Source organism: Rhizobium sp. YS-1r (assembly GCF_000757525.1).
GTDB classification, from domain to species: domain Bacteria; phylum Pseudomonadota; class Alphaproteobacteria; order Rhizobiales; family Rhizobiaceae; genus Neorhizobium; species Neorhizobium petrolearium.
Window position 1 is genome coordinate 810711 of sequence record NZ_JPYQ01000056.1, and the last position, 109761, is coordinate 920471.

121 protein-coding genes (1 of these 121 cut by a window edge) are annotated in these 109761 nt (G+C 61.2%); 74 read left to right on the forward strand and 47 right to left on the reverse strand.

The window, feature by feature from the left end:
* Positions 1 to 177: 177 nt before the first annotated feature.
* Genes rph through hemW form a run of 4 tightly spaced genes read left to right on the forward strand, consistent with a single transcriptional unit; the run spans position 178 to position 3179 of the window.
* Complete coding sequence (rph, locus tag JL39_RS29545) at positions 178 to 894, forward strand: ribonuclease PH (RefSeq protein WP_037160051.1); 717 nt, start codon at positions 178 to 180, stop codon at positions 892 to 894.
* Between the two features lie 16 nt (positions 895 to 910).
* A complete protein-coding gene (locus JL39_RS29550; RefSeq protein ID WP_037159257.1) occupies positions 911 to 1318 on the forward strand; it encodes a VOC family protein in 408 nt (135 codons plus the stop codon).
* 8 nt (positions 1319 to 1326) lie between these two features.
* A complete protein-coding gene (gene rdgB / locus JL39_RS29555) occupies positions 1327 to 1971 on the forward strand; it encodes an RdgB/HAM1 family non-canonical purine NTP pyrophosphatase (RefSeq protein WP_037159260.1) in 645 nt (214 codons plus the stop codon).
* Between the two features lie 2 nt (positions 1972 to 1973).
* Positions 1974 to 3179, forward strand: coding sequence for a radical SAM family heme chaperone HemW (gene hemW, locus JL39_RS29560; protein ID WP_244446980.1), 1206 nt, complete (start codon positions 1974 to 1976; stop codon positions 3177 to 3179).
* Here hemW and JL39_RS29565 read toward each other — a convergent pair whose 3' ends face one another.
* The 5 genes from JL39_RS29565 to mutM all read right to left on the reverse strand — a co-directional run bounded on the left by JL39_RS29565 (position 3180) and on the right by mutM (position 8417).
* Positions 3180 to 3779 (reverse strand): class I SAM-dependent methyltransferase, encoded by a 600-nt coding sequence (locus JL39_RS29565; protein ID WP_037159263.1) that lies wholly within the window; start codon positions 3777 to 3779, stop codon positions 3180 to 3182.
* Between the two features lie 88 nt (positions 3780 to 3867).
* The gene (gene dnaA / locus JL39_RS29570; protein WP_037159266.1) at positions 3868 to 5433 is read right to left on the reverse strand and encodes a chromosomal replication initiator protein DnaA; all 1566 of its coding nucleotides are present in this window, start codon (positions 5431 to 5433) and stop codon (positions 3868 to 3870) included.
* Positions 5434 to 6288: 855 nt separating this feature from the next.
* Positions 6289 to 6555, reverse strand: coding sequence for a 30S ribosomal protein S20 (rpsT, locus tag JL39_RS29575; RefSeq protein ID WP_037159269.1), 267 nt, complete (start codon positions 6553 to 6555; stop codon positions 6289 to 6291).
* A 194-nt stretch (positions 6556 to 6749) separates the two neighbouring features.
* Positions 6750 to 7523, reverse strand: coding sequence for an enoyl-CoA hydratase (locus JL39_RS29580; RefSeq protein WP_037159273.1), 774 nt, complete (start codon positions 7521 to 7523; stop codon positions 6750 to 6752).
* 15 nt (positions 7524 to 7538) lie between these two features.
* Positions 7539 to 8417 (reverse strand): bifunctional DNA-formamidopyrimidine glycosylase/DNA-(apurinic or apyrimidinic site) lyase, encoded by an 879-nt coding sequence (gene mutM, locus JL39_RS29585; RefSeq protein ID WP_037159276.1) that lies wholly within the window; start codon positions 8415 to 8417, stop codon positions 7539 to 7541.
* A 149-nt stretch (positions 8418 to 8566) separates the two neighbouring features.
* On the opposite strand from mutM, the gene ubiE reads away from it, so the two are divergent.
* The 5 genes from ubiE to JL39_RS29610 all read left to right on the forward strand — a co-directional run bounded on the left by ubiE (position 8567) and on the right by JL39_RS29610 (position 14800).
* Positions 8567 to 9343 carry a bifunctional demethylmenaquinone methyltransferase/2-methoxy-6-polyprenyl-1,4-benzoquinol methylase UbiE gene (gene ubiE, locus JL39_RS29590; protein WP_037159280.1) on the forward strand — a complete coding sequence of 259 codons (777 nt, stop codon included), beginning with the start codon at positions 8567 to 8569 and terminating at the stop codon, positions 9341 to 9343.
* A gap of 4 nt (positions 9344 to 9347) precedes the next feature.
* A complete protein-coding gene (gene ubiB / locus JL39_RS29595) occupies positions 9348 to 10907 on the forward strand; it encodes a 2-polyprenylphenol 6-hydroxylase (protein ID WP_037159283.1) in 1560 nt (519 codons plus the stop codon).
* Between the two features lie 99 nt (positions 10908 to 11006).
* Positions 11007 to 12599, forward strand: coding sequence for an aromatic amino acid ammonia-lyase (locus JL39_RS29600; RefSeq protein ID WP_037159286.1), 1593 nt, complete (start codon positions 11007 to 11009; stop codon positions 12597 to 12599).
* Between the two features lie 121 nt (positions 12600 to 12720).
* On the forward strand, positions 12721 to 14028 hold the full coding sequence (locus tag JL39_RS29605) for a hypothetical protein (protein WP_037159289.1): 1308 nt from the start codon (positions 12721 to 12723) through the stop codon (positions 14026 to 14028).
* The gene (locus tag JL39_RS29610) at positions 14015 to 14800 is read left to right on the forward strand and encodes an ATP-dependent Clp protease proteolytic subunit (protein ID WP_037159292.1); all 786 of its coding nucleotides are present in this window, start codon (positions 14015 to 14017) and stop codon (positions 14798 to 14800) included. Before JL39_RS29605 ends, JL39_RS29610 begins: the two co-directional genes overlap by 14 nt.
* Here JL39_RS29610 and JL39_RS29615 read toward each other — a convergent pair.
* Positions 14797 to 16068, reverse strand: coding sequence for an MFS transporter (locus JL39_RS29615; protein WP_037159296.1), 1272 nt, complete (start codon positions 16066 to 16068; stop codon positions 14797 to 14799). The genes JL39_RS29610 and JL39_RS29615 overlap by 4 nt on opposite strands.
* A 91-nt stretch (positions 16069 to 16159) precedes the next feature.
* Between JL39_RS29615 and JL39_RS29620 the strand changes: the two genes are divergently transcribed.
* Complete coding sequence (locus JL39_RS29620) at positions 16160 to 17032, forward strand: LysR family transcriptional regulator (RefSeq protein ID WP_037159299.1); 873 nt, start codon at positions 16160 to 16162, stop codon at positions 17030 to 17032.
* Here JL39_RS29620 and JL39_RS29625 read toward each other — a convergent pair whose 3' ends face one another.
* On the reverse strand, positions 17033 to 17593 hold the full coding sequence (locus JL39_RS29625) for a glyoxalase superfamily protein (protein WP_037159302.1): 561 nt from the start codon (positions 17591 to 17593) through the stop codon (positions 17033 to 17035).
* 271 nt (positions 17594 to 17864) lie between these two features.
* On the opposite strand from JL39_RS29625, the gene coaBC reads away from it, so the two are divergent.
* Together coaBC and JL39_RS29635 are read left to right on the forward strand one after the other, a co-directional pair.
* Positions 17865 to 19076, forward strand: a complete 1212-nt coding sequence (coaBC, locus tag JL39_RS29630) for a bifunctional phosphopantothenoylcysteine decarboxylase/phosphopantothenate--cysteine ligase CoaBC (protein WP_037159305.1) — start codon at positions 17865 to 17867, stop codon at positions 19074 to 19076.
* 1 nt (position 19077) lies between these two features.
* Positions 19078 to 19443, forward strand: a complete 366-nt coding sequence (locus tag JL39_RS29635) for an MmcQ/YjbR family DNA-binding protein (protein WP_037159308.1) — start codon at positions 19078 to 19080, stop codon at positions 19441 to 19443.
* On the opposite strand, the gene JL39_RS29640 is transcribed toward JL39_RS29635, so the two are convergent.
* Positions 19427 to 20239 (reverse strand): class II glutamine amidotransferase, encoded by an 813-nt coding sequence (locus JL39_RS29640; protein WP_037159311.1) that lies wholly within the window; start codon positions 20237 to 20239, stop codon positions 19427 to 19429. The two genes, JL39_RS29635 and JL39_RS29640, sit on opposite strands and share 17 nt — an antisense overlap.
* Before the next feature lie 192 nt (positions 20240 to 20431).
* Here JL39_RS29640 and otsB point away from each other — a divergent pair, with 192 nt between their 5' ends.
* A complete protein-coding gene (gene otsB / locus JL39_RS29645) occupies positions 20432 to 21247 on the forward strand; it encodes a trehalose-phosphatase (protein WP_037159314.1) in 816 nt (271 codons plus the stop codon).
* Positions 21248 to 21263: 16 nt separating this feature from the next.
* Positions 21264 to 22640 carry an alpha,alpha-trehalose-phosphate synthase (UDP-forming) gene (gene otsA / locus JL39_RS29650; RefSeq protein ID WP_037159317.1) on the forward strand — a complete coding sequence of 459 codons (1377 nt, stop codon included), beginning with the start codon at positions 21264 to 21266 and terminating at the stop codon, positions 22638 to 22640.
* Between the two features lie 42 nt (positions 22641 to 22682).
* Here the strand turns inward: otsA and tsaA are convergent, their stop codons facing one another.
* Positions 22683 to 23210 (reverse strand): tRNA (N6-threonylcarbamoyladenosine(37)-N6)-methyltransferase TrmO, encoded by a 528-nt coding sequence (tsaA, locus tag JL39_RS29655; protein WP_037159320.1) that lies wholly within the window; start codon positions 23208 to 23210, stop codon positions 22683 to 22685.
* Positions 23211 to 23331: 121 nt separating this feature from the next.
* Entirely contained in the window at positions 23332 to 24039 is a 708-nt protein-coding gene (locus tag JL39_RS29660; RefSeq protein WP_037159323.1) for a glutathione S-transferase family protein, read from the reverse strand.
* Between the two features lie 112 nt (positions 24040 to 24151).
* On the opposite strand from JL39_RS29660, the gene JL39_RS29665 reads away from it, so the two are divergent.
* The gene (locus JL39_RS29665; RefSeq protein ID WP_037159325.1) at positions 24152 to 25051 is read left to right on the forward strand and encodes a LysR substrate-binding domain-containing protein; all 900 of its coding nucleotides are present in this window, start codon (positions 24152 to 24154) and stop codon (positions 25049 to 25051) included.
* A 6-nt stretch (positions 25052 to 25057) separates the two neighbouring features.
* On the opposite strand, the gene JL39_RS29670 is transcribed toward JL39_RS29665, so the two are convergent.
* Entirely contained in the window at positions 25058 to 25360 is a 303-nt protein-coding gene (locus JL39_RS29670; protein WP_037159327.1) for a metalloregulator ArsR/SmtB family transcription factor, read from the reverse strand.
* A gap of 51 nt (positions 25361 to 25411) precedes the next feature.
* Here JL39_RS29670 and JL39_RS29675 point away from each other — a divergent pair, with 51 nt between their 5' ends.
* Positions 25412 to 26353: a threonine/serine dehydratase gene (locus JL39_RS29675; RefSeq protein ID WP_052183179.1), complete on the forward strand. Its 942-nt coding sequence runs from the start codon at positions 25412 to 25414 to the stop codon at positions 26351 to 26353.
* Positions 26354 to 26365: 12 nt separating this feature from the next.
* Here the strand turns inward: JL39_RS29675 and JL39_RS29680 are convergent, their stop codons facing one another.
* On the reverse strand, positions 26366 to 27949 hold the full coding sequence (locus JL39_RS29680) for a peptide chain release factor 3 (protein WP_037159329.1): 1584 nt from the start codon (positions 27947 to 27949) through the stop codon (positions 26366 to 26368).
* Positions 27950 to 28039: 90 nt separating this feature from the next.
* On the opposite strand from JL39_RS29680, the gene dut reads away from it, so the two are divergent.
* Positions 28040 to 28510 carry a dUTP diphosphatase gene (gene dut / locus JL39_RS29685; RefSeq protein WP_037159332.1) on the forward strand — a complete coding sequence of 157 codons (471 nt, stop codon included), beginning with the start codon at positions 28040 to 28042 and terminating at the stop codon, positions 28508 to 28510.
* 45 nt (positions 28511 to 28555) lie between these two features.
* Here the strand turns inward: dut and JL39_RS29690 are convergent, their stop codons facing one another.
* Positions 28556 to 29074 carry a DNA starvation/stationary phase protection protein gene (locus tag JL39_RS29690; RefSeq protein WP_037159334.1) on the reverse strand — a complete coding sequence of 173 codons (519 nt, stop codon included), beginning with the start codon at positions 29072 to 29074 and terminating at the stop codon, positions 28556 to 28558.
* Positions 29075 to 29347: 273 nt separating this feature from the next.
* Here JL39_RS29690 and cysK point away from each other — a divergent pair, with 273 nt between their 5' ends.
* A complete protein-coding gene (cysK, locus tag JL39_RS29695; RefSeq protein WP_037159335.1) occupies positions 29348 to 30313 on the forward strand; it encodes a cysteine synthase A in 966 nt (321 codons plus the stop codon).
* A 97-nt stretch (positions 30314 to 30410) separates the two neighbouring features.
* Here the strand turns inward: cysK and JL39_RS29700 are convergent, their stop codons facing one another.
* From JL39_RS29700 to rsmI, 9 genes are all read right to left on the reverse strand, one after another.
* Positions 30411 to 31946 carry a YifB family Mg chelatase-like AAA ATPase gene (locus JL39_RS29700; protein WP_037159337.1) on the reverse strand — a complete coding sequence of 512 codons (1536 nt, stop codon included), beginning with the start codon at positions 31944 to 31946 and terminating at the stop codon, positions 30411 to 30413.
* A 274-nt stretch (positions 31947 to 32220) separates the two neighbouring features.
* Positions 32221 to 33171 carry a glutathione synthase gene (gene gshB / locus JL39_RS29705; RefSeq protein ID WP_037159339.1) on the reverse strand — a complete coding sequence of 317 codons (951 nt, stop codon included), beginning with the start codon at positions 33169 to 33171 and terminating at the stop codon, positions 32221 to 32223.
* A 74-nt stretch (positions 33172 to 33245) separates the two neighbouring features.
* Positions 33246 to 33749, reverse strand: a complete 504-nt coding sequence (locus tag JL39_RS29710; protein ID WP_037159341.1) for a cupin domain-containing protein — start codon at positions 33747 to 33749, stop codon at positions 33246 to 33248.
* Between the two features lie 105 nt (positions 33750 to 33854).
* Positions 33855 to 34955: a sn-glycerol-3-phosphate import ATP-binding protein UgpC gene (locus JL39_RS29715; protein ID WP_037159343.1), complete on the reverse strand. Its 1101-nt coding sequence runs from the start codon at positions 34953 to 34955 to the stop codon at positions 33855 to 33857.
* Positions 34956 to 34957: 2 nt separating this feature from the next.
* Positions 34958 to 35806: a sn-glycerol-3-phosphate ABC transporter permease UgpE gene (gene ugpE / locus JL39_RS29720; protein WP_037159345.1), complete on the reverse strand. Its 849-nt coding sequence runs from the start codon at positions 35804 to 35806 to the stop codon at positions 34958 to 34960.
* A 9-nt stretch (positions 35807 to 35815) separates the two neighbouring features.
* Positions 35816 to 36700: a sn-glycerol-3-phosphate ABC transporter permease UgpA gene (ugpA, locus tag JL39_RS29725; protein WP_037159347.1), complete on the reverse strand. Its 885-nt coding sequence runs from the start codon at positions 36698 to 36700 to the stop codon at positions 35816 to 35818.
* 98 nt (positions 36701 to 36798) lie between these two features.
* A complete protein-coding gene (ugpB, locus tag JL39_RS29730) occupies positions 36799 to 38121 on the reverse strand; it encodes a sn-glycerol-3-phosphate ABC transporter substrate-binding protein UgpB (protein ID WP_037159349.1) in 1323 nt (440 codons plus the stop codon).
* 111 nt (positions 38122 to 38232) lie between these two features.
* Positions 38233 to 38631 carry a YraN family protein gene (locus tag JL39_RS29735; RefSeq protein WP_244446981.1) on the reverse strand — a complete coding sequence of 133 codons (399 nt, stop codon included), beginning with the start codon at positions 38629 to 38631 and terminating at the stop codon, positions 38233 to 38235.
* A complete protein-coding gene (rsmI, locus tag JL39_RS29740) occupies positions 38624 to 39532 on the reverse strand; it encodes a 16S rRNA (cytidine(1402)-2'-O)-methyltransferase (protein ID WP_037159351.1) in 909 nt (302 codons plus the stop codon). The genes JL39_RS29735 and rsmI overlap by 8 nt, the downstream gene beginning before the upstream one ends.
* Before the next feature lie 262 nt (positions 39533 to 39794).
* Between rsmI and dnaN the strand changes: the two genes are divergently transcribed.
* The 4 genes from dnaN to pyrF all read left to right on the forward strand — a co-directional run bounded on the left by dnaN (position 39795) and on the right by pyrF (position 42907).
* Positions 39795 to 40913 (forward strand): DNA polymerase III subunit beta, encoded by a 1119-nt coding sequence (dnaN, locus tag JL39_RS29745; protein WP_037159353.1) that lies wholly within the window; start codon positions 39795 to 39797, stop codon positions 40911 to 40913.
* Between the two features lie 121 nt (positions 40914 to 41034).
* The gene (gene pmtA / locus JL39_RS29750) at positions 41035 to 41628 is read left to right on the forward strand and encodes a phospholipid N-methyltransferase PmtA (protein WP_037159355.1); all 594 of its coding nucleotides are present in this window, start codon (positions 41035 to 41037) and stop codon (positions 41626 to 41628) included.
* Complete coding sequence (locus JL39_RS29755; RefSeq protein WP_037159358.1) at positions 41625 to 42218, forward strand: histidine phosphatase family protein; 594 nt, start codon at positions 41625 to 41627, stop codon at positions 42216 to 42218. Before pmtA ends, JL39_RS29755 begins: the two co-directional genes overlap by 4 nt.
* On the forward strand, positions 42215 to 42907 hold the full coding sequence (gene pyrF, locus JL39_RS29760) for an orotidine-5'-phosphate decarboxylase (RefSeq protein WP_037159362.1): 693 nt from the start codon (positions 42215 to 42217) through the stop codon (positions 42905 to 42907). Before JL39_RS29755 ends, pyrF begins: the two co-directional genes overlap by 4 nt.
* On the opposite strand, the gene JL39_RS29765 is transcribed toward pyrF, so the two are convergent.
* Entirely contained in the window at positions 42904 to 43959 is a 1056-nt protein-coding gene (locus JL39_RS29765; RefSeq protein ID WP_037159365.1) for a right-handed parallel beta-helix repeat-containing protein, read from the reverse strand. The genes pyrF and JL39_RS29765 overlap by 4 nt on opposite strands.
* A gap of 62 nt (positions 43960 to 44021) precedes the next feature.
* On the opposite strand from JL39_RS29765, the gene JL39_RS29770 reads away from it, so the two are divergent.
* Together JL39_RS29770 and JL39_RS29775 are read left to right on the forward strand one after the other, a co-directional pair.
* On the forward strand, positions 44022 to 44309 hold the full coding sequence (locus JL39_RS29770) for a DUF1330 domain-containing protein (protein ID WP_037159367.1): 288 nt from the start codon (positions 44022 to 44024) through the stop codon (positions 44307 to 44309).
* A 102-nt stretch (positions 44310 to 44411) separates the two neighbouring features.
* Complete coding sequence (locus JL39_RS29775; protein WP_037159370.1) at positions 44412 to 45392, forward strand: complex I NDUFA9 subunit family protein; 981 nt, start codon at positions 44412 to 44414, stop codon at positions 45390 to 45392.
* Between the two features lie 83 nt (positions 45393 to 45475).
* On the opposite strand, the gene JL39_RS32255 is transcribed toward JL39_RS29775, so the two are convergent.
* Positions 45476 to 45712, reverse strand: coding sequence for a hypothetical protein (locus tag JL39_RS32255; protein ID WP_210165755.1), 237 nt, complete (start codon positions 45710 to 45712; stop codon positions 45476 to 45478).
* A 247-nt stretch (positions 45713 to 45959) separates the two neighbouring features.
* On the opposite strand from JL39_RS32255, the gene JL39_RS29785 reads away from it, so the two are divergent.
* The 4 genes from JL39_RS29785 (at position 45960) to JL39_RS32260 (ending at position 49396) form a co-directional block, all read left to right on the forward strand.
* On the forward strand, positions 45960 to 47093 hold the full coding sequence (locus JL39_RS29785) for a TRAP transporter substrate-binding protein (protein WP_037159376.1): 1134 nt from the start codon (positions 45960 to 45962) through the stop codon (positions 47091 to 47093).
* A 75-nt stretch (positions 47094 to 47168) separates the two neighbouring features.
* Entirely contained in the window at positions 47169 to 47753 is a 585-nt protein-coding gene (locus JL39_RS29790) for a TRAP transporter small permease subunit (RefSeq protein ID WP_037159379.1), read from the forward strand.
* Positions 47750 to 49168, forward strand: coding sequence for a TRAP transporter large permease subunit (locus tag JL39_RS29795; RefSeq protein ID WP_037159382.1), 1419 nt, complete (start codon positions 47750 to 47752; stop codon positions 49166 to 49168). The genes JL39_RS29790 and JL39_RS29795 overlap by 4 nt, the downstream gene beginning before the upstream one ends.
* A gap of 66 nt (positions 49169 to 49234) precedes the next feature.
* On the forward strand, positions 49235 to 49396 hold the full coding sequence (locus JL39_RS32260; RefSeq protein ID WP_200884025.1) for a hypothetical protein: 162 nt from the start codon (positions 49235 to 49237) through the stop codon (positions 49394 to 49396).
* Positions 49397 to 49399: 3 nt separating this feature from the next.
* Here the strand turns inward: JL39_RS32260 and JL39_RS29800 are convergent, their stop codons facing one another.
* Positions 49400 to 50206 carry an undecaprenyl-diphosphate phosphatase gene (locus JL39_RS29800; protein ID WP_037159385.1) on the reverse strand — a complete coding sequence of 269 codons (807 nt, stop codon included), beginning with the start codon at positions 50204 to 50206 and terminating at the stop codon, positions 49400 to 49402.
* A 156-nt stretch (positions 50207 to 50362) separates the two neighbouring features.
* Here JL39_RS29800 and JL39_RS29805 point away from each other — a divergent pair, with 156 nt between their 5' ends.
* From JL39_RS29805 to guaA, 13 genes are all read left to right on the forward strand, one after another.
* On the forward strand, positions 50363 to 51055 hold the full coding sequence (locus tag JL39_RS29805) for a glutathione S-transferase family protein (RefSeq protein WP_037160063.1): 693 nt from the start codon (positions 50363 to 50365) through the stop codon (positions 51053 to 51055).
* Positions 51045 to 52208: a tRNA epoxyqueuosine(34) reductase QueG gene (gene queG / locus JL39_RS29810; protein ID WP_200884031.1), complete on the forward strand. Its 1164-nt coding sequence runs from the start codon at positions 51045 to 51047 to the stop codon at positions 52206 to 52208. The genes JL39_RS29805 and queG overlap by 11 nt, the downstream gene beginning before the upstream one ends.
* Positions 52208 to 53080 carry an SDR family oxidoreductase gene (locus tag JL39_RS29815; RefSeq protein WP_037159391.1) on the forward strand — a complete coding sequence of 291 codons (873 nt, stop codon included), beginning with the start codon at positions 52208 to 52210 and terminating at the stop codon, positions 53078 to 53080. Before queG ends, JL39_RS29815 begins: the two co-directional genes overlap by 1 nt.
* A 379-nt stretch (positions 53081 to 53459) precedes the next feature.
* The gene (locus JL39_RS29820; protein ID WP_052183180.1) at positions 53460 to 53870 is read left to right on the forward strand and encodes a septal ring lytic transglycosylase RlpA family protein; all 411 of its coding nucleotides are present in this window, start codon (positions 53460 to 53462) and stop codon (positions 53868 to 53870) included.
* An 81-nt stretch (positions 53871 to 53951) separates the two neighbouring features.
* Positions 53952 to 55241 (forward strand): RsmB/NOP family class I SAM-dependent RNA methyltransferase, encoded by a 1290-nt coding sequence (locus JL39_RS29825; RefSeq protein ID WP_037159394.1) that lies wholly within the window; start codon positions 53952 to 53954, stop codon positions 55239 to 55241.
* Between the two features lie 131 nt (positions 55242 to 55372).
* Complete coding sequence (locus JL39_RS29830) at positions 55373 to 56647, forward strand: imelysin family protein (RefSeq protein WP_037159396.1); 1275 nt, start codon at positions 55373 to 55375, stop codon at positions 56645 to 56647.
* A gap of 50 nt (positions 56648 to 56697) precedes the next feature.
* Positions 56698 to 58236, forward strand: a complete 1539-nt coding sequence (locus JL39_RS29835) for a di-heme oxidoredictase family protein (RefSeq protein ID WP_081953031.1) — start codon at positions 56698 to 56700, stop codon at positions 58234 to 58236.
* Positions 58236 to 59339 (forward strand): imelysin family protein, encoded by a 1104-nt coding sequence (locus JL39_RS29840; RefSeq protein ID WP_037159399.1) that lies wholly within the window; start codon positions 58236 to 58238, stop codon positions 59337 to 59339. The genes JL39_RS29835 and JL39_RS29840 overlap by 1 nt, the downstream gene beginning before the upstream one ends.
* A gap of 4 nt (positions 59340 to 59343) precedes the next feature.
* Positions 59344 to 60429: a DUF1513 domain-containing protein gene (locus JL39_RS29845; RefSeq protein ID WP_037159403.1), complete on the forward strand. Its 1086-nt coding sequence runs from the start codon at positions 59344 to 59346 to the stop codon at positions 60427 to 60429.
* A gap of 37 nt (positions 60430 to 60466) precedes the next feature.
* Positions 60467 to 60925, forward strand: coding sequence for a TspO/MBR family protein (locus JL39_RS29850; RefSeq protein WP_037159406.1), 459 nt, complete (start codon positions 60467 to 60469; stop codon positions 60923 to 60925).
* A 73-nt stretch (positions 60926 to 60998) separates the two neighbouring features.
* Positions 60999 to 61448 carry a PaaI family thioesterase gene (locus JL39_RS29855; protein ID WP_037159409.1) on the forward strand — a complete coding sequence of 150 codons (450 nt, stop codon included), beginning with the start codon at positions 60999 to 61001 and terminating at the stop codon, positions 61446 to 61448.
* Entirely contained in the window at positions 61445 to 62098 is a 654-nt protein-coding gene (locus JL39_RS29860) for a 5'-methylthioadenosine/S-adenosylhomocysteine nucleosidase (protein WP_052183181.1), read from the forward strand. Before JL39_RS29855 ends, JL39_RS29860 begins: the two co-directional genes overlap by 4 nt.
* Before the next feature lie 40 nt (positions 62099 to 62138).
* Entirely contained in the window at positions 62139 to 63728 is a 1590-nt protein-coding gene (guaA, locus tag JL39_RS29865) for a glutamine-hydrolyzing GMP synthase (RefSeq protein ID WP_037159412.1), read from the forward strand.
* Positions 63729 to 63851: 123 nt separating this feature from the next.
* Here the strand turns inward: guaA and JL39_RS29870 are convergent, their stop codons facing one another.
* Complete coding sequence (locus JL39_RS29870) at positions 63852 to 64316, reverse strand: TspO/MBR family protein (RefSeq protein ID WP_037159415.1); 465 nt, start codon at positions 64314 to 64316, stop codon at positions 63852 to 63854.
* Positions 64317 to 64483: 167 nt separating this feature from the next.
* Positions 64484 to 64987 carry a fasciclin domain-containing protein gene (locus JL39_RS29875; protein WP_081953032.1) on the reverse strand — a complete coding sequence of 168 codons (504 nt, stop codon included), beginning with the start codon at positions 64985 to 64987 and terminating at the stop codon, positions 64484 to 64486.
* A gap of 228 nt (positions 64988 to 65215) precedes the next feature.
* On the opposite strand from JL39_RS29875, the gene JL39_RS29880 reads away from it, so the two are divergent.
* Positions 65216 to 65815: a cupin domain-containing protein gene (locus JL39_RS29880; RefSeq protein ID WP_037159421.1), complete on the forward strand. Its 600-nt coding sequence runs from the start codon at positions 65216 to 65218 to the stop codon at positions 65813 to 65815.
* Positions 65816 to 66015: 200 nt separating this feature from the next.
* On the opposite strand, the gene JL39_RS29885 is transcribed toward JL39_RS29880, so the two are convergent.
* Positions 66016 to 67029 carry an NADP-dependent oxidoreductase gene (locus JL39_RS29885; RefSeq protein ID WP_037159425.1) on the reverse strand — a complete coding sequence of 338 codons (1014 nt, stop codon included), beginning with the start codon at positions 67027 to 67029 and terminating at the stop codon, positions 66016 to 66018.
* Between the two features lie 89 nt (positions 67030 to 67118).
* Here JL39_RS29885 and JL39_RS29890 point away from each other — a divergent pair, with 89 nt between their 5' ends.
* Positions 67119 to 67682: a TetR/AcrR family transcriptional regulator gene (locus tag JL39_RS29890; protein ID WP_037159428.1), complete on the forward strand. Its 564-nt coding sequence runs from the start codon at positions 67119 to 67121 to the stop codon at positions 67680 to 67682.
* Between the two features lie 95 nt (positions 67683 to 67777).
* Here the strand turns inward: JL39_RS29890 and JL39_RS29895 are convergent, their stop codons facing one another.
* Positions 67778 to 68731 (reverse strand): dienelactone hydrolase, encoded by a 954-nt coding sequence (locus tag JL39_RS29895; RefSeq protein ID WP_037159431.1) that lies wholly within the window; start codon positions 68729 to 68731, stop codon positions 67778 to 67780.
* Between the two features lie 93 nt (positions 68732 to 68824).
* Between JL39_RS29895 and JL39_RS29900 the strand changes: the two genes are divergently transcribed.
* On the forward strand, positions 68825 to 69718 hold the full coding sequence (locus tag JL39_RS29900; RefSeq protein ID WP_037159434.1) for an AraC family transcriptional regulator: 894 nt from the start codon (positions 68825 to 68827) through the stop codon (positions 69716 to 69718).
* A gap of 24 nt (positions 69719 to 69742) precedes the next feature.
* Here the strand turns inward: JL39_RS29900 and JL39_RS29905 are convergent, their stop codons facing one another.
* Positions 69743 to 70300 (reverse strand): methylated-DNA--[protein]-cysteine S-methyltransferase, encoded by a 558-nt coding sequence (locus JL39_RS29905; RefSeq protein WP_037159437.1) that lies wholly within the window; start codon positions 70298 to 70300, stop codon positions 69743 to 69745.
* 135 nt (positions 70301 to 70435) lie between these two features.
* On the opposite strand from JL39_RS29905, the gene JL39_RS29910 reads away from it, so the two are divergent.
* The 5 genes from JL39_RS29910 to JL39_RS29930 all read left to right on the forward strand — a co-directional run bounded on the left by JL39_RS29910 (position 70436) and on the right by JL39_RS29930 (position 74614).
* Positions 70436 to 71221: an AraC family transcriptional regulator gene (locus JL39_RS29910; protein ID WP_244446982.1), complete on the forward strand. Its 786-nt coding sequence runs from the start codon at positions 70436 to 70438 to the stop codon at positions 71219 to 71221.
* Between the two features lie 95 nt (positions 71222 to 71316).
* A complete protein-coding gene (locus JL39_RS32730; RefSeq protein ID WP_081953033.1) occupies positions 71317 to 72738 on the forward strand; it encodes an alpha/beta fold hydrolase in 1422 nt (473 codons plus the stop codon).
* 16 nt (positions 72739 to 72754) lie between these two features.
* Positions 72755 to 73249 (forward strand): nuclear transport factor 2 family protein, encoded by a 495-nt coding sequence (locus JL39_RS29920; RefSeq protein ID WP_037160087.1) that lies wholly within the window; start codon positions 72755 to 72757, stop codon positions 73247 to 73249.
* A gap of 123 nt (positions 73250 to 73372) precedes the next feature.
* Positions 73373 to 74014 carry a 2'-5' RNA ligase family protein gene (locus JL39_RS29925; RefSeq protein WP_052183182.1) on the forward strand — a complete coding sequence of 214 codons (642 nt, stop codon included), beginning with the start codon at positions 73373 to 73375 and terminating at the stop codon, positions 74012 to 74014.
* A gap of 75 nt (positions 74015 to 74089) precedes the next feature.
* On the forward strand, positions 74090 to 74614 hold the full coding sequence (locus tag JL39_RS29930; protein WP_052183183.1) for a VOC family protein: 525 nt from the start codon (positions 74090 to 74092) through the stop codon (positions 74612 to 74614).
* Between the two features lie 66 nt (positions 74615 to 74680).
* Here JL39_RS29930 and JL39_RS29935 read toward each other — a convergent pair whose 3' ends face one another.
* Together JL39_RS29935 and JL39_RS32270 are read right to left on the reverse strand one after the other, a co-directional pair.
* Complete coding sequence (locus JL39_RS29935; protein WP_244446991.1) at positions 74681 to 76114, reverse strand: methyl-accepting chemotaxis protein; 1434 nt, start codon at positions 76112 to 76114, stop codon at positions 74681 to 74683.
* 141 nt (positions 76115 to 76255) lie between these two features.
* The gene (locus JL39_RS32270; RefSeq protein ID WP_200884034.1) at positions 76256 to 76420 is read right to left on the reverse strand and encodes a hypothetical protein; all 165 of its coding nucleotides are present in this window, start codon (positions 76418 to 76420) and stop codon (positions 76256 to 76258) included.
* A gap of 174 nt (positions 76421 to 76594) precedes the next feature.
* Between JL39_RS32270 and JL39_RS29940 the strand changes: the two genes are divergently transcribed.
* The 6 genes from JL39_RS29940 (at position 76595) to JL39_RS29965 (ending at position 80338) form a co-directional block, all read left to right on the forward strand.
* A complete protein-coding gene (locus tag JL39_RS29940) occupies positions 76595 to 76942 on the forward strand; it encodes an ArsC family reductase (RefSeq protein ID WP_037159440.1) in 348 nt (115 codons plus the stop codon).
* Between the two features lie 40 nt (positions 76943 to 76982).
* Positions 76983 to 77411 (forward strand): putative toxin-antitoxin system toxin component, PIN family, encoded by a 429-nt coding sequence (locus JL39_RS29945; protein WP_037159443.1) that lies wholly within the window; start codon positions 76983 to 76985, stop codon positions 77409 to 77411.
* The gene (locus tag JL39_RS29950) at positions 77408 to 77638 is read left to right on the forward strand and encodes a ribbon-helix-helix protein, CopG family (protein WP_037159446.1); all 231 of its coding nucleotides are present in this window, start codon (positions 77408 to 77410) and stop codon (positions 77636 to 77638) included. Before JL39_RS29945 ends, JL39_RS29950 begins: the two co-directional genes overlap by 4 nt.
* A gap of 8 nt (positions 77639 to 77646) precedes the next feature.
* Positions 77647 to 78120, forward strand: a complete 474-nt coding sequence (gene ybaK / locus JL39_RS29955; RefSeq protein WP_037159448.1) for a Cys-tRNA(Pro) deacylase — start codon at positions 77647 to 77649, stop codon at positions 78118 to 78120.
* Between the two features lie 7 nt (positions 78121 to 78127).
* Positions 78128 to 79015 carry an MBL fold metallo-hydrolase gene (locus JL39_RS29960; protein WP_037159450.1) on the forward strand — a complete coding sequence of 296 codons (888 nt, stop codon included), beginning with the start codon at positions 78128 to 78130 and terminating at the stop codon, positions 79013 to 79015.
* A gap of 69 nt (positions 79016 to 79084) precedes the next feature.
* Positions 79085 to 80338: an aminopeptidase gene (locus JL39_RS29965; protein ID WP_037159452.1), complete on the forward strand. Its 1254-nt coding sequence runs from the start codon at positions 79085 to 79087 to the stop codon at positions 80336 to 80338.
* Between the two features lie 20 nt (positions 80339 to 80358).
* On the opposite strand, the gene JL39_RS29970 is transcribed toward JL39_RS29965, so the two are convergent.
* Positions 80359 to 80952, reverse strand: coding sequence for an NAD(P)H-dependent oxidoreductase (locus JL39_RS29970; protein WP_037159454.1), 594 nt, complete (start codon positions 80950 to 80952; stop codon positions 80359 to 80361).
* A complete protein-coding gene (gene xseA, locus JL39_RS29975; RefSeq protein ID WP_037159456.1) occupies positions 80952 to 82559 on the reverse strand; it encodes an exodeoxyribonuclease VII large subunit in 1608 nt (535 codons plus the stop codon). Before xseA ends, JL39_RS29970 begins: the two co-directional genes overlap by 1 nt.
* Positions 82560 to 82861: 302 nt before the next feature.
* On the opposite strand from xseA, the gene JL39_RS29980 reads away from it, so the two are divergent.
* The 3 genes from JL39_RS29980 to JL39_RS29990 all read left to right on the forward strand — a co-directional run bounded on the left by JL39_RS29980 (position 82862) and on the right by JL39_RS29990 (position 83817).
* Positions 82862 to 83125, forward strand: a complete 264-nt coding sequence (locus JL39_RS29980) for a hypothetical protein (RefSeq protein ID WP_037159459.1) — start codon at positions 82862 to 82864, stop codon at positions 83123 to 83125.
* Positions 83126 to 83221: 96 nt separating this feature from the next.
* On the forward strand, positions 83222 to 83452 hold the full coding sequence (locus tag JL39_RS29985) for a hypothetical protein (protein ID WP_037159462.1): 231 nt from the start codon (positions 83222 to 83224) through the stop codon (positions 83450 to 83452).
* Positions 83449 to 83817: a GtrA family protein gene (locus tag JL39_RS29990; RefSeq protein WP_037159465.1), complete on the forward strand. Its 369-nt coding sequence runs from the start codon at positions 83449 to 83451 to the stop codon at positions 83815 to 83817. The genes JL39_RS29985 and JL39_RS29990 overlap by 4 nt, the downstream gene beginning before the upstream one ends.
* Positions 83818 to 83823: 6 nt before the next feature.
* On the opposite strand, the gene JL39_RS29995 is transcribed toward JL39_RS29990, so the two are convergent.
* Positions 83824 to 84810 (reverse strand): Gfo/Idh/MocA family oxidoreductase, encoded by a 987-nt coding sequence (locus JL39_RS29995; protein ID WP_037159468.1) that lies wholly within the window; start codon positions 84808 to 84810, stop codon positions 83824 to 83826.
* Between the two features lie 188 nt (positions 84811 to 84998).
* Between JL39_RS29995 and JL39_RS30000 the strand changes: the two genes are divergently transcribed.
* Both JL39_RS30000 and JL39_RS30005 read left to right on the forward strand, forming a co-directional pair.
* Positions 84999 to 85949 (forward strand): aldo/keto reductase, encoded by a 951-nt coding sequence (locus tag JL39_RS30000; RefSeq protein ID WP_037159472.1) that lies wholly within the window; start codon positions 84999 to 85001, stop codon positions 85947 to 85949.
* A 59-nt stretch (positions 85950 to 86008) separates the two neighbouring features.
* Positions 86009 to 87004 carry an aldo/keto reductase gene (locus JL39_RS30005; protein ID WP_037159474.1) on the forward strand — a complete coding sequence of 332 codons (996 nt, stop codon included), beginning with the start codon at positions 86009 to 86011 and terminating at the stop codon, positions 87002 to 87004.
* 252 nt (positions 87005 to 87256) lie between these two features.
* Here JL39_RS30005 and JL39_RS30010 read toward each other — a convergent pair whose 3' ends face one another.
* From JL39_RS30010 to infC, 6 genes are all read right to left on the reverse strand, one after another.
* Entirely contained in the window at positions 87257 to 87874 is a 618-nt protein-coding gene (locus tag JL39_RS30010) for a hypothetical protein (RefSeq protein ID WP_037159477.1), read from the reverse strand.
* A gap of 74 nt (positions 87875 to 87948) precedes the next feature.
* Positions 87949 to 90369 carry a phenylalanine--tRNA ligase subunit beta gene (pheT, locus tag JL39_RS30015; RefSeq protein ID WP_037159480.1) on the reverse strand — a complete coding sequence of 807 codons (2421 nt, stop codon included), beginning with the start codon at positions 90367 to 90369 and terminating at the stop codon, positions 87949 to 87951.
* Between the two features lie 15 nt (positions 90370 to 90384).
* Positions 90385 to 91467, reverse strand: coding sequence for a phenylalanine--tRNA ligase subunit alpha (pheS, locus tag JL39_RS30020; RefSeq protein ID WP_037159483.1), 1083 nt, complete (start codon positions 91465 to 91467; stop codon positions 90385 to 90387).
* A 192-nt stretch (positions 91468 to 91659) separates the two neighbouring features.
* Positions 91660 to 92064 (reverse strand): 50S ribosomal protein L20, encoded by a 405-nt coding sequence (rplT, locus tag JL39_RS30025; protein ID WP_037159486.1) that lies wholly within the window; start codon positions 92062 to 92064, stop codon positions 91660 to 91662.
* Between the two features lie 37 nt (positions 92065 to 92101).
* Positions 92102 to 92305, reverse strand: a complete 204-nt coding sequence (rpmI, locus tag JL39_RS30030; RefSeq protein ID WP_037159489.1) for a 50S ribosomal protein L35 — start codon at positions 92303 to 92305, stop codon at positions 92102 to 92104.
* 195 nt (positions 92306 to 92500) lie between these two features.
* Positions 92501 to 93037 (reverse strand): translation initiation factor IF-3, encoded by a 537-nt coding sequence (infC, locus tag JL39_RS30035; protein ID WP_081953048.1) that lies wholly within the window; start codon positions 93035 to 93037, stop codon positions 92501 to 92503.
* A gap of 183 nt (positions 93038 to 93220) precedes the next feature.
* On the opposite strand from infC, the gene JL39_RS30040 reads away from it, so the two are divergent.
* Entirely contained in the window at positions 93221 to 94024 is an 804-nt protein-coding gene (locus JL39_RS30040; protein WP_037160100.1) for an alpha/beta hydrolase, read from the forward strand.
* Positions 94025 to 94155: 131 nt separating this feature from the next.
* Entirely contained in the window at positions 94156 to 94767 is a 612-nt protein-coding gene (locus tag JL39_RS30045; protein ID WP_037159493.1) for a transglutaminase-like cysteine peptidase, read from the forward strand.
* A gap of 282 nt (positions 94768 to 95049) precedes the next feature.
* On the opposite strand, the gene mbfA is transcribed toward JL39_RS30045, so the two are convergent.
* The gene (gene mbfA, locus JL39_RS30050) at positions 95050 to 96033 is read right to left on the reverse strand and encodes an iron exporter MbfA (protein ID WP_037159496.1); all 984 of its coding nucleotides are present in this window, start codon (positions 96031 to 96033) and stop codon (positions 95050 to 95052) included.
* 240 nt (positions 96034 to 96273) lie between these two features.
* Here mbfA and JL39_RS30055 point away from each other — a divergent pair, with 240 nt between their 5' ends.
* The 6 genes from JL39_RS30055 (at position 96274) to JL39_RS30080 (ending at position 100196) form a co-directional block, all read left to right on the forward strand.
* Positions 96274 to 97392: a TRAP transporter substrate-binding protein gene (locus JL39_RS30055; protein ID WP_037159498.1), complete on the forward strand. Its 1119-nt coding sequence runs from the start codon at positions 96274 to 96276 to the stop codon at positions 97390 to 97392.
* 135 nt (positions 97393 to 97527) lie between these two features.
* The gene (locus JL39_RS30060; RefSeq protein ID WP_037159501.1) at positions 97528 to 98646 is read left to right on the forward strand and encodes a TRAP transporter substrate-binding protein; all 1119 of its coding nucleotides are present in this window, start codon (positions 97528 to 97530) and stop codon (positions 98644 to 98646) included.
* 355 nt (positions 98647 to 99001) lie between these two features.
* Entirely contained in the window at positions 99002 to 99211 is a 210-nt protein-coding gene (locus tag JL39_RS30065) for a cold-shock protein (RefSeq protein ID WP_037159504.1), read from the forward strand.
* Between the two features lie 128 nt (positions 99212 to 99339).
* Complete coding sequence (locus JL39_RS30070; RefSeq protein WP_037160103.1) at positions 99340 to 99627, forward strand: hypothetical protein; 288 nt, start codon at positions 99340 to 99342, stop codon at positions 99625 to 99627.
* A gap of 52 nt (positions 99628 to 99679) precedes the next feature.
* Positions 99680 to 99916: a 30S ribosomal protein S21 gene (gene rpsU, locus JL39_RS30075; protein ID WP_037159507.1), complete on the forward strand. Its 237-nt coding sequence runs from the start codon at positions 99680 to 99682 to the stop codon at positions 99914 to 99916.
* A 64-nt stretch (positions 99917 to 99980) separates the two neighbouring features.
* Positions 99981 to 100196: a hypothetical protein gene (locus JL39_RS30080; RefSeq protein ID WP_037159510.1), complete on the forward strand. Its 216-nt coding sequence runs from the start codon at positions 99981 to 99983 to the stop codon at positions 100194 to 100196.
* 61 nt (positions 100197 to 100257) lie between these two features.
* On the opposite strand, the gene JL39_RS30085 is transcribed toward JL39_RS30080, so the two are convergent.
* The gene (locus JL39_RS30085; RefSeq protein ID WP_037159513.1) at positions 100258 to 101475 is read right to left on the reverse strand and encodes an MFS transporter; all 1218 of its coding nucleotides are present in this window, start codon (positions 101473 to 101475) and stop codon (positions 100258 to 100260) included.
* Positions 101476 to 101671: 196 nt separating this feature from the next.
* Positions 101672 to 101839, reverse strand: a complete 168-nt coding sequence (locus JL39_RS32275; protein WP_200884026.1) for a hypothetical protein — start codon at positions 101837 to 101839, stop codon at positions 101672 to 101674.
* A 148-nt stretch (positions 101840 to 101987) separates the two neighbouring features.
* Between JL39_RS32275 and JL39_RS30090 the strand changes: the two genes are divergently transcribed.
* The 3 genes from JL39_RS30090 (at position 101988) to JL39_RS30100 (ending at position 105061) form a co-directional block, all read left to right on the forward strand.
* Positions 101988 to 102605, forward strand: a complete 618-nt coding sequence (locus JL39_RS30090) for a TetR/AcrR family transcriptional regulator (protein WP_052183201.1) — start codon at positions 101988 to 101990, stop codon at positions 102603 to 102605.
* A 57-nt stretch (positions 102606 to 102662) separates the two neighbouring features.
* Positions 102663 to 103868: an MFS transporter gene (locus JL39_RS30095; protein ID WP_037160109.1), complete on the forward strand. Its 1206-nt coding sequence runs from the start codon at positions 102663 to 102665 to the stop codon at positions 103866 to 103868.
* A gap of 125 nt (positions 103869 to 103993) precedes the next feature.
* Positions 103994 to 105061, forward strand: a complete 1068-nt coding sequence (locus JL39_RS30100) for an alpha/beta fold hydrolase (protein ID WP_037160113.1) — start codon at positions 103994 to 103996, stop codon at positions 105059 to 105061.
* Between the two features lie 36 nt (positions 105062 to 105097).
* On the opposite strand, the gene JL39_RS30105 is transcribed toward JL39_RS30100, so the two are convergent.
* The gene (locus JL39_RS30105) at positions 105098 to 105601 is read right to left on the reverse strand and encodes a hypothetical protein (RefSeq protein WP_052183185.1); all 504 of its coding nucleotides are present in this window, start codon (positions 105599 to 105601) and stop codon (positions 105098 to 105100) included.
* 87 nt (positions 105602 to 105688) lie between these two features.
* Between JL39_RS30105 and JL39_RS30110 the strand changes: the two genes are divergently transcribed.
* Positions 105689 to 106303, forward strand: a complete 615-nt coding sequence (locus JL39_RS30110) for an HAD-IA family hydrolase (protein ID WP_037159516.1) — start codon at positions 105689 to 105691, stop codon at positions 106301 to 106303.
* Here the strand turns inward: JL39_RS30110 and JL39_RS30115 are convergent.
* Complete coding sequence (locus tag JL39_RS30115) at positions 106285 to 106806, reverse strand: GNAT family N-acetyltransferase (RefSeq protein ID WP_037159518.1); 522 nt, start codon at positions 106804 to 106806, stop codon at positions 106285 to 106287. The two genes, JL39_RS30110 and JL39_RS30115, sit on opposite strands and share 19 nt — an antisense overlap.
* A gap of 22 nt (positions 106807 to 106828) precedes the next feature.
* Positions 106829 to 107404 (reverse strand): XRE family transcriptional regulator, encoded by a 576-nt coding sequence (locus JL39_RS30120; RefSeq protein WP_037160120.1) that lies wholly within the window; start codon positions 107402 to 107404, stop codon positions 106829 to 106831.
* Between the two features lie 179 nt (positions 107405 to 107583).
* Here JL39_RS30120 and JL39_RS30125 point away from each other — a divergent pair, with 179 nt between their 5' ends.
* Entirely contained in the window at positions 107584 to 108834 is a 1251-nt protein-coding gene (locus tag JL39_RS30125) for an MFS transporter (protein ID WP_037159521.1), read from the forward strand.
* A gap of 83 nt (positions 108835 to 108917) precedes the next feature.
* On the forward strand, positions 108918 to 109761 hold the start of the coding sequence (lepA, locus tag JL39_RS30130) for a translation elongation factor 4 (RefSeq protein WP_037159524.1). The gene runs 983 nt beyond the window's last position; only the first 844 of its 1827 coding nucleotides appear in the window; the start codon lies at positions 108918 to 108920; its stop codon lies off the right edge, out of view.

Here is a 109761-nt window from a genome sequence, read left to right on the forward strand (position 1 = left end):
TTTCCTGCAGGATCGCCGCCCGAATATCAAGATTCGCAATTCCGGACGGAAAACCGCTTCGCACTTTTCTTGGAATTGGCTGGAATTTTCAGATTTCGCAATTCCGGACGGAAAACCGCTTCGCACTTTTCCTGGAATTGCTTTAGAAGGCTGAAACCGAAATCCAGGGAGTGGCGAATGCGGCCTTCAGGCAGACAGATAAACCAGATGCGCAAGGTTTCGTTCGAGCGCAATTTCTCCAAGCATGCGGAAGGCTCCTGCCTCGTCAAATTTGGCGACACACATGTGCTCTGCACCGCGAGCCTTGAAGAAAAGACACCGCCATGGCTGCGCAATTCCGGCAAGGGCTGGGTGACCGCCGAATACGGCATGCTGCCGCGCGCCACGGGCGAGCGCATGAAGCGCGAGGCCGCCGCCGGCAAACAGGGCGGGCGCACCCAGGAAATCCAGCGTCTCATCGGCCGGTCGCTCCGCGCCGTCATCAACCTCGAGGCGCTCGGCGAGAAGCAGATCACGATCGACTGTGATGTCATCCAGGCGGACGGCGGCACGCGCACCGCCTCGATCACCGGCGGCTGGGTGGCGCTTTACGACTGCCTCAAATGGATGGAAACCCGTTCGATGATCAAGGTCGACAAGGTGCTGAAGGACCATGTCGCAGCGATCTCCTGCGGCATTTTTGCCAGCCAGCCCGTGATCGATCTCGATTATCTCGAAGATTCCGCAGCCGAAACCGACGCCAATTTCGTCATGACCGGCGCGGGCGGCATCGTCGAAGTCCAGGGGACGGCTGAAGGCGCTCCTTTCAGCCAGGAAGAATTCCTGCAGCTTCTGGCCCTCGCTCAGGCGGGCACGCAGGAACTGGTGGCGCTGCAGAAGCAGGCGATCGCTTGACCGGAAGGAGAGCGCGGTGATCGAAGGAATTCTCGAAACTGCGCTCTATGCCGACGATCTCGATGCCGCGGAAGCCTTCTATGGCGGCGTGCTCGGCCTTGAGAAGATCTTGCGCGCAGGAAACCGGCATGTCTTCTTCCGCTGCGGACCGGGCATTCTGCTGATCTTCAATCCGAAGGAAACGGTGAAGCCACCAACAGCGGACGCCTTGCCTGTTCCACCGCATGGCACCATCGGCCCCGGGCATGCCTGCTTCCGGGTAAGCGGCGAGGCGATAGACAGGATCAAGGAAACGCTGAACCGGGCAGGCATTGCCATCGAAAGCGATTTCCGCTGGCCGAACGGCGCCCGCTCGATCTATTTTCGCGACCCGGCCGGCAACAGCCTGGAATGCGCGGAGCCAAGGCTCTGGGATATCAAATAGGAATTTGCATGCGCAAGCTCGATACAAAAACCATTATCGTCGCCAGCCACAATGCCGGAAAAATCCGCGAGATCGCCGAACTGATCGGCCCGCTCGGCTTTTCGGCGAAATCCGCCGCCGAACTCAAATTCGAGGAGCCGGAGGAAACCGGCACGACCTTCGAGGAGAATGCCGCGATCAAGGCGCTCGCTTCGGCCCGGGCCTCCGGCCTGCCGGCGCTTTCGGACGATTCCGGACTGGTGATCGACGCACTGGATGGTGCGCCTGGCGTCTATACCGCCGACTGGGCGGAACGCGAGGATGGCAGCCGTGATTTCCAGATGGCGATGGAAAAGGTCGAGAAGGCGCTTGCCGACAGGGGCGCGATCAAACCGGAAGAACGCAGCTGTCGCTTCGTCAGCGTGCTCTGCCTCGCCTGGCCGGACGGCCACACGGAAATGTTCAGGGGCGAGGTGGAGGGCACCGTGGTGTGGCCGCCGCGCGGCACCCAGGGTTTTGGTTACGACCCCGTCTTCCAACCGCAGGGCTATGATATTACCTTCGGTGAAATGAGCAGTGATCAGAAACATGGCTGGAGGCCGGGCGATGCGGAAGCCCTCTCCCACCGTGCCCGCGCCTTCAAGCGCTTCGTCGAAACCTGCCTGGAGGCATGAGGGTGGAGAACTTTCCTCCCCTCGCGTCCGGTTTTCTGCCCGATGCACTTCAGCCCGATACAGGCGAGCCGGGATTCGGGGTCTATGTGCATTGGCCGTTCTGCGCGGCCAAATGTCCCTATTGTGACTTCAACAGCCATGTCCGCCACCAGCCGGTGGACCAGCCCCGCTTCACCGCCGCCTTCCTGAAGGAGATGGAGGCGATGCGACGCATGAGCGGCCCGAAGACCGTCACCAGCATCTTTCTCGGCGGCGGCACGCCCTCCCTCATGGACCCGACAACCGTTGCGGCGATCCTTGATGGTATCGCCCGGCACTGGCATGTGCCCGATGGCATCGAGATCACCATGGAGGCCAATCCCTCAAGCGTCGAGGCAACCCGTTTTCGTGGCTACAGGCAAGCCGGCGTCAACCGCGTCTCGCTCGGTGTCCAGGCCCTCAATGATGCCGATCTGCGCTTCCTCGGGCGGCTGCATGACGTCGCCGATGCGCTGAAGGCGATCCGCCTGGCGCGCGAGATCTTTCCGCGCATGAGCTTCGACCTGATCTACGCCCGGCCTAACCAGACGGTCGAAGCCTGGGAGACGGAGTTGAACGAGGCCATCTCCTATGCGGTCGACCACCTGTCGCTCTACCAGCTCACCATCGAGGAGGGCACGCCCTTCTATGGACTGCACAAGGCCGGCAAGCTGGTGGTGCCGGACGGAGAACAGTCGGCAATCCTTTATGAGGCGACGCAGGAAATTACCGCCCGGCATGGCCTGCCGGCCTACGAGGTTTCCAATCATGCCCGGCCGGGGGCCGAAAGCCGCCACAACCTCACCTATTGGCGCTACGGAGACTATGCCGGCATTGGCCCCGGCGCGCATGGCCGGCTGACGCGCGGACGCAACAAGATCGCGACGTCGACCGAACGGCGGCCGGAAACCTGGCTCGAACAGGTGGAACGGACGGGCCACGCCATGGTGGAAGAGGAGGTCCTCGGCTTCGAGGAACAGGCCGACGAACTGCTGCTGATGGGGCTTCGACTGCGGGAAGGTGTGGATCTCGCCCGCTGGCAGCAACTTTCCGGCCGCGATCCGGATCCCGTCCGCGAAGAGCGGCTGCTGGAGCACGGCTTCATCGAGCGTCTCGGCAACTCGCGCCTGCGCTGCACGTCATCGGGCATGCTGATCCTGGATGCCGTGGTGGCCGATCTTGCGTGCTGATCAGCCCTTTACTGCAGTGACATGCAGCCAGTCGGTCGGCCTATCGTCGTAGGCGCCGCCATGCGTCTCATCGATATCGATCGACGCCCAGTGCCGGGTTTCATAGACCGCGTTCAGCCACTCCCGCGAGGGATAATTGTAGTAGCGGCCGAGATCGTCGAAACCTTCCGCCGCGCCGGCCTTGAAGCTTGCATAGAAAATGCCGCCTGATCTGAGAGCCGAGTGAATGCCGGCCAGAATAGCGCCAAGGTCAGATCGCGGGACGTGCAGAAGGCAGGCATTGGCCCATACGCCATCAAAGGCATCGACGGCGTCGATATCCTCAAACCGCAGCACGCGCACCGGAACGCCCAGACGCTTTTCGGCTTCACCCGCCATTTCCGGCGTGCCGTCGGTCGGCGTCACGCGAAAACCACGCTCGATCATCAAGGCGCTGTCGCGGCCATTGCCGCAACCGAGCTCGAGGATTTCCGCGCCAAGTTTCAGTTTCAAGAGGAAGCGATCGAGCCGGAACCGGCTCGATGCGGAAGTCCTTGCCGCATAGATCGCTGCATTTTCGGCATAGAAGCGGAATGTCGGATCATCTTCCATGCCTTCCATCTCCTACCGCGACGAAAACGAAAGCTTAGGCCCAAGCGTGATGCACGCCACGGCCCAGATCGCTGCAACGGAGAGAGGGAACATCGCCTTAAGCGTTGTTCTCGTTGATCAGCCGCTTCAAAAGCTCGACTTCATGGCTGAGCTTGGTGTCACCGGAAATCAGTTCCTCGATCTTGCGGACCGCGTGGAGCACGGTCGTATGATCGCGCCCGCCGAACCGGCGCCCGATTTCCGGAAAGGAGCGCGGCGTCATGGTCTTTGAGAGGTACATGGCAACCTGCCGCGGCTTGACGATGACGCGCGTACGGCGGTTCGAGACCAGTTCCTGACGTGAAACATTATAGTGACGCGCCACAATGCGCTGGATGTCCTCGATACGGACACGCCTGGCCTCGCCGGCACCGACCAGATGGGCGAGCAGTTCGTCGACGCGCTCGATCGATAGCGACGGTTCGAAGGAGCGGCGGAACAGGAGCTGGTTGAACGCGCCCTCCAGCTCGCGGCCGCTGGCCGTCACGTTCCGCGCCACGTGGCTGAGGATTTCCGCGGGAATATCGAGCGAAGGATCGTCCTGCCGGGCGGTCGCGAGACGGCCCTTCAGCATTTCGAGGCGCATCTCGTAATCCGGCGCTTCGACCTCGATCGCCACACCGCCCTGCAGGCGCGAACGGACGCGCGGATCGAGCGATTCCAGCTCCCAGGGCGCACGGTCTGCCGCAACCACCACCTGCTTTGCGCTGTCGAGCAGCATGTTCAGCAGATGGCAAAACTCGTTCTGGATCATCTTGCCCTGCAGAAACTGCATATCGTCGATGATCAGGAGGTCGATATTGCGCAGCGAATCCTTGAGCGTCAGCGCATCGTTATCACGGATCGCGGTCGCAAAGCGCCACATGAAATATTCCGCCGTCAGATAGACGACCCGCGGCATGCGCTCACTGCCGACGGCGGCATTCGCAATCGCCTGCAAGAGATGCGTCTTGCCGAGGCCCACGCCGGAATGAATGAAGAGCGGATTGAAGCGCACGGCGCCTGCACCGGCTTCGGCGATCGTCTTGGCAGCGGCAAGCGCTACCCGGTTCGACGGGCCTTCCACAAAGGTTTCGAACGTGAAGCGGCTGTCGAGCGGCGAACCGAACAACGGGCCGGGCGTCTGAGTCGCACGGGCGGCTGCAGCAGTCGGCGCGGGAAAAGAGGCAATCTTGCCGATTTCGCGCGGCATCTGCGGGCGCTGGTGTGATTGAGCCGGCACCGGTTCAGGGGAAAGAGCACGCTCTTCGCATGCAGCCGGGAGGCGAGGATGGCGGCTTGCGCTGCGCACCAGGATTTCCACCTTCAGAATCTCCGAGTCTTCCGCCTGGAAGATCGACGTAATGAGATCAAGGTAGCGGTTATTGATCCAGGATTTGAGGAAAGTCGTCGGCACCGTGAGGCGAACCAAACTCTTTGAGACCGAATGCAGCTTCAAACGCCCGAACCAGCTTGCATAAACATCCTGACCGACTTGCGCTTTCAAACGTGTGCTGAATCGCTCAAAAAGAGCATCATGCTTCATTTCCGATGTTTCTCCTGCCGCCTGGGAGCAACCTGAATCAAGTGCCTGCCGTGCGCGGTCTCCATTACCTGCACGGGCCGATACGATGTTCATCTGCATTATTCGCCGCCTTCCAAATCTTGCCGCCCGGCGATTCTCGTTTACCCGCCAGGACAAATCTCGTTTCAAGGCGTCGCAGACCATCCCCACTCATTGAGAATCGCCGCCGCCCGTCCCCTTTTCCAGCTCCTTCTTCCGCCTTGCGGCTGAATGAAGGCCTCGCCTAGCCCACCTCGTACACGGGCTTGAACTCGTGGAAGCCACCCCACGTAACCGAACACCTCATCTTCCGCATGAGTTGTCCGAAACCTCTCGCACCTCCGTTATCCGGCTCCCGCCGGATCCGCGTTGACAAAAATCGACCGTTTCCGGAAAACGCCAATTTTCCGGCGCACAATCGATGGTTACCTGAAGAACGGGAAGAGCTCTCCCGTAGCAAGGGGCAGAAAGCCTGTCCGCCGCCTTTAACAGACGGTCCCGGCAGCCCTCTTAACTAATCCCCGCGGCCCTTGCTGGAGGCCATTTAGGCAGGATCAAATGCCAAGATCAATGATGAATTTTACGCAAAATTAAGAGGCGGGCGTTGACTCGGCGGGCGTGATTTGAATGTCACAGACGCAGTCATGGAGAATCGCAGTTGAATCAATGGGATTCAAAAATGACATACATTCCGATTGATTGTTCACAGAAAAAATAAAAATCTTCTTGACTCGGTCACCGGGCATTTTGGCGCGTGGAAAGTCTCCCATCGACTCGTGCACCTCCGATAAGTATTTGATTCAAAACGATATTTTATGTCACGCCCTTGACACGAAATTGTTAATGAGCCGGATAATTATAAGGATGGCTGAGAGAATCACAAAAAGCCCGGTCAACCGACCAGGCTTCATTGCAATACAATTTTAACAGATGTCGTTAAGCGGAAAGCGCCTTCACACGGGCCGCAAGACGGGACACCTTGCGGGATGCCGTGTTGCTGTGAAGCACGCCCTTGGATGCGGCGCGCTGGATTTCCGGCTGGGCAACCTTGAGTGCTTCGGCAGCAACGGCGATATCACCCGATGCGATGGCTTCCTCGACCTTGCGGATGAAGCCGCGGACGCGCGAACGGCGAGCCTTGTTGACTGCGGTACGGCGAGCGATCTTGCGGGTCGCCTTTTTCGCCGAAGTTGTATTGGCCATTTCATGCCTCTCTACGAATTCGAACCAAACTCCACCGTTGCCGCCGGTCCTGCGACCCTTTATCCAGCAATTCGGGAGCAATAGAGGAAGCCGTGATCAGGCTTTCTCAACTGTGGGCGGGCATATAACCGGAATACCCGCCCCCGTCAACGCAGATTCTGGCGACGCGCATATTGATCGATGGCGATCCCGTTTCATCGGTTCGAAAATTGCGGTTTACGCTTTTCCATGAAAGCCGCCATGCCTTCCTTCTGGTCGGCAGTGGCAAACAGCGAATGGAAGAGCCGCCGCTCGAAACGCAGGCCTTCGCCGAGCGTCGTTTCAAAAGAGCGGTTGACCGCCTCCTTGGCCATCAGCACCGCTGCGCGGGGGAACGACGCGATCTTTGCAGCCGTCTCGACAGCCTCGTCGATCAGCCGCTCGGGCGGTACGATGCGGGCCACCAGCCCTGCCCTTTCGGCCTCCGCCACATCCATCATGCGGCCGGTCAATACGAGGTCCATCGCCTTGGCCTTTCCTACAGCCCTCGTGAGGCGCTGCGAGCCGCCCATGCCCGGGATGACGCCGAGCGTGATCTCCGGCTGGCCGAACTTCGCCGTCTCCGACGCGATGATGAAATCGCACATCATGGCAAGCTCGCAGCCGCCGCCAAGCGCGAAGCCCGAGACTGCGGCGATCATCGGCTTGCGGGTCGCGGCCACGGCCTCCCAGCCGGAGATGAAGTCACCGATATAGGCGTCGACGAAATCGATCCCCTGCATCTCCATGATGTCGGCGCCGGCAGCAAAGGCCTTTTCGGAACCGGTCAGCACGATCGCGCCGATGCCTTCTTCCTTTCCGAAGGCGGCCAGCGCGTCAGCAAGCTCGGACATCACAGTCGAGTTCAGGGCGTTCAGCGCCTTCGGCCGGTTGAGCGTGACGAGCGCCACCGGTCCGCGGGTTTCGGTCAGCAGGGTCTCATAGCTCATCCGGCGTCTCCTCTCCTATTTCTGGCAGACGGGACAATAAAAGGTGGAGCGGCCCGCCTGAGTGATGCGGGCGACCGTACCGCCGCAACCCGGCGTGCAGCAAGCCCAGCCTTCACGGTCGTAGACGGAGAAGGAATGCTGGAAATAGCCGAGCGAGCCGTCGGTCTGGATATGATCCTTCAGCGACGAGCCGCCAGCGGCGATCGCATCGGCAATGACATTGCGGATCGCCCCGGTCAGCAGCCCAAGCTCCTTCTTCGGCCTGCCGGTCTTCGTGACGATGCTGCCGGCCGCCCGCTTCGGCGACAGATGCGCGCGCCACAGCGCCTCGCATACATAGATATTGCCGAGACCGGCGATCACCGTCTGATCGAGAAGAGCACCCTTGAGCGGCTGGCTTTTCCCCGAGAAACGTGCCGCCAGGTAATCGGCGTCGAGCGCGTTGCCGGTGGGCTCCGGCCCGAGTTCGGCGAAAGCGGGATAGAGATCGAGTTCGCTGCGCCTCCAGAGCTGCATGAAACCGAACCGGCGCGGGTCGTTATATATGACCTTCAGAGGCCCCTTCCCGTTCCGAAGGTGGAAAACGACATGATCGTGCTTCTGGTCCTTGGAGCGCGGATGATGGAATTCCCCGAGCGTCTCGTCCTCGATCCGGAAGGAACCGGACATGCCGAGATGGCTGATGACAGTGAGATCATCCTCAAGGTCGATCAGCAGGTATTTGGCGCGGCGGCCGAGTGAGACAATACGCCGCTCCCGGACCGTTTCGGCGAAATTTTCGGGCAGCGGAAAACGCAGGTCGGGACGATTCAGCTCGAGCCTTGCGATAACGGCACCTTCCATTGCCGGGGCGAGGCCGCGCCGGACGGTTTCAACCTCTGGCAATTCGGGCATCTGTACCTAACTTCCTGTTCCAACCATAAAGATCCTGCTCTATAGAGCGGACCGGATGCCGCATCATCTATAATGGGTGAGCCACAGATAGCGAGGTCAAACCGATTTCGCTATGGTCGCCCTCCAATAGAGCCGTAAGGAGTTCGCCGATGACCGAAGCCCGTACCAGCGCCGATGGCGGCATGGAGACGTCCTATGGCTTCCGACAGGTGACGGATGGCGAAAAGCAAGGCCTCGTCAACGACGTCTTCCATAAGGTCGCCAAGCGCTACGATATCATGAACGACGTCATGTCGGCCGGCATGCATCGCGTCTGGAAGGATGCGATGGTGGCGGCACTTAATCCGCGCAAGGACGCCGGCTACAAAACCCTGGATGTAGCGGGCGGCACCGGCGACATCGCCTTCCGGATCGTCGAAGCCTCCGATCGCAAGGCGCATGTGACCGTGCTCGACATCAACGGCTCGATGCTGGCGGTCGGCGCCGAGCGTGCGGCGAAAAGGAAGCTCTCCGAAAACCTGGATTTTGTTGAGGCGAACGCCGAATCCCTGCCCTTCGAGGCGAATTCCTTCGACGCCTATACGATCGCCTTCGGCATCCGCAACGTGCCGCATATCGACGTAGCACTCAAGGAAGCCTATCGCGTGCTGAAGCGCGGCGGGCGGCTGCTGGTGCTGGAATTTTCCGAGGTGGAAATGCCGCTGCTCGAACGCTTCTACGACGAATGGTCTTTCAAGGCGATCCCGCGGTTCGGCAAGATGATCACCGGCGAAGCCGAACCTTATCAGTACCTGGTGGAATCGATCCGAAAATTCCCCAACCAGGAGAATTTCGCGGCGATGATCCGCAATGCCGGTTTTTCGCGCGTGACCTATACCAATTATACCGGCGGCATCGCGGCGCTGCATTCCGGCTGGAAACTCTAGCGGAATGAGTACGCTTGGAGCCTATTTCCGGCTTGCCCGGGTGGGATGGGTGCTGGTGCGCGAAGGGGTGGTCTCCGCCCTGCCCAGCCAGGGCCTGCCGCCGTCCGTCGGCCTCGTGAAATCGCTGATCGAGCCGCTTGCACGCAAGCGCTCTCTCAAGCAGGCCCGGAGCGAACGGCTCACGCGCGCCGTCGACCGGCTGGGTCCCTCCTACGTCAAGATCGGGCAGTTCCTTGCCACCCGTCCGGATGTCGTGGGCGTCGACTGGGCAGTCGACCTGGCACTCCTCCAGGACAGGATGGCCTATTTTCCAACCGAAGCCGCCAAGGCCGCCGTCGAAGGTTCGCTCGGCCGGACGATCGACGATCTCTATTCCTCGTTCGGCGAACCGATCGCCGCCGCCTCGATCGCCCAGGTACATCCCTGTGTGGTCGGTGACAGGAAGGTCGCGGTGAAGGTGGTGCGGCCAGGCGTGCGCCATCGCTTCGCCCACGACATCGAGAGCATGTATCTCCTGTCGCGCATGCAGGAGCGCCTGGTGCCCTCCAGCCGGCGTCTCAAGCCCGTCGAAGTGACGCGGACGCTCGAGCAGACCACCAAGGTCGAGATGGACCTCAGGCTCGAGGCCGCAGCCCTGTCCGAGATCGCCGAGAACACCAAGGGCGATACCGGCTTCCGCGTGCCGCAGGTGGACTGGGAACGAACGGGCCGCGACGTCCTTACCATGGAATGGATCGACGGCATCAAGATGTCCGACGTGGCAGCCTTACGTGCCGCCGGGCACGATCTGGAAAAGCTCGCCGAGGTGCTGATCCAGTCCTTTCTGCGCCATACCTTGCGTGACGGCTTCTTCCATGCCGACATGCACCCCGGCAACCTTTTCGTCGACCCCACAGGCACGATCGTCGCGGTCGACATGGGCATCGTCGGGCGACTCGGGAAGAAAGAGCGCCGGTTCCTCGCGGAAATCCTCTTCGGATTCATCACCCGCGACTACAGGCGCGTCGCCGAAGTGCATTTCGAGGCCGGTTACGTGCCCGCCCATCACGACGTGTCGAGCTTCGCGCAGGCGATCCGGGCGATCGGGGAGCCGATCCACGGCCAGCCGGCCGAGACGATCTCGATGGCACGGCTGCTCGCCCTGCTCTTCGAGGTGACCGACCTCTTCGACATGCAGACGCGACCGGAGCTCATCCTTCTGCAGAAGACCATGGTCGTCGTCGAGGGCGTGTCGCGCATGCTGAACCCGCGCTTCAACATGTGGAAAGCTTCCGAACCCGTGGTCGGCGCCTGGATCCGCGACAATCTCGGACCGAAACGTGTTGTGTCCGATCTGAAAGACGGCTTGAAGTCGGTGGTGAAGCTTGCCGAAGCCGTGCCGGAAATCGCCGCCAGAACGGAAAAATTCCACGAGGAACTCCTTCATATGAGCGAGCATGGCCTGCGCTTCGATCCGGAAACGACGGAAGCGATCGGCAGGGCGGAGGCGCGGCACAATCGCTCCGGCCGCGTGGCGCTCTGGATCATCGCACTTACGCTCATCTATTTCGCCTTCACGCTTTGACGGGCCGATAGCGGCCCACCGGTTGCGACATCGGATGTCTGCATTTTGGGATATTCCCTAACCTGTTTCTTCCGCTAGGTTGAGAAGAAAGAGGATTTCATGCCTGACCCCAAACCGCTTATCGAACTGACAGGTCAGCCGATCGGATTTACCGAACTGCTGTTGATCGGCGAGAACAAAGTCCGGTTGACGGCCGCACCGGAGGGACTGGCCCGGGTACAGGCGGCAAGAGCCGTGGTCGAACAGGCGATGGCGGAGGGCAAACCCGTTTATGGCGCCACGACCGGTGTCGGCGCCATGAAAGACGTCGCCTGGTCGAGCGAGGAACTGGACGCCTTCAACCTCGGGCTCGTACGCGCACACCATTTCGGTACCGGCGAGCCCTTTCCCATCTCCGTCGTGCGCAATGCCATGGCGCTGCGCGTCAATACCGCGCTGACCGGTTATGTCGGATGCTCGACCGATCTCGTGAATAACTATCTGGAACTGCTTTCCGCCGACGTGATCCCGGTCGTGCGCCGTACCGGCTCGATCGGCTGCGCCGACATCGGGCTGATGGGCCAGATCGGCGCGGTCCTGACCGGCGTCGGCGAAGCCGTTTATGAAGGCAAGCGCCTGCCGGCGGCGGAAGCCTTCAAACGCGCAGGGCTGAGACCTAGACGCATGGCGCCGCGCGACGGCCTCGCCTCGCTCAGCGTCAATGCGGTCAGCTTCGCTGCGGCCGCCGAAACAACGCGCGCCGCCGCAGGCGCATTGCGCACGCTGCTCGCCGTGGGTCTCGCCGCTTCGGGTGCGATGGGCGCTTCCCGGGACCCATGGATCGCGGTCACCCATGTGGGCACGCCGCGCGAGGCGATGATCGGCAAATGGCTGTGCAATGCTTCCGAGGGCTGGGATTGGCCGAGCGGCACGCATGTGCAGGATCCCTTGAGCCTGCGCATGATCGCGCAGGTTTTCGGTGCCGTGTTCGAAAGCGTGCTGACGGCCGGCCACAAGATCCTCGCCGCCACCGGCCGCACCGACGACAACCCGGTGATTGCAGAGGGCCGGGTGCTCACCTCCGGCGGATCGCTGCCGCTCGATGTGACGCTTCTCCTGGAATCGGCGATCCTGTGCATGGCGCATGCGGCACGCAACTCCTTCAACCGTTGCGTCCTGCTCGGCAACGGGCAGCGGCGCGACCTGCCGGTGAACCTCGTGCCGGAAGGAGCAATCGCCACCGGGTTCGGACCGATCATCAAACTCGCCGGCGAGATCTTTTCCCGCGTTCTTTCCATGACCAATCCGGTTTCCGCGCAGTCGCTCGTCGTGGCGGGCGGCATGGAGGACGAGGCGGCTTTCCTGCCGCTCGTCATCGAGCGTTTCGACCGGCAGATGCAGGCACTGAAACGGCTTGCTGCGCTGGAAGCCCTGCTCGCCGCCCAAGCCATGGACATCCATGGCGACAAGCCGAGCGGCGCGGTGAAGCTCGTCTACGATGTCGTGCGCCGGCATGCGGCATTCTATACGGTCGACCGGCCGCTTTCGACGGAAGTGGAGGCGATCGAGGACGAACTGGCCTCGGAGGAATTCCTGACCGGCCTCATTGCGATTTCCCCAATCCATGCGATCGACGGTTTCTTCGCGCTTGGCGGTTTTGGCATGGATTCGTTTCAGCCTCGTCCGACCGCTATCGATTTGAAGTATCCCTGATCCGGCGCCCTAGAGCAGGTTCTGCCACGTCGCGGCGCCCGAGCGGCCTTTATTCCGCCCGTTTCTTCATTCTCTGTTAAGGAATACATTCCTTTTCGACAATCGTCTTCCGGAGACAGCCATGGCGCTCGGTGCATCCCAACGCTTGCATGACGGGGTTCTTGCCGTCGAAACCATGACGCGCTTCGCGCTTGCCGTACTGGCGCTTGCATCCGGAGTCTATACCTATCTCGGGGTGCGCAGCCTCCTCGACGGCTCGCCGACCGCTGTATTCTTCGCGGCGATCATCTACTCGGCTTCAGTCTCGGTCGCCATCTATGCCTTCTGGTCCTATATGGCGCGCTTCTATCCGCACGTGACCACCTATACGGGCCGCACCGCCATGCTCGGTGTCATGGCGCTCGGCGCTGCCATGATCATCGCCATGTCGAGCTGGCTGAACGCCGCGGCACTTGCCGGTTCGGCTGCGCTTGAACAGCATCTTGCCGAAACGGTGGAGGATTATACCGCCGACCTCGACCAGGCGCATCAGAACGCACTTGCCGCGCAAAGCCTGCTGCCGGACATCCAGCGCGCCTCGGAACGGTTCGCCCAGCTCGCCGCCTCCGAACGCCAGTCCGGAGCGCTGACCGGCACGACGGGATCGGGCAGTGTCGTGCAACTGCTCTCACAGATGTCGGGGCAGATGAAGGAGCTGGAGAGCGGCATCAATGCCTCGCGCGAACAGGTGACCAACCTCTTCAACGAAGGCCAGAAGCGGCTGGAGACCATGCGCACGCTGGTCTCCGCTCCAGGTGCCGTCGCACCGCGCGCCGACCAGTTCTCGTCTGAAGTCGTGGCGCTGACCGGCGTCATCGCCTCACTCGGCCAGACTTCGATCGCGCCCTCCATCCGCCGCGCAGCGGACGACCTGTCGCTTGGCTTCATTGCGCCCGTGGCCGATGGCGGTAACGCCGACCTCGTCAACCGGCAGGATCAGGTGATGGAGACGGTGCGGGCATCGGTCGCGGCGCAATCCAAGGTCCTGTCGCAAGCGGCCGACGAAATCCTCACCCGGCCCCCCGTGCCGGAACGGCGCTTCGTGCCGCTCTCTTCGGCCGAAGCGGTGCTGCGCTATGCCTCCGATTTCATACCTGCATGGGCCGGCGCGATCTCGATCGATCTCCTGCCGGGCGTGCTGGTCTTCATCCTCGCGGTCGTGCATGGCGCGATCCGGAAGCAGGAGGAGAAGCTGCCGTTTGCCGAGCGGATCACCGCCGCCGAACTTCTCCAGGCCCTGGAGGTGCAGAGGGCAGTCACGGCAAGCGGCGTGAACCTGGAAAATGCGGTCGCCGGGGCCGAAACCGAAAGCGAAGCGCTGGAACCGAACAACATCACCAGCATCGACCTGAAATCACGGACACGGGACCGGTCGCATGAGGATCGATGAGCCTATCAAGGCCCTGCTGAAGCTCGACGACGGTGTGCTGATGCGCGGCGCCTTCTATATACTGCTATCGGCGGCGGCCGTGTTTCTCCTCATCGACGTGCGCGATATCACGGCGATGAATGCGGCCCTCCCCGGTTATGACCCGATGCACGGGGACCAGCCGGTACTGCCGCCGGCGTTGACGGATGGTGTGCCGAACGCCCCGCCGGTACAGCCTGCAAGTCCAAAAGAAACGCTGCGCCAACCGATCAGGTTCGAGCTTACCTCCGGTGGCGTGCTTCTCGCTGAAGGCTCGATCGACCCGGGCGCCGCCGACCGTTTTGCCAAGGAGATCGAGGCACGCGGCGAATATGTGAAGACCGTTTCGCTCAATTCCCCCGGCGGCTCGGTGGACGATGCGCTCGCCATGTCGGAGTTGATCCGCGAGAAGAAGCTCGACACGAAAGTGGCGTCCAAGGCGCTCTGTGCCTCCTCATGCCCGATCGTCTTTGCCGGCGGCGTCGGACGCATGGCGGAGAAGGAGGCAGTAATCGGCGTGCATCAGGTCTTCAATGGCGGCAAGGACCGGCCGACGGCGGAACAGGCCATGGCCAGCGCCCAGGCCACGACCGCACGGGTTGCTCGGCATCTCGACACCATGGGCATCGGTGCGGGACTGTGGATCAACGCGCTGGAGACGCCGCCGGACCGGCTTTACTACCTCACGCCCAAGGAAATGGCGGATTTCAAGCTGACGACGGAGCCGGTCGCGACCGCGAAGAAGAAGGGTTAGCCCCGCATCGTAATCCTTCTCGCTTGCAGAGAAGCGAGGAGCGAGAGAAGCAGCATGACGCCGGTGAAGGCCGCAACCGCCCACCAGCCATCGGCGCTCCAGAAATGCCCGCCAAGCGAGCCAGCCACGCTCGAGCCGAGATAATAACCGAGCAGATAGAGCGAAGAGGCGTGCCCCTTCGTCCCCCGCGCCAGCTTGCCGACCAGCGCGCTTGCGACCGAGTGGGCCATGAAGAAACCGGAGGTCAGGAGCACGATGCCGAAGATGATCAGAGACAGCGGCGAAAAGAGCGTGATGGCGATACCGACAAGCGCAACCAAAGCGCCGACCGGCATGACCAGGAAATGGCCGAAACGGTCGCCCAGCAGCCCGGCCGCCCAGGAAGCGGCAATCCCGAACAGATAGACCGTGAAGATCAGGCCAAGTTCGGTCTGGTTGAGGTTATAAGGGGCTGCGACCAGCCGGAAACCGGCATAATTATAGATCGTCACGAAGGCGCCCATCATCAGGAAGCCGATGGCGAACAGCAATGCCAGAGCCGGATTCTTCAAGTGCCCGAACCAGGCATCGACGTGATAGCGGACGGTCGATTTGCGGGGGATGAAATTGCGCGACGGCGGCAAAAGGACGAGGAAGCCGATTGCGGCGACGATGCCCATCAGCCCGATCCCTGCCAGCGCCAGCCGCCATGAGAAATATTCGGCCAGCATGCCGGTGAAAACGCGGCCCGCCATGCCGCCGAAGGCATTGCCGGCAATGTAGAGCCCCATGGAGGCGCCAAGGCCCCTCGGGTCGATCTCTTCCGACAGATAGGCCATGGCGACCGCCGGGACGCCGCCGAGCAGAAAACCTTCGAGCGCACGGATGACGAGCAGCGCATTCCAATCCGGCACGACAGCGCAGGCGATCGTGCAGAGCGAAGCGCCGAGCAGCGAGACGAACATCAGGCTGCGGCGGCCGAAGCGCTCCGAAACCGCAGCCGCAAGAAAGATCGCGACAGCCAGGAGGCCGGTGGAGAGCGAAAGCGACAGGGAGCTCGCCGCCGGGCTGACCCCGAAATCCGCAGAAAAGATCGGCATCAGCGGCTGCACGCAGTAAAGCAGCGCGAAGGTCGAGAAACCGGACATGAAGAAGGCCAGGCTGGCGCGGCGATAGGGCGGCGTGCCGCGTACCAGAAACTGCTTCTCGCCGTCGTTCGCCGCAGGTTGTGCCGGATGCAGGTCGGCTTCAGGAGATGCTTTCACCTGGCGTTGGGCAGCGCTGGACATGATCAGAAAAACCTTTCGACGGGGAAAAAGGTAGCGAGCGGCACATTATTTGTCCAATATATGAAGCAGGCGATCTTGATAGGTTTTAGATATGGAGCTCCGGCATATCCGATATTTCCTTGCGGTGGCTGAAGAGGGCAATTTCACCCGCGCCGCAGCGAAACTCGGCATCGGCCAGCCGCCACTCAGCCAGCAGATCCGTATTCTGGAAATGGAGATCGGCGCTCCCCTGTTCCATCGCGTCCCGCACGGCGCGGAACTGACAGCGGCAGGCGCCGCCTTCCTGACAGAAGCCAGGGCTTCGCTGGCTGCAGCAGACAATGCCGTCCTTGCAGCCCAGCGCGCCGCCCGTGGCGAGACCGGCAGGCTGGCGCTCGGCTTTACCGCGTCGGCCGCCTTCAACCCGGTGGTTACCGGCGCGATCCGGCGTTTTCGCAGCCAGTGGCCGGATGTGGCGCTGGCGCTCAGCGAGATGAACAGCAACTGGCTTATGGAGAAACTCACGCGCGGCGAGATCGACGCTGCCTTCATCCGTCCGGGCCTCGAGGATCCGAAGGAGGTGTGGCTGAAACGGCTGCCGGACGAACCGATGCTGGTCGCGCTTCCCGCGCATCACCCGCTTGCCGGGCACAGGCAGGTTCCGCTTGCAGCACTTGCCGGCGAACCCTTCATCCTCTTCCCGCGCACGGTAGGCCTCAGCCTCTACGACGATATCGTGCGCGGCTGCCGCGAGGCCGGTTTCGAATTGCAGGTGACGCAGGAAGCACCGCAGATCCCTTCCGTCGTCAATCTCGTGGCGGCCGATCTCGGCGTCTCGATCGTGCCCGCCTCGATCGCGAAATTCGCAATCGAAGGCGTCGTCTACAAGCCTATCGAGGGACCGCCGCTGATCGCGCGGCTGGGGCTTGCGGTGCTCAAGGCACAGCGCTCCCCGATCGCGCTTAACCTCATGGGCCTCGTCTGATCAGGTTTCCGGCTTGATCTCCCGCTCGCAGAAGCTGATGCGGTTGCTGAACGGATCGGTGACCGTCACCTCCAGCCCCCAGGGCTGCTGCTCCACACCCGGCTTCATGTAACGGTAATCCTTTGCGATCAGCTCTGCATGGAAGGCGCGGATGCCCTGCATCGGCACGAAAACACGGGCGCCGGGCGAAGCATCGCCCGCATGTTCGGAAAGGTGCATCAGCATGCCGCTGCGGGAAACCTGGCAATAAAGCGGGAAATTCTCGCCGAAGCGATGTTCCCAATCGAGTTCGAAACCCAGAAAGCCGCAATAGAATTCCATCGCCTTGTCGACGGAGAATATCCGGAAGATCGGGATCGCCGGCTGAATCGAGATACCACCAGACTTCCTTTGCTGCCGCTCTGCCGCCTCGATCTTTGCAGCGAGGATATTCCAGTCGTCATAGCCGAACTGGCCTGCCACCAGTTCCAGCGCCTGACTATGCGTAAGCTCTAAGTTACGCTCTGCCAGCGCCTCGCGCAGGCTTTTCGCCATCAGTTTCACATCGCGGAAATCGCGCATCTCATCATCCTTTCAATGGACGAACGGCAAGATCAGGGCCCGCATTGCTGATCCGTTCGTCATCATTGGCCTGGATGGCAAAGGATGAGAGTCGGTTAGGATGCATTCACCGTTGGTTTCAAAACCTGCGGGCGGCTGGCCGCATCCGGCCGCAAACAGGAGTAACGCAGTCGGGAATACAGCGCAAGCGGGACAGCGTATCAGCGATGACGATTGCAAGTCGGCGGCCGAGGGCTTAGCTTCCCCGCCACATCTGACATCGGATACGGGCATGGAACTTCAGGGCAAGCGCATCCTTCTGATCATCTCCGGCGGCATCGCGGCCTACAAAAGCCTCGACCTCATCCGCCGGCTCCGCGAACGCGGCGCAACCGTGCGGCCGGTCATGACAAAGGCAGCACAGGAGTTCGTCACGCCGCTCGCAGTCGGCGCGCTTTCCGCGGGCCATGTCTATGTCGACCTGTTCTCCCGCGAGGACGAGCAGGATGTCGGCCACATTCGCCTTGCCCGCGACACCGATCTGGTGGTGGTGGCGCCGGCCAGCGCCGACCTGATGGCAAAGATGGCCCACGGGCTGGCGGACGATCTGGCAAGTACCGTGCTGCTCGCCACCGACCGGCCGGTGCTGGTGGCGCCGGCGATGAACCCGAAGATGTGGGCCGCACCCGCGACCAGGCGCAATCTCGAAACGCTGAAGAGCGACGGCATCCATTTCATCGGGCCGATGGCCGGTGAGATGGCGGAAAGCAGCGAGGCGGGCGTCGGCCGCATGGCCGAGCCGCTGGAGATCGTCGCCGCAATCGTCGAACTGCTCGACGGCGGACCGAGGCCGCTCGCCGGCAGGACCGCGATCGTCACATCCGGTCCGACGCATGAGCCGATCGATCCTGTGCGTTACATCGCCAACCGCTCCTCGGGCCGGCAGGGACATGCGATCGCCGCGGCGCTCGCCAAACTCGGCGCGGATGTGACGCTCGTTTCCGGCCCCGTGACGATCCCCGATCCGGGCGGGGTCAAGACCGTACATGTGGAACGAGCCGACGAGATGCTGGAAGCGGTCGTCTCCCGCCTGCCCGCCGACATCGCGGTCATGGTGGCGGCGGTTGCCGACTGGCGCGTGGCGACCTCCGCCGGCCAGAAGATCAAGAAGAAATCGGGGGAGCCCCCCCCGCCGCTCGTGCTTGCCGAAAACCCGGACATCCTGAAGACGGTCGGGCATCACGACAAACGGCCGAAACTGGTGGTCGGTTTTGCCGCCGAAACCCAGGACGTGGAGAAGAACGGCCGGGACAAGCTTCTACGCAAGGGCGCGGACCTGATCGTCGCCAACGACGTTTCGCCGGAGACCGGCATCATGGGCGGCACCCGCAACCGGGTGAAAATCATCAGCGCCAAGGGCGTCGAGGAATGGCCGGACCTCGGCAAGGACGAAGTGGCGGCAAGGCTTGCGGAACTCGTTGCCGGGCGGCTGGCAGGAGCATGAGATGAGCCTTTACGAACGCAGGGGTTTCGACGCGTTTGTCGCGGGCCTGCCCGGCACGTCCTTCGTCGATCAATGGGACGGGCATGTCGCGAAGGTGGGCGGCAAGGTCTTCACTGTGCTTTGGGGCGAAGGCGAACGGGCGAGACTGGTCGCGAAATGCCCGGAAGAGAGTTTTGAGATCCTGACTGCGCTTGAGGGGATCAGGCAGGCCCCCTATTTCGCCAAACGGAAATGGGTGGAGATCGGCCGCAATTCGCCGCTTTCGGACGAGGAACTCGTCCACTATCTTACACGATCCTATGAACTGGTGGCCGCCGGCCTGACGAAGAAACTCCGGCAGGAACTGGGAATCAGGCTGTCTTCCTGACGTCTTCGGACAACCCCTCTTCCTGGGGAGCGAAGACCGACACCTTGATACCCTCGGCACAGACCTTCACGGCGCTGCCATCCGGGATTTCCACCCACGCGTCGACTTCGTCGTTGAGCGGCTCCGACACGAGGCAGTAGCCGGTCTTGCCGCCCGTCGGCGCGGCGTAAAGGGTCGGCGGGCTGTGGTCCGTCGCATAACGCACCGCATAAAGCTCCTTGCCATCGGAGAAAGCGGCGGTGAAGCGCACCAGCGCCTCGCCGGATTTTTCCATCGACAGGTCCTCGACGGCGGCAATCGCCCTTTCCATGGCGCCGAGCGGATCGGCATCAAGGCCCAGTTGTAGCGCCAGCAGGAAGAGCAGTTCCGAATCCGTCGTGCCTGAGCGTGCATGGAACAATTCGTCGGAGAGCATGCCTTCCATCTGCCTCCGGACGCGGTCGAAGCCGGAAATCTGGCCGTTGTGCATGAAGGACCAGTGGCCGTGCACGAAAGGGTGGCAGTTGTCGCGGCGCGTCGCGCCGGTCGTCGCGGCCCGCACGTGGGCGAGGAACAACGGTGAACGGATCTGCCTCGCGAGGCTTCTGAGATTGCAATCGGACCAGGCCGGCAGGATATCGCGGTAGCGGCCTGGATCCGGCCTGTCACCATACCAGGCGATGCCGAAACCATCGCCGTTCGTAGCGGTCTTGGCGCGGGTGGCGCAGTGGGATTGTTCGATCAGGGAATGGGCGGGCGAGGATACGAGTTCTTCGAGATAAAGAGGTTCGCCGCGATAGGCTGCCCAACGGCACATGGGTCTTGATGCTCCGACGAGGCCGCCCGCGTGCGGCCGAAAAATGTTGAAATCAGCGTCTCGACAAATGCTTAACGAATTATGAATGGAAACCCTTGACGACCGGTTTTTGACAGAGGGCCAATCACTTTTTACGACCCTTTGTTGTCTTTTGAGGTTGCCTGAGCGGATTTGCGGCCTAAATTTGGCAGTATGTCATATCAGGAAAATCCCAGGCAGGACGATCAGGCCTCTGTTTCATCCGGCGAGGAAGCCCTTTTTAAACTGGCATTCCAACCCGACCAATGGGCACTGTTTCTCGATATCGATGGAACACTGATCGACCTTGCAGATACGCCGGATGGGATCGTCGTTCCCCCGGATTTGCCGGAAAACCTCCATCACCTTTCCACGAAGCTCAATGGTGCGCTGGCGCTGGTAACCGGACGCGCGCTTGCCTATGCCGACCGGCTTTTCGTGCCGTACACATTTCCGATCGCCGGACTGCATGGGTCCGAGCGGCGCGGTCCATCGGGCGAGATCAGCCGCTTCACGCCAAATGCCGCATTCGAAGAACTGAAAGCCGCCCTGGCGCGGGAGGCGAAACAATGGCCGGGCGTCCTGGTGGAGGACAAGGGGGCGGCCGTCGCTGCACATTACCGGCAAGCCCCGGATCAGCGAGAGACCGTGGAAGCAGCCATGCCCCGTTATCTCGACATGGCCGGCCCGGACTTCACGCTGCAGCGTGGCAAGATGGTCGCCGAAATCCGCCCGGCGCAGGCCAGCAAGGGGCATGCGCTCAAGGCCTTCCTCGACGAGACGCCCTTCAACGGGCGTAAACCGATCGCGATCGGCGACGACGTGACCGACGAAGCGATGTTCCGGACGGCAAACCGGCTTGGCGGGCATTCGATCCGCATCGCCGAAACGCCGGCTGAAACGGAAGCGATATCCACTCTCCCTTCGACCGATGCCCTGCGGGCGATCCTCGCCACGCTGGCCGGCGCCGGCACATCCAATATCGCTTGAATCGAAAGGGAAGAGCTTGAGCCGTCTTGTGGTCGTTTCCAACCGCGTCACCCTCCCGCAAAAAAGCGGCGACGCTCCCGCCGGGGGGCTAGCCGTCGCCCTGCAGGCAGCCCTGGAAGAGCGCGGCGGCATCTGGATGGGCTGGTCGGGCAAGTCCAGCGGCGCGAAGGAGCCCGCGCCGCTTGCCATGCAGACGCATGGCAATATCACCTATGCGCTCACCGACCTCACGAAGACGGATGTCGAAGAATATTACCACGGCTTCGCCAACCGGGTGCTCTGGCCGATCTGCCACTACCGGCTGGATCTCGCCGAATACGGCCGCAAGGAGATGGCCGGCTATTTCCGCGTCAACCGCTTCTTTGCCCACCGGCTAGCGCCACTGCTGCGGGAAGACGACATCATCTGGGTGCATGATTACCACCTGATCCCGCTCGCCGCCGAACTGCGCCAGATGGGCCTCAAGAACCGTATCGGTTTCTTCCTGCACATTCCGTGGCCACCGGCGGACGTGCTCTTCACGATGCCCGTCCACGAGGAGATCATGAAGGGCCTTTCGCACTATGACCTGGTCGGCTTCCAGACCGACCACGACCTCGCCAATTTTGCCGGCGGACTCGTGCGCGAAGGCATCGGCGAGGCGCTGGAAGGCGGCAAGCTGACCTCCTACGGGCGGACATTCAAGGGCGGGTTCTACCCGATCGGCATCGAGACCGCCGCATTCGCGGACTATGCGAAAAAGGCTGCCACCAACCTGATCGTACGCAAGGCCAAGCAGAGTGTCGAAGGCCGCGATCTCATCATCGGGGTCGACCGGCTCGATTATTCGAAGGGGATCACCCAACGGCTCGATGCTTTCGAACATTTCGTCAAATCCAATCCGGGTCACCATAACCGGGTGACCTATCTGCAGATCACACCGAAATCCCGCTCGGAAGTGCCGGAATACGAGCAGATGCAGCGGACGGTTGCCGAGCAGGCCGGCCGCGTGAACGGCGCGATCGGCACGGTGGACTGGGTGCCGATCCGCTACATCAACCGTTCGATCGGTCGCCCGGTACTCGCGGGCCTCTACCGGCTGGCGCGGATCGGGCTCGTGACGCCGCTGCGTGACGGGATGAACCTTGTCGCCAAGGAATATGTCGCCGCCCAGGACCCGGAGAACCCCGGCGTGCTGGTGCTGTCACGCTTCGCGGGCGCCGCCCGGGAATTACGGGGGGCGCTGCTGGTAAACCCCTACGACATAGAGGGTACCGCCAACGCGATCGCCCGCGGCATCAACATGCCGCTCGAAGAGCGCCAGGAACGCTGGGGCCGCATGATGGAGCACCTTCTGGAACACGACGTAACCCGTTGGTGCAATGATTTCCTCAGAGATCTCACCGCGGCGTGATTGTCACGCCTGCGACCATCAACGGGCGGCGGACCGGATTCCTCACGCCTTCTGGCAATAGTGCACTTTCGGCGTGTCGTCGCCGGTCTGGAAATCTCCGGGCTGCGGCGGCGCAATCGGCTTGAAGAGGGTGCGGTCCGGTTTCAGGTCTAGAAGCGGCGTGCCGTCGAGGCAATCGAGCCCTCGAACGAGAAGTACATTGCCTTCCACCGCTTCCAGCACGACGATCGAGGTGCCGATCGGATTCGGGCGCACCGGCGTGCGCAGCGAAAACGTACCATGGACCTTGCCGTTGCTTGCCGGGCTCTGCAACACCAGATCACGTCGCGAACGGTCCAGCCAATAGAGGACTTCCAGGCGCTCGAAAGCCTCGATGCCCTTGAGCGCCGCAACCCAGGGCTCGAAGATCTCGATGCGGCAGACAGGCCCGTCATGCCTGCCCTGGCGCGGCGTCTCCATGCGCGAAGTCCAGGGGGTCGAGATGCGGCCGATGAAGGTCAGTCCTGCATCGGTTGGCGCAGGTGGCGTGACCGCCACTTCGTTTTCGCGGATTTCGTTTTCGCGTACCATCATGGACCTCCTGCCGGACTTGGGGCGGGACTGCCGTTGCGACAGTGCCACAGCAGGCCCTCGCCGAAGCCAGAGCCCACTATGGCATACCGAAATATTTATGGAAACATCTCGATACGGATCAAGCCGCCTGCCTGATCTCGCCCAGCGCCTCTTCGAGGCTTACGTGACCAAGGAACCGGCCGGCCGTTCTGGCCTCCTCCTGATGCTCGATAGCCCAGGCAAAACTTACCGCGGGGTCCTCCTGCAGGCGCTCGTAAAGTGCATTGAGCGCCGGAAATTTCTTCCGGTCTACGACCTGATGGAAATCGTTCCAGCGGGCGATGCCGGCGAAATAGGCATCCGCAAAGCTCTTCTCATCGCCAAGCAGCCATTTGCGGCCGTTGATCAGCTTTTCCAGATGGGCATGCGCCTTTTCCACCTTGGCGATGCCATAGGCCCTAAGCGCCTCCTTCGCCTGCGGCTCCAGTTCGTGCTCGACCGCGTGCCAGAGCGGGCTGAAGGCATTGAAGAAGCCGGTGTTGAGGAAAGCCAGCATCTGGTTCAGCCGGTCGAATTTTTCGGATTTCGGATCGAAACCAAAACCCTTGTCCATCGTGCGGGCGGCAATGTGGTTGAGGATGGCCATGCTTTCGCTCATCACGCGACCGTCCGGCAACATCAGCGAGGGCGTTTCACCGACCGGATTGACCGGCCTGTAGGCCTCGCTCGAGACCACTCCGGGCATTTCCACCCGGCAGAGGCGATAGGGCGCGCCCGTCCATTCAAGCGCCACGATCGAGCCGAACGAGCATCCCTCCGGCACGCCATAAAACAGGATCGGTGTCATATCTTCACTCCTTGGGAATTGAACCTTTCGAATGAAGACAATATGATTTTGTGGACGCTGGTGCGGTAGACGGCTTTATTGCGCTTTAAAGTCTACATATATGGAAGATGACATGACTGCGTCGCTCAATCTCAACGATCTCCATTTCTTCGTTCAGGCGGTGGAACACGGTGGATTTTCCGCCGCCGGGCGTCGGCTTGGGGTGCCGAAATCCACGATCAGCAAGCGGGTCGCGGAGCTGGAGGATCGGCTGGGCGTCAGGCTGATCCATCGCACTTCGCGCAGCTTTTCATTGACCGACCTCGGCCGGGATTTCTTCCAGCATGCACAAGCCTCGATCATCGAAGCGGAAATGGCCGAAACGATCGTGCGCACCCACCTTGGCGAACCGAGCGGGATTGTGCGGATGACCGCCGCTGTGCCGACCGCGCAATTCCTGCTCGCCGAACACCTGCCGGAGCTTTCCGCCCGTTACCCGAAACTCAAGCTTTCGCTGCATGTCAGCGATCGGTTCGTCGATATCGTCCAGGAAGGGTTCGACATCGCGCTGCGGAGCCACCAGGCGCCCCTGCCCGATTCGACACTGCTGCAGAGGAAGCTTGCCACGCACCCTTTCTTCGTCGTCGCCTCGCCGGATTATCTGCATGCACATGGCGAGCCCAGGAGCCCGGAGGAGCTTGCCGGGCATAAAGCGGTGGCGGCCTATTTCGACGACGATCCCTGGCGGCTGACCTCATGCGAAAATAAAGAGGTTCTGGTGAGGCCCCTGCCGGTGATTGCCGCCGACGAGCCGATGGTGATGATGAAGGCGGCACTGGCCGGGCTTGGCCTCGCCTGCCTGCCGACCTCCGTCTGCCGCGACGCGCTCGCCGAAGGTCGGCTCGTGCGCCTGCTTCCGGACTGGACGGCAGGCAGCATCACCACGACCATCCTGATGCCGCATCGGCGCGGTCAATTGCCGGCCGTGCGTGCCGTCGTCGATTTCCTCAGCGAAAAGCTGGCCCAGGCCTGAACGGGTCTACAAGCTTGCGAACAGGCCCTGCTTCAGTCCCGCTACCCGTTCCTCGTTGCGACGGTAGAAAATCCATTGCTTGATGCGCTTGCCGTGGACCAGTTCCGCCTGCACGAGAATGCGCATATGCTCGCTGAGCGTGGCAGGGGTTATGCCGAGCTTCTCCGCGATCAGCACCGCGCAGACGCCGTCTTCCACCAGGTCGCCATCCACCTGCGGCGGAAAATGCTCGCGCGGCTGCTTCAGCCATTCGAGAATCATCAGACGCCGATCGTTGGCGAAGGCTTTCAGGATATCGACGTCTTGCATTTTGGTATTTTGCCAAGTAACGAACTAAAGTCAATCCTGTATGAGGCCCACATGTCCGTCGATCCTGTCAAGCCAGAACGCATAGCCGAAACAGAGAAGCTCATCCGTCCGCATATCCGCCACACACCGGTGATGCGGGTCGACATGCGGGATTTCGGAGCCGGGGCACTGCCAGTCGATCTGAAACTCGAACTTTTGCAGCATTCCGGCTCGTTCAAGGCGCGCGGCGCCTTCTCCAGCCTGCTGACCCGTGACGTTCCGCCGGCCGGCGTCGTCGCGGCATCCGGCGGCAATCATGGTGCTGCGGTGGCCTATGCGGCGATGCGGCTCGGCGTGCCCGCCACGATCTTCGTGCCGAGCGTCACCTCGCCCGCCAAGGCGGAGCGCATCCGCTCCTATGGCGCGGAACTCGTGATCGGCGGCGACCGATATGCGGATGCGCTGGCGGCCAGCGAGACCTATGTCGCCGAGAGCGGGGCTCTGGCGGTGCACGCCTATGACCAGGTGGAAACCTTGCTGGGCCAGGGAACGCTCGGAAAGGAGATCGAGGACGACCTGCCGGAAATGACGACGCTGCTCGTCGCCGTCGGCGGCGGCGGGCTGATCGGCGGCGTCGCCTCGTGGTTCCGCGGCCGGGTGAAGATCGTTGCGGTGGAATCCGACGGTGCGCCGACGCTTCACGAGGCCTTCAAGGCCGGCAGGCCGGTGGATGCCCCGGCCGGCGGCATCGCAGCCGACTCGCTCGCCCCGAGGCAGGTCGGCCAATTGATGTTTCCGATCGCACAGAAATATGTCGAACCGCCGGTTCTGGTTTCGGACGACGCGATTCTGGCCGCCCAGAAGGCGCTGTGGGCCGGCGCGCGCGTCGTGGCCGAGCCCGGCGGAGCGGCCGCCTTCGCCGCCCTTCTTTCCGGTAAATACGTTCCGGGCCTGGACGAACGCGTCTGCGTCCTCGTCTGCGGGTCGAACACGACTGCCGTCAGGTTCGATTGAGGTCCGAAAATATCACGCCGCCTTGGCGACGTGATATTCCTTGATCGCGGCCATCCTGATCGCCGGATAACGCTCGCTCTCATAGCGCAGCGAAAAGCCGTCCTGCGCCAGATAGACCGGATCGCCATCAAGATCGCGGGCGATATCGCCGCGATGGGTCGAGAGGAATTTTTCCAGCTCGGCCGGCTGGTCCGCCGCGATCCAGCGGCAGACAGAGAAACGCGACATTTCGAAGGAGACCGGCAGGCCGTATTCAGCCACAAGCCGCTCCTTCAGCACATCGAGCTGCAGCGCGCCGACGACGCCGACGATCGCCGGCGAGCCGTCTTCCGGCGAAAAGAGCTGCACGACGCCTTCTTCCGCCATCTGCTGCAGGGCTTCCTTCAGCTTCTTCGCCTTCATGGCATCCTCCAGCCGCACGCGGCGGAGAATTTCCGGCGAGAAATTCGGCACGCCCTGGAAGACCAGCGGCTCGCCTTCCGTCAGCGTATCGCCGATCCTGAGTGTCCCGTGGTTCGGAATGCCGACCACATCGCCGGCATAGGCAGTATCCGCCAGCTGCCGCTGCGAGGCGAAGAAGAATTGCGGCGCCGTCAACCCGAGCTGCTTGCCGGTGCGCGACAGGCGCGCCTTCATGCCGCGCTCCAGCTTGCCGGAGCAGACGCGGGCGAAGGCGATGCGGTCGCGATGGTTCGGGTCCATGTTCGCCTGGATCTTGAAGACGAAGGCCGTCATCCGGTCCTCCGCCGCGTGCACCTTGCGGATATCGGCCACCTGGTCGCGGGGTGGCGGCGCAAATTCGCCGAGTGCCTCGATCAGATCGCGGACGCCGTAGTTGCGGAGCGCCGAGCCAAAGAAAACCGGCGTCATATGACCTTCGAGGAAAGCCTGGCGATCGAAGGGCCTGCAAGCCTCGATCGCCAGTTCCGTCTCTTCGATGAACGCCGCACGCTCGTTTTCCGGCAGACGGTCGGCCACACTCTGCGGGCCGTTGACCGGCGTCACAGTTACCTCGGTGTCGGAACCGCGCACCGTATTATCGGCGAGATGGTAAGAGCCGCAGAAGGTCTTGGACCGGCCGATCGGCCAGGTGATCGGCGCGGTATCGAGTGCCAGCTTCTCCTCCACCTCGTCCAGTATCTCGAAGGGGTCGCGGCTTTCGCGGTCCATCTTGTTGACGAAGGTGATGATCGGGATGTCGCGCATGCGGCAGACTTCGAAAAGTTTCAGCGTGCGCGGTTCGATGCCTTTTGCGGCGTCGATGACCATGACCGCAGCATCCACCGCCGTTAGCGTGCGATAGGTGTCGTCGGCAAAATCCTCGTGGCCGGGCGTATCGAGGATGTTGAAGACATTGCCGCCATATTCGAAGGTCATGACCGAGGTGACGACCGAGATGCCGCGCTCGCGCTCGATCTTCATCCAGTCGGACCGCGTCTGGATGCGGTCCTTCTTGGCCTTCACCTCGCCGGCAAGCTGGATCGCGCCGCCGAAGAGCAGCAGTTTTTCGGTGAGAGTCGTCTTGCCCGCGTCCGGATGGGCAATAATCGCGAATGTGCGACGGCGGGCGACCGCCTCGGCAATGGTTTCGGGCATCGTGCAAATCCTGTGAATTGCCGGCGTATCTAGCGACTAAAGCCCGCCATTGCAATTGACCTCCCGGCTGACGGAGCAAAGTAATGCGTCATGAACATGCACGCCCCCTCCTCACCGAAACTCAATCTGATCCGTCTGCCGCATGGCGACGGCCTCGATCTGCCGTCCTATGAGACCGCCGGCGCGGCCGGCATGGACCTTCGCGCCGCCGTCGGGGAAGGTTCGCCGCTGGCGATCGCGCCGAGCAGGCGCGCGCTGGTGCCGACCGGCTTCATCTTCGAAATACCGGGTGGTTTCGAGGCGCAGGTGCGGCCGCGCTCCGGCCTTGCCTTCAAACACGGCATAACCTGCCTCAATACGCCCGGCACCATCGATAGCGACTATCGCGGTGAGGTGAAGGTGCTCTTGATCAATCTCGGCGACGAGGATTTCGTCATCACCCGCGGCATGCGGATCGCCCAGATGGTGATCGCACCGGTGATCCAGGTCCGCATCGAGGAGATCGCCGAAGCGACCGAAACAGCCCGCGGCGCCAGCGGCTTCGGATCGACCGGCGTCTGAGGCCGGAGCCAATCCGCAAGCGCCTGCAAGGATTATCCCGGCAATTCACTTTTCGCGGCGGGTCGTCTCGAAGAGGAACCAGGTGCGGCGCTCCGCTTCATCGATCCAGTTCTCGATCAGGCTGGCGGTCGCCACGTCGTTATGCTCATCGCAGAGGTCGTGCGTTTGCCGCATGAGGGCGATCAGCTGCTTGTTGTCTTCCCTGAGCTCCGCCAGCATATCCTCCGGCGTCACGAAATCCGCATCATTGTCGGGGATGCGCTGCAGCCGGGAAATATGGCCGATCGAACGCAGGGTCGTGCCGCCGATCTTGCGGGCGCGCTCGGCAACGTCATCCGTCATTGCGAAAATCTGCTCTGCCTGCTCATCGAGAAGCAGATGGTAATCCCGGAAGTGCGGACCGGACATGTGCCAGTGGAAATTCTTGGTCTTGAGGTAAAGTGAAAAGACATCGGCAAGCAGCGTCGTGAGCGCCGCGGCGATATCCTTCACGGCGTTCGTTCCGAGATCTGAGGGCGTGGCGAGCGGAGCAAGCTTGCGGTTCCGGGCAGCATTATCAGACATGGATTATCCCCTTCAAGATCGAGCATAGGCCGCCTTTCGGTGCCAGCGATCTGGAATTAAAGTGCCCTATGCCGGGGCTTTTTCAATAGCTGCCCATCCCTATTTCGGCAGGGATTTTCCAAAACGTCCCGCTGTTGCAAAAACTCTCCGCATCGAGCTCTCTTCCTGCATCTTTTTTCTCCCCGACCGGCGCAGGGAAGATCAATGCGGCTGGCCTCCGGTGCTCTTTGGACCTATCTTCCAGCATCAGAACGACTTGTCAGGGAGAACACCATGTCGGAACAGAAACCGGGCCGCGGCCGGATCTATTCATCGATCACCGAAACGATCGGCGATACACCCATCGTGCGGCTGGATAAGCTCGCGAAGGAAAAAGGCGTCAAAGCCAATTTGCTTGCCAAGCTGGAGTTCTTCAATCCGATCGCTTCCGTCAAGGACCGCATCGGTGTGGCGATGATCGAGAGCCTCGAAGCCCAGGGCAAGATCACACCCGGCAAGACCACGCTGATCGAGCCGACCTCCGGCAATACGGGCATCGCCCTTGCCTTCGCCGCCGCCGCGAAAGGCTACAAGCTGATCCTCACCATGCCGGAGACGATGTCGATCGAACGCCGCAAGATGCTGGCACTGCTCGGCGCCGAACTGGTGCTGACCGAAGGGCCGAAGGGCATGAAGGGCGCGATCGCCAAGGCGGAAGAGCTCGCCGCCTCGCTGCCCGACGCGGTCATTCCGCAGCAGTTCGAGAACCCTGCCAATCCGGAAATCCATCGCAAGACGACGGCCGAGGAAATCTGGAACGATACCGACGGCAAGGTCGATATCTTCGTCTCCGGCATCGGCACGGGCGGTACGATCACCGGCGCCGGACAGGTGCTGAAAAGCCGTAATCCGGACCTCAAGGTCATTGCCGTCGAGCCCGAGGAATCGCCCGTGCTTTCCGGCGGCCAGCCCGGGCCGCACAAAATCCAGGGGATCGGCGCCGGCTTCGCCCCAAAGATTCTCGACACCTCGATCTACGACGAGGTCGTCACCGTCAACAGCGCGGAAGCCATGGAAATGGCCCGCCTCGTCGCCAGGCTCGAAGGCGTTCCCGTCGGCATCTCCTCAGGTGCAGCGCTCACCGCTGCCATCGAAGTGGGCAGCCGGCCTGAAAATGCCGGCAAGAACATCGTCGTGATCATCCCCTCCTTCGCCGAACGTTATCTCTCGACGGCACTGTTCGAAGGGCTGGGTGGGTGAAAAGAGTGAGTAGTGAGTAGTGTCGCAGGCAGATCGCAGCACATAAACTCGATGAGAGCACTATTCACCACCGACTAATCACTGCTCACTACAGCAATCACGCCGCCGCATTCGTGAGCCGTTCGCCAGCCATGCGATAGGAGATCGCTTCGGCGAGATGGATGCGGCCCACCGTATCCTTGTTGTCGAGATCGGCCAGAGTGCGCGCCACCTTGAGCACGCGGTGGTAGCCGCGGGCGGAAAATTTGAGCTTTTCGGCAGCATCCCGGAGCAACTGCAATCCGTTCGGGTCCGGCTCGGCGAACTTCTCGATCAGCGATGTCGAGCAGCGGGCATTGGTGAGGACGCCTGGACAACCGGCGCCCGCGAAACGTTCCCGCTGTCTTTCGCGAGCCGCGGCGACTCGCTTTGCCACATCAGCACTCCTTTCCGCCGACATCGGGCGGATCAGGTCGGCGGCTGATACCGCCGGCACGTCGATCCGGATATCGATACGGTCCATCAAGGGGCCGGAAATTCGCGCCTGGTAATCGGCGGCGCAACGCGGGCCGCGCGCACAGGTATGGCCGGGCTCACCCGCCATGCCGCAGCGGCACGGGTTCATGGCGGCAACGAGCTGTATGCTCGCCGGATAGGAAACCCGGTGGTTGGCACGCGCGATGATGCATTCCCCGGTTTCGAGCGGCTGACGCAGTGCATCGAGCGCCTGGGGCGAAAACTCCGGGAACTCGTCGAGGAAAAGTATGCCGTGATGGGCAAGAGACGCCTCCCCCGGTCTGGCGCGCAGGCCGCCTCCGACCAGCGCCGCCATGGTGGCCGAATGATGCGGCGTGCGATAGGGACGGCGATCCGACAGCTTGCCGCCGGAGAGCTGGCCGGCGATCGAATGGATCATCGAGACTTCCAGAAGCTCGGCAGCGGACAGCGGCGGAAGGATGGAGGGAAGCCGCGCCGCGAGCATGGATTTCCCGGAGCCGGGCGGGCCTGCCATCAGGAGATTGTGTCCGCCGGCCGCCGCCACTTCCAGCGCCCGCTTGGCGCTTTCCTGCCCCTTGATATCGGCGAGATCGGGGAGATTGGCCGGCATCGCCCGGATCGCCGGCTGCGGTCGGGAGATCACCTGGGTGCCGCGGAAATGATTGGCAAGCGCAATCAGGCTGCGCGGCGCGACGATATCGATATCCGCGCCCGCCCAGGCCGCTTCCGCACCGCTATCGGCCGGGCAGATCAGGCCTTTTCCCATCGCGTTGGCACCGATCGCCGCCGGCAGGGCGCCGGTCACCGGCGCCAGAGTTCCGTCGAGGTTGAGCTCGCCGATCACCACGTAATCGGCCAGCGCATCCGCAGGTATCGCGCCCAGCGCCGCCATCAGCCCCAATGCAATAGGCAGATCGAAATGCGATCCTTCCTTCGGAAGGTCGGCCGGCGCAAGGTTGACCGTCACCTTCTTGGGCGGCATGGCAAGCCCGGATGCATGCAGCGCCGCCTGCACCCGTTCCCGGCTTTCAGCCACCGCCTTGTCCGGCAGACCGACGATATGCATGTTCATCTTGCCCGGACCGACCATCACCTGGACGTCGACCGGAACGCCCTCGATCCCCTGGAATGCAACCGTACTGACGCGTGCAACCATTTCAACTTGCCCCCAAGCCCTGACTGAAGCACCAGCGATTACACGCCTTCCGCGCCAGCGATTGCAATCTGGCATGGAACAAGGAATAAAACAAGAACATTAGACGAACAATTTCGCGCCGCCGCTGCAACGAGGTTGCAGCCAGTTGTATTGACGGAACAAAGACGATCCGGATCCGAAACGGCGGCGGCTCAACCTTCACGAAATCATGAGGCCGCCTTCTTTTTGTGCAATTTCGAATGAGCGAAGCCTCCCCTTTTCCGGAATTGCTTTATCAGCCGCGTTTTTCTTCGATTGCATCCCAAAGAAGGCTTGCGACATCGGCGCCGCCGAACTTCTTCACCTCGCGGATGCCGGTCGGGGACGTGACGTTGATCTCGGTCATGTAATCGCCGATCACATCGATGCCGACAAAAAGGAAGCCTCGCTCGCGCAGCGCCGGACCGATGCGGGCACAGATTTCCTCTTCCCGCGCGGTGATCTCGACGGGTTCCGCGCGGCCGCCGACATGCATGTTGGAACGGCTGTCGTGCTCGGCCGGCACGCGATTGATCGCCCCGACCGGCTTGCCGTCAATCAACAGGATGCGCTTGTCGCCCTTGCGCACTGCGGGCAGATAAGCCTGGGCGATGAAGGGCTCGCCGCGATACATCTGGTTGAACATTTCCAAAAGCGAGGAGAAATTGCGATCGTCTCGGGCGGAATGGAAGACGCCGGCGCCGCCATTGCCGTAGAGCGGCTTCAGGATGATGTCGCCCATTTCTTCGCGGAAGCGCGCAATCTCGGCAACATCGCGGGAAATCAGCGTCGCCGGCATCAGATCCGCAAATTCCGTGACGAAGATCTTTTCCGGCGAATTGCGCACCCAGGCGGGGTCGTTCACGACGAGTGTCTTCGGGTGAATGCGCTCGAGCAGATGCGTCGAGGTGATATAACCCATGTCGAAGGGCGGGTCCTGGCGCAGATGGATGACGTCCATGGCGGAGAGATCGATACGCTGCCTGTCGCCAAGCGTGAAGTGGTCGCCCTTGATGTCACGCACCGAAAGCGGCTCTACGGCGGCGAAGACCTTGCCATCACGCATGCTCAGCCGGTCGGGCGTATAATGAAAAAGCTCATAGCCGCGGGCCTGCGCCTCGAGCGCCATGGCAAAGGTGGAATCACCGGCGATATTGATGCCGGAGATATGGTCCATCTGAAATGCGACTTTGCGGATTCTCGCCATGACTTCAGCCCCTCAAAAAGTGCCCGCCTGATGTAGGACGGCGGACACTCAAAGGCAACCGGTCAAAGCGACCATCAGCCGGCGAGGCCGACCTGGCCCCTGGGACGCAGCATGTTGCGCAGGCGGTAGAGAAATGCGAGCGGCGCGGGAAACGGCTTGCGCAGGAAGGCGATCTTCCTGACATAGTTGTCAATGTGCCAGGTCGCCCAGGTGCCGCCCTTGAAATAGGCGACGTCGCCGGCACGGAGAACGCGCTGTGTGCCATCCTCCGCGGTCACATGCACCTCGCCTTCGAGGATGACCACCGTCTCGTCCCAGCCGAAGAACCAGCGGAAGGTGCCCGCCGTGCAATCCCACACGCCGGTCGCAGCGCATTCGTCCTCAGCCTTCGAGTGGGAAGCGGCCCGCGCCTGCGGATTGCCGGCAATCACCCAGCTCGGCTCGATCGGAAGCGGCGCCATTTCCAGGGAATCCGGGCAGGCGCCGATAAAGGGTTTTGCCGTCGACGGTTCCGGCGCATAGGATTTGTATCGGACGGCGATGGCCGTCGCGGCCGCCGCCAGGATTTGCCAGCTCATGTTGCCCCCTTGGCTGTCAGGTCCAGGGGACAGTAGCCGCAAAGCGTAAGCTGGTCGTTCAGACCGACGCTACAATTTTAGCGATAGGCCCGATTTCAAGACCGATCAGGCCACCGGCTCGGCCGGCGCGAATTTCGCCTCGGCCGGAACTTTGCCCGGAAGGCGCCTGCCGGTATCCGCGGCAAAGAAGTGCAGACGCCTCGCATCGACTGCAATGCGCATCTCGGGCGCGAGCTCGGTCTCGGGCGAGACGGCGACGGTAACCTGCTGGTCGCCCACGGCGCCGTGAATGAGACGCTGCGAGCCCAACTCTTCCGTATATTCCAGGCGGAACGGCAACGCTTCCTCATCCTCGCGTGCAACCCGCATATCCTCGGCACGGACGCCGACCGTAACGGGACCGGAGGCGGGCGCGAAACCATTGAGGCCGATCACCGACGGGCCGATCGCCAGCCTGTCACCATGCAGCTCGCCCTTGACGAGGTTCATGGCCGGGGAGCCGATGAAGCTCGCCACGAAGGTGGACGCCGGCGCATGATAGACTTCCAGCGGCGCACCGATCTGCTCGATCCTGCCTCCATTCAGCACAACGAGGCGATCAGCCAGCGTCATCGCTTCCAGCTGATCATGGGTCACATAGATCGAGGTGGTGCCGAGGCGGCGCTGGAGGCGCTTGATTTCGCCGCGCATGGAAACGCGCAGCTTGGCATCGAGGTTGGAGAGCGGTTCGTCGAAGAGGAAGGCGGCCGGCTTGCGCACGATGGCACGGCCCATGGCGACGCGCTGGCGCTGGCCGCCGGAGAGCGCACGCGGCTTGCGGTCGAGATACTGGGTGATCTCCAGCATGCGGGCAGCCTCGGCGACACGAGTATCGATTTCGGCCTTCGGCGTGCCGCGGTTCTTCAGGCCATAGGCGAGGTTGTTGTAGACCGTCATATGCGGGTAGAGCGCATAGTTCTGGAACACCATCGCGATGTCGCGGTCGGCCGGTTCGACATTGTTGACGACCTTGGAGCCGATCTTCACCTCGCCTTCGGAAATCGTCTCGAGCCCGGCAACCATGCGCAGAAGCGTGGACTTGCCGCAACCCGACGGGCCGACCAGCACGATGAATTCGCCATCGGCGATGTTCAGCTTGATGTCGGTCACGGCGCGCACGCCTCCGGAATAGACCTTGCCGACATTTTCAACATCGATGGAAGCCATTGTTATTTCTCCGTTTCGACAAGGCCTTTTACGAACAGGCGCTGCATAAGGATGACGACGAGGACAGGCGGCAGCATGGCGAGTATCATCGCCGCCATCACGAGATTCCACTGAGGATCGCTATCGGCAACGGCTGCCAAGCGCTTGATCGCCATGACGATCGTATAGTAGCGGCTGTCATTCGTGATCAGCAGCGGCCACAGATACTGAATCCAGCCGTAGATGAAGAGTACCACGAAAAGCGCTGCGATATTCGTGCGGCTGAGCGGAAGCAGGATGTCCCGAAAGAATTTCATCGGGCCTGAACCATCCACGCGGGCGGCCTCCATCAATTCGTCCGGGATGGTCAGGAAAAATTGCCGGAAAAGGAACGTCGCAGTGGCCGACGCAATGAGAGGAATGGTGAGGCCGGCATAGGAATTCAACATTCCAAGATCCGCCACGACCTTGAACGTCGGCACGATGCGGACCTCAACCGGCAGCATGAGAGTGATGAAGATCAGCCAGAATGCCAATAGCCGAAAAGGAAACCGGAAATAAACGATCGCATAGGCCGAGATGATCGAGATGCTGATCTTTCCTACCGCGATGATGATCGCCATCAACAACGAATTGCCGAGCAGGATCCACAGCGGCGGCGCCCCGGCGCGAGACATGCCTCCCGTCAACATCTGACCGTAGTTTTCCATCAGGTGCGAGCCGGGAAGAAGCGGCACGACGCCGGACAGGAAGTCCGAAGGCCCCTGGGTCGAAGCGATGAAGGCAAGATAAACCGGAAAGACGACGACAATGACACCCAGGATCAGAACGAAATGGGTGAGGAACGTCAGGAACGGGCGGTTTTCAACCATTTGCGCCTCCTAATACTGGACACGCCGCTCGACCCAGCGGAACTGGACGGCGGTCAAAGCTATGACAATCAGCATCAGGATGACGGACTGGGCCGCAGACGAACCGATGTTGAGCCCGAGGAAGCCGTCCGCATAGACCTTGTAGACCAGCGTATTGGTCGCACCCGCCGGACCTCCGCCTGTGGAACCGTCGATCGTGCCGAACGTCTCGAACATGGCGTAATTGATATTGATGATCATCAAGAAGAAAGTCGTAGGCGAAAGGAGTGGAAAGACGATCGTCCAGAACCTCTTGAATGGCCCGGCCCCATCAATTGCCGCCGCCTCGACCAGTGACTGCGGCACCGATTGGAGACCGGCAACGAAAAAAAGAAAATTGTACGATATCTGCTTCCAGCTCGCTGCCAGAATAATGAGGATCATTGCATCTGCGCCATCGACACGATGGTTCCAGCTGATGCCCAGCCTCGCAAGCAGATAAGGCAGGATGCCTATGGTCGGATTGAACATGAACCACCACAGGACGCCCGCAACGACTGGAGCCACCGCATAGGGCCAGAGGAGCAGGGTGGTGTAGACCCGCCCGGAACGCAGCAACCGGTTGACGGCGACGGCGAAGAGCAAGGCGAGGCTCATGGACAGCAAGGTGACAGACACTGCGAAGATCGCCGTCCGACCGAGTGAATTCAGGTATTCGGGGTCCTCAAAAAGCTGAAGGTAATTGTCGAACCAGATAAATGTGGTGCGGAAACCAAAGGGATCCTCGCGTTCGAATGACGATTTCACTGCCTGCCCGGCCGGCCAGAGGAAGAAAACCGTGGTCACAGCCAACTGCGGCAAAAGCAGCAGATAAGGCAGCAGTTTATTCTGGAAGATCGTACGCTTGGTCTGCATGAGGAAAATATCCGGATCCCGCTCGTTGCGTCAGCGCCTGAAAATCTCCAATCAGGAAAGGGCCGGACGTAGCCGGCCCTTTCCCATTGAATGAGAGATCAGTTATTTGCAGCTTCGAAGTCGCGCAGGATCTTGTTACCGCGAACAACGGCATTATCGAGAGCTTCCTTGGCCGTCTTCTTGCCAGCCAGAAGCGCTTCGAATTCGCTATCGATAACATCACGCACCTGGGTCAGATTACCGAACCGGATGCCCTTCGAATTTGCTGTCGGCGTGCCGCGGGTGATCTGCTTGATCGCCACGTCGGAACCCGGATTCTTTGCATAGTACCCCTGCTGCTGGCCGAGCTCGTAGGCAGCATTGGTAATCGGAAGATAGCCGGAGAACTGGTGCCAGTCCGCCTGGACTTCCGCTTTGGAAAGGTAGGTGAAGAACTTGGCAACGCCCTTGTAGACATTCGGGTCCTTCTGGCCATTGAGCACCCAGAGCGTGGCGCCACCGATGATCGAGTTCTTCGGTTCGGCAATCGCGTCGTCATAATAGGGAAGCGGCGCAAAACCGACCTCGAAACCCTTGGCATTCAGCATGACGCCGGCGCGAGAAGCGGAAGAATTCATGTAGATCGCGCATTCCTGGGCATAGAATTTCGGCGGAGCATCGTTGCCGCCGACCGGGCCACCGTATTGGAAGAGACCTTCATCCGCCCATTTCTTCAGGTTCTCCCAGTGACGGGCCTGCAGGTCGCCGTTGAAGGTGAACTCGGTCTTCAGGCCGCCGAAGCCGTTTTCCAGCGTGCCATAAGGCTTATCGTGAATTGCCGAAAGATTTTCGAGCTGGACCCAGGAAATCCAACCGGAGGTGAAACCACATTTCGCCGCACCGGACGAAACGATCTTCTTGGAGAATTCTTCGACTTCCTTCCAGGTCTTCGGGGCGACTTCTGGATCAAGGCCCGCCTTTTTGAAGACATCCTTGTTGTAGTACATGATCGGAGTCGACGAGTTGAACGGCATCGACAGGATGTTGCCTTCCGTGTCGGAATAATAACCCGTCACGGGCGTGAGGAAGCCTTTCGGATCCCAGGGCTCCTTGTTGTCGGTCATCAGCTTATAGACGGGGTAGACGGCGCCCTTGGCTGCCATCATCGTGCCGGTGCCGACTTCGAAGACCTGCACGATTGCTGGCTGCTGACCGGCGCGGAAGGCGGCGATGGCTGCTGTCAAGGTTTCAGGATAGGTACCTTTGAAGACGGGAGTCACATGATACTCGGTCTGGCTCTCGTTGAACTTCTTGGCGATCCCCTCAAGCTTATGTCCCAGTTCCGCGCCCATGGCGTGCCACCAGGTGATCTCCGTCGCCGCAAGCGACGACGACGCGGACAGTGCAACCGCAACAGCGGCCATCGAAAGTTTCTTCAACATGAAAAAAGTCCTCCACCTTGATTGGTGCCGGCCCCGAATAGGGTCCTCCCATGACACCAACTTTACAGTTTTATGTCAGTTTTTTAACAGAACAAGGATCAAGGCCATTTATTAGAACGCATCCGGATAATGCCGTGGCAAACGACCCCGCCGAATGGCGACAATGTCGTAACGCTGAGACAGGCGCGCCGCGTCCTTCCGCTTCGCCAGCCATAGATCGCTGGCCGCCCGGATCCGCTTCTGGGCGACATAGCCGACCGCATCGATGGCCTCCTGCTCGCCGGCCCGTGCCTTCACCTCGACAAAGGCGACCAGATCCCCCTTGCGGACAATGAGATCGATCTCGCCGAGCCTCGTGCGATGGCGGATCGAAAGGACCCGATAGCCCTTGGCCATGAGGTAGAATGCGGCGAGATATTCCGAGACATGCCCCCATCGCTGGGCTTTCTGCCGTTCAGCTTTCAGGCGCACTGTCCTGCGTCGTTTCAGGCCGGCACCATCCTCAGCCACCGTTCTCGCCCTTCAGTGCCAGAAGCCGCTGGTAGAGGTCCTTGCGGGGAAGGCCTACAAGGCGGGCCGCCTCGGTCGCCGCCTTTGCGGTCGGCATCGTGGCGGCAAGCTCGCGCAGCAGCATGTCGACCTCCACCTCCCCCGGCGCTTCTTCGGCTTCCGGCGGCGCCAGGAGCAGCACGATCTCGCCCTTTACCACGCGATCGTCATGATAGTAGGCGGCGAGTTCCTCCAGCGTGCCGCGGCGGAACTCCTCGAAGGTCTTCGTGAGTTCCCGGCACACGCAGGCACGCCGGTCTCCACCCAGCACGTCGGCGGCCGCAGCAAGCGTCGCGCCGATGCGGTGCGGCGATTCAAAGAAGATCAGCGTCGCCGGCACTTTCGAAAGCTCCGCCAGCCGGTCTCGCCGGCCCTTGTCCTTGACCGGCAGGAAGCCGGCGAACAGGAAAGCATCGGACGGCATGCCGGAGCCGACGAGTGCGGCGAGCGGCGCGGACGCGCCGGGGATCGGCACCACCTTGCGGCCCGCCTCGATCGCCATCTGTGCCAGCCGGTAGCCGGGATCGGAGACGAGCGGCGTGCCGGCATCGGAGACGAGCGCCACGGATTTTCCCTCCTCCAGGGCGGCAAGCAGTTTCGGCCCCGCCTCATCGGCATTGTGCTCATGATAGGCGAAAGGCCTGTTGACGATGCCATAGCGATCGAGCAATACGCGGGTGACACGGGTATCCTCGCAGGCGAGCACATCGGCGCCGGCCAATGTTTCCAGAGCCCGCAGCGTCATATCGCCGAGATTGCCGATCGGGGTCGCGACCAGATAGAGTGCAGGCTCCAGAGGCCGGGCGGGCACGAACGTATTGGCGACGCGATAGCCGCGCTGGTTTTTCAGGTCATCGGTCACAGGGCATCAAGCAAGGTTCGTGGACATGGAGGTTCTTTATGATGAAGCCGACCCGCTTCGGCAAGTAAAGGCGAGCCAAGTTTTCTGTGTGCAGGGCAGACGGCGAAGTGGAAATGCCGCAATGACAGCTCGTTAACCTCTTGCTTTTCGCCGCCGATCTCTGCCATTTTGCCCGTCCACATCATCAGGCTGGCACTCAGCCGGCAGAATATCAGGAGGTCCGGCCCAAGCCGGATCGCCACGGTCGAAAGCGATAGCGTCCATGCGTATTACTCTTGAGCGGTCCAATCTCTTAAAGTCGCTGAACCACGTGCATCGTGTGGTCGAGCGGCGGAACACGATCCCGATCCTTTCCAACGTGCTGATGCGCGCTTCCGGCAATAGCCTGGATCTTAAGGCGACCGATCTCGATCTGGAAATCACCGAAGCCGTGCCGGCCATGGTCGAGAATGCCGGTGCGACGACGGTTCCCGCGCATCTGCTTTACGAAATCGTCCGCAAGCTGCCCGACGGCTCCGAAGTGCTGCTTGCCACCACACCAGACGGCGGCTCGATGACCGTGCAGTCCGGCCGGTCGAAATTCTCGCTGCAGTGCCTGCCGGAATCAGATTTCCCGGATCTGACCGCCGGCAGTTTCACGCATACCTTCAAACTGAAGGCGAGCGACCTGAAGATGCTGATCGATCGCACGCAGTTCGCGATCTCCACCGAGGAGACCCGCTATTATCTGAACGGCATATTCTTCCACACGATCGAAGCCGGCGGTGACCTGAAGCTTCGCGCCGTCGCCACCGACGGGCACCGCCTCGCCCGCGCCGATGTCCAGGCGCCATCCGGCTCCGAAGGCATGCCGGGCATCATCATTCCGCGCAAGACAGTCGGCGAACTGCAGAAGCTGGTCGAGGACCCGGAAACAATCGTCACCGTTGAACTGTCGGATGCCAAGATCCGCCTGACGATCGGTACCATCGTGATGACTTCGAAACTGATCGACGGCACTTTCCCGGATTATCAGCGCGTCATTCCGACCGGCAACGACAAGGAGATGCGCGTCGATTGCGAGAGCTTCACCAAGGCCGTAGACCGCGTCTCGACCATTTCCTCGGAACGAGGCCGGGCGGTCAAACTGTCGCTCACGGACGGCCAGCTCCTCTTGACCGTCAACAACCCGGATTCCGGCAGTGCTACGGAAGAAGTCGCCGTCGGCTACGACAGCGACCCGATGGAGATCGGCTTCAACGCCAAATACCTGCTCGACATCACGGCGCAGCTTTCCGGCGAAGATGCAATCTTCATGCTGGCGGATGCGGGGTCGCCAACGCTGGTGCGAGACACGGCGGGGGATGACGCACTCTATGTGCTGATGCCGATGCGCGTCTGATCATTCGGGGCGGCTGGAAAACTCCACCCGCCTTTTTCTTGGTTTTTGCCCGCTGCGACATTTTCTCTTGCTTTTGCGGCATGCGGGTCCACATAGGGGCCGAAAGGGAGAGGACATATCCATGGAATTGCGCCTGAAGGAACGGCTTGGCCGCAAGTTCGACGAGGAAATCCGGTTCTTCAAGGGCTGGATAGATGGCCCGAAAAGGGTCGGCGCGATCTGCCCCACCTCTTCCGTCACCGCCGGGCGTATGGCAAGCATCATCGATACGGCATCCGGCTTGCCGGTCCTCGAACTTGGGCCCGGCACCGGCATCATCACCAAGGCGATCCTGAAGCGTGGCATTGCGCCGGAGAACCTTGTCTCGATCGAATATTCGACCGATTTCTACCAGCATCTGGTCCGCACGTTTCCGGGCGTGAACTTCATCAACGGCGACGCCTTCGATCTCGAACGCACGCTCGGCGCCTGGAAGGACAAAACCTTCGACAGCGTTGTCTCTGCGATCCCGCTCCTGAGCTTCCCCATGGAGCGCCGTATCGCGCTTCTGGAAGATCTTCTCGGCCGCATTCCCGCCGGCCGGCCGGTCATGCAGATCACCTACGGTCCCGTCTCACCGATCATCGCGAACCCGGATCGCTACCGGATCAGACATTACGATTTCGTGGTCCGCAACATTCCGCCGGCCCAGCTCTGGACCTATAGCCGTCCATGACATTCGGTCTCTACATCACCCACCCGCAGGTCAGGATCGATCCGGATGTGCCTGTGCCGCAATGGGGATTGTCGGAGGTGGGCCGGGCGCGTGCCGAACAGGCCTCACGTTCCGGATGGGCAAGGAAACTCGGGCGGATCGTCTCCAGCGATGAAACGAAGGCGATCGAAACGGCCGAAATTCTCGCTACGGCTTCCGGTATCGCAGTCGAGACCGCGCATGACACGCATGAGAACGACCGTTCGGCGACCGGTTTCCTGCCGCCACCAGAATTCGAGAAGGCGGCCGACTGGTTTTTCGCCCACCCGGATCAGAGCTTCAAGGGCTGGGAACGCGCCGTCGACGCGCAGGCCCGCATCGTCTCCGCCGTCAACCGCATCCTTGCCGACCACGATCCCAAAATGCCCATCGCCTTCGTGGGCCACGGGGGCGTGGGGACGCTGCTGAAATGCCATCTGGCCGGCAGGCCGATCGGTCGCGATCGCGACCAGCCGCCCGGCGGCGGAAATCTCTTCTGCTTCGGGCTTGCGGATCGAGCTGTCTCATGCGAGTGGACACCCATCGAGACATGGGAAGGAATCAGGGCATGAATGCGCGTGACCGTCTGATCGTCGGCCTCGACATCCCCACAACTGCCGAGGCGGAGAAAATGGTCGCCACGCTCGGCGACGCGGTCTCCTTCTACAAGATCGGCTACCAGCTCGCCTTTGCCGGCGGCCTCGAATTCGCCCGCGACCTCGTCAAGGACGGCAACCAGGTCTTCCTCGACATGAAGCTGCTCGACATCGACAACACGGTGGCGAAGGGTGTCGAGAACATCGTCAAGATGGGCGTCACGATGCTGACCCTGCACGCCTATCCGAAGGCGATGCGCGCCGCCGTCGCGGCAGCGAAAGGCTCCGATCTCTGCCTGCTTGCCGTCACCGTGCTGACCTCCATGGACGAGGCGGACCTGACAGATGCCGGCTACGAATATGACCCGCATACGCTGGTGCTGCGCCGGGCCGAACAGGCGCTTGCCGCGGGCATGGGCGGTATCGTCTGCTCGGCGGAAGAAGCCTCTGCCGTGCGCAAGATCGTCGGTACCACCATGGCGGTCGTGACACCCGGCATCCGGCCTGCCGGTTCGGACGTCGGTGACCAGAAGCGGGTGATGACGCCGGCCGATGCGCTTCGCGCCGGATCGAGCCATCTCGTCGTCGCCCGGCCGATCGTCAAGGCACCGGACCCGAAGGCCGCGGCCGAAGCCATTCTCACCGAGATGCAGAGCGTCCTCTAACGATTGTCCGAAACCGTATTGTGTTCGTCGTGATCGACGATCAGCTGCGGGCTACCGCCCGGCAGGCGGTTGCCGGTAACAGTATTGTATTGCGCATGGTCGAGGGCGCTGAGACTGCTGCCGAACGGACGGTCCGACCGCGAGAAACAATATGAGCGTGAGCCCTGCCGGCTGCCGAGCCAGACCGCCGGCCGTGCCGCCCAGAAATTCACGTAGCGGAACGTGTTTCTGGCAATCACGTTGTGTTCCGGCGCCTGGTGGCGGATCGTGCCGCCCTCGCCGCAATTGCGGTAAAGGAAGATGCCGCCCTTGATCGGGTTCTCGAACGTGTTCTGCTCGATCCGGTTTTCCGCCGAACCGTCGACCGCGATCATCTCTCGCCGGGTGGTGCGGATATCGAACGTGTTGCCGACGATGCGGTTGCGAGCCGATTCCGCATCGAGATAGATCGCCGTCGCGGACGCGCTGCCTGTGAAGCGGGAATTCTCGACCGCCATCCCCGTGACACCCGGCGCCGCATAGAGCGGGATGGTGCCATTTCCCACGAAGGTGACGTTGTCGAACGTTATTCCACTTGGCGCCGCAGCCTGTGCTCTTTCGGTATGTCCGGTCTGCAGGGACGACAGACGCACACCCTCCGCCTCTCCGTTTCGCCCAAGACCCTGGATGCGCACGTCACCCTTGATGATGCAGTTGCGGATACGGATATTCCGCGGCACGTCCCAGCCGCCACCCTGCTTGCGCAAGGACCGGATGAGCAGGGTTCGCGCTTTCGCCGCTGTCCCGTCAAGCGTCGCGCCGTCGCAATCGAGCGTCACGTCCGAGGCGGCGCCGCCTGAAAAGGCGATCGGCATGGTGATGACGTCGGTCCCGGCGAGTTTCAGATTGCAGATGATCTCGACCGGCTTCGAAGCCGTCGAAGCCGGTGCATCCAAGGCCGCATGGATTTCCGCCCCGCAGGCAGCCGCTGCCGCATGTGCAGGGGCCGAGCCCGCAAGCAGCCAGAGGGCGGCGGAGGCGGCCGGAGCCAGATATCGTGCGGTGCTCTTCATATTGACTTGCCCGAGGATTTGCCTGAAGTCAGCATATCGAAATGCGCATTGGAGGAGATTTCATGGCCAAGGGATACTGGATCGCCCGCGTCGATATCCGAGACCCGGAACGGTACAAGGATTATGTGGCAGCCGCCAAGGTCGCCTTCGACAAATACGGCGCTAACTTCCTTGCCCGCGGCGGCGCCTTCACCGAGCTGGAAGGCAAGGCGCGCGCCCGCAACGTGGTGATCGAGTTTCCCTCGATGCAGGCCGCCGTCGACTGCTACAACTCGCCCGAATATCAGATCGCCGCGAAAATCCGCCAGGAAGTTGCAGATGCGGAAATGGTCGTCGTGGAAGGCATTTAAAGAGAGGACAACAATCGCAGGTGCGGCAGTGAGACACTTCCACCCGCGTCACGATTCGGCTAAACAGCTCTCAACCTTCCCTATCGGCTCCCGGAGCATGTCATGACCATCAACAACCTTCCGCCACTCGTTACCGTTTTCGGAGGATCGGGGTTTGTCGGGCGGCATGTGGTGCGGACGCTTGCCAAACGGGGTTATCGCGTGCGGGTTGCCGTGCGCCGTCCGGATCTCGCAGGCTTCCTGCTGCCGGCCGGCTATGTCGGGCAGATCTCGCTCGTCCAGGCCAACCTGCGATACCGCCAGTCGGTTTTCCGGGCGGTCGAAGGTGCTTCCCATGTTGTGAACTGCGTCGGCATCATGTTCGAGACCGGCCGCAACACGTTCGACGCCGTGCAGGACTTCGGTGCCCGTGCCATTGCCGAAGCGACCCGCGCCGCAGGTGCCAAGCTCACCCATATTTCCGCAATCGGCGCCGACCCGAACTCGCAGTCGTCCTATGCCCGCACCAAAGGCCGCGCAGAAGCGATGATCTTCTCGCTGCTGCCGGATGCGGTGATCCTGCGCCCGTCGATCATGTTCGGTCCGGAAGACAGCTTCTTCAACAAATTCGCCGCCATGGCGCGGATTTTCCCTGCCCTCCCGCTTGTCGGCGGCGGCAACACGAAATTCCAGCCGGTCTATGTCGAGGATGTCGCCGAAACCGTCGCCCGTTCCGTCGACGGTGCGATCGCCCCAGGCAAGATCTACGAGCTTGGCGGTCCGGAAGTCATGACGTTCCGTCAATGTCTCGAGACGATGCTGCGCATCACGAATCGGCAGAACAGGCTGGTTTCACTGCCCTCCGGCATCGCGTCGCTGATCGGCAGCATCGCCTCGCTCATCCCCTTCGTGCAGCCGCCGATCACGCCCGACCAGGTGAAGCTTCTGAAGGTGGACAACGTGGTTTCCGATGCCGCCGTGAAGGAAGGGCGCACGCTCGAAGCCATCGGCATCCGCCCGACTCTCGCCACATCGATCCTGCCTTCCTATCTGGTGCAGTACAGGCCGCAGGGCCAGTACACACGCTCCGGCCGGGCCGCCTGATATTTTTACTAAATTAGCCAACACTTTGCCTCGCCGGAACAGCTCCCTGTTCGCTCAAAAAGCGGGCATGCCCTTGTTTCCGCTTATCTTTCAGGCATGATCTGTGGCACAAACGCCGCAGTCACCGAAGCAGTCGCGTTAACGGCGGGTTCAGCAAAATCCTTTATTGAATTTATCGAATGCGAGCAATAAAGCTCCTGCCGAGATAGATACTCAACCGTGACGATCAAATCCTCTTCCGAAAGGCGTTTCTCCATGGGCAAGCCCATCGCGCTCTTTTTTGCGTGCGCAGCACTGATCATTCTCGCGGGTTCGTTCATGGCCCCGAGGACTGGCGCAGCCGGCAAAATCGAATGCACGCCGGCCTATGGCGTCGATCCGTGCAGCACGGCATCGGTCCAGCCCGCCCTCCAATAATCTTTCCGATTGCACAGCACTCATCTTTACACGCAATCAACGATCGTTTGATGGCAAAATGTTGCACGCCTGTATTGAGTTGTCTGTGTTTTTCCTGAATACTTCTTCTGGGAGAAGGGCAATGGCCTGCCCAACCGGGAGGAGAAATCAATGGACACGCACGAAAAGAAGGCGCCGACGCGCCGGTCTTTCCTGAAAATAGGCGCAACCGCAAGTGGGGTTGCGGCGGGTAGTTTGGCAGCACCCGCGGTTCTTGCACAATCCCCGATCGTGATGAAGATGCAGACCTCCTGGCCGGCATCGGATATCTGGATGGACTTCGCGCGCCAGTATGTGGAGCGCGTCGAAGCCATGTCCGCAGGCAGATTGAAGATCGATCTTCTGCCGGCAGGCTCCGTGGTTGGCGCCTTCCAGGTGCTCGATGCCTGCCACGACGGGGTCATCGATGCGGCCCATTCCGTCTGCGCCTATTGGTACGGCAAACACAAGGGCGCTTCCCTGTTCGGTACCGGGCCGGTTTTCGGCGGCTCGGCCACGACAATGCTGTCGTGGTTCTATGCCGGCGGCGGCGCAGAATTCTATCGCGAGCTCCAGCAGGACATCCTGAAACTCGATGTCGTGGGCTTCCTCGGCTTCCCGATGTTCGCCCAGCCTTTCGGCTGGTTCAAGAAGGAAGTCAATACGGTCGCCGACGTCAACGGCTTCAAATACCGTACAGTCGGTCTGGCCGCGGACCTGATGCAGGCAATGGGCATGTCCGTGGCGCAATTGCCGGGCGGCGAAATCGTGCCTGCCATGGAGCGTGGTGTCATCGATGCTTTCGAGTTCAACAACCCCTCGTCGGACATCCGCTTCGGTGCGCAGGACGTAGCCAAGCACTACTATCTGTCGTCCTATCATCAGGCATCGGAGAGCTTCGAATTCCTGTTCAACAAAGATTTCTACGAGGACCTGCCGCCGGATCTGCAGGCAATTGCCCGCTATGCCGTCGAGGCCGCGTCAACGGCCAACACGGCTTCGGCCATGGATAATTATTCGGCCGACCTGCTGAAGCTTCGGGACGAGCATCAGGTGAACCTGCACCGGACGTCCAAGGAAATCCTCGATGCCGAGATCAAGGCCTGGGACGACCTGATCGTTGAACTCGAAAAGGACGAGTTCATGAAGCGGGTGCTTGACAGCCAGCGGGCATGGGTCGACCGCGTCACCTTTTTCGAGCTCATGGCATCCCCCGATTATGCCCTAGCGTACAATCACTATTTCCCGGGCAAGATAAACCTCTGACGGTAGCCGGCGCAGTGCCAAACGGCAGGAGCTTTCCGCTCCTGCCGCCCTCACGCAAATGGGAAAACGTCATTCATGCGGGCATTCATCCGGTTCGCCGATGCAACGTCGGCTTGGTTCGGCAAGGCATTTGCCTGGCTCATCGTGCTCATGACGTTCGGCACGAGTTACGAGGTTTTTGTCCGCTACATTGTCGGACGTCCGACTCCCTGGGCACTGGATGTATCCTTCATCATGTATGGAACGCTCTTCATGATGGGCGGCGCCTATACGCTTTCCCGCGGCGGGCATGTTCGCGGTGACTTCCTCTATCGCCTGTGGAAGCCGAGAACACAGGCGATCGTCGATCTCATCCTGTACTTTCTCTTCTTCTTCCCGGGCATAACGGCCCTGATCTTCTCGGGTTGGAAATATGCGTCGAGATCGTGGAGCTACGGCGAGGTCAGCGTCAACAGCCCGGCCGGCATTCCGATCTACCAGTTCAAGACCGTCATGGTGGCGGCCGGACTTCTGCTCTTCATTCAAGGGATCGCACAAGTCCTTCGCTGCATCCATTGCATTCGCACCGGGGACTGGATGCCGGCTGCCGACGATGTCGAGGAGACAGAAATTCTACTCATCAAGGAAAAGCAGGCCGAGCTTTCAGGAGATCAGGCATGACCGATCCACAAGTCGCGCTGCTCATGCTTGGCCTGTTCATCTTTATCGTTTTTCTCGGCTTTCCGATCGCCTTCAACCTGATGGCCCTGGGCATCGGCTTCGGCTATTACGCGTATTACGATCCGAACCGCATGTGGCGGGCCTATAACCGGCTCGATGAAAGTGCCGGCTGGGGGGAAAGCATCAGGCTTTGGGTCGAAGGCTTCTTCAACAATCGCATCTTCGACCTCTTCGTCAACCAGACCTATACGGTGATGGCGAACGACGTCCTGACCGCCATCCCGCTCTTTCTGTTCATGGGCTATATCGTCGAACGCGCGAATATCGTCGACAGGCTTTTCAACACTCTCAATATCGCTTCGAAGAATGTGCCGGGATCGATGGGGGTCGCGGCGCTTATTACCTGCGCGCTTTTTGCGACGGCGACAGGCATCGTCGGCGCCGTCGTCACACTGATGGGCTTGCTTGCATTGCCGGCCATGCTGAAGGCGCGTTACGACAAGTCCTTCGCCTCCGGGATCATTTGCGCCGGCGGAACGCTTGGTATCCTGATCCCCCCTTCGATCATGCTGATCGTCTATGCCGCAGCATCAGGGGTCTCGATCGTGCGGCTCTATTCCGCGGCGCTGCTGCCGGGCTTCACGCTTGTGGGGCTTTATCTCATTTACGTGGTCGGGCGCTCGATTCTTCAGCCGAGCGTGGCACCACGACCGACCGCAGAGGAGGTGCCCGACGTACCCCTTGGACGGGTCATGGTGATGATCGCGACCTCCTTTTTCCCACTCGCTTTCCTCATCCTCGCCGTGTTGGGTTCGATCCTTTTCGGGCTGGCAACCCCGACCGAGGCTGCTTCCATCGGCGCGCTGGGCGGTATCGTGCTCGCCATCGGGTATCGGGCATTCACGTGGGAAAGAATGCGCCAGAGCGTCTACCTTACGGTCCGGACGACCGCGATGGTGTGCTGGCTGTTCGTCGGATCCTATACCTTCTCTTCCGTATTCTCCTATCTCGGAGGGGAGCAGGTCATATCGGAATTCGTGCGGGGACTCGACCTGACCCCGTTCCAATTCCTGCTCCTGGCGCAGCTCATCATCTTTCTCTTGGGATGGCCGCTGGAATGGTCGGAGATCATCATCATCTTCGTTCCCATCTTCCTGCCGCTGCTCAGTCTGTTCAACATCGACCCGCTTTTCTTCGGCATTCTGGTGGCGCTCAATCTGCAGACCTCGTTCCTGACACCGCCCATGGCGATGTCAGCCTATTATCTCAAGGGGATCGCGCCGCCGGAGGTGCGGCTGACACAGATATTCAACGGCGTACTGCCATTCGTGCTGATGGTCTTCATCTGCATGACGCTCATGTACCTCTTTCCGCAGATCGTGTTCTATCTCCCGGAGGCTGTCTATGGACGATGAACGGAATTTCCTCGGTCGGCATGGACGCCCAAAGACGGCAGCACCGTAGAAACGGAGGATATTTGAATGAGGGATCGCCTCTTGCAACTCATTGCGTTTTTGATCCTCGCCGGCTTTGTCGGCGTTCTTTTCTGGCGCGTGCCTCGCGTCGATCTGGGCTTTCTTTTCTTCATCACCCTTGCGGCGGCCGGCTACGATTTCTTCCTTTATAACCGGCGCCGCCGTTAGGCCTTAACCAAGCATGACGAGAGCCAGAAGTCCGATAGCGCCGATGATGATCCGCCAGTAGGCGAAGAACGCATAACCGCGGCTTGAGACGAAATCGAGCAGCGAGCGCACGACGAAAATCGCAGTGACGAACGCCGCGACGAAGCCGATCGCAATGACGGCGCCGTCATCGAAGCTCAGGATGTCGCGATTCTTGTATAGGTCGAGCACGAAGGCCCCGAGCATCGTCGGCATGGCGAGAAAGAAGGAGAATTCCGCAGCCGAGCGTTTATCGGCCCCCATCAGCAATGCGCCGACGATCGTCGCTCCCGAGCGAGACGTGCCGGGAACCATCGCGAGGCATTGAAAGAAGCCAATCTTGAGTGCGAGTGGCCAAGGGTAGTCCATTATGTCGTGATATTTCGGCTGGAACTTCATCCTGTCGACGGCAAGAAGCACAAAGCCGCCGAGAATCAGCACAATACAGATCAGCATCGGCGTCTCGAACAGCACGGTCTTGATGAAGTCATGTGCGAGCGCCCCGATGACCGCCGCGGGCAGAAAAGCGATCAACACCGTCACGACGAAATGCCTGGCCTTGCGGCTCGTCGGAATATCCATCGCGATTTCCAGCAGCTTGCCGGCGTAGACGAGCAGAATCGCCAGGATGGCGCCGAGCTGAATCAGCACTGCGAAGGTGTTCCCAGGCGATTGAAATCCAAGAAAGTGGCCGGCGAGCAGAACATGAGCGGTTGATGAAACGGGAAGAAACTCCGTAAGCCCCTCGATCAAGCCAAGAACGAGGGCGCTGATAATGGACTGATCCGCCATTCTTAATCCTTTATTGAGCAGATGAGGGCAGTTTGAGGTACTCTATGAGCCGTTGCTTGTGTTGGCCCTACCAAATCCATATAGCTGCCATATGTCAGGCGGGCGCGCGAAGCGACCATAACCTCCCTATACACTATTCGTGAAGTTCAAGTATCCATGCCCACCCTCTATCATCACCCTATGTCTACGGCCTCCCGCTTCGTTCGGCTGATCCTTGCCGAATACGGTTTCCAGGCGGATCTGGTCGAAGAGCAGCCCTGGGAAAAGCGCCGTGAATTCCTGACACTCAATCCGGCGGGCACGCTTCCCGTCTATGTGGACGACAGCATGCGGGTACTTTGTGGCCCTTCCGTGCTCATGGAATTTCTCGATGAGACGCATGGCGTCCTGAAGCGCGACCGGCGACTGCTTGCCGAAGATCCGTGGCAGCGCGCCGAAATCCGCCGCCTTACCGAATGGTTCCTGCAGAAGATGGAACAGGACGTGACGAGGCCGCTGAGCCGCGAACGCATCTACAAGCTGCAGATGAGCGCGGCCCACGGCGGCGGCGCTCCGGATTCGAAGGTGTTGCGTACATCCCGCGCCAATATCCGCCAGCACATGAAATATCTCTCCTGGCTTGCCGGTTCGCGCCCCTGGCTTGCGGGGGACCGCCTGAGCTATGCGGATCTCGCGGCCGCTGCCTGCATTTCCGTGCTAGACTATCTTGGTGAAATTGACTGGTCGGATACGCCCGTCGCCAAGGAATGGTATCAGCGGCTGAAATCGCGCCCTTCTTTCCGGCCGCTGCTCGCCGAGCGCATCCGCGGACTGACCCCGGTATCCCATTATGCGGACCTTGATTTCTGACGATAACCGAGAGGCTGAAAAAGCGCTGCGACGGCGGGAGAAGCTGACCGCCTTCCTTCACGCGGAGGCGAAAAGTCAGGGCTTCGATCTCTGCCAGGTCACGGGACCCGACAGCATTCCGCGGGCGCCGGAGCGGCTTGAGGTTTTCCTTGCTGAAGGCCACCATGGCACGATGGACTGGATGGCCGAGACCAGGCTGCGCCGCGCCGATCCGAAAGTGCTGTGGTCGGAGGTCCGGTCCATCGTCATGTTCGGGCTGAATTACGGCCCGGATGAAGATCCGCGCGGAATTCTCGACAGACCGGACAAGGCGGCGATCTCGGTCTATGCCCGCAACCGCGACTATCACGACCTCATCAAGGGCCGGCTGAAGGAGATTGCCACCCGTTTCGCCGCCCGCGCCGGGGAAGACGTGAAGGTGTTCGTCGACACGGCGCCCGTCATGGAAAAACCGCTGGCGGAGGCGGCCGGTCTCGGCTGGCAGGGCAAGCATACCAATCTCGTCAGCCGAACCCATGGTTCCTGGCTTTTCCTCGGCAGCCTTTTCACCACTGCCGAACTCATCGTGAACGAGCCGGAGACGGATCATTGCGGCTCCTGCCGAGCCTGTCTCGATGCCTGCCCGACGGCGGCCTTCCCGGCGCCCTACCGGCTCGATGCACGCCGCTGCATCTCCTATCTCACGATCGAGCACAAGGGACCGATCGCCCCGGAATTCCGGCCGCTGATCGGCAATCGTGTCTATGGCTGCGACGACTGTCTTGCCGCCTGCCCATGGAACAAGTTCGCGGCAAGCGCCTCCGAGATGAAGCTGAAGGCCCGCGAGGACTTGAAGGAGCCCTCCATCGCCTTCCTGCTGACGCTGGACGACGCCACGTTCCGCACCTTTTTCAGCGGTTCGCCGGTGAAACGCATCGGTCGCGACCGCTTCATCCGCAACGTGCTGATCGCCGCCGGCAATTCCGGCGACGCCAGCCTCATCGCCCGATGTCGCGAACTTTCGGGCGACCCCTCGCCCGTGGTGCGCGGCATGGCTATATGGGCCCTGAGACGGCTGATGCCGGATGGGGATTTTGCACGGTTTGCGCAAACGCGCCGAATCGAGGAAGACCCGGAAGTGTTGGAAGAGTGGCGATTGGCGGGAGCAGGCTGATGCAGGTGATGATCTTCGGATGCGGTTATTCCGGCCAGGCGATCGCCGAGGAATTCAAAAGAGATGGCGCCAAGGTCTCCGGCACCGCCAGGACCGCCGAGAAAGTGGCAGAGCTCTCCTCCAAGGATATCCGGGCCTTCATCTTCGACGGCGGCCCGTTCGGCGATGAACTGCTGGCCGAACTGAAGCAAGTCACGCATCTCGTGCAATCCGTCCCGCCGGGCTCGGAGGGCGACCCGCTGCTGAAGCTCATGAAGGGCAGGCTCGCCGAACTCTGCCCCAGGCTCGCATGGATCGGCTATCTCTCCACTGTCGGCGTCTACGGCGATCACGGCGGCGACTGGGTGACGGAAGAAACTCCCGGCAGCCCGATCCTGGGTCGTTCGATCGAACGGGTCGATACCGAGGAGGCATGGACTGCCGAGGGAGAGGCCGCCGGCGTGCCGGTCGCTATCCTGCGCCTTTCCGGCATCTATGGCCCCGGTCGTAACGCCTTCGCCAACCTCGAACGCGGTACGGCGCGGCGCATCGTCAAAAAGGATCAGGTCTTCAATCGCATCCGCGTTGAGGATATCGGCGGCGCCGCGCTCTTTCTCGCAAAGCGCAAGATGGACGGCATATACAATGTCACCGATGACGAGCCCGGCCCGGCCCAGGATGTCATCGTCGAAGCTGCCCGGCTGATGGGTGTAGAACCGCCCGCGGAACAGGATTTCGAAACCGCCGAAATGACGCCCATGGCACGCTCGTTCTACGGCGCCAACAAGCGCGTCTCGAATGCCAAGATCCGTGCCGCGGGCTTTGAATTCCGCTTTCCCAACTACCGCGTGTCGCTGGCCGAGTTGTGGTCCACCGGACGTTGGAGAGGATAATTTTCCCATCTTAAAACGGTTGAAATTTCCATCCTTACCGGAAAATCTGGTTGTTCTTTTTTAAGATATGTGGCGCAAGGCCATAAAATTTGCCTGAATGAGGCAGGGAATCGCGTGTTACGATAAATTTTTTCTGCGATTTTCGTGATCAAGTCAGCAGCATGATTCTTCCGGGAATGCCATTCCGTTTTCCCCCTGTTTTTAAATGTTTTCTTCCATAAAAGCTTAGCTGGCTTCTTAAAAAGATCGACTGCAATATAATCACGAATGTTACATCCTGTAATATTCCGTGATCCAAAAGCCCACTTTTCCGCCATTTTTCGCCCCGCTTAGCCATTTTGCACGCAACGTGCAGGGACAAACGACGGGGACGACGAACTTGAAGAAAATTCGACGCTCGATTTGCGCCGCGGCTGCCACTGCTGCTTTTGCACTCCTTGGCTCCGCAGAGGCTAACGCTGCGCCCGGATGTGGTCACGCATCCTGGTACGCTCTGACTTCCAAGACGGCATCCGGTGAACGGATGAATCCTTCGAAATTGACCGCAGCCCACCGCTCGCTGCCTTTCGGCACCAAGGTGAAGGTCACCAACAAACGCAACGGCAAGAGCGTTATCGTCCGCATCAACGACCGCGGACCTTTCATTCGCGGCCGCGTGATCGATGTCTCCAAAGCCGCCGCGCAGAACATCGGCATGGTCCGCTCCGGCACGGCGCAGGTCTGTTACCAGATTATCACCGCCGATAACCAAAAGATCCCGGGCAAGGGTCTCAAGGACATCGACGGTTAAGGTATTAACCTGGCTCTTGCCCTTCCGGCCAATCGCGGTTACGAGCCCTATCATGCGGGTCTAACCGGAACGGAGAACGAGATGCGATTGGGCGGGCGAGTGGCCGGGGCCATAGAGGTGCTGGCCGACATTGAGACGCGAAAGCGCCCTGTCGCCGATGCTCTCAAGGACTGGGGCCTTGCGCACCGTTTCGCCGGATCCGGCGATCGTGCCGCAATCGGCAATATCGTCTATGACGCGCTCCGCATGCGGCTTTCGCATGCCTGGCTCATGGGGGACGAGAGTCCGACCGCGCTCGCTTACGCAGTCCTCATCCGACAATGGGGCCTCACGCTCGAGGCACTCCAGGCCGAGTTCGCCGATGACCGCTTTGCGCCGCCGGCCCTGACCGAGGCGAACCTTTCGGCCCTTGCCTCCCGTAATCTCGATGATGCGCCGCTGCATGTGCAGGGCGACATCCCGGACTGGATCCAGCCGTCCTTCGAAGCCAATTTCGGCGAAGACTGGCTTGTCGAAGCCAAGGCGCTGGCCGGCCGGCCGACCCTCGATCTTCGCGCCAACACCTTGAAGGCGTCCCGGGAGAAGGTCGTCAAGGCGCTGGAACGCTCAGGCGCGAAACCGTCGCGCATCGCCCGCAACGGCATCCGCATCGCCGCCGGCGAAGGAGCGGTCCGCCTGCCGAACGTGACGGCCGAGCTTTCGTTCCAGAAGGGCTGGTTCGAAGTGCAGGACGAGGGATCGCAGATCGTCGCCGACCTCGTACAGGCCGGCGAGCATGATCAGGTGCTCGACTATTGCGCGGGTGGCGGCGGAAAGACGCTTGCCATGGCGGCTGCCATGCACAACAAGGGCCAGATTCACGCCTATGACGCCGACCGCAAGCGGCTGGCGCCGATCATCGAACGGCTGCGCCGCGCAGGCACCCGCAATGTGCAGGTTCATGATGATGCCCGCCAGCTTGATCCGCTGAAAGGCAAGCTCGACGCCGTGCTCGTTGACGCGCCCTGCACCGGCACCGGCACCTGGCGCCGCCGGCCGGACACGAAATGGCGGCTGACGCCGAAAAACCTTGATGAGCGTATCGTCCAGCAACAGGAGGCACTTTCGGAAGCTGCAACCTTCGTGAAGCCCGGCGGAGCACTTCTTTACGTCACCTGTTCCATCCTGCCGGAGGAGAACGACACGCAGGTCTCGCGCTTCTGCGCCGAAAATCCGGATTTTTCGATCGTGCCGGCTGCTCAGCAATGGAGCCAGCTCTTCGGACAAGAAGCCCCCCCGCCGCGCTTCAAGGATGCACCTACCGTCACATTGACCCCCGCAAGTACCGATACGGATGGATTCTTTTTCTGCCGGATGCAACGGAAGGTTTGATCGGGATTTGATCAAAGTCAAAGCCCGGTTCGACTTTCAAACCATTCTAAACTAGATTATTTGACACCAGTTTCCATTTGCGCGATGTAGCCCATAACGGCTAGGAGATCTGAGCCGTGAAGGAGAGGGACATGATCCGCAAGACCGTTTTCGGCGCCGCGCTGGCGCTTCTCACCACCTCTGCGGCGTTCACCGTTACGCCTGCCCAGGCGGCCGATTCCGCATCCGTTGTAAAACACTATGCCGAACTCGCACACGCGAAATACGAAGACTCGCTGAAAACTGCACAGGCCCTCGACAAGGCGATCGATGCGCTGATCGCCAAACCGAGCCAGGAGACCCTCAAGGCCGCCAAGGATGCGTGGATCGCTGCCCGCATTCCCTACCAGCAGACAGAAGTCTATCGTTTCGGCAATCCGATCGTCGATGAGTGGGAAGGCAAGGTGAATGCCTGGCCGCTGGATGAAGGTCTGATCGACTACGTCGACGCCTCCTACGGCACTGAGAGCGATGAAAACGAACTCTACACCGCCAATGTGATCGCCAATCCGAAGATCAAGATCAACGGCGAAGAGTTCGACGCCACCAACATCACGCCCGAGACGATCCAGGGCCTGCACGAGGCCGGCGAGATCGAGGCGAATGTCGCGACCGGCTACCACGCCATCGAGTTCCTCCTCTGGGGCCAGGACCTAAACGGCACCGGGGCGGGCGCCGGCGAGCGTCCCTATACCGATTACGACAAGGCCAATTGCACGCATGGCAATTGCGACCGCCGCGCTGCCTATCTCAAGGCTGCATCGACACTGCTCGTCTCCGACCTCGGCGACATGGTGGAGGCCTGGGGTCCGGACGGCGAGGCCACCAAGCATGTCGAGGCAGATCCCAAGGCTGGACTTACCGCAATCCTGACCGGCATGGGTTCGCTCTCCTATGGCGAACTCGCCGGCGAGCGAATGAAGCTCGGCCTGCTTCTCCACGATCCGGAAGAAGAGCATGACTGCTTCTCGGACAATACCTATGCCTCGCATCTGAACGATGCGATCGGCATCAAGTCGGCCTATACCGGCGAATATGTCCGTGTCGACGGCACCAAGATGAATGGTCCTTCGCTCTCCGAACTGGTTGCTGCCAAGGACAAAGCGCTTGACACGGAAATGAAGGGCAAGCTCGATGCGACGCTTGCCGCCATGAACGCCATGGCCGACCGTGCCAAGAAGATCGAGGCCTATGACCAGATGATCGGCGAGGGCAATTCGCAGGGCAATGCGGTCGTCCAGAAAGCGATCGACGGCCTGATCGACCAGACCAAGACGATCGAGCGCGTCGTCGCCGCACTCGACCTCGGCACGGTCGAGCTCGAAGGTTCCGACAGCCTCGACAATCCTGACGCCGTCTTCAAATAAGAATTGAAAAGGCGGGCCGCCTCCGGTTTCGGTGCGCGGCCCGGTGATCCATGAGAGCGTCCAGGTCCCTCATCTTGCTGCTGCCGGTTATTTCGGGCGCGCTCGTTCTCACTCCGTTGATCGCGATCGGCGGCGACGCCCGCTTCCCGACCACGCGAACAGATCTCAACCCCAAGGACCGGAAGCGCGTCGAGGCCGTCACCAAGTTCACGACGGATTTCACCAAACCCGAACAGTTCGAGCCGATGGCGGGCGGGGCGGCGACCAGTCGCGCCATCGTCAATGGCGACGCTTTCTCGCATTTTTCCGCAAACCTCAGCTTCGAGGAAGAGCAGACCTTCAAGCTCGGCAATGCGCTTTTCAAGAAGCTTTGGGTTCCGCCCCCCTCTTCCACCCAGGCCTCCGACGGGCTCGGACCGCTCTTCAACGCCCGTGCATGCCAGAGTTGCCACCTGAAGGATGGTCGCGGTCATCCGCCGGAAGGTTCCGCCGATGCGACCTCGATGTTTCTCAGGCTCGCGCGCCCGGCCCGCACCGAGGACGAGCGCAAGGCGGTCGCCGACCATCGGAAGCTCAACTTTCCGGACGCTGTCTATGGAGAGCAATTGCAGGACCTTGCCGTGCAGGGCCTCAGGATCGAGGGGAGGATGCGGATTTCCTACGAGGAAATTCCGGTAACGCTTGCCGGTGGCGAGATCGCGCACCTGCGCGAGCCGACCTATTCCGCCACCAATCTCGGCTACGGGCCGCTGGAAAGCGACGTGACGCTGTCGCCACGCGTCGCTCCGCCGATGATCGGCCTCGGCCTCATCCAGGCGATCCACGAAGCCGACATCCTCGCTGCAGCCGATCCGGCGGACCAGGACGGCAACGGCATTTCCGGCAAGCCGGCGCTGGTACGTGATCACAGGACCGGCGAACTGAAGCTCGGCCGCTTCGGCTTCAAGGCCCAGAACGCGACGATCCGCGACCAGAGTTCATCCGCCTTCGTGGGCGACCTCGGCATTTCCACGCCCGACCATCCGTCCGACTATGGCGACTGCACCAAAGCGGAGGTCGAATGCCTTGCCCAGCCGACCGGCGTACAGCCGCGGCTCGGTGCGTTCGAAGCACCGGATCCGGTCCTGCCGCTCGTCACCTTCTACTCGGAAAACCTCGCCGTGCCGGCCCGCCGCGATGTCGGCGACAAAACGGTGCTGAAGGGCAAGGAACTCTTTTACCGGTCCGGCTGCACCGCCTGCCACACGCCGAAATTCGTCACCCGCCGCGATGCCGGCAACAAGGCGCATGCCTTCCAGCTTATCTGGCCCTATTCGGATTTCCTGCTGCATGATATGGGCGAAGGCCTTGCCGACGGCCAGCAGGTGGGGGGCGCGGACGGCCGTGAATGGCGCACGCAGCCACTCTGGGGCATCGGGCTGACCGAGACCGTCAACGGCCATACCTTCTTCCTGCATGACGGGCGGGCACGCAACCTCACCGAGGCCATTCTCTGGCATGGCGGCGAAGCTCAGATGGCGCGCGACGCCTTCGCCGCTCTTCCTAAGGACGACCGTGCCGCTCTGATCACATTCCTGGAGTCACTCTGATGCGCACAATTCTCGCTGCCGGCCTCATCTTACTCCTGCCGATCTCGACTTTCGCCCAGGAGGCTGACACCGCACCCGCCGTCACTCTTCCCGAAGCGGACGTCACCAGGGTGATGACCGCTGCGGTCGACCAGTTCATCCGGCCGGGTTATGACGCCTTCCAGGCATCGGCGGAAAAGATGACTGCCAGCATGAAGACGCTTTGCGATGCGCCTTCGACGGAAAATTACGATGCCGCCAAGGCCACCTTTCGCGATGCAGCCGTGAGTTGGGCGCATATCGAAGTGGTGCGCGTCGGACCGGTGATCGAACAATACCGCTTCGAACGCATCCTCTTTTATCCCGACCGCAAGAGCACCGGCCTGAAGCAGGTTCAGGGCATTCTGGCGAAATCGGACGAAACGGCGACCGATCCGACGACGCTCGCCACCAAAAGCGTGGCGACACAGGGCTTCGGGGCGCTGGAATATCTTCTCTTCGGCACCGGGTCCGAAGCGCTCTCGACCGGCCAAGACGGTTTTCGCTGCCGATACGCGGCGGCCATCGCCGGCAATATCACCAATGTCGCCAAGGAATTGTCCGACATATGGGACGCGCCGGACGGCATACAGAAGACCTGGGAGCAACCTGGACCGGACAATCCGGTTTTCCGCACCGGCGGCGAGGCGATCACCGCGCTGCTCGGTATCCTCGTACATGGGGCCGAAGCCGTGCGAGACCAGCGGATCGAGACCTTCTACAAGGGCGCCGACAAGGCGAAATTCCCGAAACAGGCGCTATTCTGGCGTTCGGAAAGCACCTGGCCGATGATCCAGGGCAATCTGGAAGGCCTTTCGGCGCTGCTCGATAAATCAGGCATGGCGGATCTCCTGCAGGAAAAGGACCGCCCGGTGGTCGCCGCCACCCAGGTGCAGTTGAAATCGATGGTCAAACTGGCCGGCACCGTTACCCCCGATCTGGAAAAGGCGGTCGAAGACGCTACCGAACGCAAGAAGCTCGACACGCTGCTCGCCGACGGCAAGGCCGTCATCGCCAAACTGAACGACGGTTATGGCGGAGCAATCGGCCTGAGTTCCGGCTTCTCCTTCTCGGACGGGGATTGATCACATGGCCTGGCGTGGCGAAGCCATCGACCGGCGCGGCTTCCTGAAAGCGGCGGGGATCGCTTTCACCGCCGCCCTTTCCCCGCGCGCGCTGATGGCGCTCGAACGGGCCGATGCGGTCTATGCCTCGGGCTTTCGTGCGCCGGACGGCTCGTTCGGCATCGCCACGGTTTCCGAGCGCGGCGAGATCATCGACCGTGTCGCGTTGCCGGCCCGCGCCCATGGGATGGCCTACAGCGGCGCCACCGGCCGAGCCGTCGCCTTCGCCCGCCGTCCCGGCACATTCGCGATGGTCTTCGATCCCGCCGGCCGGGCCGAGCCGATCATCGTCACCTCGCCGGAGGGCCGGCATTTCTACGGCCATGGGCATTTTTCACCGGATGGCCGATTACTCTACGCCAGCGAGAACGATTTCGACGGCAATCGCGGCATGATCGGCATCTACGACGCCCGCGACGAATTTCGCCGCATCGGCGAGTTCGACGCTCATGGCATCGGCACGCATGACATGAACGTTTCCGACGACGGCAAGCTGCTGGTCATCGCCAACGGCGGCATCGAGACGCATCCGGATTTCGGCCGCACCAAGCTCAATCTCGACCGCATGGAGCCGTCGCTGGTGCTCATCGACGCGAAGACCGGCGCGTTGATCCAACGACACGGCCTGCCGATCTCGCTTCGCCAGCTCTCGACCCGACATCTCGATATGGACGGCAATGGCCGCATATGGTTCGCCTGCCAATGGGAAGGCGCGCGCAACGCGCTGCCGCCGCTCGCCGGATGGTTTTCAAGGGGCGAGGATATCGCCCTTCTCTCCCTACCGGAGGAAACCACGGCCCGGCTCGGCAATTATGTCGGGGCGATCGCCGTCAACCGCCGCGAGGGATTGGTAGGCCTCACCTCACCCGTCGGCGGGGCGGCCGTGACGCTCGATGCAAAAACCGGCGTCGTGCTGAAGGAAGAGGCTGTCCGCGATGCCGCCGGCGTTGCGCCCGCTGCTCGTGGCATCGCCGTTTCCTCCTATGACGGGCAATTCAACGAGACACGCAGCCAGGTCGCGTGGGATCAGCATATCGCTCTGCTAAAATAGCCTTTACTCAAGTTAAGCCGGCCCTAAGTCACAGGGCATGCGTAAAATTGCCAGTGCGTTTTTCTTCGTCGTCGCATGTCTTGCCATAGGTGCATTCAGCCGCATCGCGAATACGCCGGGTGATTGGTACCGGTCTTTGGACAAGCCGTTCTTTCACCCGCCGGACTGGCTCTTTGCCCCTGTCTGGGCCGGACTTTACATCCTGATCGGCCTTGCGTTTGCCGAAACATGGCTCGACCGCAGCAGGCCCCGCATGCGCCGCCTGATCGTCTTCGCGATCCAGGGCATCCTCAACATCCTCTGGTTGCCGGCCTTTTTCGGCATGCACAGCCCTGACTTCGGCCTCATCGTTATCGTCTCAATGCTCGCCTTCATCCTGCTGTTCATTGTGATAAGCTGGCGGCCGAACCGCACGGCCGCCCTACTGTTCATCCCCTATGCACTCTGGGTCGCCTTCGTCGCACTGCTCAATCTTTCAATCGTTGTTCTAAACTAATCCAAAAGTCAGCCCTCTCCGCTTGCCGAACACGTTTCCCCGTGCCAATTTCGCAGTTGCGAAAGGGAGAAACATGAGCGGGAGAGACACGGGAGATTTCCGCGAGCGGGTGCGCCACAGCTTTGGGCGGCAAGGCGCGATGGCCATGCTCGGAGCTGAACTGACGCGCGTCGAACCGGCCATGGTGGAAATAGAACTGCCCTTCGATGCCAAGCTCACGCAGCAACACGGCTTCCTGCATGCCGGCGTTATTTCCGCCGCGCTCGATTCCGCCTGCGGTTATGCCGCCTATACCGTCATCGAGCCGGAAGCCTCCATTCTGACGATCGAATTCAAGGTGAACCTGATGTCGCCCGGGCGCGGCGAGCGCTTCCTCTTCCGCGGCGAAATCACCAAGCCGGGCTCCACGATCATCGTCGCAGACGGCCGCGCCTATGCGATCGGCGACGGGCCGGCCAAGCTCATCGCGTCCATGACCGGCACGATGATGGTGATCCGTGGCCGAGAGGACGTGATGGGATGACGCCTTCGCTTCTCCTGGGTGAGCCGGCGCTTGCCGGCGGCAAATCCATTCTCTTCGTCATGGCCGTGGACGCAGAATACGGCCCGGCGCTCAAATCCCGCATCAAGCCGTTGATGACCGGAGTCGGCCCTGTCGAGGCAGCAACGGTGCTCTCACATGCGCTGACCAGGTTCGAAACTGCCGACAAACTTCCCGATCTCGTCGTCTCACTCGGCTCGGCGGGCTCCCGAAGCCTCGAACAGACGGAAATCTACCAGGTCGCCTCCGTCGCCTATCGCGACATGGACGCCTCGCCGCTCGGTTTCGAAAAGGGCCGCACGCCCTTCCTGGACCATCCGGCGGTCATACCGCTTCCCTTGCGCATCCCCGGCATTCCGGAAGCCTCGCTGTCCACCGGCGGCAACATCATCTCCGGTGCGATCTACGATCTGATCGAGGCGGATATGGTCGACATGGAGACTTTTGCCGTCATGCGGTGCTGCCAACTCTTCTCTATTCCGCTGATCGGGCTGCGCGGCATTTCCGACGGCAGGCAAGAGCTGAAGCACGTCAGCAACTGGACCGAATATCTGCATGTCATCGACGAGAAGCTCGCAGATGCGATCGATCGCCTCGTGAGGGCTTTGGAAAGCGGCGAATTGGCACTCTGATCCGGTTGCACAAAACGCAACTTTTCTTTAAAGGCTCGGCATGACCCAGACAACGACCTTGGCAGCTCATCCCGACAGCATTCTCATCATCGATTTCGGCAGCCAGGTGACGCAGCTGATCGCGCGTCGCATCCGCGAATCCGGCGTCTACTGCGAAATCCATCCCTTCCAGAACGCGGAAGCCGCGTTCAAGAAACTCCAGCCCAAGGGCGTCATCTTCTCCGGCGGCCCGGCCTCGGTCACCACCGAAGGCAGCCCGCGCGCTCCGCAGGTCGTGTTCGAGCACAACGTGCCGATCCTCGGCATCTGCTACGGGCAGCAGACAATGGCGACCCAGCTCGGCGGCGTGGTCGAGGGCGGCCATGCAGCGGAGTTCGGCCGGGCCGATGTCGAGATCAAGAAGGCGAGCCCTTTGTTCGACGGTTTCTGGGAAGTGGGCGGGCATTACCCCGTGTGGATGAGCCATGGCGACCGCGTCACGCAGTTGCCCGAGGGCTTCGAGGTCATCGCGACCTCCGAGAACGCGCCCTTCGCGATCGCCGCCGACGAAGGCCGCCACTATTATTCGACCATGTTCCACCCGGAAGTGGTGCACACGCCGGATGGAGCCAAGCTGCTCTCCAACTTCGTGCACAAGATCGTCGGGCTGAAATCGGACTGGACGATGTCGGCCTACCGCGCCGAGATGATCCGCAAGATCCGCGAGCAGGTCGGCACCGAACGGGTGATCTGCGGCCTTTCCGGCGGCGTCGATTCCTCCGTCGCGGCGGTCCTCATCCACGAGGCGGTCGGCGACCAGCTCACCTGCATCTTCGTCGATCACGGCCTGATGCGGATGAACGAGGCGGACGAAGTGGTCAAGATGTTCCGCGACAACTACAACATCCCGCTCGTACATGTGGATGCGTCCGACCTCTTCCTTACCGAGCTTGCCGGCGTCTCCGATCCGGAAGTGAAACGCAAGACGATCGGCCGGCTGTTCATCGAAGTCTTCGAGGCGGAGGCGAAGAAGATCGCCGAGGACGGCAAGGGCGCGCCCGCCTTCCTCGCCCAGGGCACGCTCTATCCGGACGTGATCGAAAGCGTCTCCTTCTCCGGCGGCCCGTCGGTGACGATCAAGAGCCACCACAATGTCGGCGGCCTGCCCGAGCGGATGAACATGAAGCTCGTCGAGCCGCTGCGCGAGCTCTTCAAGGACGAGGTGCGCGCGCTCGGCCGCGAACTCGGCCTGCCGGACTCGTTCATCGGCCGTCATCCCTTCCCCGGTCCGGGGCTTGCGATCCGCTGCCCGGGCGGCGTGACCCGCGAAAAGCTCGACATCCTGCGCAAGGCGGATGCGATCTATCTCGATGAAATCCGCAAGGCCGGCCTCTACGACACGATCTGGCAGGCGTTTGCCGTGCTGCTTCCCGTACAGACGGTCGGCGTGATGGGCGACTACCGCACCTACGACTTCGTCTGTGCATTGCGCGCGGTCACCTCGGTCGATGGCATGACGGCGGATTTCTACCCCTACGACATGAATTTCCTCGGTCGAACGGCCACCCGCATCATCAACGAAGTGCGCGGCATCAACCGCGTCGTTTATGACGTGACATCCAAGCCGCCCGGCACGATCGAGTGGGAATGAGGGTTGGCTTTGGTGGCAATAGCGTAGCTTTGCCGAGAATGCTCGCCCGTTCATATGATCGTACGTTCTCAGCTTGTTTCTCGACCTTGCCGTCTCCTCTTCGAGCAGTGCGACGTCACCCGATCAGTTCAAGAGCCAGATCGCGCCATTCAGAACCGAGGCGAACGCTACCCAGGCGGCATAGGGCGCAAACAGGAGCGATGCGATTTTATCCCGCTGCCAGCTAATCACGATGAAGCCGATAATCGTGATCAGAAGCAGCACGATCACGCCAAGGGCAATATCAGTGCAATGCGCTGAGAAAAAAATCGGCGACCAAGCGAAGTTTAGAACCAACTGCACCCACCATAGCTTCATTGGCGCTCTGCTGCGGCCCCCTCGCCAAACTCGCCACCCGGCGATCGCGATCATGATGTAGAGCGCAGTCCAGACTGGGGCAAAGACCCAACTCGGCGGATTGAAGGGCGGCTTGCTCAGCGGTGCATACCATGCACCGGGAGCAGTCACGAAACCTATGACAAGCCCGCCACCCAGAACGAGCGCCAGAAACAAGAATAGGCTGCCGAGCTCCCCTGCACGCACATTCATTGGAACACCATAACCCTTGTTTCAGCAAAGAACGTCATGGTTCTTTTGCCTCGGATCAGCAATTGTAACCGCGTCTGCCTGTGAGCGCGCCTGTCGATAAGACGCCGGCCCGCTTTTCGGCGACAAAGCGGGCCGGCTGTTGATCGGCTGGGGCGATAGGTGGCCGATCAGCCTTCGGGCGGCAGGATGACTTTGTCGATCACATGGATGATGCCGTTCGAGGCCGCAATGTCGGCCTTCACAACGGTGGCGTCGTTGATCATGACCTTGCCGTCCCCGGTCGATATTTTCGCCGTCGTTCCGTTGACGGTCTTGACCTCGTCCAGCGTGGTCACCTGCTCGGCTTTCACCGTACCCGGCACCACGTGGTAGGTGAGGATCGCCGTCAGCTTCGCCTTGTTCTCCGGCTTCAGCAGGTTCTCCACTGTGCCGGCCGGCAGCTTTGCGAATGCCTCATCTGTCGGCGCAAACACCGTGAACGGTCCGGGACCCTTCAGAGTAGCAACCAGATCCGCTGCTTCGAGTGCTGTCGCCAGCGTCTCGAACTGGCCGGCACTGGCCGCCGTGTCGACAATGTCCTGATTGCCGGCGCGCGCGAGGCTGCTACCGATCATCAGACCCGCCACGGCGAGACCGACCGCGGCCATCGATGCAATACTTATTCTGCTCATCTTTAGCTCCTGTTGCTAGACGCGTTTTACCGTGGGGCCGGCTTGGCCGGCGTTCCGGTCCGAGGAAGCGGGATCGAATGTATTTTGCCTTGCGCACCTCGTCGGATTATTGAACTATGATAAAATCAGTTTTCTTCAAGAGCAAATTCTCGTGATATGAGAAGTGATTTTCTCATTGAGAAAATTGTGCTACCTACCTTTGAACTGAGGTGAAATGAGACCGGAATCATGCTGTCGGAGACGTTGACCACGGCCCTCGAGGGCTATGCTATCGGCCCGAAGATCCGTCGACTGCGACTGCGCAAGAAATTGGGACTGGTCCAGCTTGGCGAGCATACAGGTCTTTCGGCGGCGATGCTGTCGAAGATCGAGCGCGGACATCTGTTTCCGACGCTGCCGACCTTGTTGCGGATCGCCTTGGTCTTCGGCGTCGGCCTTGATCACTTTTTCAAAGAGGACGACGACCGGCCGGTCCATGCCGTCGTGCGCAAGGCGGACCGCATTCGCCTTCCGGACAAGGCGGGGCGGACGTCGCCCGCTTACCGCTTCGAGTCCCTCGACTTTCCAGTCAGCGATCGCAGGCTCCACGGCTATTACGTCGAATTCGGAGAGGAAGATGAACAATCGGAGCCGCACGAGCATGCTGGCGCGGAGATCATCTACGTTTTGCGTGGCGAGCTCGTAGTGAACCTGGAGGGTGAGGACATCACATTGAGTGAGGGCGACTCGATGTATTTCGAATGCACCTATCCCCACAGCTATCGCCGCAACGGGTCGCTGCCCTGCGCCGCCATTGTCGTCGTGACGGCGCAACCATCCTCAACTTGACCGGGTTTCCTAAGAAAGCCTGATGAGCGGCGTCGTGGATGGCGCCGGTGGATGGCCTCGGCCTTTCCGAGGCCCATCGATGGTTCCGGCGAGCGCATTGTCATCGGAATCGCCGACGCCGCCGATCGAGGATCGATCCCGGCTTCGGCCAGGCGTTGGGATATCACGGCCTCCCCCGGAGAATTTTTCGCGGAGACGACTCAATCGACCGTCAGCACGATCTTGCCCTGGATATGGCCTTTCGCGGCGCGCTCATGCGCCTGACGTGCGGCGGCGAGCGGATAGGTGCTGTCGATCACGGTTTTCAACGTTCCATCGGCCAACAGTGGCGCCAGCTGGGCCAATTGCGCGCCGCTTGAGCGCACCTGTGCCGTCGACACCGTTATGCCGAGTTCTTTTGCCTCATCGCCGGCATTGAAGCCCAAAGGAAAGACCGGAAACAGGGCGCCGCCCCGCTTCAAAGTGCTGAGGAACCGTCTGGAGGCAGCTCCGCCAAGCGTATCCAAGACCAGATCCGCATCGTGCACCACATCTTCCGGCGGTGTCCTGGTGTAATCGATGACCTCGTCGGCTCCGAGATCGCGGAGAAGTGCCCCATGTCTCCCCGAAGCTATGGCGATCACATACGCGCCTTTGAGTTTCGCCACCTGAACCGCGAAATGCCCGACGCCACCGGCCGCGCCGTTCACCACGACCCGCCTTTCCTTGAGCGGCACGGGCACGTGCCTCTCCGGCTGCAGCGGGTTCGGCGCATCATGACCCACCTCCACCATGAACTGCCAGACGGTGAGCAGCGACATGGGTGCACCTGCCGCCTGAACGTGATCTATTCCCCTGGGTTTGAGGGCCAGATCCTGAACCGGCATGCTGACATACTGTGCATAGGCCCTGCTCTCTCCGACGCTGAAGAAGCGGACCATGGAATAGACCTCGTCTCCGACGGCGAAACCCTGCACATCATCGGAAACGGCTTCGACAACGCCGGAAATATCCGTGCCGAGAATGAGGGGAAAGGCTACCTGCGGCCGCCATTCCGGCGGAAGCGCCTTGTAGCCGTCGCGCAGATACCAGTCCGGCGGATTGATTCCGATGGTTTTCACGCGAACAAGCACCTCGCCCGGCCCGACCTCTGGCATCGGCACGTCCTCGTATTTAAGCACCTCTGGCCCGCCGAATTCGTGGATCTGTATGGCTTTCATGGTTTTGCCGATCATCTCTTGCTCCTATGATGGACGAGCACCACATTAAGCGGCGCAGTGCTCCACCTATAAATGGAGCGCCGCTCCATATTTCAAGAGGACCGATGAGAGCCGACGCAAAAAAGAACTATGATCACATCCTGAAGGTTGCGCGCGAGGTCCTCGGCAAGGGAGATGCGAGCGCATCCCTGCGTGACATCGCCCGCAAGGCGGGTGTTGGCGACGGTACGCTGCACCGGCATTTCCCAACTCGGGAAACCCTGCTGGAGGCGCTGCTGCGGACCAATTTTGAAGAGATGGCGCAAAGGGCGAGCGAGCTGGAAGCCTCCGACAATCCCGCCGAAGCACTCTTGATCTGGCTGAGAGAGGCGATCGCCATGACGCGCGACTATAGCGGCGTGATCGCGCCCATGGTCGCCGCCATTGCAGACGAAAGTTCAGCCCTTCATAGCTCTTGTGTCACTTTACGCTCCGCCGGGACCAGACTGCTGACCCGGGCGCAAGCCAATGGCGTCGCCCGGCCAGATATGGATGGCAACGATCTTTTCGCCCTGATCAGTGCCCTCGCATGGCTCGGCGAACAGCCACCGCTGGTACCCCAGGCCCATCACCTGTTTGATCTGATCTCCGATGCGATCCTGACGAGGCGGTCGGCTTCAGCGGAATAAAGCTTGTACCGGTAGAGCGCTCACGCAGCGAAAGAACCCGATCATCTGTGGATTTCAATGATCGCAAAGTGGGAGAATGGTCCTTCCAGGGAGCATCATGCAGCCATTTTCTCGTTCACGGTGCCAAGCGCTTGCGCCGGACCGATGAGCGCCGCGCGGGCCAGAGCCCATGCCCCGGCATCGACATCAAGCGCAGTTTTCAGCCACGCAAGCGTCATTCGCCTGGTTGCCTCCAGCACATCGGGCGCCTCGATTTCGGTTTCCTTGGCATCGAGCCCTGCAATGCCCCCGAGTCCATGCCCTACCCCGCGAAGAGTAAGCAGCGCCCGTGCCCCGGGGCCATCGTGATAGGCATCGGCATGCCACTCAGGTCCACGCGGCGTGAAGTGCGGATTGTCATCCGCGCCGCAGACGACGAGACTCGGCGTCATCACGCCAGCGAAATCGAGGTCGAAGAACGGAAACCGGGCCGCGTTCTCCGGGGTCAGATCCTCGCCCCCGCGTCCCGGCGCGGCGAGAAGAATACCTGCGGAGATGCGGGTATCGGCAAAATCCTCGCCATGCAGCCGCGCACCGAGAAGCAAGCCGACCGTGTGCCCCCCAAAAGAATGACCTGCTGCGGCGATCCGGCCATGATCAAGGCGCCCCGCGACGGCCGGCGCCTGATGTTCGATCTCGGCCAATCGATTGAGGATCGCCCTCACCTCCGCGACACGTTCGCGCCAGAAGAACGGCGCACCAGGCGCGTCTGCCGGGAGCCCACCGACACGGGAACTCGCATGTGTCGGCTGAATGACGGCAAAACCACGTTCGGCCCAGAACTGCGCAAGCGGCGCATACCCGTCCTTCGAAGGGATGTAGTTGGAGGGACCGAACCCATGCGACAGGATCACGATCGGCAGCTTCTCGCCGCTCGCAGGTGCCGTCAGGCGCAGTTCCAGCGATTGACGATCCGTGAGGTGTAGGCGAATCGGTGAATAGGCGAGGGTGAGAGCGGCCTCCGGCGTGGGAATATGGCGGGCAAGCTCGATCAAGTTGTTGGTTGTCATCTTTTGTCTCCTGCTTGAGTATCTCAAGATGGAATAGGCAGACCGGACGTTATATATTTATTCGTCCGCGTTTGTTTAGCGAAAGTCCGAAACCTGTCTGATCCTCTCGCCGAGATCGTATCGATCCTCAAGCCCGTCCCCTCGATCGCCAAGCTGGTGATGGCGGGTGGGGCATGGCTCGTTGAGCGCCGGGAACTTGGAAGCCCGTTCTATTGCGCGATTGTCGAGGGGCGCTGTCACCTGACGATCAGTGGTCGCGCGCCGATCATCCTGGCCGCAGGCGATTTCGTTATGGTCCCTGAAATCCATTCCTTCACCATGAGCAGCCTCCAGCCGCCCCCACGGGGCACGCTGCCGCAACGGCTTGAAACCAGTCCCGGCGTCTTTCGCCTCGGTGATCCTGCATCGGCGGTCGATGTCACGGCCATGGTCGGGCATTGTGCCTTCGCAGCAACCGACAGGCAGATGCTGCTCTCGCTTCTACCTGACGTCATCCATGTCCAGGGTCAGGACCGACTGACGAACCTGGTGCGGATGATTCATCGCGAAACAGTCGGCAAGCTTGCTGCCAGGGACATGGTCTTGACCCGCCTGTTGGAGGTTCTCCTGATCGAGGCGTTGCGGTCTGCGGGCGGTGCGACGGCGTCGCCTGGCTTGCTGCGCGGTCTGTCCGACCACAGACTGGCTCCGGTCCTGCGGCGCATTCATCAGGATCCGGGCGGCGAGATAACCGTCGAGGATCTGGCGCGGAACGCTGCAATGTCGCGATCTACCTTTTTCGACCGCTTCCGGCGCGAAGTCGGCGTGGCCCCCATGGAATATGTGACGAGCTGGCGCATGGCGCTTGCGAAGGAAATGCTCCTTCGACGCGAGGCATCTATCGCCGAGATCGCCGCGCGCATTGGTTACGCCTCCGCCAGCGCCTTCAACGTGGCATTCACCCGGCATGTCGGAACAACGCCGGGTGCTTTTGCCGGGAGGTCTTGACCGCAGGCTGGAATCTCCGGCGGGTCAGAACCCCAGCGACTGCTGTGCAGGCTCCGGCGGCGTCAGGCGCACGCCTTCCAGCTCCAGCATATGCGCCTTCGAGGTCGAACCGCCCGGCGCCGAAAAGCCGCCGATCTTGCCGCCTGCGGCCAGCACACGGTGGCAGGGGATGATCAGCGCCACCGGGTTCTTCGCCATGGCCTGGCCGACATCCCGGGCAGCCTCGGGACCGGCGCCCAGCTCCTTGGCGATTGTGCCGTAGGTGGTCGTATGCCCCCAGCCGACCCGGCGAGCCGCGGCATAGATTTCTCTGAAGAAATCGTCCTGATCCTGAAGGTCGAGCTTGAAACGCGAGAAATCGACCTCTTCGCCGGCGAAATAGCGCTTCACCGCCTCAATCGCTTCTTGCACCTCGACCGGCGGCGTTCCGCGTTCGGCCTCCGGCAGCCGGCGCAGGAGAAGGCGCTCGGTCGAATCCGCGCTCTTCGTGGGAAGCTGAAAGCGGGTGATGCCGATATCGTTCCAGGCAATGCCGCAGAAACCGCCGGCCGTTCCAAAAATGAGATATTGATGCGCAGCCATAATGTAACCTCCGCATATTGCTTGACCTCAAGATCGGCTTTGCGGGCTTGAGATTCAACCCGTTTCTTGCCTCTCATCGTCTGGCCTCACGGAACTTTTCGTTGAGTTTGCTCCGGCAGGCGCTACGCTTTCCGCATGACAGGATCGCAGGCACAGACACGGATGCGATTGAAAGCGGCGAGGCTCCACACGCCTGCCGGCGGCGGCAGCTTTGTCATGTCGCATCTGTCGATCGGCCTCTTTCTCGTGGACCAGGACCGCCATCGGATTGCGGTGGGATCCGACAGGCAGCGGCACATCCCTCTCAAGGCCGGCGAAGGCTGGATTCTGCCGGCAGATGTCACCGGCATCTGCGAATATGATGAGGCGCTTTCGTTCCTGAAGCTCGAATTGCCGGAGAGCCTGCTCGGCGATGTTGGCTTCTACCGCCAGCGGGATTTCGCGCCGGTCGTCGGCGCCTTCGATCCGCTGCTTGCGCAATTCGTCCATCAAGCGGCCGCGACCACTGAAAGCGCGCCATCGCTCTATCGCGACACCATGCAGCTTGCCCTTGCCGCACATCTGGCTGAGGTGCTGTGGCCGCAGAAGCCGGGGCTTGCCGGCATTGAGGATCGCCGGCTGCGCCGCGCGCTCGACTACATCCACGACAACCTCGCCGCGGACCTCTCTCTGGACGATCTCGCGTCCGAGGCGGCGATGAGCCGGTTCCATTTCTCCCGCGCCTTCACCAGGGTGACAGGAAAATCGCCGCTGCAATATGTGATCAGCCAGCGCATGGAGCTCGCCAAGCTGCTTTTGAAGACCACACGCCTGCCGATGGCCTCGATCGCCGCGAATGTTGGCTATGAGGACGTGTCCCGCTTTGGACAGCATTTCCGTCGGCATACCGGCACGACCCCCGCCGCATACCGCGCCGACTAGAGCAAGAAAAGCATAATAGACGCCAAGAACCGCGCCTGTGAAACGGGCGGAGAGCTGCAATCCTTCGTGATCCGAATGGAGACAGGAGAAGCAGCATGAAAACCACGGCTCTTTCGACCTTCTGCGCGGCGCTGATGACGTCCGCCGCATTCGCCGCCGACATCCAGACACGCAAGGTCTCCTTCGGGAATGAAGGCACAACGATTGCCGGCACGCTCTATCTGCCGGCGGATTATCAGCCCGGTCAGAAACGCCCCAGCGTCATCGTCGCCGGCGCGTGGACGTCGATCAAGGAGCAGATGTCCGGCCTCTATGCTCGCGAGATGGCGGAACGCGGCTTTGCCGCGCTTGCCTTCGACTATCGCGGCTGGGGCGAGTCGGGTGGCACTATCCGCTTCAAGGAGGATCCGGCAACCAAAACCGGCGATATCGCCGCGGCGGCCGCGTTCATGGCCACCTTGCCGGAGGTGGATGGCGACCGGATCAACGGGCTCGGCATCTGCGCCTCTGCCGGATACATGGCTGCGGCCGCGACGGGCAATGCGAATTTCGCCTCCGTCGCGCTGGTGGCGCCCTGGCTGCACAACAGGGACATCGTCAACCAGGTCTATGGCGGACCGGACGGCGTTTCCAGGCTGATTGCCACCTCACGAGAGGCGGAAGCTGCCGAACGCCGAGGCCAGCCCCAGATCATTACCGCCGCCAGCGCCACCGACCAGACCTCGCTCATGTACCAGATCCCGTATTACACCGAGGAAGGGCGTGGGCTCATTCCGCAATATGACAACCGCTTCAACCTCGCCTCCTGGGAGCCCTGGCTCACCTACGATTCCGTAGCGCTCGGGGCAAAGCTCGACAAGCCGGCGCTGGTCGTTCATTCGGAAGCGGCAGCCGTGCCGCAGGGCGCGCATGCCTTTTATGCGCTTCTTCCCGGCGAAAAGTCCGAGCTTTGGCTTGATGGCGTCAGCCAATTCGATTTCTACGATCAGCCGGGCCCGATAACCATCGCCGCCGACGCGGTGGCGGCGCATTTCAACCGCCCGGACCACTCAGCCCAGCCGATTGATCCGCAAGATCGCGCCGCCATCCTAGACACGATCACCGATATCGCCACCGGTGCCGACCGGCATCAATGGGATCGCGTCCGCCACGCCTTCGCCGACGAGGTGAAACTCGATTACACCAGCCTCTGGGGCGGCGAGGCCGCAATCCAGCCGGCCGATGCGGTGATCGAACAATGGTCGGACTTCCTGCCGGGCTTCGACGAAACACTGCATCTCGTTACCAACCCTACGATCACCGCCATACGCGGCGCGACCGCAACGGCCGAAGCCGATTTCCAGGCCACTCACCGTATCGACAACGATTTCTGGGTGCTGATGGGCCATTACCGCTACGAGCTCACGAAAGTGAGTGATGCATGGAAGGTCTCGGCACTCACCATGACCTACACGCATGAAACCGGCGATCGCGGCCTTGTTGCGCGCGCCGCCGAACGCGCCCGGCAGACCCGCTGACCCTCGCGAGGAAACCATGTCCAGAACGCTCACCCGAGCCTTGCTCGTCATCACCGCCCTCTTTTCAGAAGTGCCCGCCATGGCCGCCAGTCCGGAAGAAAACCGCAAGGTCATCACCGACTATTACGCCGCCTATGCCGCGGGCGACATGAGCAAGGTGGCCGACTTCTTTGCCGACGACATCGAATGGCATATCCCCGGCCACCACCCGCTCGCCGGCACCAAGCGCGGCAAGGCGGAAGTCGCCGCCTTCTTTCAACAGCTCGGCAAAGCCGGCTTCCGCGCCGAACTGATCGCACTGATGGCCGACGAGAACTGGGTGATCGACATGCATCGCGGCTGGTCGAATCGCGAGGTCGGCAATGTCGACACCATCTGGGTGCTCGCCTTCCGCATCGAGAACGGCAAGATCAGGGAAGCCCGCAATTTTTCCTATGATCAGGCCGCAGCCGACACGTTCTTCTGGCAGGTCTATCCCCTGAAACCGCTGCCGGAGCGACTGGCGGATTAACCATAATCCGTATGTTCACTTTTTGTTCTTTACACCTCGTGCAAGCTCCGCTAGTTTTTCATCATTGGCAGGAAGCCGGGATGGAACGATCAAGACGGTGGCGAGATGAGCTTGGGGAGACATGTGAGCCAATCCTCGCTTCCCTTTGGCGAAGCTCGGGCTCCTTCCGAAAATGCGGCAGGGCAGCAGCCAAGCAAGCTGTTCTTCGGCCTGAAACCCACCTCCTCCCTGTCATTTCGCATGAACCGTGCCGCTGCCCGGCATGCGCTCGACAGAACAAGGCGGTCCGCCTATCCGCCACACCTCCTGCATATGACGCTGCTTTGCATGGAAGAATTCCGCGCGCCGCCGCGGCATCTCATCCCCGCTATTCAAAAGGCGATCGGTGAGATCGGAGCAAGGCCCATTCCGATTGCGCTTGACGGAAGTAACCTGTTTGGCCGCAAGAGGCATCTCGTACTGACGAGTTCGACGGTGAATCGGGAACTCAGGAGCTTTGTGAGGATACTTCGCAATACGCTCTCGCGGCATAATCTGCCCCGTTTTCCGCTCACGTCTTTCGAGCCGCATGTGACGGTCATCTACGACTGCGGCCACATCGATCTTCTGCCCGTCCCTCAACCGTATGCCTGGACTGCAGGCGAGTTCCTGCTCATCTACAGCCACTACGGGGAGAGCCGGCATGAAGAGTTCGGGCGGTGGCGATTCGACCCGGACGCACCGCCCTACCCTTCGTCGCCAGAGCAGTTACGCCTGATGATTTGAAAATTTCTGGCCGCCGTGTCGGGTCGAGCGGCGTCGCTCCGTCCTTTGAGACGGTCACTGAAAGAGGAGAGCAAAATGGCCATCCAGAAGCACAAGATCGTTCCGCATCTCTGGTTCGACGACAATGCGGAAGAGGCCGTCAATTTCTATGTCTCGATATTCGAGAACTCCCGCGTTACGGATGTCTCCCGTTATGGCGAAGCCGGTCCGCGGCCAAAGGGGTCGGTGCTGGCGATGGCCTTCGAACTCGAGGGCCAGAGTTTCGCCGCCATCAATGGCGGGCCGTGGGCCAGGTTCAACGGCTCCGTCTCCTTCCTCGTCCATTGCGAAACGCAGGAGGAGATCGACTGCTATTACGACAAGCTCGTCGAAGGCGGCCAGCAGCAACTCTGCGGCTGGCTGACGGATCGATTCGGTCTCGTCTGGCAGGTCAATTATGCCAGGCTGCCGAAGATGCTGATGGACCGTGATGCCATCCGGGCAAACCGGGTCATGGAAGCAATGATGAAGATGAAAAAGATCGACATCGCCCGCCTGGAAGAAGCCTATGAGGGAAAGGCCGCGGCTCAAAGCATGCCGCGATCTTTCAGATTCGCTTGACCCACTTTAAGCTCTTGTTTTCACCCATGTCTCGCAAAGCCGCTGCACGCTTTTACGCGACATGGCTTAGACTCGGATCGCCAGGCGCAGGCCGCCCCAATGGCGGCCGCTCACCGTGATCGGCGCGGAAATGTCCTTCATCAGCACGAACTGGCCGCCGCCCATGTCGCGGCGATAGGTCTGCAGCAGGAAAGGCTCCTGGTTTCGGCCGGCGGCGAGGCCGACGCGATCGTTGAAAATGCGCCGGTTGCGGCAGTTTGCCATATTCCAGGTCACGTCCCCCGGACGCTGGCGCTGCGAGAACTTGCGGTTATGGGTGGGCAGGTAGCCGTTCTCATCGACTGCGGCGCAGAAGGCGATGCGCTCATCGCCTTCGATTGCCGGCTCCTGGATCGGCGGCAGAACGGCGTCGGTGAAATCGGTGAAGCGCGTCATGTACTGGACGGGATCGCTGCCCGGGATCGCCGCATATTGCCGGTCGAAAAGCGAAGCGAGATCGATGCGGCCGGATTTCATGCCGGATTCGAAAGCGGCCGAAACGTCGGCGGCAAGCGCCATCACCTGGCGGATATAAGAACTGTCCGGTGTCTCGACACCGGCACTGGCGGTCGCCTGGATCATCCGCTCTGAAATCGTTACCACCTCGCCGACTCGGGACGAGGTTTCCTGGAGCTGGTCGTTGGACTTCAGGATCGCGTTCGCGGCGGACGCGATCGAAGAGGCGAATTCACCGCATTGCCGGTCGACGGTCTCGGTCGTCCCGGTCAAGGAGGATGCGTTGTCGAGAATGCGGGTCATGACGTCCTCGACGCCCTTGAAGGACCCTTGCACCTTCAGCGCGGTCGCCTTGACCCCTTCGGCGGAACGGCTGGCGCCTTCGCCGGCTGTTACCAATCGGTCGATCCGGCTATTCAACTGGTCGAGCGTCGTCTGGATCGAGCTCGTCGTCTGGGATGTCTGAAGTGAGAGCGCCCTGACTTCCGCGGCAACCACAGCGAATCCCTTGCCGGCCTCGCCCGCGCGCGCCGCCTCGATTGCGGCATTCAGTGCGAGCAGGTTCGTCTGCCGGGCGATCGTGCCGATCGCCTCTGCCAGCCGTCCGACATCCCCCAGAGCGGCCGAGAAAAGCTTGATCTCCGCACCGATCTCCTGCGATGCATCGACCATGTTGTCGATCGCAGCGACGGAACCTGAAAGCTGCTCGGCCTGCTCGCCGAGCACCCGCCGGGCATTCGCGGTCAACTCGTCGGATTCATGAAGGGAACGGGCGATCTGCCCATTGGCTTCCGCGATCGATTGCGCGGATTGGGTAAGGCGGCTCAACAGCGCCGCATGCTGAGAGGATTGGGCGGCGGTGTCTTGCACGGCGCCGGCTATATCGACCAGATGAATGCCAAGGGCCGAAGCCTCGCTCGCGAGCTTGACGACAGAACGCCTCAATACCTCACCGTCGAGAGGCTTGGCGTCCGATGCTTCACTTTCCCTGATGACCTGCCCGATCGCGCTCACCTACACCTCCCAGATATTAGGAGATTATCTGATAGCGATGGTTAACGGACAGTTTCCACGTGTATCACTCCCGACCCTATACTTAAGGCTGAGAGTGAGCTTGTCGGATGCCCGAAGGATCGAGGATCGGGCTTAGCCGATCCGGTCGAAAGCCTTGGGGTCGATGCCGAGCATCTGAAGATCGCTGTTGTTCGGGCGACGATGGTTTTCAACGGCGGCCGAAACCGAGATCGCAGCGCTCATGACGGCGAAGGCGCGGCCAATGGCACCACCACGGGTCTTGCTCTTGATGGACATGTTAATCTCTCCTTTTTCGTTCCACTAAAATATGATGTTTTGCCCGTTTTTGTGCAATGCACAACAGAACAAGGGAGACATGCAGCTTTCACATAACGCTCATTGAGCAAGCGCAATGACTTGCATGGCAAGTGCTGCTCTTGTTATCGGTCTGCCCGAAGCAGGGGGTATTCGATGGCAATCACGATCTACGGCATCAAGAACTGCGACACGATGAAGAAGGCCCGCGCCTGGCTCGACAGAAAGGGCGTCGCCTACGACTTTCACGACTATAAGGTCGAAGGCATCGACCGAGCCCATCTTGACCGATGGGTGGATCGCGCCGGCTGGGAGATGGTCCTGAACCGGGCCGGCACGACCTTCAAGAAGCTGGACGATGCCGACAAGGCCGGGCTCGACCGCGAGAAGGCAATCGAATTGATGCTTGCCCAGCCCTCGATGATCAAGCGCCCCGTTCTCGAAGCAGACGGCAAGCTGGTCGTCGGCTTCAAGCCGGAGGTTTATGAGGCAGAAATCGGCTGAGTTGTTGACGTTGGTATGATAGCATATATGCTGTCACCTCATGAAGGTTGTAGTCGACACGAACATTTTTATATCCGCTATTATGAATGCGGAAGGCACGCCTCGTCAGGTGATCCGCTTGTGTTTACAGGAGGAGATCACACCTTTAATGGCGAACGCCCTTTTCTCGGAATACGAAGATGTTTGTAGTAGGGATGACCTCTTTGTTCGGTCGCCGCTTTCTGTTGAGGAGAGAGCGGAGTTGCTGCAGGCCTTCTTCTCGTGTTGCCAATGGGTATCGATTTATTTCCTCTGGAGGCCCAATCTTCGCGACGAAGCGGATAATCACATTTTGGAACTGGCGATCAGCGGCGGCGCAGACGTTATCATAACGGCAAATAAACGCGATTTCGCTCAATCGGAACTGGCATTTCCGAAACTGAAGATTTTCACTGCCGGTGAGTTTCTGGCTTGGAGAACTGCAAAATGAGCACTCTGACAATACGACTTCCTTCGGATCAGCATGAACGCCTCAAAGCACTCGCTGCAGCGCGCGGGACGAGCATTAACAAACTTTTCGAAGAGTTCTCGGCCAAGGCACTTGCCGAATTCGATATCGAAACCCGTTTCCGCTTGCTTGCGGCGAAGGGGAACAAGAAACGCGGGCTTGCCCTTCTGGACAAATTGGACCGTTCTCACTCCCAGTTGGATCGATAGCAGGCCATATGTCCAAGACCACTCGCGCCACCCAGGCTCTCGACAAGGCGGGTGTCGCCTTCACCACCGTCACCTATGATTACGATCCGAATGCCGACCGGATCGGGCTGCAGGCCGCGGAAGCAATCGGCGAGGAGCCACGCCGGGTGCTGAAGACGCTGATGGCGGAAGTGGACGGCAAGCCGGTCTGCGTCGTGGTGCCGTCGGATCGTGAAGTCTTGATGAAGAAGCTCGCCGCCGCCTTCGGCGGCAAGTCAGCGAACATGATGAAGCCCGCTGACGCCGAGCGCGCGACCGGCTACCATGTCGGCGGCATCAGCCCGTTCGGGCAGAAGAAACAGGTGCCGACCGCGATCGAAGTTACGGCGCTCGACGAGCCCTATGTCTTTATCAATGGCGGCCAGCGCGGCCTGCAGGTTCGGCTTGACCCGAAAGCAGCACGGGATGCATTGAAGGCGATCGCTGCCCCGCTCGTAACGTGAGACGACCATGTCCGAAATGACCGCGACATTGCGAATCCTCGAGCCCTTTCCGGGCATCTTCGCCTATTACGACGGACGGATAGCCGGCAAAAGGCTGCATGCCGAAACGGCCAACTGGCTTGATGATGGCGCCTATGCGCTCGGCGTCGCTTCCTATGCCGTCGTCGATGGACAGGAAGCGCTCGTCTACGACACGCATATCTCGCTCGATCATGCCCGCGCCATCCGCGCTCATCTCGAAGGGCTCGGGGTCACCACGATCCGGGTCGTGCTCAGCCACTGGCACGATGACCATATTGCTGGCAATGCGGTGTTTTCGGACTGCGAGATCATCGCGCTGAAGCTGACTGCCGAAAGGCTCGCGCAAAACCGCGAGAAGATCGAGAGCGCCGATCCGCCGATCTCGCCGCTCGTCATGCCGAATACGGTTTTCGAGAAACGGCTCGACCTCGTCGTCGGCACCCAAAAGGTCGAACTGCATCATTTCGCCATCCACAGCGCCGACGGCAATGTCATCTGGCTACCAGAGCAGCAACTGCTCCTGGCCGGCGACACGGTCGAGGATACCGTCACCTATATTTCGGAGGCGGCCGAGATCGGAATGCATATTGTGGAACTGACACGCATGCGCAGCTGGCCGATCGCCAAAATCCTGCCGGCACATGGCGATCCGGACCGTATCGCATCAGGCGGCTACGGTCCGGCCCTGATCGATGCGAACCGGGCCTATCTGCAACGGCTGACAGGCGCCATTACGGCCGGAGAGGAGATAGATCCCTCCCTCAAATCCTTCGCGGCAGAAGAAATCGCCTCCGGTGCGACCCTCTATTTCGCACCCTACGAGAAGGTTCACGCAAACAACATCGCGGCGGTCAAGGCAGCAATGGATCGCTGAACGATCTTCAATTTTGCCTCAAACCTCTTTAAGTCTGGCAGATCGCACAGGAAGAAAGCAGAGGCCCCCATGACAATCGTGCCGAATTTTCAAACCGTCGTCGATCCGCAGAAGCTCGAGAAACTAGCGGAAGTGGCCATCAAGGTGGGCCTCAGGCTCGAGAAGGGTCAGGATCTGGTCATCACGGCGCCGCTTGCCGCCCTGCCGCTCGTCCGGCTCATCACCAAGCATGCCTACAAGGCCGGGGCCGGTATCGTCACGACCTTCTATTCTGACGAGGAAACCACGCTGGCGCGTTATGAATTTGCGCCGGACGCAAGCTTCGACAAAGCCTCCGACTGGCTCTACGAGGGCATGGCCAAGGCCTATGGCAATGGCGCGGCGCGCCTTGCCATTGCCGGCGACAACCCAATGCTGCTTTCAGGCCAGGACCCGTCCAAGGTGGCGCGCGCCAACAAGGCAAATTCCATGGCCTACAAGCCGGCGCTGGAAAAGATCGCCAATTTCGACATCAACTGGAACATCGTCTCCTATCCCAATCCGTCCTGGGCCAAACAGGTCTTCCCGGACGTTCCCGAAGACGTAGCCGTCGGCAAGCTGGCGGAAGCGATCTTTGCCGCATCGCGCGTCGATGTCGCCGACCCGATTTCGGCCTGGGCGGAGCACAATGCCAATCTCAAGAAGCGGTCGAGCTGGCTGAACGGCGAACGCTTCTCCGCGCTCCATTTCACTGGCCCGGGGACGGATTTGACCGTAGGTCTCGCCGACGGCCACGAGTGGCATGGCGGGGCTTCCACCGCCAAGAACGGCATCACCTGCAACCCGAATATCCCGACGGAGGAAGTCTTCACCACGCCGCACGCCTTGCGCGTCGAAGGGCATGTGTCGAGCACCAAGCCGTTGTCGCACCAGGGCACGCTGATCGACAATATCCAGGTGAAATTCGAGGGCGGCCGCATTGTCGAAGCCAAGGCGACCAAGGGCGAGGAAGTGCTGAACAAGGTGCTGGACACCGACGAAGGCGCCCGCCGGCTCGGCGAAGTGGCGCTGGTGCCGCATTCCTCGCCGATCTCCAAGAGCGGCATCCTGTTCTACAACACGCTTTTCGACGAGAACGCCTCCTGCCACATCGCGCTCGGCCAGTGCTATTCGAAATGCTTCCTCGACGGCGCATCGCTCAGCCAGGATCAGATCAAGGCACAGGGCGGCAATTCGAGCCTCATCCACATCGACTGGATGATCGGCTCCGACAAGGTGGATATTGACGGTATCAAGGCTGACGGCTCGAAGGTGCCGGTCATGCGCAGGGGCGAATGGGCCTGATCCAGGCGCTGCCTGATCGGTTACCGCAAGACCTGGAGCGCGGCCCTGACGCGCTCCAGGTGCCACTTCCGCTTCTCGTCGGTCGCACGGTCCATGTCGTGCAGCGCCAGCATGCGGAAATCGACCTTTTTGCTGCAGAAGATCGCAATACCGCGCCTCAACTGCCGGCGAACGGGATCGCCCATATAGAATTTCACGATCCACCAGGGTGAGCCGGTCGTCGTGAAGGCCCAGAAATGGCGAATATTGGTAAGCAGCGGAATGATCCGCCCACCGGCCTTGTCATGGCGGAAGGCCACGCCCGGCGCGAAGACGCGATCGAAGAAGCCCTTCAGGATCGCCGGCAGATTGAACCACCATTGCGGAAAGACGAGGATCAGCGCTTCCGCCGCCTGCAGCCGCGCAACCAGATCGGCGACATCAGACGTATCGTAAGGCACGTCGAAATAACCGCGCCGCTCCTTCTCCGTCAGCCGCGGATCGAAACCTTCTGCATAAAGATCAAGAAGATCGACCGTATGGCCGCCTGCCTCCAGGGTCTCGCGTGCCGCACGAGCGACGGAAGCCGCAAAGCTTTCGGGCACGGGATGGGCGAGAACCAGTAGAACCCGCATCAGAAGAGGCTGCCCTGCTTCGGCTTGTCACTCCCGCTTTCAGGCTTCACCACACGCTTTTTCGGCTGTGGCGGAGCGAGAGGCCGCTCGGCGAGCTCACCACCCGCTCCCGTCACAGCCGCGATACGTCCATCGGCGAATTCGACAGCGATCGCCTTTCCCTCACCAATGCCGGCAGCACGGGTCAGCGGCCTGTCGTCTTCCCCGCGCACCACGGCAAAGCCGCGCTTCAGCACATTCTTGTAGGAGAGCGACTGCAACACGCGATCCTGTGCCGTGATCGCCGAACGGCTGCGGGCAAGCGTGTGCGAAACCGCCGTATCCGCATGACGAGACAACGACGTGAGATGCTGCCGATCGCGCTGCAACTGGCCGATCAGCCGCGCCGGCAGGGCCTTCAACGATGCCTCGAATTTCGCAACGCGCCCGCGTTCTCGCAACAACTGCCGTTCGAGGCAGCGTTCGCTGCGTGTGATCCGGTCGGCCAGCAATTGCCGCTGCTGGGCAAGGCGGTTCGTGAGCAGTTCCAGCCGGAGACCCGATGAGGCTCGCTCGAAACTGCGACGCTTGACGACGGTCGTACGCTCAAGCCCACGTCCGAGACCGGCTGCCGCCTCATCGAAACGGCGCCGCGGCAAAGCCAGCAACTGGTCAAGCGAAGGAAGCGCGCGGACCAGCGCCCTTACGGACTGGCGGCGCAGGTCCATCTGACGGCTGGCGCAACCCCGAAGGCGCGCCGTCAGGTTGGCAATCTGCGCGTCCAGATCGGCCTTGACCGGCACGGCCATTTCCGCCGCACCCGTCGGCGTCGGGGCACGCACATCCGCCGCATGGTCGATCAGCGTCCAGTCGGTTTCATGGCCGACGGCTGAGATCAACGGGATCTCGCTTTCCGCCGCAGCCCGCACCACCGCTTCGTCGTTGAAGCTCCAGAGATCCTCAAGGCTGCCGCCGCCGCGCGCGACGATCAGCACGTCCGGCCGCTTGACGGGGCCGCCCGGAACAACCGCATTAAAGCCGCGGATCGCTGCGGCCACCTCGTCACCCGACCCTTCGCCCTGTACTTTCACCGGCCAGACGATGACATGCACCGGAAAGCGGTCGGAGATGCGGTGCAGGATGTCGCGGATGACGGCGCCGGTCGGCGAAGTCACGACACCGACCACATGCGGCAGGAAGGGAAGAGGCCGCTTGCGGTTCTGATCGAACAGGCCCTCGGCTGCAAGCCGCCGGCGTCGCTCCTCGATCAGTGCCATGAGCGCGCCAGCGCCTGCCGGCTCTAGGCTCTCGATGACGATCTGGTATTTGGACGAGCCCGGAAACGTGGTGACCTTGCCGGTCGCGATGACTTCCATGCCCTCTTCAGGCCGGAATTTGATGCGCGGGAAGGTGCCCTTCCAGATGACAGCATCGATGCGGGCGCGGTCGTCCTTCAGCGAGAAATAGGCATGACCCGAGGAATGCTGGCCGCGATAGCCGGAAATCTCGCCCCGCACCCGCACGTGGTCGAAAGCGTTCTCGACCGTACGCTTGATCGAGCCGGAGAGTTCCGACACCGAATATTCGGTGACGTTCGTAGGCGAATCGTTGGCGATGAGACTGTTCATCCCGTTCTTTTAAAGGATGTGGCACGCAAATTCACCATCCGAAGCGCAGCGAAACGGGGACGATTGGTCTCGAAAAACGAGGCCGAAGCGGAAGACCTCCGAGGGCCTGCCGCAGCGTTTTTCCGGCCCTCTCATCGCGCAACCGCTTGAACCAGCATCTTTTCTTTTTTCACCTCGGCCACATTTCCCTTCCGTGGGGCAGTCCGGATTTCCGGAATCCGATGTTTTTTCGCCCTCAAATTTCCCCGGAGCAGGGAGAAAAGCGACAATGACGGCGAAGGACATTCAAGGAGATTTCGCCCATGCACGACCGTTTCGCCAACATGCAAGCCTCGCTTTCCGGCCCCGCCTCTTCCGGTTTTTCCATCACACCCAGCGACGGCAGTGATCTGCCGGAGGCCACGCGGGCGCTCTATGTGGGGACCGGAGGCAATCTGACGGTGCGGATGCTTTCCGGCGAAACGCTGACGCTCTCGAATGTCTCGTCCGGCAGTCTTCTGCCGCTGAGGATAACCCGTGTCCTTGCGACCGGAACGACGGCAGCGGCGATTGCCGGGCTCGTCTGATGAAAGTGCCTAGGATTTCTGAATAGGAATCCGGCAAGCATTTGTTAGCACGCGGCGAATATGCTTGCTTCACCCGGAACGGAAAGGAGATGTCGAGTGCTTTTTTTGACCGCTGCATCGATAGGCGTTTGTGCCGGCATGATGCGGTCTGCCTTTTCGGTGGCGTTCATCGCGTTTCTGATCGTCGCCACGTTTGCGCTCGCCACCCTCACCTCGCCCGGCCCGGCATCCTATTTCAATCTCCTGATCGCCATTCTCGGCTACAATGCCGGCCTGATCAATTTTCTCGCCGGTCTTCTCCTCGTCCGTCGCCTTCGCGCGGCATGAACCGGCTCTTCCGGTTGCTGCTTGCGGGGGGCGGTGGCTTTCTCATCGATGCCGGGCTCACCCATATCCTGATCGAAGCCGGCAGATTTGGCCCGTTCCTCGCCCGCATCCCGGCGATCATCGCCGCCATGGCTTTCACCTGGGTCGTCAACCGCACCTTCGGCCGATCCTCCCGTTCTCCCGCTGTCGAAGGCTTTCGCTCCTGGGCGATCGGCATCACCGCAGCCTTGCTCAACTACGCCGTCTATTCGGCGCTCATGTACCGGGCGCCGTTCCTGCAGCCGGTCGTCGCGGTCACCTTCGCGTCGCTGGCGGCCATGGCCTACAGTTTCTTCGGCTATTCACGCTTCGTCTTCCGGCACTGAGCCGCGTCAGACCGCTTCCCAGCCGTCATGACCGCCGGCGCGATAGATGGCGTCGATGAACTTCTGGTTCAGAAGCGAATTTTCGAGCGTCACCACCTCGGCCGTCTCTCCCTTCGCTGCGCGCGCGAAGGTTTCGACCTGTCGTTTGTACTGGCGGCTGTCGGGGAAGCGGAAAATCTGCGAGGTCGCATGGTTCTGGTTGGCGACCTCGATCTCCTCGGCGCCCCAGCGGTTGGCGTTGAAGGGCGATTTCACCTCGATGTAGCCCTCGGTGCCGTGGAAGACCATGACCTGGCGGGCGGCCATCTGGGTGGCAATATAGAAGGTCAGTTCGAACGAACCGAAATCCGCCTTGATGCTGGAATAGATGTCCGTGCCGAAGCCCGGATCACGCTCCACCTTCGCCTGCACCTTGAACGGCTCCTTCTCTGTGACGAAGCGCGTGGTGATCGTCGGGTAGACGCCGATATCCGGCAGCGCCCCGCCGCCAAGTTCGGGAATGTTGCGCATGTTCGAGGGATCGCGATTGAAATAGGTGAAAGCGCCCTGCACATGCTTCAGTTCGCCGATCGCCTTTTCCCTCAGAAGTTCGCGCACCTTCAGCCAGACCGGCGCGTAAGTCACCATGAAGGCTTCCGAAATCAGCACCTTGTTACGGTCCCGCGCGGCGATCAGCGCCTCGATCTCGCTGGCATTCAGCGCGATCGGCTTTTCACAGAGCACGTGCTTGCCGGCTTCCGCGGCTTTTATCGACCATTCCACGTGCTGGCTGGTCGGCAGGGGGATATAGATCGCGTCGATCACGTCCGAGGCGAGCATCTCCTCGTAGGAGCCGAAGGCATGTGGCGCGCCAAACCGGTCTGCCAGCGCCCGGGCCTTGGCGAAATCGCGGCTCGCGAAGGCCGTCACCACACAGTTTTCCGCATCCTGAATGGCCGGCACCACCAGTTCGCGGCCGATCTTGGCAGTCGACAGGATTCCGAAACGCAGCATGGCAACCTCCATTTAAACACTGGCGCCGCACTTTATTGGGCAGGCCGGACCGGCGCAACGGATGCTGGATGCCCCGCTTGAAAAAGTGAATGTCCGCGCAAAATAAGGACTGGCCGTCGGCGGAACATCGGCTAATCTCAGGGTCCTTTCTCAAGCTATCCACTCACTTTAAAAATTTGGAGGAAACCATGGAGCTGCGCGCACTCGGCCGGACCGGCCTTTCCATTTCGCCTGTCGTTTTCGGCGGCAACGTCTTCGGCTGGACAGCCGACGAAAAAACCTCCTTCGACATGCTCGATCGGTTTTTCGCTGCCGGCTTCAACACAATCGACACGGCAGACTCCTATAACCGCTGGGTGCCGGGCCATGTGGGCGGCGAGTCCGAGACCATCATCGGCAACTGGCTGAAGCGTGGCGGGATTTCCCGCGACAAGGCCATCATCGTCACCAAGGTCGGCTCCGATATGGGCCAGGGCAAGAAAGACCTTTCCGCCAAATGGATCCTTGAGGAAGTCGAGAATTCTCTCCGCCGCCTCCAGATCGACTATATCGACCTCTACCTCGCCCATTGGCCGGACGAGACCACGCCCTATGAAGAGACGCTTGGCGCTTTCGCGAAACTCAAGGAAGCCGGCAAGATCCGTGCGATCGGCTGCTCCAACCTCGACGCCAGGATGCTGCAGGATTCCTTTGACGCTGCGGAGAAAGCCGGCCTGCCGCGCTACGACGTGCTGCAGCCCCAGTACAATCTCTACGACCGCGGCAGTTTCGAAGGACCGCTTGCCGAGCTCTGCATCAGGGAAGAGATCGGCGTCATCAACTATTACGGCCTCGCTTCGGGCTTCCTGACGGGGAAATACCGCGACACGGCCGACACGGAAGGCAAGGCGCGCGGCGCACGGGCGCTGACCTATCTCAACGACAAAGGTCTTCGCATCCTTGCCGCCCTCGATGAAGTGGCCGTCGAGACCAACACGGAACCCGCCTCGATCGCGCTTGCCTGGCTCATCCAGCGGCCGGGCGTCACCGCGCCGATCGCCAGCGCCACCAGTGTCGAACAGCTGGAAGCGATCATCGCCGCCGGCAACCTGACGCTTTCCGATGATCAGATGAAAATGCTGAACGAGGCCGGCGCCTGATATTTTCCGCGGGCATGGCAACACGCCCGACATCCCGTTCGATCCTGAAGGAGGGTCCCATGAAAATGAGGAAGCTCGGAAGAGAATTGACCGTCTCCGCAATCGGTCTTGGCTGCATGGGCATGAGCCATGCTTATGGCGGCCAGGACGAGCAGGAGGCAATCAGGACGCTGCATCGCGCCGTCGAACTCGGCGTCAACTTCTTCGATACGGCGGAGGTCTACGGACCGTTCAGGAACGAAGAACTGGTCGGCAAGGGCCTGAAGTCGTTCCGCGACAAGGTGGTGATCGCCACCAAGTTCGGCTTCAAGATCGACGCGAATGCATCGGATTCCCGTGCCATGTCCGGGCTCGACAGCCGTCCGGAACATGTCCGCGAAGTCGCCGAGGCCTCGCTGAAACGACTTGGCATTGACGTGATCGATCTTCTTTACCAGCACCGGGTCGATCCCGCCGTGCCGATCGAAGACACGGTCGGCGCCATGGCGGAGCTCGTGAAGGAAGGCAAGGTGCGGGCGCTCGGGCTTTCCGAAGCGGGGGCAGAGGCCATCCGGCGGGCCCATGCGGTGCATCCGATCACGGCGCTCCAGAGCGAATATTCGCTCTGGACCCGCGATCCGGAAGGGGAAATCCTCGATACCTGCCGGGAGCTCAACATCGGCTTCGTGCCTTTCAGCCCGCTCGGCCGTGGTTTTTTGACCGGCAAGGTTCAGAAGCCGGAAGACTTCGGAGCCGACGACTTCCGCCGTACGCTGCCGCGTTTCAGCGCAGAAAACATGGCGGCCAACGCCTCCCTGGTGAAACTGCTGGAGGATATGGCAACGGAAAAAGGCGTCACCGCCGCGCAGCTCGCACTCGCCTGGGTGCTCCATCAGGGAGATTTCATCGTGCCGATCCCCGGCGCCAGAAAAATCCCGCATCTGGAACAGAATGTCGCCGCAACAGAGATCACGCTCTCGGCCGATGAGCTCAAGACCCTCGGCGACATGCTGGCTCCGGAAAAATTCTCCGGCGCACGCTATGGGCAACGGGCAGCAGCCTGGACGAACCGGTGAATTGAATTTTTGTCCTGCATGTCATGCGTTGGGTGCTGCGTGTGACATGCAGGACAAATCCATGGCCACCCGCAGCATCCGCGTCGATGATGATATCAAAGCCCGCTGGGCTAAACTCTCAGCCGATTTCGGCTTATCTGTCAGATCAAGATGGAAGGCGGCGAATACATTCTGATTATCCGAGTTGCTTACCGCGGCACGGCCTATGATGCTCGCAGTGTCACCAAGAACGACAAACGATCCGAATGGCAATTAACTTTTCAGCTCCGGAAACCCCTCGTAGAATTCGGAATGGTCGCCTTCATTGTTGGCCATGCCGATCTTCGTCAGCACGCCGCGGGGCTCGGCGAAACTCCGGATGCGACGGGCCGGCTTTTCGTGCCACTGGATGTTCATCGCCCAGAGCTTCGGGAAGACCATGATCGACGCATAAGGCAGATGATCGTGGATCCACCATGCCATCCTTTGCCAGTCCCCCTCCCGGCCGTAATTGTCGATCAGCCACGGCACGACGACGCAGGCGGTCGCACCCATGAAACCCTGCGCGTCGCGCCGATCCCAGATGTGGTCGGCCGCGGTGTTGGCATTTGACGAACAGTTCAGGTTGTTCCTGTTGCCGAATTCGTTGACCTTCGGTGAACGGTAGCCGGAGCGCAGATGCAGCCGGCCGAACGTCGCCTGCAGCGGTTCCAGCAATTCCTCGCAGAGATGCCGGCCCGCCTCGATCGCCAGGTCCGGATCCTCGGGAATGTTCGGGATGCCGTAGAAATTGGCGATCTCGGAAAACAGGAAATCACGGAAGAAGAAGTTCTTCGACAGCCGCACGCGGCCGAGTTCCTCCAGCCCTTTCATCGATCCCGGCGTGCGCATCATCCCCTCCAAACGAAAAGCCTGCCCCCTTGGAGGGACAGGCTATCTCTCAGAGGTGATTCACACCACCCGATTTAGGCCCGCAGCACGCCACCCGTCGTCTTCTCGACATTGGCGACGATCTTGGCGGTCAGCGCCTCGAAATCCTCGTCGGTGAGCGTCCGCTCGACCGGCTGGATCAGAACCTCGATCGCCACCGACTTCCTGCCCTCGCCGAGCGAGGCACCCTCGAAGACGTCGAAGACGTTGACGCCGGTGATCAGCTTGCGGTCGGCGGTCGATGCCGCCTTGACGATCGCGCCGGCCTCCACATCGCTTCCCACCACGAAGGCGAAGTCGCGTTTCACCGCCTGGAAGGGCGAAAGCTCCAGCGGCGGCTTGGTGCGGGTCGCCTTCTTCTTCGGTTCCGGCATGGCGTCGAGGAAGACCTCGAAGCCGCAAAGCGCGCCGGACACATCGAGCGCACCAAGCGTCTTCGGATGGAATTCGCCGAAATAGCCGAGCACGACCTTCGGCCCCATCTTGATCGTGCCGGAACGGCCCGGATGATACCAGGCGGGCGCACCGGCCTCGATCTGGACATTGCTCATCGGCAGGCCACAGGCCTCGACGACAGCCAGCGCGTCCGACTTGGCGTCGAAGACGTCGACCGTCTTGCCGCCCTTGGCATTGCTGGACCAGAGGCGGCCAGTCCCGTTGATCGAGGCCGTGCCACGACGGACGCCGCCCGCCACGCGACGCTGGCCTTCCGGCGTATCGGTCTCATAGGTGCCGGAGACCTCGAAGATCGCGACGTCGCCAAAACCCTTGTCGGCATTGCGCTGTGCGGCCGTCAGCAGGCCGGGCAGCAGCGAAGGCCGCATGTCGGACATGTCGGACGCGATCGGGTTTGCGAGTTTCAACTCACGCTGCCCACCGCCGAAAAGCTTCGCCTGGTCTTCGGAAATGAAGGACCATGTGACCGCTTCCAGCATGCCGCGGGATGCAAGCGCCCGTTTCGCGGTGCGGGTGCGCACCTGCAGCGTGGTCAGAATCCTACCGTTGACGCTGGCAAGCCTGTCGATCGCCTCCGGCTTGATCTGATCGACGCCATGGATGCGCATGACCTCTTCGACGAGATCCGCTTTGCCATCGACATCCGGCCGCCAGGACGGGACAGTGACAGATACACGTCCCCCCGAGCCCTCGACCGTGAAGCCGAGGCGGGTGAGGATCTGCCGGCTCTCCTCGGTCGAGACTTCGAGACCCGTCAGGCGCTTTACTTCCGAGAACGGGAAATCGACGATCTTCGACTGATGACCTTTGTAACCAACGACTTTCGCTTCTGCAGCTGTGCCGCCGCAAAGCTCAAGCACCAGCTCGGTCGTCCGGTCGAGGCCGGGCACCATGTATTCCGGATCGACGCCACGCTCGAAACGATAGCGCGCATCGGTGATGATGCCGAGCGCGCGGCCGGATTTGGCGATATTGATCGGGTCCCAGAGCGCCGACTCGATCAGCACATCGACCGTGTTCTCGTCGCAGCCGGAATGCTCGCCGCCCATGATGCCGCCGATCGATTCCACGCCGTTTTCGTCGGCGATGACGACATTGTTCGGGGTAAGCCGATACTCACGCTGGTCGAGCGCCAGAACTGTCTCGCCTTCCAGCGCGTGGCGGACCGTCAGGCCGCCCGTCACCTTGGCCGCGTCGAAAACGTGCATCGGCCGGCCCTGGTCGAACGTCATGTAGTTTGTGATGTCGACCAGCGCGTTGATCGGACGAAGGCCGATCGCCTTCAGCCTCTGCTGCATCCAGGCGGGGCTCGGGCCGTTCTTCACGCCGCGCACGAGGCGAAGCGCGAAGCCGGGGCAGAGCCCGTCGTCATCGAGGATGATCTTGAGGCCGACCGAAGTCTCGCCTTCCGTCTTGAAGGCAGGTTTGGCATGCGGCTTCAGCGTGCCGAGGCCCGCGGCGGCGAGATCGCGCGCGATGCCGTGGATCGACGTGCAGTCCGGGCGGTTCGGCGTCAGGTTGATCTCGATGACCGGATCATCGAGCCCCGCATAGGACGCGAAAGGCGTGCCCACCGGCGCATCCGCCGGCAGGTCGATGATGCCGTCGTGATTGTCCGACATGTCGAGTTCCTTCTCGGAACACATCATGCCGTGGCTCTCGACGCCGCGGATATTGCCGACGGCAAGCGTCACATCGATACCCGGGACGTAAGTGCCGGGTTTCGCAAACGCGCCAATCAGGCCGGTGCGGGCGTTCGGCGCCCCGCAGACGACCTGCACCGGCTTGCCGTCACCGGCATCGACCATCAGCACCTTGAGTCGGTCCGCCTGCGGATGTTTTTCGGCGGAAATGACCCTTGCGATGACGAAAGGCTTGTAAGCGGCCTTGTCGTCGACATCCTCGACCTCGAGGCCGATCGCCGTCAGGCGTTCGCAGATCTCTTCCAGGGTGGCATCGGTCTCAAGATGATCCTTGAGCCAGGAAAGCGTGAATTTCATTGGTCCAATCCTCCCTTATACGCTCAAACCGCCGAACAGCGTCGGCATGTCGAGCGGGCGGAAACCGTAGTGGTTCATCCAGCGGACATCGGCATTGAAGAAGTCGCGCAGGTCCGGCATGCCGTATTTCAGCATTGCGATGCGGTCGAGACCCATGCCCCAGGCAAAACCCTGGAACTCATCGGGGTCGAGCCCGCCGGCCTTCAGCACGTTCGGATGCACCATGCCGCAGCCGAGGATTTCCATCCAGTCGGTGCCCTCGCCGAACTTGACGATCGGACCGGAGCGGTCGCACTGGATGTCCACTTCGAAACTCGGCTCGGTGAACGGGAAGAAGGACGGGCGGAAGCGCATCGTCACCGACGGTACTTCGAAGAAGGCCTTGCAGAACTCTTCCAATATCCAGCGCATGTGGCCGACATGCGACTTGCGGTCGACGACGAGACCCTCGACCTGATGGAACATCGGCGAGTGGGTTGCATCCGAATCCTGGCGATAGGTCTTGCCCGGAATGACGATGCGGATCGGCGGCTTCTCAGCCTCCATCGTGCGGATCTGCACCGGCGATGTATGCGTGCGCAGAACCTTGCGCTCGCCCTTTTCATCGGCCGAGAAGAAGAAGGTGTCGTGCATCTCGCGAGCCGGGTGGCCTTCCGGAAAGTTCAACGCCGTGAAGTTGTAATAGTCCGTCTCGATATCCGGGCCTTCGGCGATCGAAAAGCCCATGTCGGCGAAGACGGCGGTGATCTCGTCGACGATCTGGCTGATCGGATGGATACGGCCGCGCTCGGCGGGCGAGGAGCGCACCGGAAGGGTAATATCCACCGTTTCCGCCTTCAGCCGCGCCTCGATCGCCGCATCCTTCAAGACCGTCTTTCGGGTCGTGATCGTGTCGGTGATCTCGTTCTTCAGCGCGTTGATCGCGGCACCGCGGCTCTGGCGCTCCTCCGGCGACATGGCGCCCAGTGTCTTCAGGAGTTCGGAGACCGAACCCTTCTTGCCAAGCGCTGCGACGCGCACCGCCTCGATCGCGGCTTCGTCGCCGGCACCGGCGATTTCCGCCAGAAGCGAAGTTTTCAGGTTTTCCAGATCGGACATGGTTTCTTCCGTGTGATGGTCGGAGAGATCTATTCGGACGTCATAACGGGCAGTTTACGGGCATTTCAGTCGTTGCAGCGTCCTTTGCACGTCGCGGCCGATATGCGGCGCTGCAATGAAAAACCCGCGCCAGCCCAAACCAGCGCGGGTTTCCCAAAATCAGTGAAGCTAATGAAGCCTGGGAAGCGCTGGTTAACGAACCGCGCTTTCAAACTCGTTGGCCGTACCGGCTTCCTTGAGATATTCGAGAGCCTTCTTGGAGGCTTCGACGAGCGCGCCGAAGGCGGCCGGCTCATGGATCGCCATGTCGGACAGAACCTTGCGGTCGACTTCGATGCCAGCCTTGTTGAGGCCGTCGATGAAACGGCCGTAGGTCAGGCCGAACTCACGGACAGCAGCGTTGATGCGCTGAATCCAGAGAGCGCGGAAATTCCGCTTCTTCACGCGACGATCGCGTGTCGCCATCTGCCGGGAGCGATCGACGGCAGCCTTGGCTGCGCGGATCGTGTTCTTGCGGCGGCCGTAGAAACCCTTGGCTGCCTTCAAAGTCTTGGTGTGCTTGGCGCGGGAAGTTACGCCCCGTTTTACGCGTGCCATGTCATGATCTCCTTAATGATCCAAAGCGACGAGGGTCTCAGAGACCGTTCGGCAGGTAGCTCTTGATAACCTTCTTGCCATCGGGTTCGGCAAGGATCATCGTTCCGCGCGCATCGCGGATGAACTTGTTGGACCGCTTGATCATGCCGTGGCGCTTGCCAGCGGCGGCTGCGACGACTTTGCCGGTTGCGGTGATCTTGAACCGCTTCTTGGCAGCCGATTTCGTCTTCATCTTGGGCATTTTGCTACTCCGTTTTGTATCGAACCGACGGACGAGGCCGGTTTCAAGCATTTGGAACGGCCACGGCATGCCCTGCCGGACCGTTCGGACGCGCGCTTATAACCGCAGTCGGTCAAAAGCGCAATGGGAAAGAAAGCGTGTCGGGAAACCGGCGGGAATGCCGGCGAAACCGCGGAATGCAGGAAGGTGCGGCGCTTATTTCGGCGCCAGCACCATCATCATCTGGCGGCCTTCGAGCTTCGGCTCGGCTTCGACCTTGGCGATCTCCTGGGTGTCGTCCTTCACCTGGAGCAGGAGCTTCATCCCGAGTTCCTGGTGGGCCATTTCACGGCCACGGAACTTCAAGGTCACCTTCACCTTGTCGCCCTCCTCGAAGAAGCGATTGATCGCCTTCATCTTCACCTCATAATCATGGGTGTCGATGTTGGGGCGCATCTTGATCTCTTTGACTTCGACGATCTTCTGCTTCTTGCGGGCTTCGGCCGCCTTCTTCTGGTTCGCATATTTCAGCTTGCCGAGGTCGAGAATCTTGCACACCGGCGGATCGTTGTTCGGCGAGATCTCGACAAGATCAAGACCGGCTTCCTCTGCCATCCTGAGGGCTTGGTCGGTGGGAACCACACCGAGGTTCTGGCCTTCGGCATCGATAAGCTGGACCTTGGGAATGCGAATTTCCCTGTTGGCGCGCGGCCCCTCCTTGACGGGGGCATCGGCTTTGAATGGTCTGCGAATGGTCGTATTCTCCTGATTGTTTCGAAACGCAAGCAACGACTTTCACCTGACCCCGCCTGCGGCCGGGGGCAATGTCGTGATCGCTCGCGCGAAGTCAATAGCACGTTGTCATGAAAAAATCACCTGCTGTCGCATGCTGCGAATTTGTTTTATATGCGCGGCAAAACGTGCAAGGAACCCGCCATGACAGAGGCCGCAGCCCACATCACCGAAAAGAGGATCACCGTAGGCGAAGGGCCGGCCGGCCGCGAGATTGCGATCCTCCACCGGGCTGCGCAGAAGAAGACCGGCCTCGCTTTCGTCTGGCTCGGCGGCTACCGGTCCGACATGTCCGGCACCAAGGCAGTGGAGCTCGACGCCTTGGCGGGTGAACTCGGGATTGCGGCCATCCGGTTCGACTATTCCGGCCACGGCATTTCCGGTGGAGCTTTCCGGGACGGCACCATTTCCCGCTGGCTCGAAGAGGCGCTGGCCGTCCTCGATGACATCAAGCCGAAGCGCGTCATCCTTGTCGGCTCCTCCATGGGCGGCTGGATCGCGCTGCGGCTGGTACAGGAACTGAAGAAACGGAAAAAGGCGCCGCAGATCGACGGCATCGTGCTGATCGCGCCGGCGCCGGACTTCACCGCGGAGCTTATCGAGCCGAACCTGACGGATGCGGAGCGTCGGTCGCTTGCCGAACGCGGCTATTTCGAAGAACCTTCGGAATACAGTTCCGAGCCCAACATCTATACCCGCGACCTGATCGAGGACGGCCGCAGGAACCGCGTGCTGACCGGGATTATCGAAACCGGCTGTCCGGTCACCATCCTGCAGGGCATGAAGGATCGCGACGTGCCTTACCAGCACGCCCTGAAGCTCGTCGAATTCCTGCCGGCCGACGACGTCGTGCTGACCCTGGTCCGCGATGGCGACCACCGGCTTTCAAGGCCGCAGGACATCGAAAAATTGAGGGCTGCGGCCTCAGCCCTAATTATGCATGATTAAATTTTGGCCTGAGACAAAAAAACAGCAGCCTTAACCATAATATCACGAGCCAAACATTAACAAATCTTCACCGATTGACTCTTGCGCCCGTCCAATCTTAACTTTTCGTTAGGAATTTAAGGGACGGGTCCATGATGAGAGCCTTGCAGGCACGGCTTGCCGTGATCCTAGTCAGCGTACTTGTACCAGTGAGCGCAGCAGTGCCGGCTCCAAGGTCGTTGAATTCCATGGTTACAGGCGCAGTCACGTCCCAGCCGATCGGTCATTACGAATTCTGCCAGAAATATCAGTCTGAATGTTCGATCAGGGGCCGTTCGGCTCCGGCTCCCAAGATCAGCGCCAAGGGCTGGGCTCTGGTTCGCCAGGTCAACCGATCCGTCAACGGCCGCTTCTTCGCCAAGACCGACAAGGAAATCTACGGTCGGGAAGAAGTTTGGGCCTATCCCACCAATTTCGCCGACTGCGAGGATTACGCGCTCGAGAAGCGTAAGGAATTGGCAGCTCGGGGCTTTGCCCTTTCCGATCTTCTCATGACTGTCGTCCGCAAACCCGACGGCGAGGGACATGCAGTCCTGACGCTTCGCACCTCCGACGGCGACTTCATTCTCGACAACCTCGATAATGAGGTGAAGCCTTGGCATCAGACGCCTTACACGTTCCTGAAGCGCCAGGCATCCTTCAACACAGGCCGCTGGGTAACGATCGAAAACGGCCGCGACGTTCTTGTCGGCGCGTTGCGCTGATCAACGGGTCAGCACGGGGGACCCAGGCCGCCTGCGATCATCTGATCGCAGGCGGTTTTGTTTAACGACCTGAAAGAGAAAAGTTTGCCGCAGCGGCGATCTGCCCTTCGCTTTGGGCCCAGGGCGTTCGGTGCTCAAAACGCCCTACCGGAGCATTTTGCCGGCTGCGCCTTCGGGATCGACTATGCCGCACCGACGACCGGCCCTTCGCTCCAGGCTCAGGGCGTTCGTCACTGCAATCGATTCACTGGATCGATTGCTCGGGCTTCGCCCGACCGTTCCTCACCCATTGCCGATCAATATACCGGCCGCCAGCACCAGCGAACCGCCAAAGACCACCTGGAAGACGGCGCGCAGGAATGGCGTTTCCATGTAGCGGTTCTGGATGAAGGCAATCGCCCAGAGCTCGAAGAAAACGACAATCGCGGCCACGGTGGTGGCTGTCCAGAAATGCGGAATGAGATAGGGCAAGGCATGGCCGAGGCCGCCGATCGCCGTCATGATGCCGGAAGCAAGCCCGCGTTTGACCGGCGAACCGCGGCCGGAAATCTTCCCGTCGTCATGGGCCGCTTCCGTAAAGCCCATCGAGATGCCTGCCCCGACCGAAGCGGAGAGTCCGATCAGGAAGGTCGACCACGTATCTCCCGTGGCGAAGGCCGCCGCGAAGATCGGAGCAAGCGTCGAGACCGAGCCGTCCATCAGGCCCGCCAGACCCGGCTGGACATAGGTAAGGATGAACTGGCGCCGCGCGGTTTGATCCTCTTCCGACTTCACGTCTTCCGGCACATGCTTCTCGCTCAGCAGGCGGGCGATATCCTCATGCCCCTCCTCTGCAAGCGCGAGATCGCCCAGCAGTTTGCGGGTCGAGGCGTCGGAAACGCGCTTGGTCGCCTCCCTGTAGAATCGCGCGGCCTGCTGCTCCATGGCCTCGGTCTCGGCCCGCACTGTCTCAAGCGGCAGGTTCTTCCTGAGCCAGTCGGGCTTGCGCTCGTAGAAGCCGCGCACATGCTCCCGGCGGATCAGCGGGATGCGTTCGCCGAAGCGGGAGCGGAACATCTCGATCAGCATGTTCCTATGGGTCTGCTCGACCTCCGCCATATCCTCGAAGACCTTCGCGGAGGATGGATACTGCTCCCGCAAACTGTCGGCATAAGCCAGGTAGATGCGGGAGTCTTCCTCTTCCGAGGTGATGGCGAGAGCGAGAATTTCCTCCTCGCTCAGAGAATCAAACGATCGCTTGGATGCGGGCAAAAGACGGCCTAACATGAAAACCTCTTATTAGAATAATTCTAAACTAAGCCGTAAACGGGAAACTTCAAGAGACTTTTTTGCCGCGCGGGAATTTGGCGCCCGTCTTAATTTGGAAAAGCAATTTTTGAAAAGGATTGCCGCGCCGCGGCGTAATCTTCCGGATTTTTTGCTTGCCGTTCCCGAAACGAAAGGATTAAGAGCGGCCCGCACGGGCGAAAATCCGGCACCTCCCAAAGTCAAGAAGGCCTTATTCCCATGAACCGCAGACATTTCTTCCGGCAGGCAGCGACCGCCGGCGTGGGCGCCGCTGCCGCGACCGCGCTTACCGCTCCCCTGGCCGCACCGGCCATCGCCCAGGAAAATCCGAAGCTCTCCTGGAGGATGACCTCCTCCTTCACCAAGAACACCGATATCCTTTTCACCGCCTCGACCGAGATTGCGGAAAGCGTGAAGGAAGCCTCCGACGGCAACTTCACCATCGAAACCTATGCTGCGGGTGAGATCGTCCCCGGTCTTCAGGCGGCCGACGCGGTTGCGGCCGGAACCGTCGAGATGGCGCATAGCTGCTGCTACTATTACATCGGCAAGGACCCGACTTTCGCGCTCGGCACGGCCGTGCCCTTCGGTCTCAACGCGCGGCAGACCAATGCCTGGTTCTCCGTCGGCGGCGGCAACGAGCTGATCAACGACTTCCTCGCCGGCTACAATCTCTATGCATTGCCGGCCGGCAATACCGGCGCGCAGATGGGCGGCTGGTTCCGCAAGGAGATCAACACGATCGATGACCTGAAGGGCCTCAAGATGCGTATCGCCGGGCTTGCCGGCCAGGTCATGCAGAAGGTCGGCGTCACGCCGCAGCAGATCGCCGGCGGCGACGTCTACGCCGCTCTCGAAAAGGGCACGATCGACGCCACCGAATTCGTCGGCCCTTATGACGACCGGAAACTCGGCTTCGTGAAGGTCGCGAAATATTACTATTATCCGGCCTGGTGGGAAGGCGGCCCGGCCGTGCATGCCTTCTTCAACCTGGAAAAGTTCAAGGCGCTGCCGAAGAGCTACCAGCGCATGCTGAAGGATGCCTGCGCCAATGCCAATACCAACATGCTCGCCCGCTACGACGCGCATAACGCCAAGGCGCTCAAGCAGCTCGTTGCAGAAGGCGCGGTTCTGAAGCCCTTCAGCCAGGAAATCCTCGACGCGAGCTATCAGGCGGCGCAGGAAGTCTATGCGGAAATCACCGCAAAGAACCCGACTTTCAAGAAGATCTACGACAGCCAGCAGGAGTTCAAGAAGGACGGCTACCTGTGGAACCAGATCGCCGAATATACCTACGACACCTACATGATGGTCCAGCAGCGCAAGGGCACGCTCTGATCATCGCGTTCATGTGAAAGAGCGAAATCCCGGAGCGATCCTCCGGGATTTTGCTTGCCGTTCCCGAAATGAAAGGATTATGAGCGGTATCATACCCTTTCAGCGCGTATCTTTCCGAAGTCGAGGAGACCTTCCATGAACCGCAGACATTTCTTGCGACAGGCCGCGACAACAGGCGCCGGGGCCGCCGCCGCGACGGCGCTTGCCGCCCCTCTGGCCGCACCGGCCATCGCCCAGGAAAACCCGAGCATCACCTGGCGGCTGACCTCCTCCTTCCCGAAGAGCCTCGACATCATCTTCGGCGCCGCCAACGAGATCGCCGAAAGCGTCAAGAACGCCACGGACGGCAAATTCACGATCCAGATCTTCGCCGCCGGCGAGATCGTGCCCGGCCTTCAGGCAGCGGACGCCGTCGCCAATGGCACGGTCGAAATGGCGCATACCTGTTCCTACTACTATATCGGACAGGACCCGGCCTTCGCGCTCGGCACCGCCATTCCTTTCGGCCTCAACGCCCGCATGACGAACGCCTGGTTCACGGCGGGCGGCGGCAACGAGCTGATCAACGAATTCCTGGCACCGCGCAATCTCTATGCCCTGCCGGCCGGCAACAGCGGCACGCAGATGGGCGGCTGGTTCCGCAAGGAGATCAACACGATCGATGATCTGAAGGGCATGAAGATGCGCATCGCCGGGCTCGCCGGCCAGGTCATGCAGAAGGTCGGCGTCACGCCCCAGCAGATCGCTGCGGGCGACGTCTATACGGCGCTTGAAAAGGGCACGATCGACGCTACCGAATTCGTCGGCCCCTATGACGATCAGAAGCTCGGCTTCGCGAAGGTTGCGAAGTATTATTACTATCCGGCCTGGTGGGAAGGCGGCCCTGCCATGCATGCCTTCTTCAACCTGGAAAAGTTCAACGCCCTGCCGAAAAGCTACCAGCAAATCCTGGCGAATGCCTGCGCGTCGGCCAACATGAGCATGCTCGCCAATTACGACGCGCATAACGCCAGGGCGCTCAAGCAGCTCGTCGCCGAAGGTGCGATCCTGAAGCCGTTCAGCCGCGAAATCATGGATGTCTGCTTCAAGGCAGCAATGGAAACCTATGCAGAGCTCTCGGCCAGGAGCCCGGCGTTCAAGAAGCTCTACGACAGCCAGCAGGCTTTCAAGAAGGACGCCTATCTCTGGGCCCAGGTCGCGGAATATTCCTACGACACCTTCATGATGACGCAGCAGCGCAACGGCACGCTCTGACCGCCATCCCTTCGCGCGGGAAGCCCGGAGAATTCCGGGCTTTCTGACCCGACGCCGATCCGTCCGGCCATCTTCGAAAGCCTCTTCGTCTCTGCGGACGAGAGAATTTGTCTTTCAATAATACGTTTCAAAATCAAACCCTTGGGTGAGAAATTCCCGCTTTCGCCCCGGTGCTGAGGAAATTAAATCGACCATTGAGCATTGATTATCCGGGGATAAGGCATATATTGCCGACATCGAAAATTGCTTGCGACCTTTGTCAACGAGCTTTGCGCTCTGTCAGATTTCCTCTCAAATATCGATCAAAGCGGACGAAATACTGTCCGATAACTCTAGCGATTGAAAGGAAATCGTTATGAACACTGGCACCGTAAAGTGGTTCAACAGCACCAAGGGTTTTGGCTTCATTCAGCCTGATGACGGCGCGACGGACGTTTTTGTCCATGTTTCCGCTGTCGAACGCGCTGGCATGTCCTCGCTGGCAGAAGGTCAGAAGATCTCTTACGAGATCGTTCGCGACCGCAAGTCCGGCAAGAGCTCGGCCGACAATCTGCGGGCTGCATAAGGATGTCATTCGCCTCGGCTGACCACGGATGTACTGGCAGCTAGCGCTTGAATGACGGGAAGAGGTCGGGGTAACGCCCGGCCTTTTTGTTTTTGTCCGGCTTCCCGGCCGGGCTCAAGGAGAAAAAGATGAGCCCGAACATCTATGCCGTCAACGATCTCGTCGTCTTGAAGGCGGGATTGACGCGGACGGCCACGGGCGACCGCACATGTCGGATCGTTGGACTTTTACCGGCGGCTGATCGCGGGGAGCATCAATATCGCGTGCGCTTCGACAACGAGAACTTCGAACGGCGTATCGTTGCGAGTGATATCGACACATCGGCGACCGCAACGTCAGCTACAAAAGGCGAGACCGCGCCGACAGGATCCGGCGAGCCGTGGCTCAAGCCATCGCGCATCCGCATCGGAAAGTAAGTTTCAACCCCTTGATTGAAGACGGGTTTACCCGCAATGGAAAGGATATAGTTTGCAGGTTCTTGTTAGAGACAACAACGTCGATCAGGCACTTCGGGTGCTCAAGAAGAAGATGCAGCGCGAAGGCGTCTTCCGCGAAATGAAGGCGCGCAGCGCTTACGAGAAACCTTCCGAAAAGCGTGCCCGTGAAAAGGCCGAGGCCATCCGGCGTTACCGCAAGCTCGCCCGCAAGAAGGCTCAGCGCGAAGGTCTGCTGCCGGCGCCAAAGAAGGTCGTGCGTACGCGTTGATATCTGTCGGACCGCCCGGACTTTCTCCACAGGCCCAGACTTTCTCAACAGGAAGGAGGATCTCATGACCGCAACCAAAGACGAATTCTTCAATCCCACCAAGCTCTCCGCGCGTGACAAGGCCGCAGCCACCGATCATACGGCCCGCGCCATCATTGCCGCGGAAACATCGCAACGGGAAAAGAAAACCGAAAAGCTCAAGCAGCTTCGACTTCAGCGCGAAGCCGACCAACCGCCGCAAGCGCCCCCGAAGAGCCGTAAGAGACCGGCTGGTCATTGAGATCCAAAAAAGCCCGGGACTCCCGGGCTTTTCCACTTTCGTGATATGGCTGCGCACCGCCTCATGCCGGCCGGAGCTTCTCCTCTTGCCGGCCCGGCAGTGGCGGGAAGGCGAGTGCGATCAGGACCGCGCCGAGACCGACCAGCGCCGAACCGAAGAACAGCCAGTTGTAATTGTTGAACTGGTCGAAGGCCCAGCCGCCGGCCAGCGGACCGAAGGCCATGCCGATACTTGACAGCATGGTTGCGCCGCCAAGAACGGTACCCAGGATCCGAGGCGCGAAATATTCGCCCGCCAGAACCGCATAGAGCGGCATGACGCCGCCATAGGTTCCGCCGAAGATCACCGCGAGCATGTAGAATTGGGTGAGGTCGGCGGCCATCGTATAGGCGGCGATCCCCGCAGCCTGGATCATCAGCCCGCCGATCAGCACCGGCTTGACGCCGAATTTATCCGCCAGCACCCCGAACAGCACACGCCCACCAAGACCTGCCGCCCCCTCGACACTGTAGATCGTCACCGCCGCCATCGGCGCGACGCCGCAGAACATGGCATAGCTCACCATGTGGAAGATCGGGCCGGAATGGGCCGCGCAGCAGGCGAAGAAAGTGAAGGCCAGCACCAGGAACTGCGGCGAACGCAGAATTTTTGCAAGCGGGATGCCTGATCCTTCCGCTCCGGTTTCCGGATGTGCGCCGGGCGCGGCCGCGACCGCCGGCGGATTGCGCACCAGCAGTGCCGCCGGCAGAAGCAGCACCCATGCCCCGACGCCGATCAGGAACATGGCCATCCGCCAGTCGTCATAATAGGTGATCAGCCAGCGGGCGAAGGGCGAAATCGTCATTGGCGCGACACCCATCCCGGCGGATACGAGCGAGACGGCAAGGCTGCGATGCTTGTCGAACCAGGACATGGTGAGCGCGATCATCGGCGCGAAGAAGGCGCTCGCGGACAGGCCCACGAGGCAGCCGTAGATGACCTGGAAAAGGAAAAGATTCTGCACCTGGCTTGTCAGCACAAGCGCCAGCCCGAGCAAGGCCGCGCCGATCAGCACGACGATACGCGCGCCGTAGCGGTCGCTTGCCGTACCCCAAAGAAAGCCGCCAAGCCCCATCACGATGAAATTCAGTGTCATCGCACTGGAAATGCCGGCATGCGACCATCCGGTATCGGTCGCGATCGGCTGCAGAAAGATGGCGAGCGAAAACATCGTGCCGACGGCGACGCAGCCCATAAGCGCCCCCGCAGCGACAATCACCCAGCGATAATTGGTCATCATGCCCTACTCCCATTTGCCATAGGTTCCGAGATCCGGATGCGCGGCGCACCCTCCGCAGCGCCATCCCGAACCAAGGACGCACGGCATCGCCCTTTCCCGACAGGCTTCTCGATTTTTTTCGAAACCGGATTTGCCGACGATACAACAAAAGCCCCGCACGCGGCGGGGCTTCTGAAACTTCTTCTTTGCCGTGGCATCAGGCGCCCGTATTCGGGCGGGCCTTGCCGACATTGTGATTGGTCGAAGCGGTCTTGCCGTCCGGCTGTTGGCCATAATAGGTGCCGCCGAGATGACCGCCGCCGCTGGTGTTCTCCACCTGCTGCTCGGCGCGTTTCACGGCTTCCTTCACGTCGCTCTTGCTCATGTCTGTCCTCCAGCTTTTTACGTTGGTGACAAAGGCTGAACCCTTCCGTGGCGGATATGTTCCGCTTTTCACCCGGCGCGATCCTCTTGACGAAACTCAATTCGACATCTATTTGGGAACGACCATTTCCAAATTAAGCCGACATATCATGGATAATCCCATTTCCGACGTCGCCGTACGCTTACCCGGCCGCCCGCGCGAATTCGAGATCGACGAAGCCCTGGACAAGGCAATCATCGTCTTTTCGGAGCGCGGCTATCATGCGGCTTCGATTTCCGAACTCAAGAAAGCCATGGGCCTTGCCGCCGGCAGTCTCTACAAGGCGTTCAAGGACAAGAAGGCGATCTTCCTGGCTGCCTTCCACCGCTACAAACAGGTGCGCAATGCGCTTCTGGATGAGGAACTTGCCAACGGTGAAAGCGGCCGCGACAGGGTTTTCCGCCTGCTGCGCTTTTATGCCGAAGCCTCGCATGGCGAGGCGGGCCGTCAGGGTTGCCTGGTGGTTGGTACAGCAATCGAGCTTGCAGTCTACGATGCGGAGGCGGCCGAGCGGGTCGACCGGTCGATGCAACGCAGCGAAGCTCTTCTCAATGCCCTGATCCGCGAAGGGCATGCGGATGGCTCGATCCCGCAGACGGTCGATCCGGATACGACGGCACGCCTCCTGCTTTCCGTCACCCAGGGCCTGCGCGTACTCGGCAAGACCGGCCCCGATCGCGATCGCGCTTTTTCCGTGGTCGAGGCGGCCATGAAACTTCTCGATTGATTTTCTAACCCGATCCTTTCTCCCAAGGAGCTTTTCGTGACAAGCAATTCCGCCGCCATGGCCGCACCGGCCAGTTCACACGCGATGTCCGCCGGCATGACCTTCGTCATGGCTGCGGCCTGCGGCCTGATCGCCGCCAATCTTTATTACGGCCAGCCGCTCGCCGGTCCGATCGCGGCCTCGATCGGGCTTCCTGCGCATGCGACGGGCCTTATCGTGACGCTCACCCAGATCGGCTATGGTCTCGGCCTGCTGCTGATCGTGCCGCTCGGCGACCTTCTCGAAAACCGCCGGCTGATCGTGACGATGGTCGGCGCCGCGGCGATCGCGCTTCTCGCGGCAGGGTTCTCCACCGCAGTCCTCCCCTTCCTCGCCGCCTCGCTGGCGATCGGGCTTGCCTCCACCGCGGTGCAGATGATCGTGCCCTTTGCGGCCAATCTGGCGCCGGACGCCCATCGCGGCCGAGTCGTCGGAAACGTCATGAGCGGGCTGATGGTCGGCATCATGATAGCCCGGCCGGTTTCGAGCTTCATCGCCCGGTTTTCCTCCTGGCACCTCGTCTTCTTCCTGTCGGCCGCCGTCATGATCGTTCTGGGCTTCATACTCGCGACGCGCCTGCCGATGCGCATGCCGCAGACGAAGCTTTCCTATCTCAGCCTGCTTGCATCGATGGGGCGCCTCTATGCGACCCAGCCGGTCCTGCGCCGCCGCGCCTTCTATCAGGCCTGTCAGTTCGCCGCCTTCAGCCTGTTCTGGACGGTGACGCCGCTGGTTCTGGCCGGTCCCGCCTTCCAGCTCACCCAGGCCGGCATCGCCCTCTTCGCGCTTGCCGGTGTCGCCGGCGCCATCGCCTCGCCGATCGCGGGGCGCCTGGCAGACCGCGACCTCGGAAAGCCTGCCACGCTCTTCGGCATCCTCGCCGTGGCAGCAGCCTTCGCGATGACCCATATCGCTCCGGAAGGCTCCATCATCGCGCTGGCGCTCCTGACACTCGCGGCGATCCTGCTCGACTTCGGCGTCACCATGACGCTCGTCATCGGCCAGCGGGCGATCTACGGGCTTGGGGCCGATCTCCGCAGCCGCCTGAACGGCCTCTTCATGGCAACCTTCTTCTGCGGCGGCGCGATCGGTTCAGCGGTTGGCGCCTGGGCCTTCGCCGAAGGCGGCTGGATGCTCGCCTCCATGATCGGCCTTGCGCTTCCCGTCATCGCCTCGCTCTATTTCCTGACGGAAAGGCGGCCTCAGCCGGTGCCGGCGGAATAGGGGCCGGCACGCAGGAATAACGAGCCTGATCACGTTCGAGGACGTCCTCGAACGTGATCGAGGTCGAGAAAACCTCGCGTCCCATCGAAGGTCAGTCATCGCTTTTCCAACCACAAGAGGTTCCCATGCGACTGACCAGACTTCTTCTTGCCTTTTGCCTTTGCACCAGCGCCACGCCGCTTCTTGCCGCCGATCCTGTCGGCGTCCGCAAGATCAGCGTCGTCTCGCAGGACAATCCCCGCCCGCTAGCCGTGACGGTCTGGTATCCGACCGCGGCCGCGGGTGCGCAGAGTGCAACCGCTCAGGACCGCATTTTCGAGATTCCATCCGCTTCCAAAGATGCGGAAATCCGCGAGGGCCGCTTCCCGCTCGTCCTCCTTTCCCATGGTTCCGGCTCAAGGGTCGAAGGCATGGGCTGGATAGCAGCCGAGCTCGCCGAAGCAGGTTTCATCGTCGCCGGTCCCAACCATCCCGGCACCACGAGCGGCGATTCCACCCCGGCGGCGACGCCCAAAATCTGGGAGCGCACAGGGGATATTTCCGCCGTCATCACCGCGCTCTCTACCGATCCGCAATGGAAAGCCTCGATCGACCCGGCTCGCATCGGCGTGCTCGGCTTCTCGCTCGGCGGCACCACGGTGCTGGAACTTGCCGGGGCACGCGCCGATCTTTCCGGCTATATCCGCTACTGCGCGGAGCATCCGGATATGATGGACTGCCGATGGTTTGCCGGTGGCCGCGGCTATGCCGGCGGAGAGCAGGTCGCCGTCGAGCCCTTGGATCTCAGGATCATCGACAAGACCCGCTTCGAACAGTCAAACCGCGACGACCGCATCGCCTCCGTGGTCGCGGTCGATCCCGGTCTCGCGACGGTCTTCACGCCGGAGAGCCTGAAGACCATCGACATACCGCTCACCGTCATCAACCTCGGCAGCATCGGCAAAATTCCGGTCGCGGTGCTTGCGGACAAGCTGGCGAAAGAAGTCCCGAATGCCTCCTATGCACAGGTGGACAATTCCGACCATTTCAGCTTCCTGCCCGTCTGCAAAAAGGGTGCCGCGGAGTTCCTGAAATCGGTCGGAGAGCTGGATCCGATCTGCGATGATGCCGGACGACCGCGCATCGACATCCACGAGGAACTTGCCGGCCTCATCACGCACGCCTTCGAACGCACCCTCAAAGCCAGCCACTAATTTGCCGAATGCATCATAGGGGCCGGCCATCGGCCCCTATTTCGCCGGCGCCGGAATGCCGGAGAGGATCGTGCCGTCGCTCGCACGGCTCGTCAGGTGTTTGAACTCCCCGTTCGTGAATTCGAAGAAATGCGCGCCCTTGGGGCTTTCCTCGTTCAGCACGCCGGAGAGGACAACCAACCGGCTGTCCTTCCTGAAATAGAAGGGCTCGCCCTCGCCCCAGCAGCAGACGGAATAGGGAAGCCAGGCGACAGCGCCCGTGCGCGCATCGATGACTGCTCCGCCCAGACATTCCGCGCCGCAGCCCCATGTGGTGAGGATATGGTGACCGGCGAAATTGACCGGGCGTTTCGCGCCCTCCCGAAGCCGTGTCGCGAATTCCCGGTCGTCCTGCGTCGCAAGCCTCAGCGGCGCGCTCGTCCCCGCATAGACTTTTTCGGCAAACTGCGTGAATTTCGGCACGTCCTGAGCGCCGGCGTGGGCGGCAAGGCCGAGCCAGGCGAAGGCAATTCCTCCAAGCCAATGAAAACTGCGCGTCATGTTGCCGATACCTCTTGGCCATAGATAGCCGCATGTTTCGTGCTACAGCAATTCCCTATCAGTTCCCAGAACCGGATCGTTTGCGCAATGAAAGTCTTGATGGTCGATGTCGACGGCGTGCTTGTGAACGGCAGACCGGCCGACGGCCTTCCGTTTGCGACCGATCTCGAGCGCGACCTTGGACTTCCGCTCGCGCCCCTCCAGCGGGAATTCTTCAAACCCTACTGGCCGGACATCGTCACCGGCCGCGAGCCGATCGAGCCGCGCCTGACAGCCGTGCTGGCGAATATCGCGCCGCATATCGAAACGGAAACCCTGCTTGGCTACTGGTTCGCGAACGATTCCAGGCTGGACAAACGCCTGCTGGAAGATCTCGCCGAACTTCGAAAGGGCGGAGTGGCGCTCTACCTCGCCACCAACCAGGAACACCGCCGCGCGGCATGGCTGATGAGCGAACTCGGTCTTGCCACGCATTTCGACGACATCTTCTACTCTGCCAAGCTCGGCCACAGGAAGCCGGACCAGAATTTCTTCCGGCTTGCAACCGCTAAGGCAGGCGTTGAGCCTCACGAGATCATGTTCATCGATGATGCGGCAGAGAATATCGAAGGCGCCCGCCAGTTCGGCTGGAATGCCGTGCACTGGACGCCCGGCATGACGCTTGAAAACGCACTCAGCGTGCTTCACCCCACCCGCTTATAAAACAGCGTCGTGCCGCAGAAGCCGCCCTCGGGCCACATAGCATAATCGGGGATGACGCCGACTTGGCTCCAGCCGAAGCGCGGATAGATTTTTTCCGCATCGCTGCCGGTCGCCGTATCGAGCACCAGAAGCGTGCGGCCCCGGCGGGCAGCTTCCGCTTCCACGACTTCCATCAGCCTGCGCGACAGGCCAAGCCCGCGCGCCGAGCGATGCACCAGAAGCTTCATCAGATCGCCGCGATGCGGCTGGTTGGGTTTCGACGCCAGCCCCACCTGCACCGTTCCGACGATTTTCCCGTCAACTTCAGCCACAGCAAGGATGATGCCGCCCTTTTCGACCGCATCGGCGATCTCGTTCCAGTAACCGACGGCGTCCTCCGGCTCGTAGGGAAGCATGAAGCCCACCGACGCGCCGCCGTTGACGCAGTCGGAAAGGACCTCGCAGAGATCAGCGATGGCGGCACGGGCTTCTTCGGCGGTGACGATACGGATGGTGGCGGGCATCTTGGCTCTTTCGGTTGGGAGGTTACCGGCCGCGGTCGAGGATCACCGCGTAGCGGGCCGGCTTGTCGGACGGGTTATGAAAGTCGAAGGCGTCGCCGAGGTCCATGTAGAGGCAGTCGCCCGGATTAAGCGTATGAACGGTCTCGCCGATGATCATTTCCAGCACGCCCTCGAACAGCCAGACGTGCTGGGTCATCACCCGGCTTTCCTCGCGCGGCGGAAAACTGACGCGTGCATGGGCTGGAAAGTCCACCTCGACGATATCCACCCGGCCCGGTGTTCCTTGCGGCGAGACGGAACGGCGCAGATAGCCCGTATGCGGGTCGCGCCAGAGCTTCTGGTCGTCGTAGCGGCTGAGCGGCGAGGTCGCCGGTTCGTCATCGGCGAAGAAGGCCGACAGCGTGAGGCCCAATGCCTCCGAGAGCCTGGCGAGCAATGCCGCCGTGGGACTTGCCTCACCGCGCTCGATGCGGGAGATCATCGCCCGGCTCACTCCCGAGCGTTGTGCAAGTTCGTCCAGCGTCAAACCAGCCTTGGCCCTGAGGCTCCTCAGGCGTTCGCTGATCGCCGTATCTATGTCGTCGATCGTCTCTTCCATGATCGGAGAATTGCATTCTCTTATAGTGGAATCAAGCGGTATCATGGTAGATGCGCGAAATTTGTGAAGGAATGGCGTTTCCGCGATAGCTCTCGCCATCGTCAATCGGCTATGGAGCAGCACAGGGTCATTGAGTCGGCTGCACCGCAACCGGTGCCCTGCTCCGCCGGAGAAACGAGATGCACGGCCAGACGTTGATGGTCGCTTCGCCCTTTTCGATTGCCAGCATCGTCGTCTCCATGACGATCGCGGCGGTCGGCAGTGGCGTGATGTTTGCCTACGTCCCCTTCATGCTGACCCATTCGGCCACGCCCTGGGCGGCGGGGGCGGCGGTCACCGCAGTCGCCTTCGGCGGGCTTGTCGGCTGCGTCGTCGGCGGTCCGCTCATCAAGCGTGTCGGCCATGCGCGCCTCTTCGCCTGCTCGATGGCCATGGTGGTCATCGCCGCGGTGCTGATCGCCGCGGATCTCCCCGCCTATGTCTGGATCCTTGCCCGCGGCCTTTACGGCGCGGCCGCCAACGTCAATTTCATCATCGCCCAGAGCTGGCTGAACCATGCCGCCTCCAATGCATGGCGCGGCAAGGCCATGTCCTTCTTCTACATGGCCTATGTGCTCGGCCTCGGCTGCGGCGCCTGGCTTTTCGGCCGCATCCCGACCGACGGCAACATGGCGCCGCTTGCCGTCATCTTCTTCACCGCGCTCGCCATCCTGCCGATCGGGCTCACCCGCTTGCCGAACCCGCCGCCGCCGGCAAGCGTCAGCGTCAACATTCCGATGGCCTGGCGCATCTCACCCGTCGGTCTCGTCGGCGTGCTGGCGTCGGGCGGGCTTTCCATGGTGGTGCAGGGTTTCACGCCGATCTATGCCGCCACCAGCCAGGTCTCTCAAGGTGATGTGGCGCTCTTGATGTTCGTGATGCAGACGGGGCTTCTCTTCGTGCAATATCCGCTCGGCGTGCTTTCCGATCGCATCGACCGCCGCTTTGTGCTTCTCATCACCTGCGGGCTCATCGTCGCGGCCGGCTTTGCGGCGCTCTTCGTCTCGTTTGCAACGATCGTCGTGCTGATGATCGTCTTCCTTGTCTTCGGCGGCTCGGTCGAGACGGTTTATTCGGTCGCCAATGCGCATGCCAACGATCGCGCCGATCCCGGCGATTTCGTGCCTCTCTCCTCGACGCTGCTCGTCGCCTGGTCGACGGCCGCCACGATCGTGCCGCTCGGCGTCACGCTTCTGACGCCGGTCTTCGGCCAGCATACCTTCATCTATGCGGTCATGCTGGTGGCGATCGCCTACGCGATCTACATCCTGTGGCGGCTCACGGAGCGCAAGGCGGTGCCGACCGATGAGCGCGAGAACATCGGCATCCGCAGCGCCCAGGTGCCGAATGCAACCGTTCTCACCGATCCGGACACCGGCAAGCCCCAATAGGCCCGCAAAACCGGGCCTTATCCTCAACGAATGGTTATCTTTCCGCTTTGCGGCAGGGATTCGCACTGCTATATGCGCGAGCCATGAGCACCAATTCGTCCCGCACGCCCCTAGACCACATCCGCAACTTCTCGATCGTGGCGCATATCGACCATGGCAAGTCGACACTCGCCGACCGGCTGATCCAGTCGACCGGTGGCCTCGCCGAACGCGAGATGTCGGAACAGGTGTTGGACTCGATGGATATCGAGCGCGAGCGCGGCATCACCATCAAGGCCCAGACCGTGCGCCTGCACTACAAGGCTGAGAACGGCGAGACCTATATCCTGAACCTCATCGACACGCCCGGCCACGTGGACTTTGCCTACGAAGTCTCGCGCTCGTTGTCGGCCTGCGAAGGTTCGCTGCTCGTCGTCGACGCCAGCCAGGGCGTCGAAGCCCAGACGCTCGCCAACGTCTACCAGGCGATCGACAACAACCACGAGATCGTCACCGTCCTCAACAAGATCGACCTGCCGGCCGCCGAGCCGGAGCGCATCAAGGAGCAGATCGAGGAAGTGATCGGCATCGATGCTTCCGACGCCGTGCTGATCTCCGCGAAAACGGGGCTGGGCATTCCGGACGTGCTCGAAGCGATCGTCCACAAGCTGCCGCCGCCGAAGAGCCCGGAAGGCGAAAAGGGGCCGCTGAAGGCGCTGCTGGTCGACAGCTGGTACGATACCTATCTCGGCGTCATGGTTCTGGTGCGCATCATCGACGGCGTGCTGACCAAGGGCCAGCAGATCCGCATGATGGGTACCGACGCCAAGTATACCGTGGAACGCGTCGGCGTGCTCACCCCGAAAATGGTCAATGTCGACAGCCTCGGCCCCGGCGAGATCGGCTTCATCACCGCCTCGATCAAAGAAGTGGCCGATACCCGCGTCG

Excerpts from the sequence above, each read along its gene's own strand:
- rph (WP_037160051.1), top strand. The coding sequence starts at position 178 with ATGCGGCCTTCAGGCAGACAGATAAACCAGATGCGCAAGGTTTCGTTC.
- rdgB (WP_037159260.1), top strand. The coding sequence starts at position 1,327 with ATGCGCAAGCTCGATACAAAAACCATTATCGTCGCCAGCCACAATGCC.
- JL39_RS29565 (WP_037159263.1), bottom strand. The coding sequence starts at position 3,779 with ATGGAAGGCATGGAAGATGATCCGACATTCCGCTTCTATGCCGAAAAT.
- dnaA (WP_037159266.1), bottom strand. The coding sequence starts at position 5,433 with ATGCAGATGAACATCGTATCGGCCCGTGCAGGTAATGGAGACCGCGCA.
- rpsT (WP_037159269.1), bottom strand. The coding sequence starts at position 6,555 with ATGGCCAATACAACTTCGGCGAAAAAGGCGACCCGCAAGATCGCTCGC.
- JL39_RS29580 (WP_037159273.1), bottom strand. The coding sequence starts at position 7,523 with ATGAGCTATGAGACCCTGCTGACCGAAACCCGCGGACCGGTGGCGCTC.
- mutM (WP_037159276.1), bottom strand. The coding sequence starts at position 8,417 with ATGCCCGAATTGCCAGAGGTTGAAACCGTCCGGCGCGGCCTCGCCCCG.
- ubiE (WP_037159280.1), top strand. The coding sequence starts at position 8,567 with ATGACCGAAGCCCGTACCAGCGCCGATGGCGGCATGGAGACGTCCTAT.
- ubiB (WP_037159283.1), top strand. The coding sequence starts at position 9,348 with ATGAGTACGCTTGGAGCCTATTTCCGGCTTGCCCGGGTGGGATGGGTG.
- JL39_RS29600 (WP_037159286.1), top strand. The coding sequence starts at position 11,007 with ATGCCTGACCCCAAACCGCTTATCGAACTGACAGGTCAGCCGATCGGA.
- JL39_RS29605 (WP_037159289.1), top strand. The coding sequence starts at position 12,721 with ATGGCGCTCGGTGCATCCCAACGCTTGCATGACGGGGTTCTTGCCGTC.
- JL39_RS29610 (WP_037159292.1), top strand. The coding sequence starts at position 14,015 with ATGAGGATCGATGAGCCTATCAAGGCCCTGCTGAAGCTCGACGACGGT.
- JL39_RS29615 (WP_037159296.1), bottom strand. The coding sequence starts at position 16,068 with ATGTCCAGCGCTGCCCAACGCCAGGTGAAAGCATCTCCTGAAGCCGAC.
- JL39_RS29620 (WP_037159299.1), top strand. The coding sequence starts at position 16,160 with ATGGAGCTCCGGCATATCCGATATTTCCTTGCGGTGGCTGAAGAGGGC.
- JL39_RS29625 (WP_037159302.1), bottom strand. The coding sequence starts at position 17,593 with ATGCGCGATTTCCGCGATGTGAAACTGATGGCGAAAAGCCTGCGCGAG.
- coaBC (WP_037159305.1), top strand. The coding sequence starts at position 17,865 with ATGGAACTTCAGGGCAAGCGCATCCTTCTGATCATCTCCGGCGGCATC.
- JL39_RS29635 (WP_037159308.1), top strand. The coding sequence starts at position 19,078 with ATGAGCCTTTACGAACGCAGGGGTTTCGACGCGTTTGTCGCGGGCCTG.
- JL39_RS29640 (WP_037159311.1), bottom strand. The coding sequence starts at position 20,239 with ATGTGCCGTTGGGCAGCCTATCGCGGCGAACCTCTTTATCTCGAAGAA.
- otsB (WP_037159314.1), top strand. The coding sequence starts at position 20,432 with ATGTCATATCAGGAAAATCCCAGGCAGGACGATCAGGCCTCTGTTTCA.
- tsaA (WP_037159320.1), bottom strand. The coding sequence starts at position 23,210 with ATGGTACGCGAAAACGAAATCCGCGAAAACGAAGTGGCGGTCACGCCA.
- JL39_RS29660 (WP_037159323.1), bottom strand. The coding sequence starts at position 24,039 with ATGACACCGATCCTGTTTTATGGCGTGCCGGAGGGATGCTCGTTCGGC.
- JL39_RS29665 (WP_037159325.1), top strand. The coding sequence starts at position 24,152 with ATGACTGCGTCGCTCAATCTCAACGATCTCCATTTCTTCGTTCAGGCG.
- JL39_RS29670 (WP_037159327.1), bottom strand. The coding sequence starts at position 25,360 with ATGCAAGACGTCGATATCCTGAAAGCCTTCGCCAACGATCGGCGTCTG.
- JL39_RS29675 (WP_052183179.1), top strand. The coding sequence starts at position 25,412 with ATGTCCGTCGATCCTGTCAAGCCAGAACGCATAGCCGAAACAGAGAAG.
- JL39_RS29680 (WP_037159329.1), bottom strand. The coding sequence starts at position 27,949 with ATGCCCGAAACCATTGCCGAGGCGGTCGCCCGCCGTCGCACATTCGCG.
- dut (WP_037159332.1), top strand. The coding sequence starts at position 28,040 with ATGAACATGCACGCCCCCTCCTCACCGAAACTCAATCTGATCCGTCTG.
- JL39_RS29690 (WP_037159334.1), bottom strand. The coding sequence starts at position 29,074 with ATGTCTGATAATGCTGCCCGGAACCGCAAGCTTGCTCCGCTCGCCACG.
- cysK (WP_037159335.1), top strand. The coding sequence starts at position 29,348 with ATGTCGGAACAGAAACCGGGCCGCGGCCGGATCTATTCATCGATCACC.
- JL39_RS29700 (WP_037159337.1), bottom strand. The coding sequence starts at position 31,946 with ATGGTTGCACGCGTCAGTACGGTTGCATTCCAGGGGATCGAGGGCGTT.
- gshB (WP_037159339.1), bottom strand. The coding sequence starts at position 33,171 with ATGGCGAGAATCCGCAAAGTCGCATTTCAGATGGACCATATCTCCGGC.
- JL39_RS29710 (WP_037159341.1), bottom strand. The coding sequence starts at position 33,749 with ATGAGCTGGCAAATCCTGGCGGCGGCCGCGACGGCCATCGCCGTCCGA.
- JL39_RS29715 (WP_037159343.1), bottom strand. The coding sequence starts at position 34,955 with ATGGCTTCCATCGATGTTGAAAATGTCGGCAAGGTCTATTCCGGAGGC.
- ugpE (WP_037159345.1), bottom strand. The coding sequence starts at position 35,806 with ATGGTTGAAAACCGCCCGTTCCTGACGTTCCTCACCCATTTCGTTCTG.
- ugpA (WP_037159347.1), bottom strand. The coding sequence starts at position 36,700 with ATGCAGACCAAGCGTACGATCTTCCAGAATAAACTGCTGCCTTATCTG.
- ugpB (WP_037159349.1), bottom strand. The coding sequence starts at position 38,121 with ATGTTGAAGAAACTTTCGATGGCCGCTGTTGCGGTTGCACTGTCCGCG.
- dnaN (WP_037159353.1), top strand. The coding sequence starts at position 39,795 with ATGCGTATTACTCTTGAGCGGTCCAATCTCTTAAAGTCGCTGAACCAC.
- pmtA (WP_037159355.1), top strand. The coding sequence starts at position 41,035 with ATGGAATTGCGCCTGAAGGAACGGCTTGGCCGCAAGTTCGACGAGGAA.
- JL39_RS29755 (WP_037159358.1), top strand. The coding sequence starts at position 41,625 with ATGACATTCGGTCTCTACATCACCCACCCGCAGGTCAGGATCGATCCG.
- pyrF (WP_037159362.1), top strand. The coding sequence starts at position 42,215 with ATGAATGCGCGTGACCGTCTGATCGTCGGCCTCGACATCCCCACAACT.
- JL39_RS29765 (WP_037159365.1), bottom strand. The coding sequence starts at position 43,959 with ATGAAGAGCACCGCACGATATCTGGCTCCGGCCGCCTCCGCCGCCCTC.
- JL39_RS29770 (WP_037159367.1), top strand. The coding sequence starts at position 44,022 with ATGGCCAAGGGATACTGGATCGCCCGCGTCGATATCCGAGACCCGGAA.
- JL39_RS29775 (WP_037159370.1), top strand. The coding sequence starts at position 44,412 with ATGACCATCAACAACCTTCCGCCACTCGTTACCGTTTTCGGAGGATCG.
- JL39_RS32255 (WP_210165755.1), bottom strand. The coding sequence starts at position 45,712 with ATGAACGAACCCGCGAGAATGATCAGTGCTGCGCACGCAAAAAAGAGC.
- JL39_RS29785 (WP_037159376.1), top strand. The coding sequence starts at position 45,960 with ATGGACACGCACGAAAAGAAGGCGCCGACGCGCCGGTCTTTCCTGAAA.
- JL39_RS29790 (WP_037159379.1), top strand. The coding sequence starts at position 47,169 with ATGCGGGCATTCATCCGGTTCGCCGATGCAACGTCGGCTTGGTTCGGC.
- JL39_RS29795 (WP_037159382.1), top strand. The coding sequence starts at position 47,750 with ATGACCGATCCACAAGTCGCGCTGCTCATGCTTGGCCTGTTCATCTTT.
- JL39_RS32260 (WP_200884025.1), top strand. The coding sequence starts at position 49,235 with ATGAGGGATCGCCTCTTGCAACTCATTGCGTTTTTGATCCTCGCCGGC.
- JL39_RS29800 (WP_037159385.1), bottom strand. The coding sequence starts at position 50,206 with ATGGCGGATCAGTCCATTATCAGCGCCCTCGTTCTTGGCTTGATCGAG.
- JL39_RS29805 (WP_037160063.1), top strand. The coding sequence starts at position 50,363 with ATGCCCACCCTCTATCATCACCCTATGTCTACGGCCTCCCGCTTCGTT.
- JL39_RS29815 (WP_037159391.1), top strand. The coding sequence starts at position 52,208 with ATGCAGGTGATGATCTTCGGATGCGGTTATTCCGGCCAGGCGATCGCC.
- JL39_RS29825 (WP_037159394.1), top strand. The coding sequence starts at position 53,952 with ATGCGATTGGGCGGGCGAGTGGCCGGGGCCATAGAGGTGCTGGCCGAC.
- JL39_RS29830 (WP_037159396.1), top strand. The coding sequence starts at position 55,373 with ATGATCCGCAAGACCGTTTTCGGCGCCGCGCTGGCGCTTCTCACCACC.
- JL39_RS29835 (WP_081953031.1), top strand. The coding sequence starts at position 56,698 with ATGAGAGCGTCCAGGTCCCTCATCTTGCTGCTGCCGGTTATTTCGGGC.
- JL39_RS29840 (WP_037159399.1), top strand. The coding sequence starts at position 58,236 with ATGCGCACAATTCTCGCTGCCGGCCTCATCTTACTCCTGCCGATCTCG.
- JL39_RS29845 (WP_037159403.1), top strand. The coding sequence starts at position 59,344 with ATGGCCTGGCGTGGCGAAGCCATCGACCGGCGCGGCTTCCTGAAAGCG.
- JL39_RS29850 (WP_037159406.1), top strand. The coding sequence starts at position 60,467 with ATGCGTAAAATTGCCAGTGCGTTTTTCTTCGTCGTCGCATGTCTTGCC.
- JL39_RS29855 (WP_037159409.1), top strand. The coding sequence starts at position 60,999 with ATGAGCGGGAGAGACACGGGAGATTTCCGCGAGCGGGTGCGCCACAGC.
- JL39_RS29860 (WP_052183181.1), top strand. The coding sequence starts at position 61,445 with ATGACGCCTTCGCTTCTCCTGGGTGAGCCGGCGCTTGCCGGCGGCAAA.
- guaA (WP_037159412.1), top strand. The coding sequence starts at position 62,139 with ATGACCCAGACAACGACCTTGGCAGCTCATCCCGACAGCATTCTCATC.
- JL39_RS29870 (WP_037159415.1), bottom strand. The coding sequence starts at position 64,316 with ATGAATGTGCGTGCAGGGGAGCTCGGCAGCCTATTCTTGTTTCTGGCG.
- JL39_RS29875 (WP_081953032.1), bottom strand. The coding sequence starts at position 64,987 with ATGAGCAGAATAAGTATTGCATCGATGGCCGCGGTCGGTCTCGCCGTG.
- JL39_RS29880 (WP_037159421.1), top strand. The coding sequence starts at position 65,216 with ATGCTGTCGGAGACGTTGACCACGGCCCTCGAGGGCTATGCTATCGGC.
- JL39_RS29885 (WP_037159425.1), bottom strand. The coding sequence starts at position 67,029 with ATGATCGGCAAAACCATGAAAGCCATACAGATCCACGAATTCGGCGGG.
- JL39_RS29890 (WP_037159428.1), top strand. The coding sequence starts at position 67,119 with ATGAGAGCCGACGCAAAAAAGAACTATGATCACATCCTGAAGGTTGCG.
- JL39_RS29895 (WP_037159431.1), bottom strand. The coding sequence starts at position 68,731 with ATGACAACCAACAACTTGATCGAGCTTGCCCGCCATATTCCCACGCCG.
- JL39_RS29905 (WP_037159437.1), bottom strand. The coding sequence starts at position 70,300 with ATGGCTGCGCATCAATATCTCATTTTTGGAACGGCCGGCGGTTTCTGC.
- JL39_RS29910 (WP_244446982.1), top strand. The coding sequence starts at position 70,436 with ATGACAGGATCGCAGGCACAGACACGGATGCGATTGAAAGCGGCGAGG.
- JL39_RS32730 (WP_081953033.1), top strand. The coding sequence starts at position 71,317 with ATGAAAACCACGGCTCTTTCGACCTTCTGCGCGGCGCTGATGACGTCC.
- JL39_RS29920 (WP_037160087.1), top strand. The coding sequence starts at position 72,755 with ATGTCCAGAACGCTCACCCGAGCCTTGCTCGTCATCACCGCCCTCTTT.
- JL39_RS29930 (WP_052183183.1), top strand. The coding sequence starts at position 74,090 with ATGGCCATCCAGAAGCACAAGATCGTTCCGCATCTCTGGTTCGACGAC.
- JL39_RS32270 (WP_200884034.1), bottom strand. The coding sequence starts at position 76,420 with ATGTCCATCAAGAGCAAGACCCGTGGTGGTGCCATTGGCCGCGCCTTC.
- JL39_RS29940 (WP_037159440.1), top strand. The coding sequence starts at position 76,595 with ATGGCAATCACGATCTACGGCATCAAGAACTGCGACACGATGAAGAAG.
- JL39_RS29945 (WP_037159443.1), top strand. The coding sequence starts at position 76,983 with ATGAAGGTTGTAGTCGACACGAACATTTTTATATCCGCTATTATGAAT.
- JL39_RS29950 (WP_037159446.1), top strand. The coding sequence starts at position 77,408 with ATGAGCACTCTGACAATACGACTTCCTTCGGATCAGCATGAACGCCTC.
- ybaK (WP_037159448.1), top strand. The coding sequence starts at position 77,647 with ATGTCCAAGACCACTCGCGCCACCCAGGCTCTCGACAAGGCGGGTGTC.
- JL39_RS29960 (WP_037159450.1), top strand. The coding sequence starts at position 78,128 with ATGTCCGAAATGACCGCGACATTGCGAATCCTCGAGCCCTTTCCGGGC.
- JL39_RS29965 (WP_037159452.1), top strand. The coding sequence starts at position 79,085 with ATGACAATCGTGCCGAATTTTCAAACCGTCGTCGATCCGCAGAAGCTC.
- JL39_RS29970 (WP_037159454.1), bottom strand. The coding sequence starts at position 80,952 with ATGCGGGTTCTACTGGTTCTCGCCCATCCCGTGCCCGAAAGCTTTGCG.
- xseA (WP_037159456.1), bottom strand. The coding sequence starts at position 82,559 with ATGAACAGTCTCATCGCCAACGATTCGCCTACGAACGTCACCGAATAT.
- JL39_RS29980 (WP_037159459.1), top strand. The coding sequence starts at position 82,862 with ATGCACGACCGTTTCGCCAACATGCAAGCCTCGCTTTCCGGCCCCGCC.
- JL39_RS29990 (WP_037159465.1), top strand. The coding sequence starts at position 83,449 with ATGAACCGGCTCTTCCGGTTGCTGCTTGCGGGGGGCGGTGGCTTTCTC.
- JL39_RS29995 (WP_037159468.1), bottom strand. The coding sequence starts at position 84,810 with ATGCTGCGTTTCGGAATCCTGTCGACTGCCAAGATCGGCCGCGAACTG.
- JL39_RS30000 (WP_037159472.1), top strand. The coding sequence starts at position 84,999 with ATGGAGCTGCGCGCACTCGGCCGGACCGGCCTTTCCATTTCGCCTGTC.
- JL39_RS30005 (WP_037159474.1), top strand. The coding sequence starts at position 86,009 with ATGAAAATGAGGAAGCTCGGAAGAGAATTGACCGTCTCCGCAATCGGT.
- JL39_RS30010 (WP_037159477.1), bottom strand. The coding sequence starts at position 87,874 with ATGCGCACGCCGGGATCGATGAAAGGGCTGGAGGAACTCGGCCGCGTG.
- pheT (WP_037159480.1), bottom strand. The coding sequence starts at position 90,369 with ATGAAATTCACGCTTTCCTGGCTCAAGGATCATCTTGAGACCGATGCC.
- pheS (WP_037159483.1), bottom strand. The coding sequence starts at position 91,467 with ATGTCCGATCTGGAAAACCTGAAAACTTCGCTTCTGGCGGAAATCGCC.
- rplT (WP_037159486.1), bottom strand. The coding sequence starts at position 92,064 with ATGGCACGCGTAAAACGGGGCGTAACTTCCCGCGCCAAGCACACCAAG.
- rpmI (WP_037159489.1), bottom strand. The coding sequence starts at position 92,305 with ATGCCCAAGATGAAGACGAAATCGGCTGCCAAGAAGCGGTTCAAGATC.
- JL39_RS30040 (WP_037160100.1), top strand. The coding sequence starts at position 93,221 with ATGACAGAGGCCGCAGCCCACATCACCGAAAAGAGGATCACCGTAGGC.
- JL39_RS30045 (WP_037159493.1), top strand. The coding sequence starts at position 94,156 with ATGATGAGAGCCTTGCAGGCACGGCTTGCCGTGATCCTAGTCAGCGTA.
- mbfA (WP_037159496.1), bottom strand. The coding sequence starts at position 96,033 with ATGTTAGGCCGTCTTTTGCCCGCATCCAAGCGATCGTTTGATTCTCTG.
- JL39_RS30055 (WP_037159498.1), top strand. The coding sequence starts at position 96,274 with ATGAACCGCAGACATTTCTTCCGGCAGGCAGCGACCGCCGGCGTGGGC.
- JL39_RS30060 (WP_037159501.1), top strand. The coding sequence starts at position 97,528 with ATGAACCGCAGACATTTCTTGCGACAGGCCGCGACAACAGGCGCCGGG.
- JL39_RS30065 (WP_037159504.1), top strand. The coding sequence starts at position 99,002 with ATGAACACTGGCACCGTAAAGTGGTTCAACAGCACCAAGGGTTTTGGC.
- JL39_RS30070 (WP_037160103.1), top strand. The coding sequence starts at position 99,340 with ATGAGCCCGAACATCTATGCCGTCAACGATCTCGTCGTCTTGAAGGCG.
- JL39_RS30080 (WP_037159510.1), top strand. The coding sequence starts at position 99,981 with ATGACCGCAACCAAAGACGAATTCTTCAATCCCACCAAGCTCTCCGCG.
- JL39_RS30085 (WP_037159513.1), bottom strand. The coding sequence starts at position 101,475 with ATGATGACCAATTATCGCTGGGTGATTGTCGCTGCGGGGGCGCTTATG.
- JL39_RS32275 (WP_200884026.1), bottom strand. The coding sequence starts at position 101,839 with ATGAGCAAGAGCGACGTGAAGGAAGCCGTGAAACGCGCCGAGCAGCAG.
- JL39_RS30090 (WP_052183201.1), top strand. The coding sequence starts at position 101,988 with ATGGATAATCCCATTTCCGACGTCGCCGTACGCTTACCCGGCCGCCCG.
- JL39_RS30095 (WP_037160109.1), top strand. The coding sequence starts at position 102,663 with ATGGCCGCACCGGCCAGTTCACACGCGATGTCCGCCGGCATGACCTTC.
- JL39_RS30100 (WP_037160113.1), top strand. The coding sequence starts at position 103,994 with ATGCGACTGACCAGACTTCTTCTTGCCTTTTGCCTTTGCACCAGCGCC.
- JL39_RS30105 (WP_052183185.1), bottom strand. The coding sequence starts at position 105,601 with ATGACGCGCAGTTTTCATTGGCTTGGAGGAATTGCCTTCGCCTGGCTC.
- JL39_RS30110 (WP_037159516.1), top strand. The coding sequence starts at position 105,689 with ATGAAAGTCTTGATGGTCGATGTCGACGGCGTGCTTGTGAACGGCAGA.
- JL39_RS30115 (WP_037159518.1), bottom strand. The coding sequence starts at position 106,806 with ATGCCCGCCACCATCCGTATCGTCACCGCCGAAGAAGCCCGTGCCGCC.
- JL39_RS30120 (WP_037160120.1), bottom strand. The coding sequence starts at position 107,404 with ATGGAAGAGACGATCGACGACATAGATACGGCGATCAGCGAACGCCTG.
- JL39_RS30125 (WP_037159521.1), top strand. The coding sequence starts at position 107,584 with ATGCACGGCCAGACGTTGATGGTCGCTTCGCCCTTTTCGATTGCCAGC.